At 53.5% G+C, this 115,343-nt stretch carries 84 protein-coding genes and 3 pseudogenes (2 of these 87 cut by a window edge); 47 read left to right on the top strand and 40 right to left on the bottom strand.

What is annotated here, in order from left to right:
• From ACR0IP_RS14635 to ACR0IP_RS14610, 6 genes are all read left to right on the top strand, one after another.
• A protein-coding gene (locus ACR0IP_RS14635; RefSeq protein ID WP_480526356.1) for a DegT/DnrJ/EryC1/StrS family aminotransferase crosses the window boundary here: on the top strand, window positions 1-1,118 show its 3' portion. Its footprint begins 10 nt before the window's first position; only the last 1,118 of its 1,128 coding nucleotides appear in the window; its start codon lies off the left edge, out of view; it ends in the stop codon at window positions 1,116-1,118.
• A 296-nt stretch (window positions 1,119-1,414) separates the two neighbouring features.
• On the top strand, window positions 1,415-2,767 hold the full coding sequence (locus tag ACR0IP_RS14630) for a glycosyltransferase (RefSeq protein ID WP_480526355.1): 1,353 nt from the start codon (window positions 1,415-1,417) through the stop codon (window positions 2,765-2,767).
• Window positions 2,768-3,032: 265 nt separating this feature from the next.
• Window positions 3,033-4,121: a glycosyltransferase family 2 protein gene (locus ACR0IP_RS14625; protein ID WP_480526353.1), complete on the top strand. Its 1,089-nt coding sequence runs from the start codon at window positions 3,033-3,035 to the stop codon at window positions 4,119-4,121.
• 7 nt (window positions 4,122-4,128) lie between these two features.
• Window positions 4,129-4,521: a GtrA family protein gene (locus tag ACR0IP_RS14620; RefSeq protein WP_480526351.1), complete on the top strand. Its 393-nt coding sequence runs from the start codon at window positions 4,129-4,131 to the stop codon at window positions 4,519-4,521.
• Between the two features lie 9 nt (window positions 4,522-4,530).
• The gene (locus ACR0IP_RS14615) at window positions 4,531-5,925 is read left to right on the top strand and encodes a hypothetical protein (RefSeq protein ID WP_480526349.1); all 1,395 of its coding nucleotides are present in this window, start codon (window positions 4,531-4,533) and stop codon (window positions 5,923-5,925) included.
• A gap of 385 nt (window positions 5,926-6,310) precedes the next feature.
• The gene (locus ACR0IP_RS14610) at window positions 6,311-7,357 is read left to right on the top strand and encodes an acyltransferase family protein (protein ID WP_170380979.1); all 1,047 of its coding nucleotides are present in this window, start codon (window positions 6,311-6,313) and stop codon (window positions 7,355-7,357) included.
• Between the two features lie 115 nt (window positions 7,358-7,472).
• Here ACR0IP_RS14610 and ACR0IP_RS14605 read toward each other — a convergent pair whose 3' ends face one another.
• Window positions 7,473-8,411, bottom strand: coding sequence for a hypothetical protein (locus ACR0IP_RS14605; RefSeq protein WP_480526347.1), 939 nt, complete (start codon window positions 8,409-8,411; stop codon window positions 7,473-7,475).
• Between the two features lie 336 nt (window positions 8,412-8,747).
• On the opposite strand from ACR0IP_RS14605, the gene ACR0IP_RS14600 reads away from it, so the two are divergent.
• The 4 genes from ACR0IP_RS14600 to ACR0IP_RS14585 are packed head-to-tail and all read left to right on the top strand — an operon-like array spanning window position 8,748 to window position 12,659.
• Window positions 8,748-10,178, top strand: a complete 1,431-nt coding sequence (locus tag ACR0IP_RS14600) for a UbiA family prenyltransferase (protein WP_480526345.1) — start codon at window positions 8,748-8,750, stop codon at window positions 10,176-10,178.
• Window positions 10,175-10,603 carry a GtrA family protein gene (locus ACR0IP_RS14595; RefSeq protein ID WP_170380976.1) on the top strand — a complete coding sequence of 143 codons (429 nt, stop codon included), beginning with the start codon at window positions 10,175-10,177 and terminating at the stop codon, window positions 10,601-10,603. The genes ACR0IP_RS14600 and ACR0IP_RS14595 overlap by 4 nt, the downstream gene beginning before the upstream one ends.
• Window positions 10,600-11,925, top strand: coding sequence for an FAD-binding oxidoreductase (locus tag ACR0IP_RS14590; RefSeq protein WP_170380975.1), 1,326 nt, complete (start codon window positions 10,600-10,602; stop codon window positions 11,923-11,925). Before ACR0IP_RS14595 ends, ACR0IP_RS14590 begins: the two co-directional genes overlap by 4 nt.
• A complete protein-coding gene (locus ACR0IP_RS14585; RefSeq protein ID WP_170693382.1) occupies window positions 11,922-12,659 on the top strand; it encodes an SDR family oxidoreductase in 738 nt (245 codons plus the stop codon). Before ACR0IP_RS14590 ends, ACR0IP_RS14585 begins: the two co-directional genes overlap by 4 nt.
• Window positions 12,660-12,680: 21 nt before the next feature.
• On the opposite strand, the gene ACR0IP_RS14580 is transcribed toward ACR0IP_RS14585, so the two are convergent.
• A complete protein-coding gene (locus ACR0IP_RS14580) occupies window positions 12,681-14,315 on the bottom strand; it encodes a hypothetical protein (RefSeq protein WP_480526342.1) in 1,635 nt (544 codons plus the stop codon).
• 342 nt (window positions 14,316-14,657) lie between these two features.
• Here ACR0IP_RS14580 and ACR0IP_RS14575 point away from each other — a divergent pair, with 342 nt between their 5' ends.
• Complete coding sequence (locus ACR0IP_RS14575) at window positions 14,658-16,247, top strand: hypothetical protein (RefSeq protein ID WP_480526340.1); 1,590 nt, start codon at window positions 14,658-14,660, stop codon at window positions 16,245-16,247.
• Between the two features lie 150 nt (window positions 16,248-16,397).
• On the top strand, window positions 16,398-17,597 hold the full coding sequence (locus tag ACR0IP_RS14570) for a hypothetical protein (RefSeq protein WP_480526339.1): 1,200 nt from the start codon (window positions 16,398-16,400) through the stop codon (window positions 17,595-17,597).
• A gap of 485 nt (window positions 17,598-18,082) precedes the next feature.
• On the opposite strand, the gene ACR0IP_RS14565 is transcribed toward ACR0IP_RS14570, so the two are convergent.
• On the bottom strand, window positions 18,083-23,965 hold the full coding sequence (locus ACR0IP_RS14565; RefSeq protein ID WP_480526337.1) for a PA14 domain-containing protein: 5,883 nt from the start codon (window positions 23,963-23,965) through the stop codon (window positions 18,083-18,085).
• 922 nt (window positions 23,966-24,887) lie between these two features.
• Between ACR0IP_RS14565 and ACR0IP_RS14560 the strand changes: the two genes are divergently transcribed.
• Window positions 24,888-25,496 (top strand): WecB/TagA/CpsF family glycosyltransferase, encoded by a 609-nt coding sequence (locus tag ACR0IP_RS14560; protein ID WP_480526335.1) that lies wholly within the window; start codon window positions 24,888-24,890, stop codon window positions 25,494-25,496.
• A gap of 101 nt (window positions 25,497-25,597) precedes the next feature.
• On the opposite strand, the gene ACR0IP_RS14555 is transcribed toward ACR0IP_RS14560, so the two are convergent.
• From ACR0IP_RS14555 to ACR0IP_RS14545, 3 genes are read right to left on the bottom strand one after another with little or no spacing between them, the layout of a single operon-like run.
• On the bottom strand, window positions 25,598-26,434 hold the full coding sequence (locus ACR0IP_RS14555; RefSeq protein ID WP_170380771.1) for a CpsD/CapB family tyrosine-protein kinase: 837 nt from the start codon (window positions 26,432-26,434) through the stop codon (window positions 25,598-25,600).
• 15 nt (window positions 26,435-26,449) lie between these two features.
• The gene (locus ACR0IP_RS14550) at window positions 26,450-28,006 is read right to left on the bottom strand and encodes a GumC family protein (RefSeq protein WP_480526333.1); all 1,557 of its coding nucleotides are present in this window, start codon (window positions 28,004-28,006) and stop codon (window positions 26,450-26,452) included.
• The gene (locus ACR0IP_RS14545; RefSeq protein ID WP_480526331.1) at window positions 28,003-28,899 is read right to left on the bottom strand and encodes an ExeA family protein; all 897 of its coding nucleotides are present in this window, start codon (window positions 28,897-28,899) and stop codon (window positions 28,003-28,005) included. The genes ACR0IP_RS14550 and ACR0IP_RS14545 overlap by 4 nt, the downstream gene beginning before the upstream one ends.
• An 856-nt stretch (window positions 28,900-29,755) precedes the next feature.
• On the opposite strand from ACR0IP_RS14545, the gene ACR0IP_RS14540 reads away from it, so the two are divergent.
• From ACR0IP_RS14540 to ACR0IP_RS14465, 16 genes are all read left to right on the top strand, one after another.
• Window positions 29,756-30,721, top strand: coding sequence for an NAD-dependent epimerase/dehydratase family protein (locus ACR0IP_RS14540; RefSeq protein ID WP_480526329.1), 966 nt, complete (start codon window positions 29,756-29,758; stop codon window positions 30,719-30,721).
• Window positions 30,722-30,724: 3 nt separating this feature from the next.
• Window positions 30,725-31,567, top strand: coding sequence for a sugar phosphate isomerase/epimerase family protein (locus ACR0IP_RS14535; RefSeq protein ID WP_480526327.1), 843 nt, complete (start codon window positions 30,725-30,727; stop codon window positions 31,565-31,567).
• Window positions 31,564-32,616: a hypothetical protein gene (locus ACR0IP_RS14530; protein WP_170380762.1), complete on the top strand. Its 1,053-nt coding sequence runs from the start codon at window positions 31,564-31,566 to the stop codon at window positions 32,614-32,616. Before ACR0IP_RS14535 ends, ACR0IP_RS14530 begins: the two co-directional genes overlap by 4 nt.
• Window positions 32,613-33,788 carry an FAD-dependent oxidoreductase gene (locus ACR0IP_RS14525; protein WP_170692464.1) on the top strand — a complete coding sequence of 392 codons (1,176 nt, stop codon included), beginning with the start codon at window positions 32,613-32,615 and terminating at the stop codon, window positions 33,786-33,788. Before ACR0IP_RS14530 ends, ACR0IP_RS14525 begins: the two co-directional genes overlap by 4 nt.
• 4 nt (window positions 33,789-33,792) lie before the next feature.
• On the top strand, window positions 33,793-34,188 hold the full coding sequence (locus ACR0IP_RS14520) for a GtrA family protein (protein WP_170692468.1): 396 nt from the start codon (window positions 33,793-33,795) through the stop codon (window positions 34,186-34,188).
• Between the two features lie 4 nt (window positions 34,189-34,192).
• Window positions 34,193-35,035, top strand: a complete 843-nt coding sequence (locus tag ACR0IP_RS14515; protein ID WP_170380756.1) for a glycosyltransferase family 2 protein — start codon at window positions 34,193-34,195, stop codon at window positions 35,033-35,035.
• 515 nt (window positions 35,036-35,550) lie between these two features.
• Window positions 35,551-36,120, top strand: a complete 570-nt coding sequence (gene rfbC / locus ACR0IP_RS14510) for a dTDP-4-dehydrorhamnose 3,5-epimerase (RefSeq protein WP_170380754.1) — start codon at window positions 35,551-35,553, stop codon at window positions 36,118-36,120.
• Window positions 36,117-37,157 carry a dTDP-glucose 4,6-dehydratase gene (gene rfbB / locus ACR0IP_RS14505; protein WP_170380752.1) on the top strand — a complete coding sequence of 347 codons (1,041 nt, stop codon included), beginning with the start codon at window positions 36,117-36,119 and terminating at the stop codon, window positions 37,155-37,157. The genes rfbC and rfbB overlap by 4 nt, the downstream gene beginning before the upstream one ends.
• On the top strand, window positions 37,154-38,023 hold the full coding sequence (gene rfbD / locus ACR0IP_RS14500) for a dTDP-4-dehydrorhamnose reductase (protein WP_480526324.1): 870 nt from the start codon (window positions 37,154-37,156) through the stop codon (window positions 38,021-38,023). Before rfbB ends, rfbD begins: the two co-directional genes overlap by 4 nt.
• Before the next feature lie 11 nt (window positions 38,024-38,034).
• Window positions 38,035-38,904, top strand: coding sequence for a glucose-1-phosphate thymidylyltransferase RfbA (gene rfbA, locus ACR0IP_RS14495; protein WP_480526323.1), 870 nt, complete (start codon window positions 38,035-38,037; stop codon window positions 38,902-38,904).
• 468 nt (window positions 38,905-39,372) lie between these two features.
• A complete protein-coding gene (locus tag ACR0IP_RS14490; RefSeq protein ID WP_170380746.1) occupies window positions 39,373-40,065 on the top strand; it encodes a sugar transferase in 693 nt (230 codons plus the stop codon).
• Window positions 40,066-40,360: 295 nt separating this feature from the next.
• Window positions 40,361-46,804, top strand: a complete 6,444-nt coding sequence (locus tag ACR0IP_RS14485) for a type I polyketide synthase (protein WP_480526321.1) — start codon at window positions 40,361-40,363, stop codon at window positions 46,802-46,804.
• 2 nt (window positions 46,805-46,806) lie between these two features.
• Entirely contained in the window at window positions 46,807-47,817 is a 1,011-nt protein-coding gene (locus ACR0IP_RS14480) for a glycosyltransferase family 2 protein (RefSeq protein WP_480526319.1), read from the top strand.
• 2 nt (window positions 47,818-47,819) lie between these two features.
• Window positions 47,820-52,466, top strand: coding sequence for a MupA/Atu3671 family FMN-dependent luciferase-like monooxygenase (locus ACR0IP_RS14475; RefSeq protein ID WP_480526317.1), 4,647 nt, complete (start codon window positions 47,820-47,822; stop codon window positions 52,464-52,466).
• An 81-nt stretch (window positions 52,467-52,547) separates the two neighbouring features.
• The gene (locus ACR0IP_RS14470; protein ID WP_480526315.1) at window positions 52,548-53,480 is read left to right on the top strand and encodes a hypothetical protein; all 933 of its coding nucleotides are present in this window, start codon (window positions 52,548-52,550) and stop codon (window positions 53,478-53,480) included.
• Between the two features lie 120 nt (window positions 53,481-53,600).
• Complete coding sequence (locus ACR0IP_RS14465) at window positions 53,601-55,094, top strand: O-antigen ligase family protein (protein ID WP_480526313.1); 1,494 nt, start codon at window positions 53,601-53,603, stop codon at window positions 55,092-55,094.
• Here ACR0IP_RS14465 and ACR0IP_RS14460 read toward each other — a convergent pair.
• Window positions 55,091-55,609, bottom strand: a complete 519-nt coding sequence (locus ACR0IP_RS14460) for a serine O-acetyltransferase (RefSeq protein WP_480526312.1) — start codon at window positions 55,607-55,609, stop codon at window positions 55,091-55,093. The two genes, ACR0IP_RS14465 and ACR0IP_RS14460, sit on opposite strands and share 4 nt — an antisense overlap.
• Window positions 55,610-55,670: 61 nt before the next feature.
• A complete protein-coding gene (locus ACR0IP_RS14455) occupies window positions 55,671-56,510 on the bottom strand; it encodes a 2OG-Fe(II) oxygenase (protein ID WP_480526310.1) in 840 nt (279 codons plus the stop codon).
• 393 nt (window positions 56,511-56,903) lie between these two features.
• On the opposite strand from ACR0IP_RS14455, the gene ACR0IP_RS14450 reads away from it, so the two are divergent.
• The 5 genes from ACR0IP_RS14450 to ACR0IP_RS14430 are packed head-to-tail and all read left to right on the top strand — an operon-like array spanning window position 56,904 to window position 62,468.
• Window positions 56,904-58,040 (top strand): Gfo/Idh/MocA family protein, encoded by a 1,137-nt coding sequence (locus ACR0IP_RS14450; protein WP_480526308.1) that lies wholly within the window; start codon window positions 56,904-56,906, stop codon window positions 58,038-58,040.
• A gap of 3 nt (window positions 58,041-58,043) precedes the next feature.
• Complete coding sequence (locus tag ACR0IP_RS14445) at window positions 58,044-58,868, top strand: glycosyltransferase family 2 protein (RefSeq protein ID WP_480526307.1); 825 nt, start codon at window positions 58,044-58,046, stop codon at window positions 58,866-58,868.
• Complete coding sequence (locus ACR0IP_RS14440) at window positions 58,865-60,460, top strand: GMC oxidoreductase (protein ID WP_480526306.1); 1,596 nt, start codon at window positions 58,865-58,867, stop codon at window positions 60,458-60,460. Before ACR0IP_RS14445 ends, ACR0IP_RS14440 begins: the two co-directional genes overlap by 4 nt.
• A complete protein-coding gene (locus ACR0IP_RS14435; RefSeq protein ID WP_425084697.1) occupies window positions 60,457-61,230 on the top strand; it encodes an SDR family oxidoreductase in 774 nt (257 codons plus the stop codon). Before ACR0IP_RS14440 ends, ACR0IP_RS14435 begins: the two co-directional genes overlap by 4 nt.
• A gap of 47 nt (window positions 61,231-61,277) precedes the next feature.
• On the top strand, window positions 61,278-62,468 hold the full coding sequence (locus tag ACR0IP_RS14430; protein WP_480526305.1) for a glycosyltransferase family 4 protein: 1,191 nt from the start codon (window positions 61,278-61,280) through the stop codon (window positions 62,466-62,468).
• A gap of 7 nt (window positions 62,469-62,475) precedes the next feature.
• On the opposite strand, the gene ACR0IP_RS14425 is transcribed toward ACR0IP_RS14430, so the two are convergent.
• From ACR0IP_RS14425 to ACR0IP_RS14405, 5 genes are read right to left on the bottom strand one after another with little or no spacing between them, the layout of a single operon-like run.
• Window positions 62,476-63,876, bottom strand: coding sequence for an oligosaccharide flippase family protein (locus ACR0IP_RS14425; RefSeq protein WP_425084699.1), 1,401 nt, complete (start codon window positions 63,874-63,876; stop codon window positions 62,476-62,478).
• An 18-nt stretch (window positions 63,877-63,894) separates the two neighbouring features.
• Complete coding sequence (locus ACR0IP_RS14420; protein WP_480526303.1) at window positions 63,895-66,003, bottom strand: NAD-dependent epimerase/dehydratase family protein; 2,109 nt, start codon at window positions 66,001-66,003, stop codon at window positions 63,895-63,897.
• A gap of 21 nt (window positions 66,004-66,024) precedes the next feature.
• Window positions 66,025-67,008, bottom strand: a complete 984-nt coding sequence (locus ACR0IP_RS14415) for a glycosyltransferase (RefSeq protein ID WP_170380719.1) — start codon at window positions 67,006-67,008, stop codon at window positions 66,025-66,027.
• Window positions 66,998-68,239: a glycosyltransferase family 4 protein gene (locus ACR0IP_RS14410; RefSeq protein WP_170692520.1), complete on the bottom strand. Its 1,242-nt coding sequence runs from the start codon at window positions 68,237-68,239 to the stop codon at window positions 66,998-67,000. The genes ACR0IP_RS14415 and ACR0IP_RS14410 overlap by 11 nt, the downstream gene beginning before the upstream one ends.
• Window positions 68,236-69,240 carry an NAD-dependent epimerase/dehydratase family protein gene (locus ACR0IP_RS14405; RefSeq protein WP_480526301.1) on the bottom strand — a complete coding sequence of 335 codons (1,005 nt, stop codon included), beginning with the start codon at window positions 69,238-69,240 and terminating at the stop codon, window positions 68,236-68,238. The genes ACR0IP_RS14410 and ACR0IP_RS14405 overlap by 4 nt, the downstream gene beginning before the upstream one ends.
• 1,392 nt (window positions 69,241-70,632) lie before the next feature.
• Here ACR0IP_RS14405 and ACR0IP_RS14400 point away from each other — a divergent pair.
• Entirely contained in the window at window positions 70,633-71,232 is a 600-nt protein-coding gene (locus ACR0IP_RS14400; RefSeq protein ID WP_170380713.1) for a polysaccharide biosynthesis/export family protein, read from the top strand.
• 70 nt (window positions 71,233-71,302) lie between these two features.
• Window positions 71,303-72,664 (top strand): hypothetical protein, encoded by a 1,362-nt coding sequence (locus tag ACR0IP_RS14395; RefSeq protein ID WP_170380711.1) that lies wholly within the window; start codon window positions 71,303-71,305, stop codon window positions 72,662-72,664.
• A gap of 373 nt (window positions 72,665-73,037) precedes the next feature.
• Here the strand turns inward: ACR0IP_RS14395 and ACR0IP_RS14390 are convergent.
• Window positions 73,038-73,249, bottom strand: a pseudogene (locus ACR0IP_RS14390) (ATP-binding protein); the annotation flags it as partial.
• A 634-nt stretch (window positions 73,250-73,883) separates the two neighbouring features.
• Here ACR0IP_RS14390 and ACR0IP_RS14385 point away from each other — a divergent pair.
• Window positions 73,884-75,743 (top strand): amidohydrolase family protein, encoded by a 1,860-nt coding sequence (locus ACR0IP_RS14385; protein WP_480526298.1) that lies wholly within the window; start codon window positions 73,884-73,886, stop codon window positions 75,741-75,743.
• 232 nt (window positions 75,744-75,975) lie between these two features.
• On the top strand, window positions 75,976-77,673 hold the full coding sequence (locus ACR0IP_RS14380; protein ID WP_480526297.1) for a di-heme-cytochrome C peroxidase: 1,698 nt from the start codon (window positions 75,976-75,978) through the stop codon (window positions 77,671-77,673).
• A gap of 6 nt (window positions 77,674-77,679) precedes the next feature.
• On the opposite strand, the gene ACR0IP_RS14375 is transcribed toward ACR0IP_RS14380, so the two are convergent.
• From ACR0IP_RS14375 to ACR0IP_RS14335, 9 genes are all read right to left on the bottom strand, one after another.
• On the bottom strand, window positions 77,680-78,840 hold the full coding sequence (locus tag ACR0IP_RS14375) for a trypsin-like serine peptidase (RefSeq protein WP_480526295.1): 1,161 nt from the start codon (window positions 78,838-78,840) through the stop codon (window positions 77,680-77,682).
• On the bottom strand, window positions 78,837-80,993 hold the full coding sequence (locus ACR0IP_RS14370) for a S8 family peptidase (protein ID WP_480526293.1): 2,157 nt from the start codon (window positions 80,991-80,993) through the stop codon (window positions 78,837-78,839). The genes ACR0IP_RS14375 and ACR0IP_RS14370 overlap by 4 nt, the downstream gene beginning before the upstream one ends.
• 11 nt (window positions 80,994-81,004) lie before the next feature.
• Entirely contained in the window at window positions 81,005-82,234 is a 1,230-nt protein-coding gene (locus ACR0IP_RS14365; protein ID WP_480526291.1) for a matrixin family metalloprotease, read from the bottom strand.
• A gap of 163 nt (window positions 82,235-82,397) precedes the next feature.
• Window positions 82,398-82,799, bottom strand: a complete 402-nt coding sequence (locus ACR0IP_RS14360; protein WP_480526289.1) for a hypothetical protein — start codon at window positions 82,797-82,799, stop codon at window positions 82,398-82,400.
• A gap of 15 nt (window positions 82,800-82,814) precedes the next feature.
• A complete protein-coding gene (locus ACR0IP_RS14355) occupies window positions 82,815-84,284 on the bottom strand; it encodes a tyrosinase family protein (protein ID WP_480526287.1) in 1,470 nt (489 codons plus the stop codon).
• A gap of 832 nt (window positions 84,285-85,116) precedes the next feature.
• Entirely contained in the window at window positions 85,117-86,127 is a 1,011-nt protein-coding gene (gene galE / locus ACR0IP_RS14350; protein ID WP_480526285.1) for a UDP-glucose 4-epimerase GalE, read from the bottom strand.
• Between the two features lie 295 nt (window positions 86,128-86,422).
• Window positions 86,423-86,602: a hypothetical protein gene (locus ACR0IP_RS14345; RefSeq protein WP_480526284.1), complete on the bottom strand. Its 180-nt coding sequence runs from the start codon at window positions 86,600-86,602 to the stop codon at window positions 86,423-86,425.
• A gap of 336 nt (window positions 86,603-86,938) precedes the next feature.
• Window positions 86,939-88,006, bottom strand: a complete 1,068-nt coding sequence (locus tag ACR0IP_RS14340; protein ID WP_480526282.1) for a ParB/RepB/Spo0J family partition protein — start codon at window positions 88,004-88,006, stop codon at window positions 86,939-86,941.
• On the bottom strand, window positions 87,999-89,384 hold the full coding sequence (locus tag ACR0IP_RS14335) for an AAA family ATPase (RefSeq protein ID WP_170380699.1): 1,386 nt from the start codon (window positions 89,382-89,384) through the stop codon (window positions 87,999-88,001). Before ACR0IP_RS14335 ends, ACR0IP_RS14340 begins: the two co-directional genes overlap by 8 nt.
• Before the next feature lie 581 nt (window positions 89,385-89,965).
• Here ACR0IP_RS14335 and ACR0IP_RS14330 point away from each other — a divergent pair.
• Both ACR0IP_RS14330 and ACR0IP_RS14325 read left to right on the top strand, forming a co-directional pair.
• A complete protein-coding gene (locus ACR0IP_RS14330; RefSeq protein ID WP_480526280.1) occupies window positions 89,966-91,228 on the top strand; it encodes a replication initiation protein in 1,263 nt (420 codons plus the stop codon).
• 786 nt (window positions 91,229-92,014) lie between these two features.
• Window positions 92,015-92,644: pseudogene (locus ACR0IP_RS14325) on the top strand (IS6 family transposase).
• Window positions 92,645-92,995: 351 nt separating this feature from the next.
• On the opposite strand, the gene ACR0IP_RS14320 reads toward ACR0IP_RS14325, so the two are convergent.
• The 4 genes from ACR0IP_RS14320 to ACR0IP_RS14305 are packed head-to-tail and all read right to left on the bottom strand — an operon-like array spanning window position 92,996 to window position 96,110.
• Entirely contained in the window at window positions 92,996-93,757 is a 762-nt protein-coding gene (locus ACR0IP_RS14320) for an ABC transporter permease (protein WP_170660777.1), read from the bottom strand.
• On the bottom strand, window positions 93,754-94,500 hold the full coding sequence (locus tag ACR0IP_RS14315; RefSeq protein ID WP_170552217.1) for an ABC transporter permease subunit: 747 nt from the start codon (window positions 94,498-94,500) through the stop codon (window positions 93,754-93,756). Before ACR0IP_RS14315 ends, ACR0IP_RS14320 begins: the two co-directional genes overlap by 4 nt.
• Window positions 94,501-94,509: 9 nt before the next feature.
• Window positions 94,510-95,274, bottom strand: a complete 765-nt coding sequence (locus ACR0IP_RS14310) for a transporter substrate-binding domain-containing protein (RefSeq protein ID WP_480526278.1) — start codon at window positions 95,272-95,274, stop codon at window positions 94,510-94,512.
• A gap of 38 nt (window positions 95,275-95,312) precedes the next feature.
• Window positions 95,313-96,110, bottom strand: a complete 798-nt coding sequence (locus ACR0IP_RS14305; RefSeq protein ID WP_480526276.1) for an ABC transporter ATP-binding protein — start codon at window positions 96,108-96,110, stop codon at window positions 95,313-95,315.
• A 93-nt stretch (window positions 96,111-96,203) separates the two neighbouring features.
• On the opposite strand from ACR0IP_RS14305, the gene ACR0IP_RS14300 reads away from it, so the two are divergent.
• From ACR0IP_RS14300 to ACR0IP_RS14280, 5 genes and pseudogenes are all read left to right on the top strand, one after another.
• Window positions 96,204-96,851 (top strand): TetR/AcrR family transcriptional regulator, encoded by a 648-nt coding sequence (locus tag ACR0IP_RS14300; protein WP_425085477.1) that lies wholly within the window; start codon window positions 96,204-96,206, stop codon window positions 96,849-96,851.
• Window positions 96,848-98,032, top strand: coding sequence for a pyridoxal phosphate-dependent aminotransferase (locus ACR0IP_RS14295; protein ID WP_480526275.1), 1,185 nt, complete (start codon window positions 96,848-96,850; stop codon window positions 98,030-98,032). The genes ACR0IP_RS14300 and ACR0IP_RS14295 overlap by 4 nt, the downstream gene beginning before the upstream one ends.
• Window positions 98,029-99,633, top strand: a complete 1,605-nt coding sequence (locus ACR0IP_RS14290) for a 5-guanidino-2-oxopentanoate decarboxylase (RefSeq protein WP_480526273.1) — start codon at window positions 98,029-98,031, stop codon at window positions 99,631-99,633. The genes ACR0IP_RS14295 and ACR0IP_RS14290 overlap by 4 nt, the downstream gene beginning before the upstream one ends.
• Window positions 99,634-99,636: 3 nt before the next feature.
• Window positions 99,637-100,419, top strand: a complete 783-nt coding sequence (locus tag ACR0IP_RS14285; RefSeq protein ID WP_480526271.1) for an arginine deiminase family protein — start codon at window positions 99,637-99,639, stop codon at window positions 100,417-100,419.
• Window positions 100,420-100,556: 137 nt separating this feature from the next.
• A pseudogene (locus ACR0IP_RS14280) lies at window positions 100,557-100,736 on the top strand (transposase); the annotation flags it as partial.
• Here the strand turns inward: ACR0IP_RS14280 and ACR0IP_RS14275 are convergent.
• From ACR0IP_RS14275 to ACR0IP_RS14225, 11 genes are all read right to left on the bottom strand, one after another.
• Window positions 100,734-101,138 carry a DDE-type integrase/transposase/recombinase gene (locus tag ACR0IP_RS14275; protein ID WP_480526442.1) on the bottom strand — a complete coding sequence of 135 codons (405 nt, stop codon included), beginning with the start codon at window positions 101,136-101,138 and terminating at the stop codon, window positions 100,734-100,736. The pseudogene ACR0IP_RS14280 and the gene ACR0IP_RS14275 sit on opposite strands and share 3 nt — an antisense overlap.
• A 131-nt stretch (window positions 101,139-101,269) precedes the next feature.
• Complete coding sequence (locus ACR0IP_RS14270) at window positions 101,270-101,830, bottom strand: D-glycero-alpha-D-manno-heptose-1,7-bisphosphate 7-phosphatase (RefSeq protein WP_480526269.1); 561 nt, start codon at window positions 101,828-101,830, stop codon at window positions 101,270-101,272.
• A 3-nt stretch (window positions 101,831-101,833) separates the two neighbouring features.
• A complete protein-coding gene (locus ACR0IP_RS14265; RefSeq protein WP_480526267.1) occupies window positions 101,834-102,772 on the bottom strand; it encodes an NAD-dependent epimerase/dehydratase family protein in 939 nt (312 codons plus the stop codon).
• Between the two features lie 23 nt (window positions 102,773-102,795).
• Entirely contained in the window at window positions 102,796-103,380 is a 585-nt protein-coding gene (locus tag ACR0IP_RS14260; RefSeq protein WP_170380303.1) for a D-sedoheptulose 7-phosphate isomerase, read from the bottom strand.
• A gap of 69 nt (window positions 103,381-103,449) precedes the next feature.
• Window positions 103,450-104,166, bottom strand: a complete 717-nt coding sequence (locus ACR0IP_RS14255; RefSeq protein ID WP_480526265.1) for a sugar phosphate nucleotidyltransferase — start codon at window positions 104,164-104,166, stop codon at window positions 103,450-103,452.
• Complete coding sequence (locus ACR0IP_RS14250) at window positions 104,166-105,335, bottom strand: DegT/DnrJ/EryC1/StrS family aminotransferase (protein ID WP_480526264.1); 1,170 nt, start codon at window positions 105,333-105,335, stop codon at window positions 104,166-104,168. Before ACR0IP_RS14250 ends, ACR0IP_RS14255 begins: the two co-directional genes overlap by 1 nt.
• Before the next feature lie 46 nt (window positions 105,336-105,381).
• Window positions 105,382-106,341 (bottom strand): transketolase family protein, encoded by a 960-nt coding sequence (locus tag ACR0IP_RS14245; RefSeq protein WP_480526262.1) that lies wholly within the window; start codon window positions 106,339-106,341, stop codon window positions 105,382-105,384.
• Window positions 106,338-107,168, bottom strand: coding sequence for a transketolase (locus ACR0IP_RS14240; RefSeq protein ID WP_480526260.1), 831 nt, complete (start codon window positions 107,166-107,168; stop codon window positions 106,338-106,340). Before ACR0IP_RS14240 ends, ACR0IP_RS14245 begins: the two co-directional genes overlap by 4 nt.
• A gap of 15 nt (window positions 107,169-107,183) precedes the next feature.
• Window positions 107,184-108,179 carry a GHMP family kinase ATP-binding protein gene (locus tag ACR0IP_RS14235; protein ID WP_170692589.1) on the bottom strand — a complete coding sequence of 332 codons (996 nt, stop codon included), beginning with the start codon at window positions 108,177-108,179 and terminating at the stop codon, window positions 107,184-107,186.
• A complete protein-coding gene (locus ACR0IP_RS14230; RefSeq protein ID WP_480526258.1) occupies window positions 108,180-109,706 on the bottom strand; it encodes a B12-binding domain-containing radical SAM protein in 1,527 nt (508 codons plus the stop codon).
• 41 nt (window positions 109,707-109,747) lie between these two features.
• The gene (locus ACR0IP_RS14225; protein ID WP_480526256.1) at window positions 109,748-110,947 is read right to left on the bottom strand and encodes a glycosyltransferase family protein; all 1,200 of its coding nucleotides are present in this window, start codon (window positions 110,945-110,947) and stop codon (window positions 109,748-109,750) included.
• A 227-nt stretch (window positions 110,948-111,174) separates the two neighbouring features.
• Here ACR0IP_RS14225 and fcl point away from each other — a divergent pair, with 227 nt between their 5' ends.
• Together fcl and ACR0IP_RS14215 are read left to right on the top strand one after the other, a co-directional pair.
• Window positions 111,175-112,140, top strand: coding sequence for a GDP-L-fucose synthase (fcl, locus tag ACR0IP_RS14220; RefSeq protein WP_480526254.1), 966 nt, complete (start codon window positions 111,175-111,177; stop codon window positions 112,138-112,140).
• Window positions 112,141-113,039: 899 nt separating this feature from the next.
• The gene (locus tag ACR0IP_RS14215) at window positions 113,040-114,170 is read left to right on the top strand and encodes a hypothetical protein (RefSeq protein WP_480526252.1); all 1,131 of its coding nucleotides are present in this window, start codon (window positions 113,040-113,042) and stop codon (window positions 114,168-114,170) included.
• A gap of 392 nt (window positions 114,171-114,562) precedes the next feature.
• Here the strand turns inward: ACR0IP_RS14215 and ACR0IP_RS14210 are convergent, their stop codons facing one another.
• Both ACR0IP_RS14210 and ACR0IP_RS14205 read right to left on the bottom strand, forming a co-directional pair.
• Window positions 114,563-115,258 carry an RraA family protein gene (locus ACR0IP_RS14210; protein ID WP_480526251.1) on the bottom strand — a complete coding sequence of 232 codons (696 nt, stop codon included), beginning with the start codon at window positions 115,256-115,258 and terminating at the stop codon, window positions 114,563-114,565.
• Window positions 115,255-115,343, bottom strand: partial view of an alpha/beta fold hydrolase gene (locus ACR0IP_RS14205; protein WP_480526249.1) — the final stretch only. It continues 607 nt past the right edge of the window; only the last 89 of its 696 coding nucleotides appear in the window; its start codon lies beyond the right edge, outside the window; its stop codon occupies window positions 115,255-115,257. Before ACR0IP_RS14205 ends, ACR0IP_RS14210 begins: the two co-directional genes overlap by 4 nt.

The raw sequence follows: 115,343 nt of genomic DNA, 5'->3' as shown, positions 1-115,343 counted from the left end.
TGGAAAATCGTCGTCCGACTTTTGTCACTCGGCCCGGCCTTCCGGAATTAGGTGATGTCCTGCCTTACCTTGAGCGGATATGGTCCTCGCGTGTTCTCACAAACGGCGGCCCACTGGCGCAAGAACTCACAGTGGCGCTACAAGATTATCTGGGTGTCGCGCATCTAAGTCTTGTTTCGAACTGTACCAGCGGTTGTATCGCGGCTTTGCGCAGTCTCAAGGTAAAAGGCCAGGTTATCACGTCTCCTTTTTCTTTTGTCGCAACAGCAAACTCGATTGTACTTGCGGGTGCAGAGCCGGTTTTTGCGGACATTGATCCGGTAAGCCTTAACCTTGATCCGGAACAAGTGGAAAGGCATCTAACCTCGGACACTGCCGCTATTATGCCTGTACACAGCTTCGGGAATCCCTGCGACCATGCCGCACTTGAAGAGATTGCCAACCGCCGAGGTGTTCCGCTGATCTATGACGCTGCACACGCATTTGGAGTGAAGTCGAATGGTCAGAGTTTAACAAATCTAGGAACTTGCTCGGTTGTTAGCTTTCATGCCACGAAAGTATTCAATACCTTCGAAGGCGGCGCCGTCATCACGCACGACGAACAGTCAAAGGCAGCCGTGGAGCGCTTGATCAATCACGGTATTGAACATGAAACCTCAGTGCCAGAGATTGGTTTAAACGGCAAGATGAGCGAACTCCACGCAGCAGTTGGCTTGGCGCAACTGCCTTATGTGGATGAAATCATCAATCAACGGATGATAATTGCAAATAAATATTCTGCTCGGCTTAGTGGCACACAGGGAGTACATTTGGTTCAGCCGTCACCAGACGTGCGGTATAACTACTACATGTTTCCCATACTTCTTGATACAACTTACCCGCTGTCCCGCGACGAACTTTGCGCGACAATGGAGGCGGAAGGGATTTTTCCTCGGCGCTACTTTTTTCCTTTGGTTTCCGATTTACCTTCTTTTCAACATCATTCTTCAGCTGAGCAGTCGAATCTTCAGGAAGCCCGGAGAGTTGCGAATAGCATTGTCTGCCTGCCGATTTATCCTGACCTCCCATCGGTTGTTCAGGACAGGATCATAGAGATAGTTTTAAGTCCAACGCGCTGATGTGGATTATCCTCCGGTCGCAACGAACAAATCGTGCCTTAGACAGCGCCCAAGTTCAGAAGCCGCCGAACCAACTTTGACAGGCTGATGTACGCAGACCTGTGAATCCTCCTTAAGCAATCTATCTGTTCGATATTCAAACAGATTGAGTAACTCTTCGAAGGCTCATGTTGGCTGGCAACACAGAGACCTCTGGGTCATTTGGCCGCCCGCGGAAAGTTAAGGTTTACAGCGACCCAAACCTGCTACGCTTCGCATTTGTGGCGCTCAGAATGTGGGCTAAGGCTATTCGACCCGTGCTTGATCAGAGCAATCGAGTTCGCCATACCTGCACAAGAAAACTAGAAAAATTGGATAAGCCCACTGAATTTCAGGTTGGCGAGCTTCCGGATCAGGGCTACGTTGCACGCCGTCATGACTTCTACAATCCTTTGGAAAATTTTTTGATCGAGCGCGGCCTGTCTAATGAACTTATTCTAATACCGGTGTTGAAGGCTCATAGAGGACCCAACGGCGGATTGGTTCTAACGCAAAAGTATCTGGATGGCGCGGTTGAATATGCCAAACACTGGGATGGCCCCGTAACCACGCTTGCCGAAGTTTCTCAGACTCCCTCGACAGATATGGACCATGTTGAGGTGATGGCAAATTGCGATACGCAATACCGGATTGAGGAACGTCCAAAAACACTTGATACCTTGATCCCTCGCCTTCAAAACGCGGGGGCCGTAGTCGGATTTCTTGATCCCAGTCAGGCGGAGATGACGCGGCAGTGTTCTAAACGCGGAATTCCGGTCATTCACGTGTGCGAATACACCCTAAAAACTGAATTTCAGATCATCGACGCGTCGCCGATCAACCCACTCGTTAAGTTGCGCAGGAAAGTCTGGATTCGGAACGCGGAGCGAACACGCAGAGCCTTGCTTAGCTCGCTGGCCGGACTGCAGTGCAATGGTGTGCCAGTCTTCGAAGCGTACAAACCTGAGCGCCCTGACGCGTTCCTATTTTTTGACAATCGCGTCAGAAAAGCCGATGTGGCGACCGACCAGGACCTGGAAAGAAGGGCGGCCAGATTGAAAAAAAGCGAACGCCTTCGTCTTTTGTTCGGCGGTCGTTTTGTCCCAATGAAAGGGACGCGCTATCTTCCCCTCGTTGCGCAAGCGCTTGCCAAAATGCGTGTCGACTTTCAATTTGATATCTACGGATCCGGACCCGAGCGAGGTCAACTGGTTGACGCGGTTCGAAGACTTAAACTTGAAGATCGGGTAAAGGTTCACCCGCCCGTCGATTTCCTGTCAGAATGGGTTCCACTACTGAAAAATGCGCCGGACTTATTCGTCAGCTGCCACCCACAAGGTGACCCGTCGAGCACCTACTCAGAAGTGATGTCGTGCGGCTTACCAATAGTCGGCTTCGCGAACGAGGCGTTTGAGGGAATTGTAGCGCATTCCCGTAGCGGTTTCTTGACACCTTTGGGCGATGCAGAGAAGTTGGCAGACCAAATTGCTAAACTTGATCAGAACCGTGAAGTATTGACCCAAGCTGCTCGCCGAGGTCGAGATTTCATGCGAAGCCACTGTTTCGAAGAGACTTTTGCGCGGCGCACGGCGCACTTTTCCAAAGCTGCAGAAGCTTGGCGGCACAACTAAGTTGTTCATTTTTTGGTCAATAAACCCGTATCTTGAGCATCCAATAATGGCCTAGCTACACAGGTGAAAGAAGGAACGTTTGCTTTTTCCTCTAAAACCCTCGCGTCCTCTTTTTGGGCAATCAGGCCAAAGCAAAGAGTGTTGAACCTGCCACGAACCTAACCCTGCTGCCACAATTGAGCCGGACGTTAGGGAAACTTTCGGTATCTGAAGGCACATAGAGTCGAATCTTCTTAGCTGCAACAATTGGCACAGAGCGACTTTTTTGTTGCTCGCACCTGAAGAGATTCCCCTTTTTGGGTTTATCTTCTTAACTTGGAAGGAATTGCCGACTACTCTGAGCACTGAAATTTTAACGTTCGCTATAGTTGGTGTTATGGTTCAAATTGATGTCCCAAAGCTGAATGCAACGGAAACAGAACCATCGCTGACCAGCGTTGCCGTCCTTGTACCGTGCTACAACGAAGAAGCTTCAATCGGTATTGTCGTAAGCGATTTCAAAGCCGCACTCCCGAACGCAACGGTATATGTTTACGATAACAATTCGAACGATCGCACTGTTGAGGTAGCCACAGAAGCCGGTGCTGTGGTGCGCAGCGAAACCCAACAGGGCAAAGGACATGTCATGAGGCGAATGTTCGCCGATGTTGATGCCGATTGCTATGTGCTGGTCGATGGAGACAACACTTACGAAGCAGCCGCGGCCCCGCGTCTGGTAAATATGCTGCTAACGCAGAACCTCGATATGGTAACTGGATGTCGTGTTACGAATATTGAGGAAGCTTACCGGCCCGGGCATAGGTTCGGCAATTGGGCATTGACCGGTTTGGTGCGGTGGATTTTCGGAGACCGCACGCGTGATATGCTCTCCGGATATCGCGTTTTTTCGCGCCGGTTTGTTAAAAGCTTCCCAGCTTTGTCACGAGGTTTTGAGATCGAAACCGAACTTACAGTGCACGCACTGGAGTTGCGCATGCCTATCGCGGATGAGGAAACGGCTTATATCGACCGGTTACCCGGATCCGAAAGCAAACTCAGCACCTTTCGAGACGGCTTCCGCATCTTGCGGCTTATCCTCACTTTAATAAAGGAAGAGCGCCCGATGCCTTTTTTTTCGGCAATCGCCGCCTTCCTGCTGGTACTTTCGCTGGCGCTTGGATACCCAATTATCGCCGAGTTTATCGAAACCGGGCTTGTGCCACGTTTTCCCACGGCAATTCTGGCCGCAACCATCGCCGTTATTTCCGTCCTGTCGTTCTTTGCTGGCTTGATCCTAGACACCGTTACGCTTGGGCGGCGTGAAATGAAGCGGCTACACTACCTTTCGGTACCAATCAGAAACCACTGTGAGTGACTAGTGGATGCCGCGTTATACTAGTTTCTTTCGGTTCTGTGTCGTTGGCACAATCGGGTTCATTACTGATGCCACTGTGCTTGCTTTGTTGTTGGAAAACGGTGTTTCTCACTATGTCGCCCGGATACTCTCTTTCCCGGTCGCAGTCGTTGCCACATGGTGGCTAAACCGCATTTGGACCTTTAGCACTGCGAACCGTACCAGGACTGGTCGACAAATTATGCGCTACTTTACGGTTCAAATCCTAGGAGCGATTGTAAACTTAATGACTTACCTGTTGGTTTTGCTGTTTATCGAAAAAACAGTCGTCAACGCATTATTCGCGCTTTCGGTCGGTTCGGCAGCGGGGCTTGTCGTCAACTATCTTGGCGCCCGGCGCCTCGTATTCCTGACCAATTGAGGCCGCGTCATGTCACGTTCGTCATTTACCTTCTCTGTAGCCTTGTTTGTGTTCGGTTGGGCTCTTTATTTGGGCATCTTATTTCCTGGCTTTATGAGCGTGGACTCAGTTGTCCAATTACTTGAGGCCCGTAGTGGGGAAATCGGCGATTGGCACTCGCCTTTCATGACTTTGCTTTTCGGAGTGGTGGATCAGTTCTTTCCGGGACCAGTCGGCATGCTCATCCTGCAAATCACCTTACTGTGGGGCGGGTTGATGCTGTTTTGGTACGCGGCGTTGGTTCCATTTGCCCCACGGCTTGGGGCAGTCTTACTTTTTTTGTTAATGTTTTACCCGCCAGTTCTGGGTATAAACGGAGCAATCTGGAAAGACATTCTAATGGCGGGCATGCTCACTGTGTTGAGCGGTGCCCTTGCAGGTGTTTATTCAGGCCGTTTGCCTCAAGGGCCAATGATTGCAATTATTTTAGTGACCGCGTTTGTGGCACTTCTGGCCCGTGTGAATGCAGTCTTCTGCTTGACACCTCTGTTGTCGCTTCTAGCGATCTGCATCATCCGTCCGCACCGTGTCGTGGGGTTTACAGGCTCTATATGCCTGGGCGCCGGGCTGGCCCTGAGCATTGCGCTTGGGTCGATGAGTATTAATGGCCAAATTGCCGATCGCTCGGAAAACCCAATGTTGTCGGTAGCCCTTTTTGATGTAAGCGGCACAATCGCCTATCTGCCAGAAGGAGAACGGCGAACCCGTTTGCACTCTAAATTACCAACTCCACTCACCGAAGGGCTTACACCTCAGAACCTGAGCGAAAGCTATTCACCGCGCGATTGGCAATCTGTTTTTTACGGGGATCAACCCGGATTAAATGCACTGAATCAGTCCCAAGACACTCACGTCCCGACCGATACTTTTGGTGCTTTGGATCAGGAACAACAATCCGAGATACTTGCCTCTTGGCGCCATGCCATCACTACAGAACCCAAGGCCTATCTAAGCCATCGCCTCGCTGCATTTGATTGGGTGTTGGCGTTCCGAAAAACACTTTGGCAACCGGTCTTATTTGATCCCGCAAACTATTCCGAAGAAATGCAACAGATTGTACCACCTATTTCAGAACAGACATCGCTGCAAAAAGAGTTGTCTTTGCTCTTCAACAAGCTGGCCTATTACCCGCCATACAAACCTTGGCTATGTCTGGCAGCGGCGATGACCTTGCTCGTCATTTTGTTGTTCAAACCAGCTGGCCATGGGCTGGAGATAGCCCTTTTACTCGCCGTTCCTGCACATTTGTTCGGTTTGTTTTTGTTGGCGCCGACACCGGACTTTCGCTATTCGCACGTTATCTTTTTGTTCACTGGGTTAGCCTTCAGCAGGGCAATATGTATCTTTCTAAAGCAACGGGTTTAGATTTGGACCCAAGGCCCATAATTCGCTAACAATCAAACTGGACCATTTAGGTAGCGCGGATCAGCTACCAACAAAGCAATATCAGCAGCCGTGAACGACGCACGCAGCTAGCATAGATATCACACTGCTCAACACAACTCCTGGATTCAGGAAGCTTTGCGATTCGCATAAACCCGCTTCATACTTAGTTCTACAAGGACCAAAGCCCGTCGCATTCCCTTAACTATTGCTTGAAATTTGGATCAATTGTTTCCCAAATTGACCTTTCAACTCTTTCAGACACAGAGGCAACCTGCTTCTGCGAGTATGATAAACTTTCTAAGTTGATTGGGTAAAAATAGTGGTATGAACTGAAGCAGCGCAGTTGTGTTGATCGTGATAGGTTATGGTTTATTCGGTTCAGTATCTTAGGTTTTTTGCAGCAATCGCTGTCGTGATCGTGCATGCAGCGGGCGAAGTTGGGTTAGTCTTTCAACAAGGACAGGTCGGCGTCGACCTTTTCTTCATTATCAGCGGTTTCGTAATCTACCTCGTCACCGAAAGAAGCAGAAATTCACCAAAAGTTTTTCTATATAAGAGATTTATCAGGGTCGCCTTACCCTATTACGCCATTTTGTTTTTTGTAATTTTCGACTACACGACCCTTGGATGGAACAACTACGATTTCGGCAAGCTCACTGTGAGCAACACTCTGCATTCATTTCTGTTCATTTTCGAAACGAGTGATGAAGGAGTGTTTGTTCAGCCAATCTATCCGATCGGTTGGACTCTGAATTTCGAGATTTTCTTCTACGTACTGTTTGCAGTAGCAATGATGGTTTCCCAAAAACATCGCCTGGCCTTAACAGCCAGCGCGATCTTTGGACTGACAATCCTACAATGGTTTGGCCGATTCGAGGGTGGTATGTGGTATATGGTTCAGACTCGTACTGCTATCGAGTTTATATTCGGAATGCTCGTAGCTTTTTACTACATCAATCACCTCGACAAATTACGTCAGCATAGAGCTACTGTCCCGGTAGCAATGGTGGCATGTTTGATAGGGTTTTCACTGCTTGCGCTTGGACCCCCCGTTCATCCTTTCAGTGGTACGCGGTTTATTACTGCTGGGATTCCATCTGCAGTCTTCCTATGCGCAGTCGTCACCTTAGAGTCGTGCGGGCAGATATCAAAGAGCAAGATTTTGTTTTATCTTGGTGGTGCGTCTTACTCTCTGTATTTGGTTCACTTGGCAGTTGCAAAGAGCGTCGTGCATTTCATACCCATAAACGCGTGGCCGGGACCAATCTTCGCTGTGATTATGATTGTTGTCGCCTCCATTTTGGTTTCCTTAGCGTTTCATCATCTATGTGAACGTCCTTTGCTCGAATTGTCTCATAGGCTCGGACAGCGGCACCTTAAAGGGATGAAGCTACAGGGAACTGGATCATGACCCAGGAGTCGCTCCGAGGTCACGATTTCATCGTTTCGACAAGATCGAAATGATGCCACCTAAACAATTTCAACATGCAGCATTGCAAGCGTTTTCAGTTTGGTTGGTGATATTTTCAGGACCCAGTGTAAGGACTAACAACCTCTAAAACATGTGATGCGATTTCTTCGTAATTGGCCGAAAATACATCGTTTATGTTATTTTTAGAAAAGTCTGGCTTCGGGGCCACTTCTTCAAACATAGCCGAGTAAACTATCATCGCAGCCAGAAGATGCAAAGTGTCTTCTCCGTGAGGTGCGTCATCAGCAAACCAGTCGTCGGCTGATAAGGAGGAGGCCGCGGTGTTCTCCATCACCGAAACCATGGTTCGCGCCACAGGAATTAGTTTGATACGTGATGCTGCGTCGGGAACGTTTTCCTTTACCTGGCTCAGCAAATTGTCATACCAGCCGGTATAGTTGAATTTGGTAGTTGTTCGTTCACGCCAATCCGCGAAATCGCGATCGGAACCTGCACCGGTTGCCTCATCAAGCAGCCTTCCCCCGTCAGACCAACCTTCGTAGATCCAATAATTCGGGCGATCTCCCACGTTGGCTTCATGCGTTGCCACAATATCGCTAATCGTGCCGGTCCAAAAACGAGACCGTCCTTCTTCAATATGCCATGGCAGCGGTCCGCCGACGCTAGGGTCAGGATTGGCTCCTTGTGATTCATAGGCTGGAGGGCCGGAGAAATTGTCAGTCAGCATGATTACATCTGTGACATTTGCCCTATCGATCGATGGCCAAGAGTTTTGTGCACCCATGACAGGCACCCCAAGGGTCTTCCAGTTCTGCCGCCAGTCCGGCGGCTCGAGCGGTGGTCCAATGTCATAGCTTCCCTGGCCCGCGAAGAACTGTTCGCCGTTTGCCTCGGTCAGCAATTTCATCATCGGCGGAATCCGATCGTACAGGCTGTTCATGTACGCACCGACGGCACGCCTTTGCTGTACTTCGCCGATTGCGTCGGTGGGTAGAGAAGAAAAGCCCATAAAAGAAATTAGGGCTGCACTCAAAAATCGCACTGCTTAAACTCCATGTCGGTTGGTTGTCTGTCAGAGAGAATATAGCGCTCTTTTTCAAAGTACATCCTGGATCAAGCGTTTACTGAATGCTCGCCCTTAAATTCACCATCAATGCGGTCACTATCGCTAAAATCGAAACAATCAGAACCGATGTTTGCCTTAAAATTAGGTGATGAAATGACCTTTTGCGGCCATAGAGCCATACCTTTGACCTGTCTGTGAAATAGCTCCTCGCCAGACATACATCCGCCGTATTATATGCATATCGGAGTCAATTAGACTCTAGTTATCTAAAAAACATTTGAGGGGCCTTGGCCGTTAGTTCGTATGACGAGTGAAGCACGTAAACCAGTTCTGGTGGTTGACCTAGACGGAACGCTTTTGCGATCCGATATACTCTTCGAAACTTTTTGGAGCGCGTTGGGAAAAAACTGGCAAACACTCTTTAAGTCGGCTAGCGCATTGTCGCACAGCAAGGCCAGGCTGAAGCACGCGCTCGCCGAAGCAGGTCCTGTCGACGTCGAAACGCTCCCCTATGATCCGGAGGTTATCGCCTATGTCGAAAACTGGCGGCGAAAAGGCGGTCAGACGGCTCTGGTAACGGCCAGCGACGAGACAATAGCCAAGGACATTTTCGACCATCTTGGTATTTTTGACGAGGTCTATGGGTCAGACGGTGTGAGAAACCTCAAAGGCCCGGCGAAGGCCACCTTTCTGAAAAACCATTATGAAGACGGCTTCGCATATATGGGGGACGCCCAGGCTGACATTCCGGTTTGGTCGCAAGCTAACCGTGCAATCACCGTCAACGCACCCACGAAGTTGCGCAGTACGGTGGACGATCTTAGCCCAGAGGTTGACCATTTGAGCACTCAGGTCACTTCCTTAAAGCCGTATATAAAAGCTATTCGGCCCCATCAGTGGTTAAAGAACATTCTTGTTTTCCTTCCGATGCTAGCCGCTCACCAGTATGATTGGGGGACATTTTGGGCGTCTTTGCTGGCGTTCATCTCATTTTCCATGGTCGCGTCCAGTGCGTATGTCATGAACGATCTTCTGGATTTAGCCGCTGATCGCGCACATCCGCGCAAGTGCAAGCGCCCATTTGCATCAGGTGCGATCCCAATCGCTCATGGAACTTGGATGGCCTTCGGAATGCTTGCCACAGGCGCTATTATCGCCGCCAGCGTCAATTGGGCTTTTCTGGGCGCCATGACCTTCTATTACGTCGCAACCACTGCCTATTCGCTAAACATAAAGCGCCGCATTGTAATCGATATCATTACGCTGGCTGGTCTCTACACTACCAGAATCATTGCCGGGGGGTATGCTACCCAGATTCCATTGTCTGTGTGGCTTTTGGCATTCTCGGTGTTTTTCTTTCTTTCACTTGCATCAGTAAAACGCCAGGCCGAACTGATCGATACCGCCAAGCGTGGCGCAATGGAAGCCACAGGACGCGGCTATCAGGTCGACGACCTGCCGCTAATCAGCCAGGTGGCTATCTCTTCCGGATATGTTTCAGTTCTGGTTATGGCGCTTTACATCAACTCTCCCAACGTGATGGAATTGTATCGCTCTCCTACTGCGCTTTGGGTGGTGTGTTTGATTCTTCTGTATTGGTTGACTCGTGTCACCATGATAACCCACCGCGGGCATATGCATGATGACCCCGTCGTCTTTGCCGCGAAAGACAGAACCAGCCAGTTGTGTTTTCTCGCCATACTGTTTTGTGCTGTTTGGGGTGCCTTGTTATGACCTTGGGGAGTTTGATACTTCGGTATGGAACATTCGCGATCATCGCGACCGCCGGGAACCTTGCTACGCAACGGGTTTTCTTGATGTGGGGTGAAAGCCTAACCCATTTTGTTGTCGCACTATGTGCTGGAACCCTCGTGGGTTTGGTCATCAAATACCTATTGGACAAACGTTGGATTTTTTACGACTTGTCCTCCGGAGTGGTTGAGCACAGGAAAAAGTTCACGCTCTATACGATTATGGGGTTAGCTACGACTGCAATCTTCTGGGGTACTGAAACCGCTTGCTGGCTGATATGGGGGACCGATTTGGCTCGCGAGATTGGGGCTATTGTTGGTCTAACCATAGGCTATGTGGTCAAGTACAATCTGGATCGGCGATTTGTGTTCACCGATTCAACCCTTTCGCTTGGACGTGCGACATGATGCTAAGTGGGTGGGGGCGATTTCCAGTCGTTTATGCACCGATAGTCAAGGCCCCGCGGTCCGACGTCGAACTAGCTTCTGCGTTGCGTTGCGGGGGTGTCATCGCACGGGGCAACGGACGTTCCTATGGTGACAGTGCGATCAGCCGGCGCGGTACAATTGAGATGCGGCACTTCAACCGCATGATTTCGTTTGACAATGAAACTGGAACCCTTGTGGCAGAAGCTGGCGTTCTGCTGGCCGACGTAATCTCGTCCTTCCTGCCGCGTGGATGGTTTCCTCTTGTGACGCCCGGGACAAAATACGTGACACTTGGCGGAATGATCGCCGCCGACGTGCACGGGAAGAACCACCACCGTGACGGTTCAATGGCCAAGTCACTGGAATGGGTCGATGTGATGGACGCTTCGGGCCAAGTGCACCGTGCCTCGCGCGACGAAAATCAGCAGCTTTTCAACAGTATACCAGGGGCCATGGGGCTGACTGGAATAATACTTCGGGCCGCGATCCGGTTACAGCGGGTCGAGACAGGCTGGATCCAGCAGACAATGATCCCCGCGAGCAATCTTGCTGAGGCGATGGAAGTATTTGAGGCCAATGACCAAAGTCTTTACTCGGTTGCCTGGATTGACTGCCTGAAGCGCGGCGCGAACCGCGGTCGATCATTGGTGATGCTCGGAGAGCACGCTTCGCTCGATATGTTAAGCGCTAGGCAAAAACTAGACCGCTACGCTATGAGCCCTCGGCGAATGAAACGAGTGCCGTTTGACTTTCCAAGCTTTGCAATGTCGGGCCCTGCAGTGAAGGCTTTTAACGCGCTGTACTACCGTTCTGGGTTGCGTAAAGCCGGTGACAGCATTGTGGACTGGGATAGCTATTTCTATCCGTTAGATGCGATATTGAATTGGAACCGGGTCTATGGTCGCAAAGGTTTGCTGCAATTCCAATGCGTTTTGCCCTTGGAGACATCCCGTGAGGGCTTAAACGCCTTACTGGACACGATCTCTGAGGCCGGCTCTGGCTCTTTTCTGGCGGTTCTTAAGCGTTTCGGAGAACAAATCAGCGCGTTTTCTTTTCCAATGCTCGGCTATACTCTAGCGCTAGATTTCCCTGCCACCGACAAGAACCTCAGCCTGCTGGAACGCCTTGATCAAATAACGATAGCGCACGGTGGAAGATTCTATCTTGCCAAGGACGCCCGTATGTCAGCCCAAACATTGATGGAAAGCGACACGCGTACGGCCGCTTTTATCGCACAGCGACAGAACAGAAATGCATCGGTGGCCTTTCAATCCTCACAATCCGAAAGGCTTGCACTATGAGCAAAGGCCCCGTACTCATCCTTGGCGCGCGTTCCGACATTGGTCTCGCCGTAGCAAAAAAATTCGCCAGCCTAGGACACCCCGTCCAACTTGCCGCGCGCGAAGCTCAGAAATTGGCTCCTGATCGCGACGATATCTCCACCCGGTATAATGTAGAAGTCACGCTGCATGAATTCGACGCGCTGCACCCCGACAGATTTGCTGGTTTCCTCGACAGTTTGCCAGAACTTCCAGAGGTCGCTGCTTGCGCAATCGGCTATATGGGCGAGCAAGAGGATAGCGAAAGTAACCTGACAGCCGCCAGCCTTGTGATGCGTTCAAACTATGAAGGCCCTGTCGGCATTCTGTCCGAGCTAGCCAATCGGTTCGAAGATCGTGGGTCAGGTGTAATTATTGGGATCAGTTCGGTGGCCGGTCAACGTGGCCGCGCCACAAATTATTTCTATGGCTCGGCCAAAGCCGGCTTCACTGCCTTCCTTTCTGGACTGCGCAATCGACTGACCAAGAAAGGTGTGCATGTAATCACCGTTTTGCCCGGGTTCGTTGCGACGCGTATGACTGAAAATCTCGATCTGCCCAAAAAACTGACGGCTCAACCTGCAGAAGTGGCCGAAAAGATAGCGTTGGCAGTCAAAAAAAGCAGAAATGTAATCTACGTCCGCTCAATTTGGTTTTTGATCATGACAATCATCTGCAACATCCCTGAAAACATCTTCAAAAAGATGAAGCTGTAATGATCAAGGCGCTTCCGTCTATCAGTCGGACGGTGGGCAATTGACTTCGAGCACATAACCCGGGCTTAGCAGAGTGTCAAAAACCGCAACTGGTTTATAAGAACATGATCTTTCGTCCAATACCTGCCTCAGTCCTGCGGTTGCCCGTCCCGGTAACCCAGGCCAGCTCGCATGTATCGACGCTATGTAAAAAGTCCTGCCATCCGACGGTCCGGAATCCAGAACGAACCGTGCCAACGGCCTGAAATCACTTCTTTGGCGCAACAAAATGTACATCTTTGCCCAGCCGATTGGATCGTTTTGCAAGATGTTCTCAACCTTTTCCGAGAACAGATTGCCATCGATTTCGTTCCATTCTGAATCGAAGTAAGATGGGTCGATTGCACCACTTTGTGTCGAAAGGCTAGGTGCGAACCGGTGCTGAGCAATTGGCGCGCCCCTTTCGATCATCAGCGGAATCAGACGGAATGTTCCAAAATAATACAGCACGTCCGAGGGCGGCAAATTGGCAAGCGTCTCCACCACCTGGTCGCTTGAACCTTCGACCAATTGCGGAGGCCACTTCATCGCCACTCTTAACCCAGAAGCTGCAAAAGCAATTCCCAGAACTATCAAGCAGCCCAGCGCTAATCGGCGGTGTCGGTCATCGCGTGGTACGAGCAACGTATCGACCACCGCTCCAGCTAGAACCCCTACGACCCCCAAAATCCAAAAAAGATGACGTGAGCTAACCGCAGGATATTTGCCTATTGCAGCCAACACTAAAAAGGCCAAAACGATAGTTGCGGTGAACAGCAACAAACTGACAAGTTTTGAACGTCGAGTGTCACCAAGAATAATGAGTGCGGCGCCGGAACTTCCCAAAAGTACCAGCACAATCAATACCCCTCGTGTTTGCAACAAGAGCATGGTGGCTTCACCGAACCGCTTCAGGGCATCAAAACCCAGAGCCCCATATGCGTCAGGAAACCCGGTCAATTGAATTTTTGTCGCGTACCCGATTTGCAAGTAATACGCCACGGCAACACCGCAGAAGAGCGCGGCCAAAGCGACCTCCTTCCACTCTAAATGTCCCCGTTTCAGACGTGAGAGCAGAAAAAAAGCTACCACCAGACACCCTGCGACAATTGTAGATAGACCCAAAAACAACCCAACGAACAAAACCGCCATGTCCCGTAAACCAAAGGGTGCGTCACGATTTTTGCAGTAGATCCAGGCAGTAAATATGGCGAAACCAGCCGCATCGAATGCGTAGAACTTCAACATCGAGCCATTGATCAGGAAAGATGGCTGCGACAATAGCACAAATAGACCTGCAGCAATTGGAATAGGGCGCCTTTCGAAAGCGAAGGCCATAGCAATAGTGATGATGCCAAGCGTCGTCAGGATCACGATCCATCGAGCCGTTTGAATTGATAGGTGTGAAATCGAATGCAAAAACAGATTGAAAACGGGCGGGCCGGCTTGTTGCGCCTGCGGCAAGGGGCCAAAGGCTTGCGCCAGGTTGTCCAAAGGAAAGTTCAGAAGTTGAGAAACTTCATCAATCCAAATGCTGCGATCTGTCCAAAAAAAGAGCTGCACGCCCCCGAAAGCTATAACCAGGACCAATACCGCAATGCCAATCGGGCTGTCCGAGCGGGCAATATCCTTTGGCATCGAATTCTCTCTGAAATCGTTTGATTATCTGTGATTTAATCGGAAAAGCGTTGTGGACTCAAGTTGGGCTTTCTGTTCAATCTCAACAGACTGAACACGCTAAAATCCCCAAAGTTTAAGGCGATGCTCTCTGCGCTCTACCCAAGATTGTCGACAAATAGCCCTGTTGGCCCTTTCGAGTTGTTGCGTCTACCAAAGCACTGCTGTCAGCCAATCAGAAATGAGGTCTCGCCTGAAGGTCTGACCTTGATGGGAAATTGCCACGAGTCCGTAATTTTGTGCATGTCCACTAGCTTTTTTTTTCGTTTTAGCTAGCGATAGTATCGGTCATTGGAGAACGCCATGCTGCTTTTCAGGCTTTGCCTTGTCGTCGTTATTTTATCAGTGCTCCTGGATTACGCAGTTAACCTGTCCGACACACGCTGGAGCTGGGACATCAACCATATGATGTATTTCGGCCAACGGCTTCTTGAAAATGACCTTCATTGGACGGTTGAATTTGATGACAAGCTGCCAGTTAACCAATTCCTCTTCGTAATCCCAGCCGCATTCGACAGCGTTCTGGCGTGGCAAATCCTTTCCATCTTTGCAATGCTGGGTGGCGCGATTGCGACGGCGTTTGTCACTCGGCAGGTTCTTGTCTCCGGGCTGGATCTGCCGGATCGGGTTACAACGATGTGTGCGCAAACGTCAGCAGTCGCAAGCTTAGCGGGTTTTGCGTTCCTTCCCGGCGGGATTTACCACATCAATCCCTTGGCAAGCGCCTCGGCAATTGGCGCAATAGCCTTGCTTATGGCTGCGGTTGCGCCCATCCGCTTTGGAAAAACCCCATCTATTTGGCTTTTCGCTTTTTCAGCTCTGCTTGCCAGCCTTGCCATAGGGATACGCCCCTATTTTTTGCTGTGTCTCTGTTGCGCAGCATTCTGGTTGACTTTGCGCCTCATACCAACAGGGGTTACTCTGCTAAAGGCCGTTTGTGTCGCTACAATCTGGATTGCTGCCGTCGGTTTGGCCGGAGCGCTAACGAACGTCATGCCATACGTTCTCACCGGCAACTTACAGGCCTTTCTGGATGGAATGCAGTTGCTACGACAAGACCTGATCCTCCAACCATTGACGAGCAATTTGAAAGAGCAACACAGCTGGTTCACCGATCGCATTCTGCCTGTTTTTCCCTTCCTGGCATTGGCTTCGGTCTCCACTGCGATCGCAGCTGTTATACATTTGCTCCAAGGTCGAAAGACGCGGCTATCAAACCAAACAAGGGGTCTTTGGACAGATATCTTAGTGATAACCTTAATATTGCCCGGCCTGATCGAGGCAGCGATACTCTACAAGCATTTTTGGTCACACTACCTACAACTGTTTGTACCGTTTTTTGCTATCGGAACAGGGTTCTTCGCCGCACTTTTGTGGCGTGGGCCGTTGCAAGCCAGAACGGGAAGCGAAGTGCTAAAGTTAGCACTGGTCTTTTTGATAATGCTGCCACTATGGCGGATTTCGCTGGAGCATGTCCGTTGGTTTTCATCCCGGGGCGATACAGCTGAGGAGATCGATCTGCTGTCCAACCAGATCGCGCAGGTTCAAGAGACACTGCCCAGTGGGTCACGCGATTTTCTGGCGCCGAATCTGATGTATGAACATTGGCGGTTGCGCGAACCACGCCATGGCTTTCCACATGCGGCCAATACCGATTTTATCGTTGGTAAGAACTGGTGGGTCGATCTAGAGATTCCAGCAGGATACGACCTGCCAAAAAACTACAATGAGTACTGCAACCAAATCGACCGCCAAGGTCCCAGCATCATCGTACTTAAAATCCAAGACCAGCTTGCAGACTGCCTCAGACAAAGCGCAGTGTATTCGGCCTTTGAACCGGAGAACGCGACATCGGATGAAGTCTTGTTTTTTTTACGCGGAAACGGAAGTTGAACCTTTGAAGCGTGTAAATGCAGACGGATTAACGAAGGGTTTCATAAGCGCAACGATCCCAATGCCCAAGGTGAGTTGGATTCCTAGTCCTCATTTACACACGCTGGGCTTGGCTTATGCTGTTTACCCTTACTCAGGCGTAGTTAACCTTTGATACAGGCCATTACTTTGCAAAGATATACTTACTCCATTCCGATGTTTTTGATTTGGGGATTCACACTCTTCATCGCCTGGACTGCCTATCAGGACTTTCTGCTTGGCGGCAATTCCTGGAAACAGGGTGATTGGCTTATCAACAGTACAGAAATCACTATCCGCCGGGGGATGATGGGCTCGATGCTGCTTAAAGTAGCACAGGGTTTGTCGATTGATGTCTTGCTATTGGTTGTCGTTGTGCAGATCGGCTTGCTGCTTGCAACCGTGGGACTAATTACTGTTGCGCTTAAGCGAAAATGCAGTCCTTCGACCCTTTGGCTTTTGATCCTGTCCCCGGGCTTTTTTATCAGTTTTTGGGCACTGGACAGTCAAGGCGGTCTGCGGAAGGAATTGATTTCCTTTTTTGCCTTTGCGTTGATGCTGTTTGCCGCCAGTCAACATACTCCGAACAAGTTGTTGATCTATTTTTCGGCTGTCGTCTTCGGGTTCGCAACTATTAGCCACGAGGGAAACCTTTTCTTTGCGCCCTTCTTTGCGTTCTGCTTTTGGCTGGCTCGATCTAAACTGGTGATCTCGCGGTTGGACTTCGTCGCCTTGTTGGGAATTATCGGCAGTTCTTGCCTGATCGCCGTGCTAATTGCGTTCGCATTTGGAGAGTTGACTGACTATATGGCCGTATGTCAGCCCATACTGAACGCGGGTGTTTCGGCGGAAATGTGTGAAGGCGCAATCAAGGCGCTTGAGATTCCCCTGAGCGAATACATGACGGCAACCTTTTGGGTTTTGTTTTCATCGAATGTCTTTTCCTTTGCGCTTTTGTATGCGTTGACTGCAGTCTCGATTTTGGTCACCGGATCCTACCTAATAGGCGGGCGCATTTTTGTGCGTGCCTACATTGCGTCGGCATTCCTTTTTCTGCCGCTTTACGTTGTTGCCCTAGATTGGGGCCGATGGGTCAGTTGGCATACAACCGCTGTTGTTTTCACTTTGCTAATTGCGATCAGCTTTGGTGTACCAAAACGAACAAATACTCAAGAAATGCCAATACGGATGTTCTCGGTTCTTTTGGTTTTCAATGTAGTTTGGGGATTTTCGCACTTCGTGGACGTTATTTGGGGCGGTATTGCCTGGAAAACACTCAAAAGCACATTCATTCTACTGGGTCTTGACCATATTGCACTACCGGCCACTTAACCCGCGAGCGAAGGACCGAAGCGACTTCCAATCAGGGTGAAGCCCACACCTCCTTCGTTTCGGTGCGAATAGGCCTTAGTACGACCCTGGCTGCCTTAGTCGCGACAATGAAACGATGTACTGAACCAAGACCCACCAGCAACTAAGCGATCCAGCGAGACACGCCTCCGGTCGCTCAAACTGAAGATTTCAAAAGACAGAGCAGGGAACTTTCTGCGAATGGACCTTGGGCCCACAACGAAGCAACTGCCAAAACAAATGGTAGAATGCGCTAGGTTGAGAGCCCATCGATCACGTGGGTAGCACTATAGTTTTCGACACTACCCAACCTGGAAGCAAACCGGCAATGGGCCCAGCCAGCATAACCAAAAGCCACGCGCCTGAGATACCCTTTTGCACGATGGCAAGCAGGCAAACTCGGCTAAGCATGGCTTTTGTCGGCAGCACGGCCTAAAGACATTCGCCGATTACGTGCGGAACTCAGATCATAGGTCCCACACCTCAACCACGACAGTCGCCTCAGACAGTTGACCAGACGAGTCCGCTACCCAGTACTCAAATGTGTCGGTGCCCTCGAAGTTAATGTTTGGCTGGTACAGCAGCTGCCCATCTTCTTGAACATATACATCGCCATTCTCGGGGTCGGTGAAACCACTTACATTGAGTTCAGCACTTTCTGCATCTGAATCATTGGCAAGCACGTCAACAAGAACACCCTGGTTCATTCCAGTTGAGAAATTGTCGTCCACTGCATCCGGAGCCGAACCTCCCAGATCAAGCATGCCGTTAAAACGGGCACCGTTCGCGTAGTTGTTAATCATCCAGTTGTTTGCCAGTTCACCGTCCGTCATTTCAAGCGTGACAACATGGGTGATCTTCATGACTTCGCCGGTTGCTCTATCGGTGATAAAGTCGTCGATCAAAAGCACGTTCCGACCGTCTTCTGTCCTGTAATATCCGTTTTCGGAGATCAGATAGATGATGTGCTCATAAAACTCGATCTGAAGCGGCTCCTGCTCAAACGCCCGGTCTCGGGTCCCAATCGAGTCGGTTCTGACACCATCAAAGCTGAAGTTTTCACCTAGCGCGATGCTAAGACCACCGTCATGGACAAATTCTAACCTGCCAGGAGTCAAATCGTCCGACGTCAGTATCTGGTGAGCAGCGGGGTTGTAGCCAAGGATATCCGTGCCGTTATTGATCGATTCAAAATCAATCAGGATATTTGCAACATCGCTATCCGGGAACGAAGCTGTGAAATCCGACCGGAAGTCAACCGCCGCATCAAAACCTTCCACGCGCAGCCCATTTAGAACCATGTCGTAGATGTTTGTTCCGAAGTCTATCCCGTAGTTATTGACGTCGCCCAAGCGCTCTCTCGCGTTGATGAGATCGAAGTCGATGAACGTATAGTGCGAGGTGTAGCTCAGGTTTGCGCCGGTGGAAGTTTCCCAGTTCAAGAAACCGTCAAAAACAGTGCGAAGATCATGCTGCGTCTGCCAAGGGAAATCCTTGATGACGATGATCCCTGTGTTGGTGCCAAAAGCCTCGTTGTCGCGAAACCCTTGAATCGGCGCCAGGTTGTTCAGAATCGTATCCCGGCCATACCCTATCTCAGGGTGATCCAAGTTATCGACTGAAGGATCGGCCTTGTTGTTGCGCATCATCCAGACGAAACCATTGTTGGTATTCGCTGCAACGTTTTCCGCTGCCTCAACCAAACGGCCTGCGAAGAAGAACCCGTCGCCAGTATGGCCGGTATCTTGACTCGAGACGCGTGCTCCGTCCTTGACTTCCCAATCACCCCAGTTCGTACCTTGGGCATTGATCGCCATGTTTCTGAACCAGGAGCCTGTCTCGTCACCGGCTTCAGCTACAAATGCAGCCCCGAAAACATCAAAGGCGACATTCTCTGCGAAGTTAGCATTGCTGGAATGGTGGACAAATCCCCAGCCAGGCGAGCCATCAACGGTATTTCCAACAGCAATCGCCGGGTTGTCCTGATCAGAAGTGCCCGTCAAGTGGAAATGGAATGAATAGCGACCTTGGATGTTACTGTCCGGTTCCACAACCCCCAAATCAGCAGTGCTAAGTGCGGCGGGTGTGGATTTGTCGGTCCGCCCCAAGTCTTCGAATGCTGCGTAGCGGACGTCGACGTCGTCATTGTGCATGAACATTACGTGTCCACGGTGATGAGTTTGCGTGGCATCCCCATCCTCACTCGAGAACGTAATGTTTCTGGACATGTTCGCGACGTAAGCAAACAAATCGTCACGCGGTGTATCGTGATCATGCTCCAGTGGAGGTTCAAATGTGATCTGATTGCCGTTGATAGCGGTGATCGTGATCTCTTCGTCTTGGCTTTCGATGTAGCCAAGAGCTGTACCAGTATGCCCAGTTTGGTGCGTTCCTGTTAGAACCAGATTGTCACCGACTTGCCATCCATCGGGGATTTCGGAAAGCGACAGAGTGTTCTCACCACGCATCGGGGCTTCCGACACGGTCAAGAAAGCTTGCTTTTCTGCACCATGAATTTCGACTTGACCATGCGAGATAACACCGCGCGACAGCAAAGTCGGATCCCAACTGACGTCAATGTCACCGTTGTTGGCAATCACAATTTCGGCATTTACATTGGCTGCAATCGGATTGTCTTCTGTTCCAATTTCAAGTCGGCCGGATGTGTCGACAACCATCGTGTCAACGACCATGCGCGTGTTAATGTTGGTCGCGAAGGACAATTCACCATCAACACGAACTGTGAACAGCGATGCATCGCTCACACCATTGTAGGTGACTGCGATGTTCTTCGGAATCAAGACGTTAGCACCTTCGTCCGGGATGCGCCCTTCATACCAGGTGTTGGGGTCAAACCAATCGCCATCTGATACGGCCACATGAGTGGCGTCAGAGCGATCAACAAGATCCAGCAGCGCACCATGCTCCGTGGACATAGTCATACTATCGCCATGCGCGTGCGCATTGGGCTCGGCCATTACCGCCGCAACAAACGCGTCATGTTCGGAAGGGTCAGTTGGCTCTGGGATCGTGCCAGGAAGGTTCTCACCACCATGATCCACTTCGTCGCTGTCGGCATGATCATCGTGGCCCGTATGGCCATCATCAGTCCCGCCATGATCGCCGTGATCAACCACGTCATCGGTGGTATCCGAACCATCCGTTCCATGATCTCCGCCGTCGTGGACCATGCCGCCATCATCAGTCCCGCCATGATCGCCGTGATCAACCACGTCATCGGTGGTATCCGAACCATCCGTTCCATGATCTCCGCCGTCGTGGACCATGTCGCCACCGTCGGCCCCGCCCTGATCACCGTTATCAACCACGTCGTCGGTGGTATCCGATCCATCCGTTCCATGATCTCCGCCGTCGTGGACCATGTCGCCATCATCGGTTCCGCCCTGATCTACCTGATCAACAGCGTCGTCGGTGGTATCGGATCCATCCGTACCGTCATGACCATCATGTACGGTATCGCCGTCCGGCAACGAATGACCGAGGCTATCTCCGGAAATGACTTCGGTTACACCGTTCGTGTCAGGACCACTCCACTCCAGCCTCAGGACCTGGTCGCCCCAAATCTCAAAATAGCGGACTTCGAGGTCGTGCTCGCCAGCTTCCAAATCGACCACAACCGGAATGGTCACAGCTCCATGAGGGCCATCATTGTCGATGATGCGCTCACCATTTAGGTAGACTGCGGACCCGTCATCGGATGTCAGGTAAATCGTGTATGAACCGGCCGTTTCAACATTCAGTGTACCTCTGTAACGGGCCGCGAATTCATCCTGTGCGCCATTTTCCCAGAACGGGTTATTTGAGTTCTCGAAATTCAGCTCCGAGACGGTGCTTGTCAGATCGGGCGTTGCGTCAAAATCAATTTCAGCAAGGCTCCAAGCCGCTGTCGGCAAAACAAAATACTGAGCAACCAGACCACGGTTCTGTGATGTTTGGTCGTCATTGCTGTCATGCCCGCCGTCGTGACCCATATCGCCACCGTCGGTGTCAACTTGATCACCTTGGCCCGCATCGCCATCATCTGTCCCGCCCTGATCTACCTGATCAACAGCGTCGTCGGTGGTATCGGAACCATCCGTACCATCATTTCCACCGTCTTGGCCCGTATCGCCACCGTCGGTGTCAACATGATCACCATGGCCCGCATCGCCATCATCGGTTCCGCCCTGATCTACCTGATCAACAGCGTCGTCGGTGGTATCGGATCCATCCGTACCGTCATGACCATCATGTACGGTATCGCCGTCCGGCAACGAATGACCGAGGCTATCTCCGGAAATGACTTCGGTTACACCGTTCGTGTCAGGACCACTCCACTCCAGCCTCAGGACCTGGTCGCCCCAAATCTCAAAATAGCGGACTTCGAGGTCGTGCTCGCCAGCTTCCAAATCGACCACGACCGGAATGGTCACAGCTCCATGAGGGCCATCATTGTCGATGATGCGCTCACCATTTAGGTAGACTGCGGACCCGTCATCGGATGTCAGGTAAATCGTGTATGAACCGGCCGTTTCAACATTCAGTGTACCTCTGTAACGGGCCGCGAATTCATCCTGTGCGCCATTTTCCCAGAACGGGTTATTTGAGTTCTCGAAATTCAGCTCCGAGACGGTGCTTGTCAGATCGGGCGTTGCGTCAAAATCAATTTCAGCAAGGCTCCAAGCCGCTGTCGGCAAAACAAAATACTGAGCAACCAGACCACGGTTCTGTGATGTTTGGTCGTCATTGCTGTCATGCCCGCCGTCGTGACCCATATCGCCACCGTCGGTGTCAACTTGATCACCTTGGCCCGCATCGCCATCATCTGTCCCGCCCTGATCTACCTGATCAACAGCGTCGTCGGTGGTATCGGAACCATCCGTACCATCATTTCCACCGTCTTGGCCCGTATCGCCACCGTCTGTTCCATGATCTCCCCCGTCGTGGACCATGTCGCCATCATCGGTCCCGCCCTGATCACCGTTATCAACCACGTCGTCGGTGGTATCGGAACCATCCGCACCATCATTTCCGCCGTCTTGGCCCGTGTCGCCACCGTCGGTGTCAACATGATCACCATGGCCCAGGTCGCCATCATCGGTCCCGCCTTGATCTACCTGATCGACAGTGTCGTCGGTGGTATCGGATCCATCAGTACCATCATATCCACCGTCGTGGCCCGTATCGCCACCGTCGCTGTCAACATGATCACCATGGCCCGGGTCGCCATCATCGGTCCCGCCCTGATCCACCTGATCAACAGTGTCGCCGGTCGTATCCGATCCATCCGTGCCGTCATCATCGGTAACGCTGCCTGGCAGCGAATGACTCAGGCTGTCTCCCGCTATCAGAGTTCTGCCACCCTGAGTATCCGGTCCGCTCCATTCCAAGACCAAGGTCTGTCGACCCTTGTTCTCGAAATACTGAAGCTCAAGATCATGCGAACCTGCAGTTAAGAACAGTGTCACCGGGATCATGACGTCGCCATGCAAGCCATCGTTGTCGATCACTTGTTCACCGTCGATAAACAGCGCGGAGCCGTCATCCGAGGTCAGATAAATTGTGTATTCCCCAGCTGTCTCGACATTCAATTGGCCCGTGATCTCGGCGGCAAATCTATTCCGCGCGCCACCGTCCCACCATGCATCCCGACCCCGTTCGAATGCGACTTCGGACAGGATCATCTCCGAAACCGGATCGGCGTTAAAGTCGATCTGATCCAGACGCGAAGTACCGCCTTGGAGTTCGAAAAACTTGGCAAAAAGTCCCAGACTCTCTGTCGCCTGCGGCGCAACATCTGCATCAGAAGAAGCTTCGTCAAAGCCTTCCGTGGATGTTTCTGCGGCATCAGAAATAGAGTAGTCCACGACGTTAGAACTGATCAGCTGCCTGTCGCCGCCGGTATCAAGACCCTCCCATTCCAACTTGAGCGTTTGTAAACCGCCGCTTTCGAAATAGCGGATCTCGATATCATGGGACCCAGCGTCGAGCATAATGTCGGTCTGAATCAGCCTGTCACCATGGTTTCCATCGTTGTCGATGACAAGCTGTCCATCAATGTACAATGCCGAACCGTCATCAGACGTAAGGTAGAAGGTGTAGACGCCAGCCTGACTTACGTTCAGGGCGCCCGAATACTTTGCTGCAAACGAGTCTTGGGGACCGCCATCCCAGAACGCTTCAGTTGAGCGTTCAATATCCAGCTCCGAAACCACCTCAACCGCGTCAGGTGTTAGATCGAAGTTTACCTCCGAAATACTGGAAACCCATTGGGGTAACGTGTAGTACTCTGCGATAAAGCCCAAGCCTTCGGTCGGAATGCCGAAAATCCGAGTGTCGATGCTGCTCATTACGTTATCCTTGGTGCATTTGATGAAACCCTGGTGAGGCTCCAATCAATGTGGTGGTCGGTCAGGAGGTACAGGTCCAGAAGGGCGAAAGTGCGGCAGGAAGCTGGCACAAGATCATATCTGCGGCGAAACTGTGTCCATTTTGTAAACCGGGTGTCTCAAAGTTTGCCGTCGAATTATTATCCGAGGCTAAGTACTTCAGTTTAGGTGCCATCCCAGCCGCCTTTTCATTTTGTCCATTCCAAGCGTTTCCACGACCCGTAAGCCGCGAGAATCGAGTAACATTTGAAGTAACGAAAAAACTAGTTCACCATCCCTGAACAATGGCATACCCAGACCTCAAATTGCCCACAACCCGGAAATACTCAGAGCTATTCAAGCAAGCGAGACATTGCCGAGCGTGTCCAGATTTCCGCCGAGTTTCTAAGTGAAATCATGGTTTTTTTGCATTTTCGCCCCATTCCCGACCTCAATTCGCTCCAAATTTCATCGGTTTTTTAATGAAATTTCGTATACGATCGAAACCGAAGCACCCGGTAAGCGAGAAGATTGCTGATTTGGAACAATTTCCGACTGTTTTCGCTCTAAACCCGGGGCTGGAGCAAGGGTAAAAGCAAAGGCATGCAAGCGCACTGCTGTGTTGTTCGTCTTTTTTGTTGTTCTCGTAAGGACGCAGCCAACGATAGACAATTCCGCTTTGCTGAGCCATCAAAGGGTATTGGTTATTAAGTAGTGGAATAGTTTTGTGAATTCCGAGACTGACATCGCTTCGCATCAATTGGCACAAGGGCCCGAGTTTCTTTCGCTGATCAGCCAGCCCACGAAGGCATCGCTTTTTGCGAGCGTGAGTGACTGCTGGAATCATGGGCGGGGCTTTACCCTGGCAACCTTAAACCTGGACCACATCGTAAAAATGCGTGAGATGCCCGATTTTCGGTCGGCCTATATTTCGCACAGCCATGTGGTAGCTGACGGAAACCCAGTTGTGTATCTTTCGCGGCTTGCGGGGCGCCCAATCGAATTGATCCCCGGCTCAGACCTGATCGCGCCGCTGGCAAAGTTGGCTGCGCAACATGGCGTACCTGTCGCGCTTTTAGGGGCAACACAGTACACATTGGACCGGGCGGCGGGTCTGCTGGAGAAAGACAATCCAGGGCTTCGCGTTGTTGCGAAAATCGCGCCGCCTTATGGGTTGGATACCAATGGGCCTGAGGTCGCCACCTACTTTGATACCATCCAATCATCTGGGGCACGCCTTTGTTTCCTGGCGCTAGGAGCGCCGAAACAGGAAATTCTGGCGGCACGGGGTGCTCAAATTGTGCCGTCCTGCGGATTCGTCTCAATTGGGGCAGGCCTGGATTTCATAGCAGGCAGTCAAACCCGCGCACCGTCCTGGGTACGAAAGCTTTCGCTGGAATGGGTTTGGCGCATGGCCAACAACCCGAAGCGTCTTGCGGGCAGATATGCTCGGTGTCTCGCGATTTTGCCCAAACTATTCTTTCAGGCTTTGCGCGTACGCTTGGCACGTTGATCACCGCATGAAACGGCGTTTCAAAGGCCTTGACTGAATTTTCGGCGCCCGCGCAATTCCTGATCTGTGTTTTCATCAGGCGCCGGATCCGGGAATAGCAGTCAGTAACCGTATTTATCCAGTTTCTCGAGGTAGCGGCATTTGTTCAGGACCACACCCAGCAGATTGCAGCGCCCAGCGATCTCGTCCTTGCACTTCTCCAGTTCATCAGCGGAAGTATCTTCGGCCGCGGCCACTAACAAAACGCAATCAATCTGATCGAGAAATGCATATGTGTCGTCGCAAGCGAGCATAGGGGAAGTGTCAAAAATCATGATGTCTGGCTGATACCGCTCTTCAATCCGATCAATAACGTGAGCAGCGTCTTTGTCCTGCAGCAGTTCGGCGGAGTTCGCTACCGAATCGCTGTTCAAAGCAAAAGCCAGCTTCCGATCGTAACAGACCATGTGGTCCTCGGGCTGGCTTTGGCCTTCCAAAGCGTTGGCAAAATTGCATTTGCTTGTACCCAGAAGTTTGTGAGCTGATGGACGTCGCAGGTCCAAATCGACCAGCATCGACCGGATATTTCTCTGGCGGGCGATACTGAACGCCAGATTCAGACTCAAAGTAGTCTTTCCGCAGGCGGACCCTGGTGAAGTGATCGCAACCCGACGCCAATTGTTACTAGCCATCTGATGCATCATACGTGTGCGCAATACATCAAATGACGCAGAATCTGCGGATGCCTCGTAACCAGAGATTCGGGCCCGCTTCAATTGGCTGGGCTTTAGATCGTACTCAGGCAAGTCCGCCCACAGCTTATCAACGAGCGGGACAGCCGGATTCTCGGGCTGCAGAGCTTCCACGGTAGCGCCTGCAGGCTTCGGAGCGATTTCGTCGGAAGCCGACACACGCCGCGCTTCTCGGGCTTTTTGAATGGCAGACTGAATACGTTCCATAACCTGTGGATCCCGTTATCCCAGTTTCAACCGATCAAGCAAATCCGTCGCGCCTAGCTTTTCGGCTACTTTCTCGAGAACAAGATCAAGTGGTAGATAATATAGGTGAACTAAGTACAAAGCTGCAACCACTCCAACAATTGGGAGGCTCAGACCTGCGACAATCATGGCTCGCCGAACAGCAATCTCTCGTTTAGTCCATAAATACGGCACAGTTGCAAACACAGGCACATCAAAACGAGAAGAGATATCTGCCGGTCTGCGCACGGTTGAATTGAGAATCTCCATCAAAACAAACAATCCTCCCGCGATTGCGAATCCAGCTGCAATACCCATCGCTACGATCTTTTTTCGGCTGGGTTCTGCGGGAATTGTCGGTACTACGGCATGCTCTGCTACAGTGATGCGCTGACCACGAGACTGGGTTTCGATTTGATCGCCTGTACGGGCTTCGGCAAGGCTGGCGGTCGCCTGAGTGTATTGCAAACGCAGATTGTCATAATCCCGTTCGAGAGTACCCAGAGCAATTGCATTGGTTGGAGTCGCCTCGATGGACCGCGCCAGTGATTCCAACTCTGCATCGACATCCGCCTTTTGAGTCTCGATAAAATCGATCTGCCCATCAATGTCCGAGACCTGCAGATCAAATGGTGTGAAGTTCGGCGCTGTCTCGGTGCCAAGACCCAACTGGATATTGGCTGCCTCCAATGCCGCTATCTGACCATCCAACGACCGAATGCGCGGGTGATCAGATGAATAGATAACCAGAGCCGAAGCACGTTCGTCCTGTAATTGCCTTAGGCGGCGCTGTTCCGGTGTCAGGCTCTCTCCGGCCAAATCTGAACGCCCAGTCCTTTCGTAGACCTCAACAAGCCGAGCACGGCGGTCGCGTAGACCCGACAATTCGCGATCCAGCTGAAGCATCCGCTCCTGCAACGAAGACTGACGCTCACGGCTGTAGTTCAGACTTTCTGGCAATGCGTCTTGATGGGCTTCCTTGAACTCAAGGATCTTGCGACCCTGCTCTGCCATCTCACCATCCAGTCGCGCCACCTCCTGAACAAAGAATTCCAGTGTCTGCGCCGCGACACCTGTGCGCATCGCAACGTTTTCCCTGAGTATCTGCGCCACCAATTCATTGGTAACCATAGCTGAGACTTCAGCATCGGCCGATGCAAACGACACCGTCACGAACGCCGCCTGGTTCAGAGTATTATATGGTATTTCAAGCTCAATTCGCTCTTGCATATCCCAGACTATTTCATCTGGAGTCAGTTCCGGCTGGCCATCATGCAGCGCAAAACGGCTCGACAAGTCTAGCAAATTGGATCGCGCCAGAACCCGCTGCTGGATGACTTGGAGAATTTCCACGACACTCGCCTGTACGGTGGTCGACGCAAGATCGCCCGGAATTTGAGCAGATTCTACAACCAGTCGCGACTGCGCCTTGTAGACGGGTGGCAGCGTAAACGCTGCATAGACCGCACCAAGCGTACAAAACGCAATAATGGGAACGATGAAATAGAGCCGGCGCCAAACCAAAGAAAGGTAGAATTGGATGTCCCTGATCATGAACTTGAACCACCGCTATCTGAATGCAAGCTCGCGGCAAAAAAGGCGCCATCTTCAAGAACCATTTCGACCGTTTTCCGCACGACGCGCTGACGACCGCGGGTAGAGGCATACACCATCGACAAGTCGCAAAGCTGATTGACCAAACGCGGTACTCCCTGTGTCGCCTCGTAAATCAGGTCCGTCGCGGCGGGGCTGAAAAAGTTGCGCTCGGCCCCAGCAACACTAAGCCTGTGTGCTACATATTTTCGTACCGTTTTCCTATCCATCGCCTTCAAATGAAAACTGGAGGCAACGCGCTGCGCGAACTGACGCAACTCGGGACGGCGGACGATCTCCTGCAATTCGGGCTGACCAACCAACACCAATTGCAGTAGCTCGTCTTTATTCGCATTGATGTTGGTGAACATCCGGAGCTCTTCCAGCGATTCCGGCGTTAGGTTCTGCGCCTCATCAAATATCAGGATCACGCGGTGACCTTGAGCGTATTCCTCGATTAGATGGGACTGGAACATGGCAAACAGATCAACATACGTGGCTTCCGGAGGGGCCGGTTGATCAAGCGCCATCAATACCCAGCGCAACAATTCGCCACGGTCTCCATGCGCATTTGAGATCAGACCAATCTTTACGTCATTGCCCACACTTTTCAGTAGATGGTACATCAATGTTGTCTTGCCGGCTCCAACGTCACCTGTAATCAATGTTATCGGAGCGCGTGTCAGGATACCGTATTCGAGCATCGTGTAGGCTTGCAGATGCGCTTGCGACCAGAAGATGAAGTCCGGGTCCGGCAGCAACGAGAACGGTCGCTCGTTTAACCCGAAATGAGCGGTGTAGATATCAAGCGAGCTTTCGCTGCCGCCTGGTGTATCGTTGGAATGAATATTCAAATCCTCGTACTCATATTAATCGCAATGCCATCTTCGGACACTCGGGTATCCTAATCCTGACAGGGGATTTCAGTCTTGTCATCGCAGTATACCAAACTACCCTGTTCACGTTTAGGGCATTTCGTAGCAACCGCATGTGACCTAGGCCACAATTTAAGGTGCTTCCGGGACAACGCAATCAATTATCTTACACCCGTTATGGGGTATGGCCTGTCGGAAACCCGGTTCCCCAGCAAACTTGGCGATTTTTCTATGCTTCTCAGCATATCGCAAGCTGAGCTTAAGCAAGGTGGACGTTCAACCCATTGTTTTCATTCTCATTGAGACTTGAATGTGTTTTGGAGCCACCGCCAAAGCGCGATAGTATCAGCCGTGTTTTGACCACGATGATCACGCGCCAAAGAGGCAAAATGAGACATTGATGCAGCTGAAACAGACGCCTCGCCAACTACGGAAGGCATGTAGAAAAACCTAGCAACTCTACAATCTAAAAATGCAAAATGGAAACAATCGCCCCTTTTTGCGGTGATTATTAAAGGGTCAAATGGTGCGGATCAGACTACATAAAGCGTAAATAAAAGCTGCATTTTACTTGTACTTAACTAGATTCGCAAACTCCGAGACCGGTCCGTTCGGCAATCCCGCATCAAGCTGAACTGTTTCTCTTTGACAGAAGCCGAACCGGAGCGTACTCCAAATATGAGGTTGCTCAAGTGATTGAAGGGCGCCGTGTGCAGTACCCGTCGGCCTGCCAGCAGACCGGCTTTAGACTGCTGGGTGCTGATATATTTTGTGACGCCGCGGCTCGCCCGCGGGATTAGTAACGAGTAAGAAGCCGATTGGAGAATATCTGACCATGGCGCCACGATCAGATATTGGTATTTTGGGACAGTCCGGGTTTGTTGGGTCTACTCTTGCGCGTGCGCTCCCTGATGCAAGCGGATTTAACTCGCGCACCGTGAAGCACGCCGAAGATCAGCGATTTGAAACGCTTTACTGTGCTGCGGCACCCGGCTCGATGTTTGAAGCCAATAAGTATCCGGATCGCGACGCTGAACGCATCGACGCTCTGATCGCCTCGCTTTCGCGAATGCAGGCGAGCAGATTTGTATTGATTTCGACCATCGCCGTACTCGACCGCTTCGATGGAGGGTATACCGAGGCCGCTTCGAGTTTTCAGGAAACCGTTGCTTATGGCGTCAATCGGAGAAGGCTGGAACAAGCCTGTCAGGCTCATTTCCCTCGGTGTTTGATCGTTCGCCTACCCGCTCTGTTTGGGCCCGGTTTGATGAAAAACTTCATCTTCGATTTGATAAACCCCATGCCAACAATGCTGAATACCACCGGTTATGAAAAGCTTGCAAACCAACTTCCAGCTTCTTTGGTTCCGGCCTTGGACAGTATCTACTCGAGCAGTGATGCGCTCGGGATGTATGTGATCGATCGCGCGGCGCTGGCAAAACTGCCGGAACGAGCAGCGCTGACTGCCGAGGCAGATAATCTCGGAATTAACGCGGTAATGTTCCACAATCGCGAGACAACCTATCAATTCTATGAAATGGATCGTTTGAAAGGGGACATTGATCTCGCATTGGATGCCGGGCTGGACGTTTTACATCTTGCACCAGAACCAATCAAAGCGTCCGATGTTTATCGCTCTCTTCTGCAGAACGAGATGCCTGAAACCGCCGGAAAGATTCACAAAGAGGATATGCGTACCCAACACGCAGAGCTTTTTGGCCAAAACGGCCACTACAATCGCAGTGCAGATGATGTCATGGCCGCCCTAACCGCGTTTTTCAATGCCACTGTAGAAGTCTAGGTCATGAAGTACGCCGTTTCGAATATCGCATGGTCTGCAAGTGATCGCCTTAAAGCATATGCCAAACTTCAGGCAGCAGGGATCACTGGGCTGGAAATCGCCCCGGGACTGTTATTCAGCATGGCTGATGATCCTTTTGACCCAACCGAGGCGGAGATCGCATTGGTCCAGAATGAACTGGATCGTTTTGGGCTGTCACTGGTTTCGATGCAATCGCTACTGTTCGGCGTCGAAGGGGCTGAACTGTTCGGTGACGCCTATGAGAGGGCTGCTTTTGAACAGGGATTGATGCGAGCCATAAAGTTGGCAGGTCGGCTTGGAATCCCAAATCTTGTCTTGGGATCGCCCAAACAACGACAGCGACCGTCGGAAATGGAGCCAAACGCAGCAATCGACAAAGCCATCGAAATCCTGACACCGCTGGCCGATGCTGCTGCTGTTGCAGGTACAAAAATCGCGATCGAGTGCAACCCAGCGGAATATGGCACCAATTTCCTAACAACGCCTGATGAAACTCTTGCTTTCGTCAAACGTGCTAATCATGCTGCGATTATGCTTAATTTCGATGTTGGTGCGACGCTGCTAACTGACACATTTGATCAGGTGATGGATCAGTTGATCGCGGCGGGTCCAGTTCTGAACCATGTCCATATCAGTGAGCCGTTTTTGTCACCTGCGCCAGCAAACCCGCAGGACGCCGCGAAGGTGTTGCAAACTCTGGACACGCTAGAATATCAGCACGCTGTTTCAATTGAGATGCGCCAACCGCAAGATGGTCTGGCCGGTTTGGACTCGGCGCTGGAAAATTTGCTTGAGGCGCGTCGCCTAGCCGGAGAGGCCCGATGAGCGGTCCAACACTGCGCGATGACATTCTTGTATCTGTGTGTTTCACAGACGCACACGCCCCTGACGCCGCAGTTCCACGGATCGCTGCAACAGCAGATCTGTTGAAAAAGCACTACCGTTACTGGGAGATTCTTGTCGTCAACGAAACCGATTACGATGCTGCTTTGGAAGAAGCACTCGTTGCCGTACCGAACGTACGATATCTTTCGGTTGTGCGCGGGCTGGACAACAGCCAGCGCCGTGTGATTGCGGCTTCTGAAGCGATTGGAGACTTTGTGGTCATTACTTCGGTAAATGAGGTCACAAGCTTCGATATTCCCGCAATGATTGATGACGCACAGGATCGCAATGCCGTAATCCTTGGACAACGCAAAGCCACTTTTTTGGCCGAGCCATTTATTGCCCTTCTTGGCCGCGCCAGCGGGTTTCACGCCAGCACTCGTGACATGCAGACCACTGCGATCCCGCGTACCGTTCTTAATCGGCTGCTGAACGATGCGAACCCGGTTCTTGCCTTGCGATTTCCGCCACGGGACAATTCTCTGACGGTGCTGAGGCGAACACCTGATGTCAAAGGCGCATCAAAAGTGCATGAGCCTACCTGGTCAGGACGCATGGCCAGCCGGTCCGATCTGATGTTGCGAATGGTGACTGAAGCGGGACCATCACTGCTCAGCGCAGTGGCCTTGTTCTCAGCATTCATGTTTGTCAGTGCAGTATTCTTTGCAGTCTATGTGGTGATTATCTATCTGACCAAAACCGATATTGCGGAAGGCTGGACCACCCTTTCGCTATCAATCTCAGGGATGCTCGCCTTTTTGGGTGCCGCGTTGTTTGCGATTTGTGTCACCCTGCGCAAAGCGATGGAAATCATGCGCGGCCGAACAATCGACTATCTGGTGGCTGAGCGAAGCTCCGTTGATCTGTTTGAAAGCGTGTCAAACGCGCTGAATGTCGACACGGATGGCACCGAAAGCTTGGAAGATCGGCGAGACGTCACGCCAGACTCGAAACTGGTCCATAAGCAGACGGCTGGAGGTGCACCGTGACATCTCCGCGACGCGTTAAGTACCTGGTGATCGGTGGTGGATTCTATGGCTGTTGCTTGGCTCTATTCTTACGCTCTACAACGCAGGATGTGACCTTGGTAGAGGCAAGCGCGGAGATTATGACTCGCGCATCACGGGTCAATCAGGCGCGCTTGCATTCCGGATTCCACTACCCGCGCTCAATGCTAACCGCACTAAAATCGCGTAAGCTGTGCCAGCGCTTTGCAACAGATTTTCCCGACGCAATCGTTTCGGACTTCCAGATGCTCTATGCGGTGGCGCGTCAGCGGTCCAAAGTATCTGCCAATCGATTTCGCAAGATGTTTGAAAACATGAAGGCTCCAATCGCGTTGGCGTCGCGTCAAGAAGCTGCAATGTTCGACGACGACCGGATCGAGGCGGTGTTTCGCGCAGACGAGTTCGCGTTTGACTATTCCGTTTTGGCAAATCAACTGATGGCGCAAATTGATGCTTTCAACCTCGATCTGAGATTAGGAACCGAGGTGGTATCGATCGATGACAACCCCGATGCCGAGGCCGCGATCGTTCACCTTTCAGACGGCAGTGAAGTCCTTGCTGATCATGTCTTTAACGTCACCTATGCGCAGATCAACCATGTTTTAAGGGACTCCGGGTTGCCGCTGGCAAGACTCAAACATGAGATGACCGAGCTCGCTCTCGTTGATCCGCCGGACGAAATGCAGAATTATGCCGTCACGGTGATGGATGGACCGTTTTTTTCCCTAATGCCCTACCCGGCAGCGGGCAAATACTCGTTAACGCACGTTCGCTATACCCCGCACGTAAGCTGGACGGATCAAGCTACTTCGGTTTCACCGTATAAAGCATTCGACCAAATTGAACTCGAAAGCCGCTTCAGACACATGGTTTTGGACGCCGCGCGTTATTTGCCATGCGTTGGTCAAATTACGAGTGGCGAGTCAATCTACGACGTCAAAACTGTGCTTGTGAAGAATGAAGTCGATGACGGGCGCCCTATCCTGGTGCACGAAGAGCCACCAGGTGGACGGGTCACATCCGTTCTGGGCGGCAAGATCGACAATATTTATGACCTGTTTTCCCATTTAAGGGCGCGGCATGATGCCTTAAAATATGCCGATTTCAGATACATCCTTACGGGCTCAGACATACATGTCACGGCGTCGGCATGACTTCTTGCGATACGGCGCCACCGTGGCGCTCGGCTTGGTCGTCGATCTGACCGCCGCACGAAGCGCTCTGGCGTTTGGCGTACCACTTGAACTGTCTGCCATAATTGGTGTTGCCTGCGGTGCACTCTTCAATTTTATCGTACTCGATCTTTGGGCTTTTGCAGGTCAAAAAGCCAAAGGTGCTGGATCGCGGCAACTGCGTTATCTTGGGGCTCTTGTTATCACAATGGCGGTTCGGGCGGCTGCTGTTTGGAGCCTCGCTGCCATTCTTCCCGCGCAAACTGCACCCATGATCATACTGTGTCTGGCCGTCGGCGTGTCGTTCACCATCAATTTCTTACTCTCAAAACACTGGGTTTTTCAGCGCAGCGACCGGCCGCAGTCAACATCTGGAGAATGATTGGATGCACTCCGATACAAATACCGAGGCAAGCGAAGACATGCATTCATTTCCCTCCTGTGACGACACAAATTGGCAGGTTCCAGAGTTTAATGTTTTGGACTTAGGTTCGAAGCAGCACAAATTCGCCCTCGTGATACCTGTCCTGAATGAGGGGCAGCGGATTCAAGGTCAGTTACGCAACCTCGCCGCTCTGAACCACCCGATAGATATTATTATTGCCGATGGAGGCTCGACCGATGGCTCTATAGAAGCCGATTTTCTAAGAGAGGTCGGCGTTCGTGCGCGTCTGACGAAAACAGGACCCGGAAAGCTCAGCGCGCAGCTTCGAATGGCTTACGCCTGGGCATTGCGGCAAGGGTATGAAGGTATAGTTACCGTTGATGGCAACGGGAAGGACGGGATGGAGGCCATACCTCTGTTTTTGGAAAAATTGTCCAACGGTTACGACTATGTACAGGGCTCACGCTATCACACGGATGGTGCTCACGAAAACACACCGCTTGAGCGCACTATGGCCAACCGGATGATTCACGCTCCAGTTCTCAGCCTCGCGTCGGGCACAAAGCTGACTGATACTACAAACGGCTATCGCGGCTATTCCGCTCGATTTCTGATGCACCCCGCCGTGCAGCCATTCCGAGACGTGTTCGACGCGTACGAGCTCCTGTTCTACCTGAGTGTGCGCGCAGGCCAACTTGGTCTACGCGTCACAGAGGTGCCGGTATCGCGCAGCTATCCTCGGAGCGGTAAAACCCCGACCAAGATCGCGGGATTTTCCGGCAAGATGAAGATCCTCAAACAAACACTTGCAGCTGCACTGGGTTCATTTTCACCTAAAGACTGACCAAACGATGCCTAAAACAAGACTGTCTTGAATGGAAATGTCATAAGGCCCACCGCCATGGCCTGTTACATACATCTGAACAATTCCTGAATGCGGTCAAACGAATGTAAAATCTCGCCATATGTTTAGGCGGTGAGTATCGCCTAAAGATATTTCTTGGGCTCCGCTAGGTGTTCAGCCCAAGCGTCCGGTGAGCTGGGTTTAAGACGAAACGATCGTTCAATGATGTCCAGAATTTGCAGATATATTCAAAATGTGTGAGTCCGCTCGGCGTGTCCAATTTGCGAGCACAATCATAAGCATCCAGGCAGCCATCAAACGACCGAAGGCCAAATCTCGGATCGATGAAATCAATTGGGATTTTCTGCCAGAGCAAACTCTTAGTCTCTCGTCCTAGCTGACATCTGAACAGTCGGTTCATTTTTCGGTTCATTGACAAAGGCTTATGTGATACAAACAACTGTCTGAGCGTTGCCGAGTGATGAGCCGGCGCGCAAAAGGAGAGATTAAAATCCATGGACATAAAGCCTCTTGGTATTCCTGATATAAAGATGATCACACCTCGGCGATTTGGCGATGATCGCGGTTTTTTCGAAGAAACTTATAACTTGGAGAGCTTTGTCAGCCATGGGATCGAAACAGTTTTCGTACAGGACAACCATTCCCTGTCAGGAACTGTTGGAACTGTACGCGGACTACATTTTCAGGCGCCGCCAATGGCTCAGGCGAAACTTGTGCGCTGCGGGCGGGGCCGGTTGTTCGACGTGGCCGTAGATATCCGCAAAGGTTCCCCCACTTTTGGCAGATGGGTCGGCGCAGAACTCAGCTTTGACAATGGACAGATGCTATTGGTTCCCGAGGGTTTTGCCCATGGTTTCATGACATTGGAGCCTGACACCGAGATCGTATACAAGTGTTCAAATACCTACGCTCCGGAAACAGAGGGCGCCATACGGTGGGATGATCCTGATATTGGAATTAATTGGCCCCTCGACGTGGCGGAAATCAAAATATCCGATAAAGATATCAGAGCCCTGCTTTTGAGAGATTTTGATTCCCCGTTCAGGTTCGAGGATGTTTTATGAAGATTTTAGTCACGGGCGGCGCAGGCTTTATCGGCTCTGCTGTGATACGGCGTGCAATTGCTGACGGCCATTCCGTAGTGAATGTCGACGCTCTGACCTATGCGTCCTGCCTCGATAATGTAGCTGAAGTAGCTGACTCAACAGATTACACTTTTGAACATGCCGATATTCGCGACTCCGAAGCTATGTCTGGCATTCTGCGCAAGCATAATCCATCTGCAATAATGCACCTTGCGGCCGAGAGCCATGTGGACCGTTCCATCGATGGTCCCGCCGCTTTTATCGAAACCAATGTGACCGGGACCTACGTGCTACTTGAGGCGGCACGCGATTTTTGGGTGACTTCAGGCCGTCCCGAGAACTTCCGTTTTCACCACATCTCTACCGATGAGGTTTTTGGTTCCTTGGGTGAGACAGGTTTTTTCACCGAAGACAGCCCTTATCGGCCTAACTCACCTTATTCAGCTTCAAAGGCGAGCTCTGATCATCTTGTCCGAGCCTGGCACGAAACCTTTGGATTGCCCGTCGTGCTGACCAATTGCTCTAACAACTACGGCCCCTATCAGTTTCCGGAAAAACTGGTCCCCGTGGTAATCCTGAACGCGCTGTCGGGAAAGCCCATTCCCATTTATGGCGCTGGCGATAACATTCGCGACTGGCTGCATGTCGAAGACCACGCCGAAGCGCTGTTATTGGTTCTGGAAAAAGGTGCGATTGGGCGCAGCTACAACATTGGCGGAGAGAATGAGATGACCAATCTCGACTTGGTAAAAATGCTCTGCGCTATTCTCGACCGATTGAAACCACACACAACTCCCTACGCTGACCAGATCAAATTTGTCGCAGACCGGCCGGGGCATGACCGTCGGTATGCCATTGATCCAACACGCATGCGAGAAGAGCTAAAATGGAGCCCGTCCTACACACCCGAAAAGGGCCTTGAACAAACCGTACGCTGGTACTTGGACAATAGCGCTTGGCTAAGTGCATTGCAGGCCCGCAGCGGCGTGGGTGAACGGCTCGGTATTGCGCAATGAAAGCATTGGTCTTTGGCCATGGAGGTCAAGTAGCGACTGAACTCCGAAGGCACGCGCGCCGACAGGGCATTATCCTTGAAGCCTTGGATCGATCTCAGGTTGATTTGTACAATCCTGCAGCGTGCGCGGAAGCAGTCCGAGGCACAAATGCTGAGGTGATCATCAATGCTGCCGCTTATACTGCGGTGGATCAAGCCGAAGACGAACCGGAGCTGGCTCAGTTGGCCAATGGAGACGCTCCGGGTGCTATGGCGCAGGCGTCAGCCGAGTGCGGTCTGCCGTTTCTCCACCTCTCTACCGATTATGTTTTTGACGGATCCGGCGAGGCACCCAGGTCTGTGTCCGACCCCACCGGACCACTTGGGGTGTATGGCCGCACCAAACTCGACGGAGAACGCCAAATCGCCGAAACCGGAGGTTGGTACGCTGTTCTACGGACCAGTTGGGTTTTTTCGTCGCACGGAAAGAACTTCGTCAAAACTATTCTACGGTTAGCCGAGACTCACGACAGACTTACTGTCGTTGCGGACCAGATCGGAGGACCAACGCCTGCCGCGGATATTGCCGAGGCTCTTCTTTTGATCGCCGCGAAAGCGCGCACGACTGAAGGCGGCATCTTACATTATTCCGGCGCTCCAAGCGTCAGCTGGGCAGATTTTGCGCGCGAAGTGGTTTCGCAGGCAGGATTGACCGCTCAAATCGAAGATATCCCGACCGTGGACTACCCCACCCCGGCCAAAAGACCATCGAATTCGCGCCTCGATTGTTCGCTGATCAAGGATATCTACGGCATTTCTCAGCCCAATTGGCAAACCGGCCTGACCCAAGTTTTGGCCGACTTGGAAGTGGCAGGCGCTAGGTTTTGAAAGGACGAACTATGCAACGCAAAGGCATTATCCTTGCCGGTGGATCGGGCACTCGGCTTTATCCAACCACCATTGCCGTTTCAAAGCAGCTTTTGCCCATTTATGACAAGCCGATGATCTTCTATCCGCTCAGTGTTCTGATGTTGTCGAACATCCGAGAGATTGCGATCATCACGACTCCGCAGGACCAAGAACAGTTCCAACGCCTATTGGGCGATGGCAGCCAATACGGTCTTTCCCTGACATGGTTGACGCAGCCTTCGCCGGATGGCTTGGCGCAAGCCTATATCCTTGCCGAAGAGTTTCTGGCAGGTGCACCATCGGCAATGATTTTAGGAGATAACGTTTTCTTTGGTCATGGTTTGCCCGACCTTTTGCGATCTGCTGACGCGCTAGATCAAGGTGGCACCGTCTTCGCATATCGGGTGACCGACCCCGAGCGCTACGGCGTAGTCGACTTCGACGACAACAACAAAGCATGCGCCATAATCGAGAAACCCAGCGTGCCGCCTTCGCATTATGCAGTTACCGGGCTGTATTTCCTCGATTCAGAAGCACCGGCTCGCGCCCGCAAGGTGCAACCATCTGCTCGCGGCGAACTTGAAATTACGTCGCTACTTGAAACTTACCTGGTCGAAGGGCGTTTGGATGTCCAAACGATGGGTCGCGGCTTTGCATGGCTGGACACTGGCACCCATGGGTCACTTTTGGATGCAGGTAATTTCGTCCGCACTTTAACCGACCGGCAAGGTATGCAAACCGGAAGTCTAGACGAAATCGCTTGGGCAAATGGCTGGATCAGTGATGACGTTCTAGCCGATCGCGCGAAGCTCTTCGCAAAATCTACCTATGGCGCATATCTCGAACTGCTTTTGAGTTAAGAACGAAAGCAAAGACGACGGCGGCGTCGTTTCGGCTGGCATCAACTCACTTCAGTTTTGCCAAATAGCATATGGTGTTCACGGGCTTTCGATACGCGACTAAAAAATGGGCGATTCGACCTCGAAATACGATCCCGTTTTTACATGGAAAACTGGAACACATTGGTCCGCCACGTATAGGCTCAGCAAAGACTTGAAGTTCAACTCAGAATTGATCCCGTTTCCGATAGAGAGAACAATGCCCAAGAATGTGCTTAATTGTGCGGCGAATGCGGCGAAAAAATGTCGAACAGGCCCGATTCACTCTTTGAGAAGTTATTTGTAGCTGTATAAACTAGTTCACGTACTAGAGGCACAGTTTCGTGTTAGGTCTTGTCTAGGGTAGCTCGTGTGCTGGGGAATTTTTTGGTCCCCTTGTGTTACCTCGTAAATGGTGAAGCCAGATTTGGCTTAAGGTTAAAGGTTGAAATGTCTATTCAGGATACGAACTTTCGCGCCGACACCGGTACATGCGGTTCAGTTGTTGAGGCCGGCAGAGCCTCGGTAAACGCCGCTCAACCCTATCGCAACACATTCAAACGCCTGATAGATTTGGCCCTTGTGTTGGTGGCTCTACCAATCGTGGCGCCGGCTGTAATGGTTCTCGCGCTTCTGGTTGCACGAGACGGATCAAACCCGTTCTACGCTCAATACCGTGTTGGTCGGGGTGGAAAAGTCTTCAAGATGTGGAAACTGCGCTCTATGGTTCCTAACGCGCAGTCCTTGCTCGAAGACTATTTGGCGGAGAACCCTGCTGCACGGCGGGAATGGGACGAAACCCAAAAGCTGCAGAATGACCCCCGAATCACGCCGTTCGGTCATGCCCTTCGCAAGACTTCTCTGGACGAACTGCCGCAGTTGTGGAACGTACTGATGGGTGAAATGAGCCTGGTCGGACCGCGCCCGATGCTTCCTGAACAGCAAGAGCTGTATCCGGGCGTAGCATATTTCACCCTGCGTCCCGGCATGACCGGATCTTGGCAGGTGTCCAAGCGCAATTCCAGCTCCTTCGCAAGCCGCGCCGAGTTCGACACCTCATACGCCGACAATCTAAACTTCAAAACCGATCTGGGTATTCTGTATTCGACGGTGGGTGTAGTCGTACGCGCCACGGGCATCTGAGCGAATACTCTCAACTGCAGCGGAGTTGAATCGCGTCAGTAAATGGCTTGCCGTGGCTGGCGCAATAATTCTTCTGGCTTCAGATTGTAGAGAATTCGGAAACCATCGAAGAGCGCTTTTTATTCCCGGAAATCCACGGTCCAAAGCTCGCGTGTGGTGTTTTTTTTGGCATTATGAGGCCCCTACACCATAATGCTGGGGATTGCGCGCAGCACAGGCCGTAAAATTCAGCGCACACGCATCACTTTCGTTTGGCAATCCCTACAGCGGGACTTAAACTCAAATCGGTTTATTTATGGATGGTTCTACTGTGAGTATTTCTGCCAGGGACGGCGACATCGCAATCGTTGGCATGGCCGCGCATTTGCCCGGTTCGTCTTCGATTGAAGCATATTGGTCCAACCTGTGCGAGGGGGTGGAATCTATCCACCAGCTCAGCAGGGAACAGCTCATTGCGAACGGTGAGACTCCACATTTGCTTGAGCGGCCTGACTATGTGCCGTTTGCCGCGCCGCTGGATCGCTTCGAGGAATTTGACGCCGAGTTTTTCGGTCTTTCCCCAAAAGAAGCCGCCATCATGGACCCGCAACACCGCCAGTTTCTAGAGGTGGCTTGGAAAGCGCTGGAAAACGCTGGCCATCCGCCTGAAAACTTTCCCGGACCTATCGGCGTGTTCGCAGGCTGCGGCATGGGCAGCTATTTTTATTTCAATGTCTGCTCGAACCGGGATCTGGTCGACGACGTGGGCATGTTCTTGTTGCGCCATACCGGTAATGACAAGGATTTCCTGTCGACCCGGCTGAGCCATATCCTCGACCTCAAGGGCCCGAGCGTGAACGTGCAGACCGCTTGTTCGACCTCGCTGGTCGCAACGCATTATGCAACGCAGGCTCTGTTGACCGGTGAGTGCGATATGGCAATTGCCGGGGGCGTCACGATCGAGCTCCCTCACAATAGGGGTTATGTTTATAAAGAGGGCGAGGTTCTCTCACCCGATGGCCATTGCCACGCCTTCGATCATCGCGCGCAAGGCACTGTTTTTGGCTCGGGTGCTGGCGCTGTCATTTTGCGGCGTCTGTCTGATGCGATCGAGGATGGCGACCATATCTGGGGCGTGATCCGCGGTACGGCGATCAACAATGATGGCGCGGCCAAAGCCGGGTACTTGGCGCCATCTGTGGATGGTCAAGCCGCCGCGATTTCCGAGGCCCATGTGATGGCCGATGTTCAAGCCGATACAGTGGACTACATCGAATGCCACGGCACCGGCACCTATCTGGGGGATCCGATCGAAGTGGCCGCGCTGACACAGGCGTTTTCGGAAACCACACAGGAAACGGGCTTCTGCCGGCTGGGCTCGGTCAAAACCAATATCGGCCATCTCGATACCGCCGCCGGGGTGGCGAGCCTGATCAAGACCTCGCTGGCCCTGCATCACAAGCAGATCCCGCCCAGCTTGGGCTACGAGAAACCCAACCCGGCGATCGATTTCGAGAACAGCCCGTTCCGGGTGAATGACACTCTAACCGATTGGGTTTCGTACAAGGGCCCGCGCCGAGCCGGGGTGAATTCTCTGGGCGTCGGCGGCACAAATGCTCATGCCATTCTGGAGGAAGCGCCTGAGCGAGCCGCATCCGAACCGTCGGATTGGCCGTTTCAAATCCTCACGGTTTCGGCGCGGGGCAAGAAAGCGCTGGATGCCAACAGCGCAGCATTGGCCGCGCATCTGCGGGCCAATCCTGAACAAGATTTGGCCGATATCGCCTGGACGCTGAAAGACGGAAGACGTGGGTTTGAAAAGCGGCGCGTCATCGTCGCCGAAACCCATGAAGAAGCCGCCGCGATCCTTGAGGAAAACGATCCGCGTCGGGTTTTCACCCATACGGTGATCTCGGACGCGCCTGAGCATGTCTTTATGTTCCCCGGCGGAGGCGCTCAGTACGCCGGTATGGCGCGCGACCTCTATGAGACCGAGCCGGTCTTTGCCGATTGGATGGATCGGGGTCTGGATATTCTGCAGGCCAAGCTCGACTATGATATCCGCGCGATCTGGCTGCCCGAACCGGGCCAGGAAGAGGCTGCGGATGAGCGGTTGAAGACACCTTCGGTACAACTGCCGCTGATCATGATCACCGAATATGCGCTGGCGCAGCTTTGGATGGAATGGGGTGTTCAGCCCACCGCTCTGGTCGGCCATTCGATGGGCGAAAACACCGCCGCTTGTGTGGCCGGTGTGATGTCGTTTGAGGATTGCATCGGTCTGGTTCATCTGCGCGGGCGGCTGTTTGATACGGTTCCGGCCGGTGGCATGCTGAGCGTCCCCCTGCCCGCCGACGATTTGCGGCCACTACTGGGGGATGACCTCGATCTGGGCGCCGTGAACGCCCCCAGCCTGAGCGTAGCAACCGGACCTCAGGCGGCGCTGGACGATCTAGAGGAGCGCCTGCGCAATCAGGGCGTAGACTGTCAACGCATCCCGATCGATATCGCCGCGCATTCGCGGATGCTGGAGCCGATCCTGCAGGAATTCGGCGACTATCTGCGCTCGATCGAATTGAAGGCACCGCAGATCCCGTTCCCCTCGAACCGCAGCGGTGACTGGATCACCGAGGCTGAGGCGACCGATCCCGAATACTGGGTCAGCCATCTGCGCAACACCGTTCATTTCGCCGATTGCATCACCACGCTATCCGAGAACCCAGAGCGTATCTTCATTGAGGTCGGCCCAGGCAAGGCGCTGGCCTCTCTGACCGGACAGCATGACAAGGTCGACGCCAATCAGGTGATCAGCAGCCTGCGTCATCCAAATGATGATGTGGCTGACGATGCTTATTTCATGGCCATGCTGGGCCGGATCTGGGCTTTGGGCGGCGCGTTCGACTGGGAACAGATCTGGGGCGAGGCGCGGCGCAACCGCGTGCCTCTGCCCACCTATGCCTTCCAGCGCTCGCCCTATTTCATCGAACCCGGCACGACACAGACCGAGACAGCCAGCCAATGGCTGATGCGCACCGAAGACCCCGCCGATTGGGGCTATCGCGTGGCCTGGACACCGAAATACGCAGCCTGCGATGTCGATGTCACCGGCGATCTGTCGGATGCGGCACAGGAAAGCTGGCTGATCTTTGCGGATGAGGCTGGGCTGTGTACCAACCTGACCGAGCGCCTGCGGCAAGCCGGTCAAAAGGTTGTCACGGTCACGCCCGGCGATGCCTTTGCCCGCATCAGTGACGATCACTATCAGCTGGCCCCCGAACGCGGGCGCGAAAGCTATGACGCGCTGATCCGTGATCTCGTCGCGCAGGAACACCTCCCAACCCGAATTGTGCATGGCTGGCTGCTGACACAGGCCGAGACCTTCCGCCCCGGCGGTAGTTTCTTCCATCGCAATCTGGAACAGGGCTTTTACAGCTTGTTCTTCCTGGCGCAGGCCATTGGGGACGAAGATCTGCCGATGCCCCTGCACCTTCATGTCCTCAGCTCGGGCGCGCTGCAGGTGAGGGATGAAGCCCTGCCCTATCCCGAGAAAGCCACGGTCACCGGCCCGACCCGCGTGATCCCGCGCGAATTCCCCGGCCTGACCTGTGCGCTGCTGGATATCGATCTGCCGCAGAACGCTGGCAGGCGCCGGCCCCCTGCCCTACCCGACAGCCTGACCGATCAGGTGATGGAAGACCTGCTGGCTCCGCCCGCTTCGTTTACAGCGGCGATCCGCGCGGGCAAGCGTTTTGAACAAGGTTATCGCCCGCAGGCTCTCACGGAACCGTCTCTGGACGATCTGCCCCTGCGCGACGGCGGCACCTATCTGATCACCGGCGGTTTTGGCGGCATTGGCCTGACACTGGCCGAGGCGCTGATTGCCAAGGTGAATGCCAATATCGTCCTGCTCGCGCGTGGAGACCTACCGCCGCGGGATCAGTGGGAAACCGTGCTGAATAACTCTGCCCCGCAGGACAAGACGGCCCGCCGTATCCGGGCCATCGAAAAGCTAGAAGCCGCAGGCGGCAAAGCGCTGCCGATGTCTGTCGACGTCAGCAATGTTGAAGAGATGCGCCGTTGTGTCGAAAGCGCCACGCAGGAATTCGGCCAGATCAACGGCGTAATCCATGCGGCTGGCCTGATCGACGATGCACCTATCATGACCAAGACTATGATGGAGATCGAGGATGTCTTTACTCCCAAGATCCATGGCACGCAGGTAATTGACCAAATTTTCCCGGACGGATCGCTAGATTGGCTGGTTCTGTTCTCGTCCAGTTCGACCGCAACGGCACCTGTAGGTCAGGTCGACTATGTGGCCGCCAATGACTACCTGAACGCCTATGCCCGCGCCCGTACAGGCGACAAAACGCAGGTTGTTTCGGTCAACTGGGGTATATGGGCCGATGTGGGCATGGCCGCCGATGCAATGGAGGCTCGGACAGGCACTGCAGAGCCCGCGCCCGTAACCTCCGCAGACGTTCCGATGCTGGATCAGGCAAGCTTTGATGACGCGGGCAACCGGCTGCTGAGTGCGACTTACAACGCCCATGACCGCTGGTTCCTGAACGATCACCGGACCAAGGCCGGTCATGCTCTGGTCCCTGGCACCGGCTATCTGGAACTGGCGTCCGAGGCTCTGCGAGTACAAGGCGAAACCGGTCCGTTTGAAATTCGCGATCTGTATTTCCTCCGCCCCCTTGCAGTCTCGGACAGTGAAGATCAGCAGGTCCGTCTGCGCCTGCCACGCAGCGATGTGGGCTATGACCTAACGGTTGAGAGCGGGTCGGATGATGCATTTGAACTGAACGCCCAAGCCAGCCTGTCTCTGTTGCCGCTGATCGCGCCTGCACCGCTGGATGTGGCGGCCATCGCTGCCCGTTGCGGCCCGGCCCATCAGGCCGAAGGCGCGGGCCGCCTGCGATCCCCGCAGGAGGCACATCTGAATTTCGGCCCGCGCTGGCGCGTGCTGACCTCAACTGCACTGGGGCAGGATGAGGGCCTGGCTCATCTGGCGCTGCCTGAGGGACTGCAAACGGATATACAATCGGGCTACCACCTGCATCCGGCTCTGATGGATCTAGCTACGGGCTGGGCGATGGAGCTGATCTCAGGATATCAGGCCTCGCACCTTTGGGTGCCGGTCTCCTACCGCTCGGTCCGCGTTTATGCACCACTGCCCGCGCAGATTGTCAGTTGGGTCCGCAACGCAGGCGAAAACCGCGCCGAGGGCGAGGCCGCCAGTTTCGATGTCACCATCGCAGCCCCGGACGGCACGATCTGCATCGAGGTAGAGGGTTTCTCGATCCGCCGGATGGAAGATGCGGTGGATTTTGCCTTCACCGAAAGCGCCCCAGCAATCACCTCTGAGGTCGACGCCCTCGCGCCCCTGTCCCCAGCCGAGGAGCGGCTGCGTCACAATCTGTCTCAGGGTATTCCGGCGACAGAAGGGGCGGACCTGTTCTTCAAGGCACTGGCCAGCGGGCAGTCGCAGCTCATTCTGTCCTCGCTGGATCTGGAGGGACTGATCGCGCAGGCCGCCGACAGCGGCGCATCCACCGAAAGCTCGGATCAGAAGTTCCAACGCCCCGAGTTGGATTCGGATTACGTCGCCCCGGAAAATGACATCGAACGCCGCCTCGCCGGGTTCTGGCAGGAACTACTGGGTGTTGATGAGATCGGTGTCGAGGACAGTTTCTTCGATCTGGGTGGGCATTCCCTAATCGCGGTGCGCCTGTTTGCGCAAATCCGCAAGGCCTATAACGTGGACTTCCCGATCTCGGTCCTGTTCGAGGCCCCGACCATCCGCAAATGCGCAGACCTGATCGCCGCCCGCGGCGTGCCGAAAGATGGCGACGAAGTGGACGCACCAGCAGCGGCCCCGGCGACACCGGAACGTCGCTTTACCCATCTGGTGCCGATGCATTCCGGTGAGGGTGGACCGAAAACGCCGTTCTTCCTGGTGGCGGGCATGTTCGGGAATGTGCTGAACCTGCGCCATCTGGCGCATTTGGTGGGCACCGACCGACCATTCTACGGCCTGCAGGCGCGCGGTCTGTATGGTGATGAGGAACCGCACCGGGATCTGTGCGAGGCCGCCAAGGACTACATCGCCGAAATGCGGCAGGTGCAGCCCTCGGGGCCGTACATGCTGGGCGGTTTCTCGGGTGGCGGTATCGCGGCTTATGAGATCGCCCGTCAGTTGACTGAAGCCGGGGAAGAGATCGCGGCGCTGGTCATGCTTGATACGCCCCTACCGGTACGGCACCCGCTTAGCAAAGCGGATCGTTTGAAGATTCAGCTGCAGGAGATGCGGAACAAGGGCGCAAGCTACCCCATTCAATGGGCCAAGAACCGGATCGCCTGGGAAATCCAAAAACGCCAACCCAAGGAAGAAACAGCCGAGACCGGCCAGCAGTTCCACGACACCGAGATCGAGGCCGCATTTTTGGAAAGCGTCAACAGCTATCCCTTGCACCCATGGGATGGCCCCCTGACCCTGTTCCGGCCGCCTTTGGTCGGGAAATGGGAACTGGGGCCTGGGAAACTGGTTCACCAAGAACGCTACTATCTATCTCATGACAACGACTGGACACCCTGGGCCCCAAGTATCGAGGTGTTCGAGGTGCCCGGAGATCATGACTCGATGGTGCTGGAACCGAATGTGCGGGTGCTGGCAGCTCAGATGAAAACCTGCCTTGAAAACGCAGAACGCCAAGTATTGCACTACAGACGCACTCTGCAAGAGGCAGCGGAATAGCCATGTCTGATCCTGTACTCCTTACCATTATTCTTAACTACAAAACCGCGGACATGACGTTGCGCTCGGTAGAGGCCGCTCGGAAGGCCATGGAAGGAATCGCAGGAGAAATCATCGTTGTAGACAACGACTCGCAGGATGGATCCTTTGAGGCCATCTCGAAGCGCGTTCAAGAACAAGGTTGGGATCAGGGCAGTCGCGTTCGGACCATCCAGTCTGGGCACAATGGTGGCTTCGGTGCTGGCAATAATGTAGGCATTCGCGCGGGCCTTTCGGACGGAACACGGCCGGACTTCGTCTACATCCTGAATTCCGACGCCTTCCCTGCTCCGGACGCCGTCCGCATATTGATGGAGCATCTGGAAACCACGCCCGAAGCTGGTTTTGCAGGCAGCTATATCTTCGGCGATGACGACGAGCCGCACCTGACAAGCTTCCGCTTTCCTTCTGTCGCAAGCGAATTTGAAAGCAGCATCAACTTTGGCCCTGTCACTCGGTTGTTCAAGAACCGGATCGTGCCCATTCCTATCCCGACCGAGACCCGGCCCGTTGATTGGTTGGCCGGGGCCAGCCTGATGATGCGGCAGGACGTGCTGGATGAGATCGGCCTCTTTGATGAAACGTTTTTCCTGTATTTCGAGGAAACCGATCTCTGCCTGCGGGCCGCGCGCGCCGGGTATCGCACCGATTACGTGCGTACCAGCGCTGTGATGCACATCGGTTCAGTAACCACGGGTATGAAAAGCTGGAATCGGGTGCCAACCTATTGGTTTGACTCCCGTCTTCATTACTTCGTCAAAAACCATGGCGCAATTTATGCCGCCTGCGCCACCTGTGTGCATTTGACAGGTGGCTTTTTGCACTGGCTGCGATGCTTAGTAACACGCAGGCAAAGCGGTGTGCCGCCCCATTTTTTGCGAACTCTTGCTTGGCATGACTTGTCCGCATTCATGCGCGCGCCTTGGCGCAAACGCAGTTCGGAACAACAAACCAGGCCTGTTATTGGAGAATAAAGATGCCTTTCAGCACTTTTCTTGTCGGCCATGAATCCCTTGTCATTCAGTGCGGGGAATTACTGCTAGAGGCGGGGCACGAAATTCAAGGTCTGGCCACACGCAATCCGGATGTGGAGGCCTGGGCCAAGTCTCACGACCTACCTCTATTTGCACCCGGTCCCGATTTGTCGGATCGGCTGGAAGGCGTATCATTTGATTGGCTGCTCAGCATCGCAAATCTCGAACTGCTGCCACAATCGCTGCTGAACAACGCACGCAAAGGGGCCGTCAATTTCCACGATGGCCCCCTACCGCGCTATGCAGGGTTAAACGCGCCGGTATGGGCCATTCTCAATGGGGAAACGCAACACGGGATCACCTGGCACATGATCTCCGGCGGTGTGGACGAAGGCGGAATCGTTGCTCAAAACCTATTTGACATCAGTGACAACGAAACTGCTCTGACCCTGAACACCAAATGCTACGGCGCAGCCATCGATAGCTTCAGCGATGTCATCCGGGCGCTTGAAACGGATCAGCCCACGACCCCGCAAGACCTGTCGCAGCGCAGCTATTTTTCAAAGAACGACCGCCCCGAGGCAGCCGCTCGGCTGGATTTTACAAAACCGGCGCATGAAGTGGCCGCTTTGGTGCGCGCCTTGGATCACGGTGACTATTGGAACCCCTTATGCCGCCCCAAGATTCAGCGGGATGACCAACTCTGGCTCGTCGGCGCGGCTAAGGTGAGTGATCAGCCATCCAATGCCGAGCCGGGCACCATTCTGTCGAGCAACGCCGATAGTTTGACCGTTGCAACGAGTGACGGCGCTATTGAGATCAGCGATCTGCGAAATGGTATTGGTGCGTCTGTGGCGACTGATGGCGTTTTGAACGGCGGCAGCGCTTTGCCCCCGTTAACCGCAGAACAGGCGACAGCGATCAGTCAGTCAATTGCTGACACGCTGAAATCGGAACCACAATGGCGCACACGTCTTGAAGCGCTGCAAGAGAGTGACATTCCGCTGATAAATTCAGCTATGCCATCTGGCGCGCCTCGGTCACAAACACTGCACGTGCCAGATGGGCTTGCTGATGCGACGGCCAAGGCTGCGTTTGCCGCCTTGATGGCGCGCCTTGTGGACGCATTCACCCTTGATCTGGCGTTCCGCCTGAACAACGTGTCGTCCCCGTATCTCAACGACTGGGTTCCGGTCCGCTTTTCTGCGGATCAGACATTCTCAGCGGCGCATAAGGAGTTTGAACAAACCATTGCACAGGCCCAGGCGATTGGTCCGTTCGCCTATGATCTGCCGGCGCGTCTGCCAGGTGCGGCGGCCCTGCAAACGCCTGTGATTGGTTTGTCTGATGACGTATCGGAAGGTCTTGTTGCAGGCACCAGCCTGACGCTGGCCACTTCTGGTCGAGAGGCGACGCTGTTTGCCGACAGCGGACATGTCTCTGAAGCTTCACTCCGCTTGTTTGCTGCACGGGTCGAGAGCCTGTTTGTGTCGCTGACAGATCAAGCCAACGCGGATCTACCGATCGCTGAACTTCCCATTCTCCCCGAAACGGAACGCACACAAGTCCTGCAGGACTGGAACAAGACTTCCGTCGCCTATGATGAGGTCAGCTGCGTTCATGAGCAGTTCGAAGCCCAGGTCGCACGCACCCCTGATGCCCCGGCGCTGGTCTTCGAGAACCTTAGCTTCTCATATACCGAACTGAACGCTCTGGCCAATCAGGTTGCGCATGTTTTGCGTGAGATGGGTGTAGGCCCCGATACGCTGGTGGGTTTGCATGTCAAACGATCCCCGCTGTTGCTGATCGGGGCGCTGGGGATCCTGAAGGCGGGCGGAGCTTATGTGCCGATGGACCCGGCCTATCCTGCGGACCGGACGGCGCTGTATCTTGAGGATAGCGGCGCAAAGGTGGTGCTGACGGAATCCGCACTGGCCGCAAGCCTGCCCGATCATGGCGCGCAGGCCTTGCTGCTGGACACGGACCCACGGCTGGGAACGGCTGCGACGGACAATGTCGACAGCGGCGTGCGTTCGGAGAACCTCGCCTACATGATCTACACCTCCGGCTCGACCGGACGCCCCAAGGGGGTCATGGTTGAACATCGCAACGTGTCGAACTTTTTCACCGGCATGGACGATCGCATCAGTCATGATCCGGCTGGGGTCTGGCTAGCGGTGACCAGCCTGTCCTTCGATATTTCGGTGCTAGAGCTGTTCTGGACGCTGGCGCGCGGCTTCAAGATCGTTCTTAGCGATGACGAAAACCGCGCGTTGGTCGCAGGTGATGCGACCGCCGGAAAATCCATCACTGGCAAGGGGATGGAGTTCAGCCTGTTCTACTGGGGCAACGACGATGGCGTCGGGCGCGACAAGTACAAACTGCTGCTTGAGGGTGCGAAGTTCGGGGATCAGAACGGCTTCTGCGCTGTCTGGACGCCCGAGCGTCATTTCCATGCCTTCGGTGGCCCCTACCCCAACCCGTCCGTTACAGGCGCAGCCGTTGCCGCCGTAACCGAGAATATCGGCGTCCGCGCAGGCAGCTGCGTCGCACCTCTGCATCATACCGCGCGCATTGCCGAAGAATGGGCTGTGATCGACAACCTGACCAACGGGCGCGCGGGACTTGCCATCGCCTCTGGCTGGCAGCCCGATGATTTCGTCCTGCGGCCCGAGAACACGCCGCCGGAAAACAAACCCGCGATGCTCGAAGCGATCAGCACCTTGCGCCAACTTTGGGTTGGTGAAACGGTGGAATTTCCCACCAAGTCCGGAGATATGCACGGGGTGGTTACGCAGCCGCGCCCGGTATCGAAGAAACTGCCTGTCTGGGTCACCACTGCGGGCAACCCGGACACCTGGCGCGAAGCCGGGGCCATCGGGGCCAACGTGCTGACTCACCTTCTGGGGCAGAGCGTGCAAGAGGTGGCCGACAAAATCGGTATCTACCACGCTGCGTTGCGCGAAGCGGGGTATGATCCCGATGATCATACGGTCACCCTGATGCTTCACACCTATGTTGGGCAGGACCGCGAAGAAGTGCGCGAGGTCGCGCGCGAGCCGATGAAGGATTACCTACGCTCGGCGGCCGGTCTGATCAAGCAATATGCCTGGGCCTTCCCAGCCTTCAAGAAACCCAAAGGTGTCTCGAACCCGTTCCAACTGGATCTTGGCAGCCTGTCTGATGAGGAGCTCGAAGGCATCCTCGATTTCGCCTTCCTGCGCTATTTCGAGGATTCCGGCCTGTTTGGCACCGTCGAAGACTGCCTGAACCGGGTCGAAGAACTGAAACGCATCGGTGTCGATGAGATTGCCTGCCTGATCGACTATGGCATATCTGTCGATCAGGTGATGGAGGGTCTGAAGCCTCTGGCCGAGGTGCTGCGCCTGTCCAATCAGGATACAGAACTGGCCGAGGATGACTATTCCATCGCCGCTCAGATCATCCGTCACAAAGTCAGCCATCTGCAATGTACCCCCAGCATGGCCCAGATGATCCTGATGAGCGATGAGGCACGGTTTGCCCTGTCCAAGGTCAAACACATGTTGATCGGCGGCGAGGCCCTGCCCGGCTCGCTGGTCAAACAGATCAACAAGCTGTCGCCTGCGCATATCGAAAACATGTACGGGCCGACGGAAACAACGATCTGGTCAACGACCGAAACCGCCGCTTCTGCCGAAGGCGTGATCAATGTCGGCACGCCCATCGCCAACACGCAGGTTTATGTATTGGACGATGACAGAAACCCCGTTCCCATCGGCGTAGCCGGAGAGCTGTATATCGGCGGCGCCGGTGTCACCCGTGGATATTGGCAGCGTGAAGATCTGACAGCCGAACGGTTCGTCCCCGATCCGTTTTCGGATACGCCCGGGGCACGGCTCTATCGGACCGGAGATCTGGTGCGCTGGCGGACGGACGGGCGGCTCGATTTCCTGGGCCGGGCCGATCATCAGATCAAACTGCGCGGCTACCGGATCGAACTGGGCGAGATCGAAAGTCTGATCGACGCGCAAGCCGGCGTGCGCCAGTCGGTTGTCATCGCGCGAGAGGACACGCCCAACTTAGTGCAACTCGCGGCTTACATGACCGTCGATCAAACTGTTGATGAAAAGGCATTGCGGCAGGCACTGGCAGCGCAACTGCCAGACTACATGGTGCCCACGCATTTCGTGACGCTTGAGAGCTTCCCGCTGACACCGAACCGCAAGGTTGATCGAAAGGCCCTGCCTGCCCCGTCAGTGCAGAAGCCCCGCGTTGCGCCGCCAGTCACAGCCAAATCCGAGGCTGCCGTCAGCGACTCTGGCAGCACAGGCGGGTCGGCGTCACAACAGATTGCGGCGATTTGGTCCCGTATACTAGGGGTTGCCGAGATTAGCGGGCGGGACAATTTCTTTGAATTGGGCGGACACTCGCTTCTGGCCGTGCAAGCCCATCGCGACATACGCAAGGAATTAAATGTCCCTAGCCTGAGCATCACGGACATATTCCGGTTTCCAACCCTCGCAGCTTTAGCCGAAACAGTGGACAAGAAAACTGGCGGAACCAAACCAGAAGCAGAACCTGCACCGCATGCCTCGGAAAAAGCCAGTACCCGCAGCGACGCCATGGCGCGGCGGCGCGAGATGCGGGCGCGCAGACGCTCGGCGTGACGCTCAACTAAGATGGCTATATGGCGCAGCAAAACATAGGGTCGCGACCGTGATAGCGACACATAGCATCAGAGATGAATCGTGCTGAAACGCTTTGTTCCCGGGAGTGTGCTGGTGGCAGTGGCGGCCATCGCTGGTATGCTGCGGCTGAGGGGCACGCAGCCAATCGACGACGCAACGTTCAACGGCTTGTATAATCAGTCAGGACCGGCACCTGAAATACCGCAAATAGTGTTCCATCTGGGGCACAGTCTGGTCGGGCCGGACATGCCCGAGATGTTGAAACAACTGGCGGGTGACGCGCACGATTACAGCAGTCAAATTGGCTGGGGAACCCCGCTTAGGGCGCATTGGGAGCCGAACGAGACCATCAATGGTTTCGAACTTCACAACATCCCGCACGAGTTCAAAGACGCAAAAGAGGCTTTGTCGTCCGGCAGATACAATACGCTGGTCCTGACTGAGATGGTCGAAATTCGCGCCGCCATTAAGTATTTCGAAAGCACAAAGTACCTGCACAAGTGGATTCAGCTTGGACGGCGCGCAAACCCTGAGATAAAGATCTTTTTGTATGAGACCTGGCATCAGCTGGACGATCCGGAAGGCTGGCTAAACCGGATCGACACGGACCTGGATCGCTATTGGGAACGAGGCATTCTGCGTCGCGCCCTGTCTTTCGAAGACACTCCCAGCCCGGTCTACATCATCCCGGCTGGGCAGGTCATGGCCCGTTTTGTCCGCGAGATTGAACGCCGTGGTGGCGTTGGACCGATTGCAGCCAGAGGCGATCTGTTTACTGATGAAATCCACTTGAATGACTATGGCACCTATCTCGTAGCTCTGACCCACTACGCGGTACTGTACCAGACTTCTCCTGTGGGACTACGCCATGCGTTGACTAAGTCGGATGGCAGTTTCGCAGCGGACCCGGGACCCGAGTCTGCGCTGCTGATGCAGGAAACAGTTTGGGATGTCGTGAAAAACTACCGCCCTTCAGGGCTGGGTCTGTCCTGAGTCCATTTGTTGCGCAACATTCGCGCCACAAAAGCTCGATTGCGCTTCGTAATCGTGAGGACAAAGATATCGGCGCCATGATATGACTGGCTGAACCCTGTAAACTCCACGGCCGGATCGATGCCTAACACGTTCGCTTATTTGATGCTTGCGCTCTGGCCGGTTGTCATGATCGTGCTTTTCAAAAAGCTGCCGCCTGCGCGGGCGTTTTGTATCTCGATTTTGGCGGCTTACACGATTTTACCAACGGCAACATATTTTGACTTGCCGCTTGTCCCAACGCTGGACAAATACACCATTCCCAGCATTGTCGCACTATTGCTTTGCCTGACGATGGTCGACCAGAAAATAAAGCTCTTTCCTGACTCGCCTATCGTTTCGGTCTTAATGATTGGCTACATCTTCAGCCCATTTGTGACTTTTTCGAACAATCTGGAACCAATCTTCGCGGGCACCTTGTACTTCCCCGGATTGACGCTCCGAGATGCAATCTCAGAATCCCTCAAACACGTGATAACCCTGATCCCGTTTGTCTTGGGATTCAATTTGTTATCGACGCCGGACAACAAGCGAGAGTTCCTTAGACTTTATATGATGACGGGCCTGATCTATTCGATTCCGATTTTAATCGAAATCCGAATGAGCCCTCAGTTCAACAACTGGTTCTACGGCTTTTTCCCACAACTTTTCGCGCAACAAGTCAGGTTTGGCGGTTTCAGGCCCGTTGTGTTTCTTGGTCACGGTTTGGGCGTCGCCTTTCTGATTCTTATGTCGGTGCTCGCTACGGCTGCTCTTTTGCGCGGATCACTAGGACAAGACAGGGGAAATAAGTTCGCAATTCTAGCCTACCTGTCTCTTATCTTAGTACTGTGCAAAACCGTAGGAGCGGTTTTGTTCGCTGTTTTGTTTGCTCCCATCATCCTGTTCGCGCGCCCTAAGGCGCAGCGATGGGTCATGATGGTATGCGCGGTATTCGTGCTGACATACCCAGTCCTGCGCGCCGCAGATGCAATACCGGTTGAACGTTTGCTCAGCTATGCGGGCATGATCCAAGCCGAGCGGGCGCAATCCTTGGGCTTCAGGTTTGAGAACGAAGAACAACTGCTAGAACGCGCCTCGGAAAAACCTCTGACAGGCTGGGGTTATTGGAACCGGAACCGGAACTATGACCCCGAAACCGGGCGAATTCTGACAGTTCCTGATGGCTACTGGGTCCTCATCATCGGTGTTCTAGGGTGGTTCGGTTACATCTGTATTTTCGGGCTATTGACCTTTCCCCTGCTTCGGTTGTGGGCGCGACGAAAGGAGTGCACCGGTTCAGCGGATGAGTTTGTGACGCATGGCGTCGCAATCATGCTGAGCATCAACTTGCTAGAACTGATCCCCAACGCCACTATCAACAACCTCACCTGGCTTATGGCCGGACTATTAATGGCAAAAATTACTGATACCGTTCAGGAAAAAAATATCCAACCCACAGAGACCCGCCCAGAATTGGCCACCGGTCAACACCCTAAACATGTGCGCAAGCCCCGTGGTGAGCAAAAGAACAGCACAGCCGAATATCCTGAGTTTCATCGCAGGAAAAGACATCCACGAACTTCGCAGAGTTAACGATTCAGCACCTTTGCCGGAACACCAGCAACTGTTGAACCTGACGCGACATCCCGGGTCACAACACTGTTCGCCCCTACCGTTACATCATCGCCGATTTTAAGTGGACCGATGATTTTCGCGCCTGCCCCCAGATCCACATGTCCGCCAAGCTCAACCGTTGAAACCAGCGTGACTTGGTGAAAAATCATACAGTTTGGCCCAATGCGGGCAGTTGGGTGGATAATAATACCGGTCGGGTGCGGCAAGCGCAGGCCACCTTCGATATGGGTGTTCAGGTGGATTTCGGACTGTGTGATCACCGACCAGAACCTGTGAACCACAGTCCAATATTTGCTAAAAAGCGAGCCAAGAATCCCGCCACGTGCTTTGGCGGCCTGATACCGCCGTATCGCGCGCAGAAGTTTATAGCCTGGGTCCCAGAACTGTCGAACCTCTTCTCGCGACCAGTCCGGCACCGTGGCTGAGACGACTTGCGGCTGTTCTGTTGACGCTACCTGGAGGTTGCCTTGCATGAGCCTGACCTTTTGAACTGATGCGCATCCGTCCGGTGACACGAGGCGCGCATGTCGCTGTTCAGAAGCCTAGTCGCGCAAGACGCGGATAGACCCGGCGGTACACAACTGGTGGCAACCAGTTTTCCAATATCTCCTGCCGGCGCGATTGACGGTCGAACTGATCCTCGGTTCCCGGGCGGGGTTTGAAGATCGTCGAGTGTGCCTTGCGGCTAGGATCCCAGGTCGCCGTGTAATAATAAAGTGCGATCGACTGGCGGGGTTCACCTTTGGGATGGTTCACTTTTTCAGGATTGCCGTGGAATGTGTTGGACCCGGTTGAAAAGCAGCACATACGGTTGAACGTGGGCACGAAGCTTTTGATCTTCGTGCTCATATCATTGCTCCAGATCTCGAAGGAACCACCCCATTCTTCGCGCCAGTCATCATTGAGATAGATCAACACGTTCAACCGACGTTCAACTGACATTTGCTTGTGCAGATTGAAATCTGCGTGAATATCCAGATGGCCACCGTTGCTAACCCGATGGATGCCTGCGCCAATATAATACGGGTCTGGGATCAGACCCTTGATCCCGGTCATTCCCTCGAGAAACTGGATGAAGGGGCGCGAGTTGAAGGCATGAAACAACTCACGCGAATAGGTCGGTAAACGTTCGGGATTGTACTGGGTTTTCAGGTTCTCCTGCGCTCGCTGAAATGTGTCACTGTCTTCGTTTTCCTCAAGCGACATCAAATCCTTCTGAACTTTGCGCAAAACCTCTTCAGGCAGAAAATTGTCGATGCAAATATGATTATAGGGCTGACCGCTCTGATATTCTTCTGCAAAGGGCTCAGCAGCCGCGCGGGCACTTTCAGTGCTGATACTCAAACGTTCGGGATCAATTTGATAGATCGCCATCTTCTTTTCCTATTTTAACAATAACGAAACTCTAATTACCGGCCAGCCGCTGCTGTTACAGAGCAAGGTAGGGATCGAAGTCTTCTACCAGAAATATGAGGGGATGCCCCCTTATTCCGCAATGTGACATATCCATCCGACGCTGACAAATACATGATTTGGATCAATGACCCAGTCTCCGACTAAAAGTTTCGCATTGCGCGACAATTGAATGAAACACTCTAGAGCGCTGAAATCCCTGATTCCGTGCTAAGGAACATGGAGATAACGAACCATCTTGGGCCCAATTGCGATCTGTTACCTAATTTACAGTGGTGCAACCCTATTTCTGCCAATATTACTGGGTTAATCGTTTGTGAGTTCTTGTCCGTCGACTAAGAGTTATTCCTGTTTATGCCCAGTTTGTTCATTGTTGGTACTGGTTACGTCGCGGATTTGTATCTGCGCTCACTCAGGCTCTACCCAGAAATCGAAATCGCAGGATGTTTTGACCGTGACCCCAGTCGTCTAGCAGCATTTTGTGCGCATTGGTCTTTGCCGGCGATGGACAGCCTGTCTGCTTTGATGGAGCAAGGCGAACAGGGTGATGTGTTGCTGAACCTGACCAACCCGTCCTCGCATTACGAGGTTTCATCCGCAGCGCTGAAGGCCGGTTTTCACGTCTATTCTGAAAAACCACTGGCGATGCAAATGGAGCAGGCGCATGCACTGACCGAATTAGCAGAAAGCCTAAATTTGCGCTTGGCATCGGCACCCTGCAGTTTTTTGGGGGAAGCTCCGCAAACAATCTGGGCCGGGCTGCGCGCTGATTTGCTTGGACCCGTCCGGTTGATTTATGCCGAGATGGATGACGATTTCATTTCGCAGGCTCCCTACGGGAAGTGGATGTCCGAAAGTGGAGCTCCCTGGCCCGCGAAGGACGAATTTGAGACCGGATGCACGTTGGAACATGCCGGTTACTACCTTGCCTGGCTGCTACCGATGTTCGGGCCTATCAGAACCGTTGTGGCGGCCTCGGCCGGGTTGGCTGATGTTTCGGATGTCACGACAAATGCGGCACCGGACTTTTCCGTGGGAACGTTGTTTTTCGAGAGTGGAGTGGTCGCGCGACTGACATGCTCGATCTTGGCCGTGCACAACCACGAACTCAGGATCATAGGCGACAAGGGCGTGATCGAGATGGACGAATGCTGGAACAACTCCGCCCCTGTCCGCTTGAGGAAACGGTTCAATTTGCATCGGCGGCTAGTAAATGCGCCGGTGGCGCGGCGGCTCAAGCTCAAGGGCCCAACTCATGCCAAATTGGGTCGCAAGGGAGCCGCAACGATGAATTTTGCCCTGGGTGTTGTTGAACTGTTTGATGCCATCCTTGAAAATCGCCCCTGCCGGCTTTCCTCCGATCTATCGCTGCATATGAATGAGGTTACTCTGGCCCTGCAAAACGCGGGAGAGCACGCCGGGTCGGTCACAATGAAAACCCGCTTCGATCCAGTGGCCCCGATGCCCTGGGCCGAAAGTCTGGCAAGCTAAACTATGTACGATATCTCGGTCATTATTCCTGCCAATAACGAGGAGGCCTACATCGGTAACTGTCTTGAGGCCGTTTTGGCACAAGTGACTGAACAGGCAGCTGAAGTGATCGTATCGGCAAACGCCTGCACCGACGCAACGGCCGAAATCGCTATCAGCTATAGCCAACGTTTCGCTGACCGGGGCTGGCTTCTCACCGTACTGGACTCGGAAATCGGTGGAAAGCCGGGGGCGCTGAATAGAGCAGACGAAGTCGCGACCGGGGACATCAAGGTCTATCTAGATGCTGATGTCGTCATGTCTCCGCAGCTTCTGAACGAATTGGCGAAAGTGCTCAATCGTCCCGATCCCGCCTATGCCAGCGGAGCGCTGACCGTGACACGAGCCAAAAGCTGGATTACCCGCGCCTATGGGCGTATTTGGACCCGCCTTCCGTTCATGACAAACGGCGTGCCAGGGGCCGGTCTGTTTGCCGTCAACGCTGCGGGCCGCAAGCGTTGGGACCAGTTTCCTCAGATAATCTCCGACGACACCTTTGTGCGATTGCAGTTCACACCGAAAGAACGCTTGCCAGCGGAGGCGCCCTATTACTGGCCCCTGGTTGAAGGATTTACCGCGCTGGTGCGTGTGCGAAGGCGACAGGATGCGGGTGTGTCCGAACTTGCTCGGCTTTATCCTGGCATTTTGGACCGTGAGGGCAAGGACCGGTTGACAGCGGGCTATCTTGCGCGTCTCGCCCTGACTGACCCGGTCGGCTTCGGGGTCTATGTTGCAGTCAGCCTTGCGGTGCGCCGTCGGAACAGTGGCGAATGGAGCCGGGGCCGATGAAACCAAAACAAGCCCTTTCGCAAGCTTGGGATGTAATCATCATCGGCGCTGGCATGGGCGGCGGGCTGGCAGGACGTCGCCTGACCGAGCGCGGCCTGTCGGTTCTGTTTCTGGAAAAAGGCGTGGCTGGCTATCGCAATGAACGCCAATCCTATTCTGATGGTGGCGATCCACTGGCCCGGCGCTTGCGCGGTTACTGGCCCAAACCGGTTGAGGCGCATGACGGTTCGAAAGTCTCACACTATTTCGCTCCGCTAGGCAGTGGAGTTGGTGGATCTTCCGTCTTTTACGCTGCGGCGCTCGAGCGACCGGAACCACACGATCTGGACGCAATGCCCGGCTTGGACCACCCCACCGGTGGATGGCCTGTCGGGTTCCAGTCCTTTCTACCTTATTTCGATCAGGCAGAAGACATCCTTTATGTGCGCGGTGGCGTTGATCCCTTGTCGTCTGTCCCGTCTGTCAAACTGCATCCAGCACCCGAATTCACCACCGAAGAACAGGCGATGATCGAAGATTTTCGCGAGCGTGGGATGCACCCCTATTATTCGCACATTGCCCGGAAGGCTCTTGAAGGGTGCACCAATTGTCTTGCGGGCAAATGCCCGCGCGCCTGCAAGATGGACGGCCGCTCGGCCGGAGTCGAACCCGCTCTCGCCAGCGGCCAGGCCGCCTTGATCACGGAATGCGATGTCGAGGAGTTGTGCGAAGATCAACCCGGTCAGATCACCAGTGTACGCGTTCGTCATGAAGGTGAAAGCTATTTGCTGAGGGCTCGCACTTATGTTCTGGCCGCCGGTTCCTTTGGCTCGCCCACCCTTTTGTTACGCTCGACCGGACGCGATGCGGCGGGATGCGCCAATTCAAGTGATTGGGTCGGACGCGGCCTGATGTTTCACATCGATAACTTCTTTGCCGTCTGGCCCCGGCGCGGCGCAAAACCCATCGGCAACAGCCGGGCTGTGTCCACCCGAGATTTTTATGTCGTGAATGGCGAGCGTAACGGTCTTGTTCAATCTATGGGCTATGAAGCAAATTACGGCACTATCCTGCGGTTTTTGCTGATGCAATATGAACGCTCCCGCTTTGCCAAATACAAGAAATTGCGCCGTCTTTTGAACTTCCCCGCCTTGCTGGCGGAAAAACTGTTCGGAAATGCGGATGTCTTTGTTGCCCAGATGGAGGACTTTCCGGTTCGCGAAAATCGCGTGATACTGAACGCCAAAGACCCCGAGGTTTTCACTTTCGAATACAAGGTCGCGCGGGATGTGTTTACGCGACAGGTCGGTTTACGCCGTGCCATCCGTCGGGCGGTTGGCTGGTGGCGGATGATGTTTCTGTCCATCAAGCCCATCGTCAATGTTGGTCATCCGCTTGGCACGTTGCGCTTTGGAAATGATCCGGCAACATCGGTGCTAGACCCCGATTGCAAAGCCCATGACCTGCAAAACCTGTATGTAGCGGATGGGTCGTTCATGCCGACATCCATGGGAGTGAATCCTAGCCTGACAATCGCCGCGAATGCCTTGCGGGTGGCGGACATCATCGCGGACCGGGCCGAGCAGGCGAAACACAAAACGGAGGCTACATGACAGATACAAGCGACCGTATTCGCGAAGGAATTGCCGTTGTCACTGGCGCAGGTGCGGGGCTGGGCCGCGAGCTGAGCCGAAGGCTTGTTGCCGAAGACGTCCGCGTTGCTGGGATCGGGCGCAACCCTGACCCCTTGTCCGATCTTGCGGCCGAATTGGGCGACGCGTTCATGCCGGTCACCGCAGATGTCGCGGACCCAGAAGCCGTTGCGCATGCGTTCAAGGACATTGAGGCCGCTGCGGGGGTTCCCACTATCCTGATCAACAACGCCGCCGTCTATCCCCGCCGGGACCTTCTGGACGAGACACCTGAAAGCTTCATGCAATCGGTGAACATTAATCTCGGCGGTGTATTCTACTGCTGCCATGCAGTCCTGCCTGGAATGGTCGAGCGCGGATACGGGCGTATCGTCAACCTCAGCACCTTTGCACATATCGCACCTGCCCCAACAGCGGCGGCTTATTCTGTGACCAAAGGGGCAGCGCAGACTTTGACCAAGTCGCTCGTGGCCGATCTTTCGGATCGCTTCCCCGATATCGTCATCAACGACTGGATTCCCGGAGCACTTAAAACGCGCATGGGCATTCCCGACGGGATCGAACCGGCAGACGCGGCCAAATGGGGTGTCAGGCTCGCCCTGTGGCACGATCCCATGCTCACCGGACGACTGTTTGACCGGGATATCGAATTCCTCGAACCGATTTCATTAAAACGAAAAATTTTGAACAAGGTCACAGGCAAAAAGCGTGTACCCCTGCGCCTGTCATGACCTCTAATTAAACGGCTGCATTCGCGGACCGTTGGAAAGGGATTAGAATGCGCATTGGACTAGTCACGCCCTCTTGGCCTGCCAGCGTTGCTGCAAATGGCATCGCCACCGCCGTTGCGCATATTGCTGATGGCCTGAAACATCACGGCCATCAGATCACGGTAATTCCCCACACGGGTGCGGCCCCTGATGACCCGGATGTGATCAATCTTCCTGAGCCGCGCGCGTGGACATGGTCCGAGAAACTGATTGGCCGATTTGGCCGCAATACCGCCTCGATCCCCATTCGGGCCGAACAGATCGCGCAGGCCGTGAATCAGGCCATCAAGACACGCGGAATCGAAGCCCTGATCATGGAAGAAACCAACGGCATCGCTGGCATGGTGCAAAAACATGTGCCGATCCCTGTGATCGTTACTCTGCATGGGCCTATTGAGCTATACACCGACTTTCTGCCGGAAAAACCGGACGGATACGTCATACGAACCCGGGTCAAACGTGAGGCTGAGACGTTTCGAACCTGCAGAGGAATTACCTCGCCCTCCAAAGCCGTGCTGGACCAGATGATCGCGCGCTATGGTGAGCCTGCCTGTCCCACCGCAATTGTCCCCAACCCAATGCCAATGGCCGCCCCAATCCCAGAAAAGGCGATCCGCGAGACGATCCGCAATATCCTGTTCATCGGCCGCTATGACTCGATCAAGGGCGGGGATACAGTGCTAGAGGCATTTCAACAGATCGCCGAACAGGACCCAAACGTTCGGCTGACCTTCGTTGGATCAGACCCCGGTGTCCCCCTGCCCGGGCAGGTGCTGCAGCACATGGATCAGGCCTTGTTGGCCTATCCCGAGGCCATTCGAAACCGTATCGACTATCGAGGGCAGTTGGACCGGGACGCGATCGACACCCTGCGGATGCAACACGGCATCACGCTCATTGCGTCTCGGTATGAGAACTTCCCCTATGCTGCACTCGAGGCATTGTCCTGCGGTGCGCCAACGGTGGCGACGGCAGTGGGCGGCGTTCCCGAGATCGTTGAAGACGAGATATCTGGTCTGTTGGTGCCTTCCGGTGATCCCGAGGCTATGGCAAAAGCCTGTCTTCGCCTGATCGCAAATCCGGATCTAGCCGTTCGGCTAGGCGCCAAGGGCCGAACCGAAGTTGTGGACCGGTTCCAGCCTGAAACAATCGCGAAAAACGTCGAGGCCCTTGTCCAACAGGTTTTGAACGACGTGTAACCCGCGTTCAGGTCAAAGCCTGCACAGCCCAGGCCATACCCCAACCCACCAACGCGCCCGCTGGAACCAATGGGATCAACCTGACCTCGTGCAGGAGTGACACCCAGTTTTCGCGTCCCCCCTTGATGAGTAACAGGATGATCTCGGGGATGCGGTGCAAGGCAACCACGAACAGCGCTGCGGTGATCGAGTTAAAGCCCCAAATCGCAACCGACAGACCGATCCAAACGGTCGCGGCGCTGACAAGGCTCAGCATCGTCATTTCCCGGAACCGGCGCTGCGCGCTATATGCCTCGCGCAACAGGCCCGGTCCGATCAAAATTAAACCAATGGCGAGGATCTGAATCATACCGGCCACATCGGCGTATCGGTCATCGTAGAGAATACGCACAAGTGTCGGCGAAAACGTCATTAACGCACCGGCACCGAACATCGCCAGACCGTCAAAAAGAATGCGATAGCGGTAATACCGACGACGCAACTCCTCAGCCGCATTGTCCTTCTGCAAGGCGGTAAAAACCTGCAGCCCCATCTGCGCGTGGATGGAATTCAAAAAGGTCTGAACCATATCCACGATCTGACGCGCGATGTAGTAAAATCCGAAAGAACTGGCGGACATGGCAAAGCCAAGAACAAAACGATCCGCCATAGTCATCACTGCCGTCAGGGCGGAATGGCCGATAATCCACTTGCCGCGGTCAATGATCACGCGAAAGTCTTTCCTGTTCCAGCGCATCCGCATCGCCGGGCCTTTGAACATTATGTAGCTGAGCGAAACCGTGATCAGGGCATTCGCGAAGTTGCCAAGGACCAAGGCCCAAATGTTTTTTAGCCAAAAGGCAAAGGCAATGGTCAGTACGGTTGTGCAAACCACAGTAATCAGCATGGCAATGCTGACCTCGCGGAATTTCATCTCGCGCTCATAGACAAACTTTGCGGGCGAAGCGAATCCGTTGATGATCGAAAACCCGCCAATCGCGGCTATCGCGTATGGCAGTATCGGGTCGCCATAGCTGGATTGGATATCAAACAGCTGTGCATCTTGGCCCCACGCGACACAAAAACCCAGAAGGACGCACACCAGAAGTATTAGAACCCCACGCAAAATTTGTGCAGTCCAGCATGAACGCAGGAACCCATCATCCAACTCGCCTTCGCGAGTCAGGATAAGCGACCTAACCCCAAGATCGGAAAACATCTCAAGCACAAAGATAAAGGTCATCACTACCGCGAAGACCCCAAAAATCTCAGGCGTCAATATCCGCGTCAGAATAACGGTCGAAATGATCCGCGCCAGCACCTGCATAGCGAACACCATCGTTGACAGCGCTGCTGAGGCCAGAATCTTGTGCCTCAGACTTTCGCGGTCGGGCAACAGCCCGGATATGCGCTGGCTAATGAACTTCATTCCTAAACCCGCAGCACGCTAGAACCCGAATAGGTTGGCATCAGTGATGCCTTTGCGGACAAAGGCATCGCGGTCCGACTCGGGAGCCCAGCCCAACACCTCTTTGGTGTGCTCATTGCTGAAAGGTGACAGATGTCCCCGCGATTTCCAGTCGCTGTAAGACTGATTTTTCAGATCGCGCAGACCCACCACATATCGTTTGAGAAGGTATTTGACGCTGCCGGACAGATAAAAGGTCCAGAAAGCCCCTTTCTTAACCTCGATTCGCGCGCCCAAGGCCTGATGAATCGCGTCAAAATAGTCTCGCGCGCTCATCATTGGCTCGCCGATAAGGTTGAACGACTGACCCACGGCCTCGTCCTTGTCGATCATCGCGATCAACGCGTCGGAGATGTCGTCGATCAGCACAAAAGGTAGGATGTTGTGCCCATCACCCCAGATCCGCACCGCACCGGCCCCGTGCCAGCGCCCAATACCCCAATGTTGCAGCGGCCCGCCTTCGCCAATCACAATTCCGGGGCGCGCGATCACCAGCGGCAACCCTTGCGTTCTGTGCATCTCCAAAAGCCGCTTTTCGCACTCAGCTTTTGACCGGGCATAGAGGTTGCGGTCGCTCATATCGTCACCAAAGCTGGTCTGTTCGGTGATTGTTTTTGCCGGATCGGACATGTCATAGGACGCAATGGTCCCGGTATAAATCAGCCTTTTGACACCGGCCTCCTGCGCCGCTTCGGCCACACGAACGGCCACACCGACATCGTTTTCCAGACAGCCCTTCCATGTGCTATCCAGCGACTTGGCAAGGTTGTAGACAACTTCGATCCCATCCATCGCGGCGATCAAGCCATCTTTGTTGCGCAACGAAACCGCAACGGTTTCAACCTGATCCGCAATGTCTTCAAAAGGTCCGTGGCGACCCCGGCTAAGCACCCGCACCTGACAGCCGGTTTTTACCAAGGCACGTGTCAGATGCCGTCCGATGAAACCGGTGCCGCCTATTACCATGACAGTGGGTTTCAAAGGAACGGACGGAACAACCGGGTCTGGGAGAGCGGTATATTCATCAGGGATCAATGCCGCAGTTTGCTCGATTGCCCCGATGACGGCACCGGCGGCCTCGGCCGAAAACCGGGCGTCCACCGGTGTATTGGACCGGATCGCTTCGTAGAACCGATCGAACGCTCCTATAAAGCTCAGCGCGTATGGGGATTTTCGGTTCAGCGAACTCAGTTGCCTGGCACCATTGACCACACCCTCGCGCAGATGCTGTCCTGCTAGACCCATTTGCTGACGAAATGGATTGATGACAATGTCCGATGTGTTCTCGCGCCGGATGGTCAATGTGTCGCTAGCATAGTCAAGCCGCGCCATCGCCGAAGACCCATGCACCACAACCGACCGGTCGTCCATAGTCTCGACCAATTCCAGATTGATCTTTAGATCGACATGCCCGGCCCGCGCTTGGATTTGCAGGCTTTGCGGCCGCACCTGACCGCCTTGCAAAGCCACTGGCTTTCCGGCCTGCAACCGAAGATCCTGAAGCTCACCAAATAGATCAACCGCAAAAGCATAGAGGTGCGGGCCTAGTTCGAACAACAAATTTCGTGTTTCTTGCAGCATCCAAAGGCCATAAGGGCCGGATCGCAAAGGGGCTAAGGGAAAACGCCAGTTGAACTCGGCACTGTTGATGCGGCCCAGCGCGCCCGATCGACAGGTTTGTTTTAACCTCTCATACGAAGGCACGCCCAGGAAGTTATGACAGACGGCGGCCACACGCCCGGCCTCCTCGGCTGCCGACGCAACCACCTGGCAATCGGCTTGTGACAACGCAAAGGGTTTTTCAACCATAACGTGAAACCCCAGCTCAAGGCAGCGCTGCGCCAAATCAGCGTGGATATGCGGCGGGGTCAGGATATGGACCGCGTCACAAACATCGGCGGCGGCCATCTCCTCAATCGAAGTGAACGACTGCAAACCATAGGTGCCTGCGAAATCTGATGCCGCGCTAGGTGAGACATCACAGATCGCTGTGAGGGCAATACCTTTGCAGGCCCGCAATGCATTTGCGTGCCAGGTTGCGATATATCCGGCCCCGATCAGGCCGACACGAATTTGGTTCAGAGACATATTCTTTTTCAACATAAATAACTATTTATACTCGATTATTTTCATAGGCGCCGCCCGTTTTCGGCGCCACAGATAGGTCAGCATTCCAATAACGTTGGGCAGTTTGGACAAGGTAAGCAGAACGGACTGACGCAGGGCAGACTGGCGCGTTAACCCGTCGCGCATGAGCCCCTTAGAGGTTCGAAGGTACGAAAGGATATAGACGACCAACACCGCCAGCGTGATCCAGACGGAGAGGGCAAGCCCGAGCAAGGCGACGATTGGAAGGAACGCACCAAAGAACCAGACGCGCTTGCGTTCGCGCGTGAAATACTCGCGATGCAGATCGCCGACCTGTGCGAACCCATGCCCGGTGCGCACCGCACGCTTCCACCATTGCGAAAACCGGGTCATCTCAGCGTCGTGGCGGGTCATATTCAGCGGCAGGCGCTCGATTTTCCAGCCAGCCTTACGAATGCGCAAACAGAATTCATCATCCTCGGCCGCAATAACTGTATCATCAAATCCACCCACGCCGTCAAAGGCCTGAACCCGCACCATCATGTCGCCGCCGCAGGTCAGAATCGAACCCGCAGGGCGGTGCCATTCGAAATCACACAGCGCATTATAGACGCTCGCGTCAGGATGGATTTCCGCCCGCCAACCGGTGACGATCCCCAAGTCGGGGTTGACAACCAACGCATCGGACGCCGCCTGGACCCACCCGGTTACAATTGCGCAGTCTCCGTCGATGAACTGAACAAAATCCAGCGGCTTGCCCAGCGCCTTCAACGCCGCATAGCCCGCGTTGCGGGCCCGTGCCGCGGTGAATGGGCGGGACAGGTCAAGCTCGACCACTTGTGCGCCTGCTTTGGTCGCCTGGTACACGCTGTCATCCGAAGAATTCGAGTCCACATAGACAACGGCGGCTACACCTTCAGGCACCGACGCTAGACAGCGAACTAGCCGTTCGCCCTCATTCCGACCAATCAGTACCAGACCAATTGAAGGTTTTTCACCGTTCATCTGGAAGCTCCTGATCTGTCATGTTGATAAGCTTAGCCAAACGGCTGGCTTCGGTCTTCTGATTGAACTCTGCGGTTACCTTGACCCGGCCTTCCTGTCCCATTCGAGTACGCAAATCAGAATCGCTCAAAAGGTCTCGCAGCCGTGCAGTAAGAGCATCGACATTACCAGGCGGAACAAGGTAGCCGCTGACCCCATCCTCGACCAGTTCAGAAATGCCACCAACGCGCGTGGCAAGCACAGGCAGACCGCTGGCCATCGCCTCCATCAGCGTCACCGGAACACCTTCGGCGAAACTAGGCAGAACCAGCACATCGGCTTCAGACAGCATATCGGCCACCTTGCTTTGCGAAAGGTATCCCGCAAACTTCACAACCGAACTGAGCCCGAGCGCATGTGTCCGCGCCTCAAGATCGCCGCGTTCTGGCCCATCACCAATCAACGTGACGCGCAGGTCCGGGACGTCCGGCGCCAAACGCGACAGCGCTTCCAGAAGAACCGGAACGCCTTTTACGCCCGCCAGCCGGCCAATAAAGAGAAGATGCGGGCGCGAGCGTTCAGACGTGCCTTGGCTTAAGTATTTCTCAGGGGTTATGCCACAGTGAACGATTTTCAACTTATCCCAATGCTGCGGATCTGAAAAAACCATGCACTGACTGCGGCAGAAATCGCTAATACAGGCAACAAACTTAGACTCTCGGATTTTTGCGTCGATCCGCCAGTGTTTTGGCTCGAAAAAAACGTCCGGCCCATGGATTGTGAAGCTGAACGGTATGCCACTGATGCGGCTGGTCAGCATGGCCACCGTACAAGTAGCCGTAGCGATGTGGTTGTGAAGGTGACGTACGTTCCGGCGAGCCAAATGGTCCGCCAGCACAGCGGCTTCGGCAAAATAGAAGAGCTGATACAAAAGACCTTTCAAACCGGCGGGACGCGTCCTAAGGGCCAGCCCTAGTGAAGCAAAATACCGTCCCGGGGCCTTCACAAGCGCCTTTAGATGGCACCCGATCAGGCGCAGCGGTGATTTCGCAGCAGCAATGACATAAAACGTTTTCTCGAACTCTGCTTGTTGTTCAAGGCCTACATGATGCTCGACGCCCGTTTTGCGGATCGAGCAGGTTTCAACCTCGATCCCTTGATCCCGCAACGCAAAAATCTCTCGCTGAATGAACGTGTCGGTGGCACGCGGATACTCTCCAGTCAAATAGGCGATGGGTTGAGGCGTGCTCATTGCTTCGACCCTTCGGGCAGCGATTGTGTCATCAGCTCAGCAAACGGTTTTTGTTTTGCGATATCAAAATGCTCATGCAGGCGGGTCGTCTCAAACCGCAGCGGTTTCATGCGCGCATGCAATGTGGCCGAGCGCAATAGCCCGGGCAATTTTGTACCAACGACGGGTACCTTCTCCAACACTCTGCCAAAGGCGTCCAACAGACGCCAACTGACCGGAACCACGAAGCGCGGCCATCCTCCTTTGCGCAGCGCAGCAATATATCCGGCTCGGTCAGGTCGGTCATCATCGATCACATTAATCACCTCGACACCGTCGGCAGGGGTTGCCGCGGCTTGCACCAAAACTTGCGCAGTATGACTGACGTAGCTAACCGGAACCTCCCCGCGGCATTCCATTTCCAGCAGCACAGGCCCGACCGGATACCCAAGATGCCCGTTCCAAAGATGCCCCGGTCCAAACACCGCCCCGGGGCGTAAGACCCACAAGTCAAATCCTGCGGCCTTAGCAGCTGTACGTACCTGCTGTTCCTGTTGCAATTTCAGCCAGCAATAGGCATCACGCGACTGTGGCGCGGATTCAAGCGGGCTTTCTTCGTTCAGCACAGCCCCCGGAGGCAACTGTTTACCATCATAGACTGATAGCGAACTGACCAATACCAAACGCGGCGCAGGCGTGCATGCCGCCATCGCAGAGAGTACCGATCCGGTAATGGCCTTGGTTTCCACGACCTGGCGATCAGCCGGCCCACTCATTTTCGCCGCCGCGTGAATAATCGCGACACAACCCGACAACTGTTTCGCCAAAACGTCAGCCGCGTCTGGTCCGGCAAGATTCACCTCGACGACCTCAATGCCATGATCACTATCCCAGAATTGAGGAGCAGTTGCTGTATTGCGGACTACGGCGATCACTTCATAACCCGCTGCGCGGGCCGACTCGACGGTTTGACGACCGATGAAACCCCCTGCACCGGTTATACAAATCTTAAGACTTTTCATGACGCTATCACCAGACGTATGCCCTTGTGGCGTCTTTGCCTCAATTCAATTCCAATATCCACGTCACCAATCAACCTGACAAAATCAAAACAACTCAACCCTCTGCCTAAACGGGGAATTTGTCTATTTCGAGGGTTTTATAGAGTGAATCTACATTTATTCGAATGGCCGCGACCAGATTTTTCCCTCGCCTCTGAAAATTGCGCTTCAATGCCAAAAAGTTGTGCTCTTGCAGTCGCAAGCGACTCTTTTGCATAGAGACATTGAGCGCGGACCGAGTTGAAACGTTGATCCAGACTAATCCCATGCTGCCGCAGCGGTACTTGATGTGGAGTTGTTTCACCTAGGTGTCGGTAGTGGAAGAGGCGATGCTAAGACGCCTTATCAGGATGCCGCGTTGATTGCCCTATGCTACGCTGAATGTCTAACGGCGTGAGACTTCGAAAATTGGCCTGATCGCTACCATCAATCCGCGCTACAGTTGTTTGAGAACTTTGCCGCAATCCGCGTTTATTCTGAGTTGCGCGATGACGCAGAACAGGACTGTCCGCCCAAGGGCGCACATCAACGTGTGTCCAGAAATCTCGCTGATCCAAATACGGATTCCGAGGCTTGCAATTAGATGCTTCACCTTACTGAGCAAAACCCGAACGACGTCAAACTCGGCTCTCCCCAATAGGATTTTCTCTGAATCAGAACATTTGAGAGGAGTTACGGGATCACTGGGTGGGTTTAGCAAACCCAGCATCAAGGAAACGACGACGGTACCTGCGTCGCGGATAGATCAAACCTTGCGAAGTATGCTGATGAACCGGTTTCTGCCCACACTCTGGCCAGCTTGGTAGTCACCGTTCTCAGCGGCACAGATGAGCTGACAAGCCTCTTTTCAGATGCGAGCGTGGTTCAGGTCTCTGCCAAAACGATATGTCGGGAATCAATTTGTTTGGATAGCGTGTCAGTGGAAACATTCGTCATATGCACAATCCGCAGAAGCTACCCACTGCCACGTAGATGGCAACGGCAGCTCCTAATGAAGCGCGGGAAATTATCGCAACAACACTCAATGCGCCTCCTGTCATCAAACCAGCCAGTATTGATCAGACGATCATCGCACTTTTAGTCTCCCTAAACGTCAGAATACGCATAGAGTCATGCCGCAGGATGAGATAAAAATTAAATTGTGGTACGTAACTTTCCCTCCGCCGGGTACGTTAAAACCAGCGCCCCTGACGGAACGTGGAGGCGCCCTGAAAAAACGGGGTAACTTCGACACAGTCGGTAAGAAATCATGGTGGTCGTAAAGAAATTTCAGCAATGTGCCGCCAAAAGAGGGTACTCGTTTCTACAGCTACGACATTCAGTATCCTTCAGCAGGGATGAAAGAGTTTGGATATGAAATCAATCTACACGTTGCTTGCTTCGGTCTTGATTAGCCTTCTGGCCATACCAGCAATTGCACAGGAATACCGGTTTCAACCGGGGGACACTTTGCGAATTGAAGTGTTGGAAGACGAGACTCTGAACCGTGACATCCTTGTAGCTCCAGATGGACAGATTAACCTGCCACTGGCTGGTAACTTGCGGGCCGGTGGCCGGACGGCCGAACAAGTGCGCTCTGAATTGGCGGACCGGCTGGCACCAAACTTCGCTTCACCCCCAAATGTCTTTGTTTCACTAGCCACGCTTAACGTTCCGGTTCCACCACTGCCTGACGAGACTATCAACGTTTATGTCATTGGCGAAGCAGGCTCACCCGGCCGTCATTCACCTGTTCGAGGTACGACCCTTTTGCAATTTTTTGGTGAAATGGGCGGCTTCTCTCGCTTTGCTGCGACCAAGAGGGTTATGCTACGTCGGACGGACAATTCGGGACAGGAAAGGGTGTATCAGTTCAACTATGATGCGATGCTGGACGGAACAGGTACCGGCGGGGCAACAAGACTGGTGGATGGCGATGTCATCGTGATCCCGCAACGTCGTCTGTTCGAATAAACCGGAAAGTATCTGACTCTTGAACTGCAATCATGTCCAACATGCCCTGCTAGTCGGTGCTACATGTGTCGTGGCACTTTCAAGCAATAGAGCTATTGCACAATCTGTTGAATTGGACCCGGGCGGCACGCAGTACGAGTTTGGCATCGGCCAACGGGTCGAATCCGGTCGAAACCTTGGCCTGGATGTACCCGAAGAAGGACAGGGTACAATCCTATCGACCCTTTTGTCCTTTGGCATATCCAGCGAAACTCCGGTTCAAAGTTTCAGTTTAGATGCGGTCACCGCTCTACGTTGGTCCGACCTTCCGGACCAGGGCAGCGAATTCGACATCGGGGATTCAATATTTGATCTCGACTATGGTCGCGAAAGCGCCAATGCTGGCTTAGATCTTGGTTTGAATTTCTCAAGCTATGATATCGGGTTTCTGAGATCTTTACGAGATTTTGTCGATGAGGACGGTGTCATTGACCTCCCTCCGGATTTCGACGACCTAACAGGTGATGGGACACGGAGAGAATACGCGCTTTCCTTCCAAATGGACTTTGGACGTCAGGATTTGGTGAACTATTTTTTTCGATTTGATACGCTGAATATCGATTACATTGATCAGACTAATCCCGATCTTTTCGATGAATCCACCGTAAGTGCCACAGCTGGAATGGGTTTTCTCATTTCCCCCCGCACCACTGCTAGCCTAGACTTTTTCGTAGAGCAGTTTGACCAAGACGATCCCGATGAAACCGATCGACGGACTTGGGAGGTAGTTTTGGGACTGTCGCAGGAAATCAACGAAGCAAATCGATTTGACGTTACACTGGGCTACACGGATATCGACGAAAGGCTCGAAATCTCGGACGACATTCTGGTAAGCGGCATTATTGGCAGCATCGATGCAGAGAGAGATTTGCCCAATGGCAACATCTTTTTCACGGCTGAATCCGAACTCGGCACCGCTGGACGACTGAACCGCGTGCGTGTCGGACGCAGTCTCGACGTGGCAAATGGAAGCTTTAGCGCCAATTTGGGCGTCGCCGTTACCGGCGATGGAAAAACCGAACCAATTGGTAGCCTCACGTATGTGCAGGAATTTGGTGAGGATGAGGTGCGCGTGTTCTTTGATCGCAACGTCGTCAACACAACCGATGACGTTTTTCGTGACGAATACATCTTGGACGTCGGCTACATCTTCGGACTTGGGCCGTCTTCACGCCTCGGGCTCGGAGCGACGCATATCCTAGGCGACGACACGGCGGTTGACCCGCGCACCCAGCGAACGGACTTGAATGCTGTGTACAGTTATGAGCTGGAGTCCCAATGGGTTATCAATACCGGCCTAAACTATCGAGTTCGTGACGAAGACGGGCTTGGGCGAGCCGAAAGCCCTCTTGCCTTTTTCTCGATCGGACGCAACTTTGCATGGCGCCCTTAAGAGCGGCAAATTCCTTTCTGAGTTTCGTTTAACAAGCTGGCGCTAGTCCTAGGCGCAGAATTTGCAACGGGCGTGGCGCACACTACCGCTAGACCCATAGCGAGACATCGCAACAGTTTGGAATTTGCCGCTTTCAGGCCAATTTGGCGACCTCCACGCCATACACAATAAGTACGGCAGATCTGCGCGATTTGAACCCGCCAATATGCGGATGCGGCGTTTAACGAAGAGATAGTTGTCAATCCCGGAGCCGAAAAAGGGGCCACGTGCCAGTTCAAAATGGGGTTATTGGGGTTGAGCCGTGCCGCGCCTTGGCCGTGACCCTCACAAAGCTCCCGGGTACCAGGTTGCACTCGCCGCAGGCCAGTTCTGATCAGTTCGTTGTTTTGGATTTGCGGCTTTCGCGCAGGCGGAAACCTTCGTCGTTCATCTCAATAGTATGGCATGGTGAGTGAGCCTATGGAGGATGGCCCCCGTTTGGCCTTCAGTGCCCAAAGCCTCCGTCCATTCGTCGAATGGCAGGATTGATGTGATGACTATCGAACCACGTTCATAGCGTTGGCTAATGACCTCGAACAGCAATTCGGTCTAGCGTGCTGCATAAGTCGTTGCCTATACGTGACTAATACTTCGAATTGGCTGCGGGATACTGGGCTGCCTTTCAAATTTAACGCGTCGCGGCAGGATAGGTTGGCGGATGCAAAGTCCCGCGCGACGAACCGGGCGGAATACAACGAGGCGCTCCGCCTTCGTGGCGATGTGCGGTCTCGTTTGCCGAGGGCGCGATGTCTGGATGGTACGCCGCACGCAACGCCCATATCGACATGATCGCCGAGAAAGGTCGTAGAACTGGAAGAAGGCCGCCGGCTATGGCCAACGGCCACGCGGCGAGGCCCAGACCGGGCGCTAAAAACAAGTTAACGGATCAGAGCTGCGCAGCTGCAATTTGGAGACAAAGACAACCGAAACCGAGATCGCTGTCAAAATTCTCAACCGCATGGCTCATCTCGGTCATGCCACCTATAAACGTGCCGCACAACGAACCGGAGAAAGGAGCAAATGCAGCCCTAACGCTATTCGTTCAATGCGGTCCTGACCCGACTAAATTTTTGCGTCAGAATCTCTCAGAGGATAGTGGTTGATATGTTAGTATCTTGGCTAGGCTTTGTTCATTGATTTGACTTAAATATTTTCGCCACAGGTCTAAGGAGGCGCAATTGTGACGACACGACGCAACGTGCTTGCAGGCAGTCTGGCAACGGTCGCGTTGTCCGGATGCGGCTGGCGCGGACCCGATCGTGATGTCAGCGCCGAGGGCTTACCCGCAGTTCCGGTGGATATCCACAATCACATTTTCAATGCCACCGACGTACCTATCCCCGGATTTCTGGAACAGGTGTTGCTCCGTGACCCTGAAACCCCAGTCCCGGGGGGACCCTCAGTGGTGCGATCGCTGGTTGGTTTGATTGTCGACATCGTGTTGGCCGCGCAGCGTACACCAACTGCGTCGCAGGAGCTTGAGGACATCGAAGGGCTGGAGCGCCTAGTGATGCGCGATGGCGGCGATCTGTTGATAGAAGACCGAAGCGCCGTTGAAACCGGCTTACGCATACTCGAGGACAAAGTGGACGCGGCCGGGCGCAGGCGACTGGGTGCGTTTACTACCACGGGTACAATGCCAGACGAAACCGGTGATGAAGAGTTGTTTTCACTGTTGGCGGCGGAAACGAATGTCGCCGTGAACCCGGTTGGACTGGCTGGCAACATTCGCGAGGCTGGGCGCGAAGGAGAACAAGCACGCCAGATGGCCGATGCGATCTATCGCGACGAGACCATCCGCGAAGCACCCACATTCAAAACGCTTTCAAAACGCACCAATCCGGATCAAAGTTTGGCGCAGACACTGCTTTGGGCAGGGCTACTGACGCGCAGCCGCGTGGATATACTGGGCGAATTAATCCGCCTCTACGCACATCAAAGCGTCAATGCTGATCCCAACGATCCCACTGGGTCAAACGGGATAAAAGTGTTCTCTCCATCGCTTGTTGATTTCACATATTGGCTGCGATCGGGGCAAGACCGCGATGCCGATCTTACTGGGCGTGACATTACTGACCAGATCACGCTTTTGTCGAAAATGTCCAAACTGGAACGCGGTGCCCTTTTGCTTCCGTTTGCTCCTTTTTGCCCACTGCGGGCCGCTTATTACAAGAGAAACGGCAACCCGAACTGGTTGGGGACCATGCAGAACGCCGTCGAGAGGCAGGGTTTTGCGGGCATCAAGCTTTATCCTCCCATGGGGTTTCTTCCGCTGGGCAACGACGAATTTGACAAGCCCGGCGCAATAAGGCCTCGAGCTATGACGGACCTTGGTATCAAGGGCGCTGAGATCGATACCGAATTGCGGGCCCTTTACGATTGGTGCGCCGCCGAAGATGTTCCGATCAAGACGCATGGCAACAACTCGTTGGGGGCGGATGCTTGCGCCGGGCAGAATGCCTCGGCCGCAAACTGGCGCCCGGTATTGGAGACCCGGGCTTGGCGCAGTCTTCGCATTAACATTGCCCATTTCGGCGGGTTTGACGAGGAACGGTTTGAGGGTGACGACGGTTGCCCGACCGAAACAGAGGCTTACGAAAGGCAAGCTGCCGCGCTTATCGCGAAACATGAAAATCTCTATGTTGATCTGGGCTATTGGACCGACGTGACTGGTAGTAACCGGGACAGATCCACGGCGGTCACAAGATTACTGGATGCACTTCTGCGGCAGGAAGGTAAGCTGAAGCACCGGCTGATGTATGGCTCTGACTGGACGATGCTGGGCCGCGAGGACCAACATGCAAGCTATTACGACGATGTGCGAATTGCATTGAGCAAAACCATTCTGAGTGAAGATGAACAGGTCGCAATTCTGGGGTCTAACGCATTGAGGTATCTGGGACTGGACCGCCGGGGCAAACAGTATGATCGGCTGACGCAATTCTTCAAGAATGCCCCACAATACGCGACGGTCATCTCGCTGATACGACCATCTTCGAACCTGGCGGCACTGGCCCGCGACGCATTCGGGCAGCGCTGACCATTCGGTGGGTGTTGACGGATAAGGCACCTTTTTCAGGAATTTTCCAGATCAGCAGAAGACTGTGCTAGGATAGGGCAATTTTTCGGTGTCTGCACTTCCTGCCTTGATCCGGACCGCACGCATAGCGCCGAACGCTAAAGTGTGGCCCGCGTGCGGTCTCAGGTCAGGTTGACGTTTCCCGAGCTAAGACATTTTCGCCTTTTAACAGAATTAAATTGGAGTAATTGAAATGAAACTCGGTCTGTTCAAACAATTTCTCTGCACCGCGCTGCCCTTTCTCGCTTTGTCGCTACCTGTCAATGCGCAAACAGTTCTTCTGGACCAGGGAGCTGACTGGACACCGGAAAGCCGTGAGACATTCTATACTCAGGATCAAGGATCGCGCCTAATTCCACTGGCCTGGATCGACGCGCTTGCTATACCGAGCGGAGAGCCCTTCTTGTACGACAGCTTGGCGCGCTATGGTTATCTTACCAATCCCAACGGAATCGATACGCGCATTCCCGTGGGCTTTACAGTCGCCGGATCGCCAGATCATCTTGGCATGACATGCTCAGCCTGCCACACGCGTCAAATCGAGGTCAACGGGACCCCCTACCGTGTCGATGGCGGGCCGGGGATCGTCGACTTCCAGAGCTTTCTTGCCGACCTCAATGCAGCGATGGCCGCCGCGCTTGCAAATGACAGCTCGTTCACCGCCTTTGCAGATGCAGTTCTTGGCGCAGGCGCGACAGACACTGCCAAGGCCGAACTGCGTGTCGCTGCCGAGCTGTGGCACCTGAGGTTTGACACGATCATAAGCCGGTCGCTACCGGACCCGGCCTGGGGTCCATCGCGGCTGGACGCGGTGTCGATGATTTTCAACCGCGTTGCCGGTTTGGATATGGGCGAGCCGCCAGATTATATCATCGCCGATAATATAGCTGTTGCGGATGCGCCCACTCGCTATCCGTTTCTGTGGAACGCGGCGCGGCAGGATCGGACTCAATGGCCTGGTTTTGCCGAGAATGGAACCGACCTGCTGGGGTTGGCGCGTAATCTTGGTGAAGTTTACGGCGTGTTTGGAATTTTTCACCCCGAAGTTCAATCTGGAGCATTTCGACTTAATCGGAACTACGTGAAGGTTAATTCTGCCAATTTCGACGGCCTGCGCCGGCTTGAAGATCTTATCTGGAAAATTGGCCCGCCCAAATGGCCTTGGGAGTTGAACCGTGGTCTTGCAGAACAAGGCAAAGAGGTTTTCGACCGCGACCCCGAAAACGGAGGGTGCAAGGAATGTCACGGGATAAAACGCGGCGACCGGCTGTGGACATGGGCGACGCCGGTTCAAGATGTGGGTACCGATACGGCCGAGTGTCGCATTCTGGCGCGTACCGTGGATACTGGTGTAATGAACGGGGCACGAATTCCGGTACTCGGCGTGGACCTTGGCGCACGCGCAAGCGCTTTCGATCTGCTGAGCGCTTCGGTAATCGGCGCGATCATTCAAGATATCCTTAGCGTCGGAGATCAGTCGACGGTGGCACTGACGGCGGAACCTGAGTTGCCATCAGGCGTCGTGGATGAGCTAAAGGGCGCGTTCCGTCTGGACAACCCTAACGCTCTGACTACCGGAGGCTGCGCCTATGAGGCCCGTGTTCTCGAAGGTATATGGGCCGCCGCACCTTACCTGCACAATGGCTCTGTCGCCACGCTGGATGAGCTTCTGAAACCGGCTGACCAACGGCGGGCGTCGTTCAAGATTGGCCCCAATTACGATATTGAGGCAGTGGGTCTGTCGGTCGAGCAGGATCGTTTCGACTATGAGCTTCAAACCACCGATTGCAACGATCTTGGCAGCGGCAACAGCAATTGCGGCCATGAATACGGTACCGATCTGACTGATGATGATCGCCGCGCACTGCTGGAATACTTGAAGTCGCTGTAGCTGTACCTAATCGACAGGTGTTGAGTTTGTCCCTTCCGATGTCGCGCCATCGGAAGGCGCTTGGACTATGCCCTGTTGCTGCAGCCAATCGGTTATACCGTTCATCCGCACGGCGCGGTTTTCGGTCCATTCCTCAATCTGACCATCGTTGAACCCATAGTGATGCAGGCCGACCAATACTCCGTTCGCATTGAACACCGGCGAGCCGGATGAACCGCCTGCGGTATCGCATGTATGGCTGAAATCCGTTTCGTTTGCCCGACCATCAACCGGTAGCGCCATCACAGTGCAGTTGATGAAGGAAATCTGCTTTTCGTTGCCACCGGGATGCTGGATGATCGCCAGTTCCTCAGATATCGCCGCATCTGTGGCCACTGGATCGATGCTGTAAAAGCCGAACGTGTCGCCAGGAGTTCCATCCAGCCGGATCAGGCTGGCGTCGAGCTCAAAATTCACCAGCACTTCTTTCACTTCGGCACAGTCGAATTGCTGACCCAGTCGAAGGCGGTTATCAGCGGTTCGTTCGTATCCGAAGACCGCAATTGCGCTGCGGCAGGTAGCGGCGTCCGCCACGCAGTGCTGGTTTGTCAGAAGGTGGTCCCGGTTGATAAGGGTCCCGGTACAGCTGCGTGGTTTGCCACCCAGGAAAAAGGAAAGTTTGGCCACCGGCGCGCCCAAGTCGCGAATATATTGCGGCACGGCCGCGTCATTAATATGCGCGGTTTCATCCTCACCGCCCCAGATCGAATAAAGCGTTCCTGTTTCTGTCTCGATCGCCATTTCCTCAATCATCAATGACAGACCGTCAGGCCGTTTGTCCGAAAACAACGAGATGACGACCCGCCCGCCAGGGAACATACCGGTCCAACGCCCATTGGTTCCGATATCGGCAATGTCGTAGGACCGCCCGACGCCGTCCTCGCCTTCCACTTCGATTACCGCCGGCAACTCTGTGCCTTCGACCACGCGAAGAAACAACCGTATCGATTTCGCACCGACTTTGGAAAAGTCACTGCGCCACCAAATCGGACCATTGTCCCGAAAATCGTCACCGGTGATATTTACAGACAGATCAAGTACGCGGCCATCCACATGTGGTTCAATTGCCTGTTCCTGCGCCACTGCGGCGCCACAGGTTAGCACCAGACTGAGGGCAGCCAGTTTCACTCTAACAGTGCCGAAGTGTAGTCCACGACGTCTCCCAAACGGAAATCGATCTCATCTCCACCACGCGGCTTGATTTTCCCTTGATGACTCAGAGTGTTCAGGTTGCAGCCGTCGACCCGCCGGAGTGGTTGATACCTGTTGTCCAGAGTATCGCCTACATAATTGTCGTTTACATAAAGGATGTACCTGTCGCGGTTGGGCACATAGATCATTCGTCGGATCGAACCCCAGGCGTATTTCGTGACATCGCCGCCGGCTTGTAGGCATTGGATATGATCAACGGGAATCGCCTTGAGGCTGCCCTTGTAGGATACTGGCCCGTTTTCTTGCTCGACAACGATCTGAGTGTCCACAACGTTGATAGCTCGACTTACGTTCAGGCGACCGGACTTCAGCTTGCTCTGCAGGCCCAGGAAATGATCGGCGGTGTATATCAACCGATCCTTGACGATCTTGGGGGCAAGCTTTTGCTCAATCAGATCAGGGTAAAGGAATTCAGCCGCCGAAAAAATAAGCGATGCGGCTGCCGTTACCTGAGGAGCAGCCTGGGAGGTTCCGGACATGCGGCCCAATCTGTCGCCGGGAATGGTGCTGAGTACGTTGTCGGCGATTGCACCAATGTGAAACTCGCTGTTGTAATTTGAGCCTTTGGTCTGATCCCGCTGCCAAAGCGAAGGGTTGCTTGGATCGCGGTCAAGCCCAACAACTGTAAGAACGTTGTCGAGCTGATGCATGCAAGCCGGAAAAATCCTGCAATCTTCGCTGACATCTTTGTTTTCATTCCCGGCCGCTGCCACCACAAGCATAGTACTGTCCAGCGTGGCGATTTGGTCGCGCAGAAAGTCACTGCTGCCAACTTCTCGGTCAAAACCCCAGCTCATATTGGCGATGCGCACGCCCTGGAATGCGTTGCTCTGTAGTTGTTGGATGACATTCAGGATATCCGCGGGCGAAGTGAACTCGCGGTTAATCGACCCAAAAATAACATTGGCTTCTGGATTGAGACCGACGATTCCACGCTGGTTCATAGGCGCGGAAATCAGGCCTACCACATGCAAACTGTGATCTCGGATTGGATGTGGGGCAGCCTCGATCTCGCCGCAAGTGTTGGCCCCCTCTGGCAGAGCGTCCAATGTCAGATCGCAGTGAGTCCCCGCGCCGTCGGCATCCAGCACCAGAATACCGACATTGCCGCGATACTCTTCTGGTAGTTCCTCCTGTTCGGCGAATGGATGCTGGATAAGACGGAAGAGTTCAACCTGCTGATCAAACAGCGGCTCATCTCGCACACCAAAATCGCTGGATCCGCCGATGCTGACGATGTTGCGTTCTAGCGATTGGATCGCCAAATCCGTGCGTGAAATGTCAGGCGCATGGCTTTCAAGTGTCAACCCGGACTGTTTTGCACTGGGACCAGCGAATTCCGTTTCATTCTTAGGTTGCTCATCTCCCATTTTGCTGAGCAGATCATAGTATTGCGACTGCTCTTCTGGGCGCAACGGAACTTGAACTGAAAGCCCTGCCACCGGCAAGACCACTGTCTGTGATGTTGATCGGGTTTTTTTACCATAGAGTTGCGGATTCAATCGCTCGACTAGTGATTGGCAATCCGTCTCCCAGGCCGAACAATCCACCATGTGACTTGGTGTATATTGCTTGAGCACCCAGTCCGAGGGCACTTGGGTTTTGGTCAGTAAGGTGTAGGATGAGAAGTCATAGTCCGGAATACGCACTTTCAAATCCGGATGCCCCCTGAACCGCCATCTTGATGGCGAGCTTTCCAAACCGCCTACATGGGCTGACAAGTCGAGTAGCTGTTTTTCACTGACCGGATAGCGTTCGCGGCTGCAGATATGTGTATTGAGATCGCACAACACGTTGTCCAGATTTTGCGGGAAGTATGCACCAAAAAACACGCCTTCCTGCCGCATCAAACGTTCTAAAAACAACCCTTCGGGGTTTGGAACCTCACGTGTGGCCAGGTTGCCCGTGTTGTAAAGTGTCTGATAAAGAAGCGAAATTTCGGCTGCTATTTTTACTTCGTCACCTGGCGACGAACGCCAGTCAAGTTCTGCCAAAGGACGAGCCGTGACGATTTCTGCTAGTGCCGGCGTTCCTGCAGTGGCCAGAGCAATCATCAGAACGCGTAACATTTTCTACCTCCTCAAGGAGCAACAAAACTCAGGTCCAGCGAGAAACGGGCATCTGCAAAGCCATGCACCATGACGGATGCGACGCTGGCATTCATCGGAACATCAACGTCGCAAACTTCTTCAGGCCCGTCGGCGAACGGTCGACAGTCAAACTCGCTGAGCGCCGCAAGCGCGTCGAATTTAAGATAGAGATCGGGATCTCCTTCGCCCGACTGGCGCACGACAAAGCGTGTCCCTCCCACAACGTCAAATGGGCCAAACCTGACACTTTCGTCTCGCGCAACCCTTACCGGCCCCTCAGTGAGCGTCGTGCGCTGACCTGACCCGCCGAGCACGGCAGGTGTGCAAATCGTGGTGTCGATGACAAATCCAGGCGCCGGTCCGTAGAGGCAGGCAATCCCGTTCATGTCAGAATGTGTGAGCGTCAGCGAGAAATCCCCCTGACCGTTGCAATGCGGGTAATGCATAACCGACAGCGCGTCGTAGTCTGTAACTTCGCGCCAGTCCTGATCTTCGAAACAAGTTCCGGCATCGGGGCGGGTATGTTCGTGCCGGAAGCCCAACACATGACCAAGCTCGTGTCGCAGAATGCCTCGTAGTGTCAGTGCTCCGTTGGGATCGAGCGTAAACGAGCTTGGATCCATTGCGACCGTGCGTCCCGACCTCACCTCGTTCGGGAAGAAGGCGACGGCCAAAAACTGACCGCCGAAATCGAACGGGCTCACGTCGAACAGGAGATTGTTGTTCGAGGACGTACAGGCACTATCTTCGGTAGCCACGTGAATGAAGTCGATATCCGCCGCTGCTTCCCAAGCAGCTGTAGCACCTGCCATTTCCGCGACCATCGCGGAATAGTTGGGGCCGAAACCTGTATCAACACAGTAGGTCAGCGCCCGTTTCTGCGCATTACTCCACAGCAGATCGAGCCCGCCTTCTTGCGCCACGATAAGCTCTGGCACTTGGTCCCCTGTTGGTGGCACGACCAGAACATTTGCTTCGAAAAATTCACGCAGACGCTTTTCCCCTCGGATCGGGACATCGCCGTTAACGACCCACAAGTTGAGATTCTCGAAATGCGGGATCTGGGCCTTGAACTCTTCAAAACTCATTCCTGCAAATTGCTGGCGCGCTTCTTCGGCCAACTCACCCGAGGTGGCCCTACCCTCTTCGGGTGAAACCGCTTGCGCATAGGCAGGTCCAACAATCAGGCAGGATAAAACAGAATATAAAAATACACGCATACTTAACCTCCGCAAATAGTAGAGGATGACTTGCCTGGATGAATAATAATAGTGCAGGCCTCTTTCTACAGTATATCACAAACCTTGGGTTGAGTCGTCCTTTGCCATGAATCCTCAACCCCACTACTGGCTCCCTACGCTCTGTGATGCGTTGAAATGGAAGTTAATTGCTCAATGCTCCGGAGGTTTCCACGGAAATCAATACGGTCCCGTCTTCCGCATCAAACCGGATTTCATAGCAATACTGATCCTCAACCGGAGCCTGACGGGGCAGAAAAAACCTCCGCGGCGCATCACCCGTCTGGCTGTTGAACGGTGTAGCGGGAAAGAACCCTATTCGAGCGCGCACTTGGTTCTCTAGCGCGGCGACCGAGAGATTTGCGTTTTGAGACCTTTGCGGATCAAACATGTCGACAACCAAAACTGCCCGCGCCGATGGATCGGGCGGGGCTTGGACACAGATCTCGGTCGTGTCACCCGGCCCTAGCCGCAGTTTCTCGGCTTTATCGCCTTGCGCGAGCCAAAGCGCGGTTCCTGCAAGCAACAATCCAATCACAGTAATCATCAGGCGCATTCAGGGTCAGACAATCGCAAGCTCCACTTCTTGCACCGAGACAGCCGACGCCTCGGCCGAGCCTTGCAGGGGCACCGGAACAAGTTGCACCGAAATACTGTCACCGGACAATGCTCCTTCGGCGTCAAGTCGGCGTAGTGCGCCTGTCAGGTCAACGGCAACCGATCTGTTCATGTCCATGCCATCATGGGTCTTGGTCGGCCCGAAGAACCCAACGGATGTCACGAAATTGGGGTTGCCCACGGCCTGCGTATCGGCTCCGGCCTCTGGCAGGTTCACGAAGACCCGCAATTGTGTGCCATCGTTAGTCGGCAGGAGTCCTCGCAGAAACGCGTAGACCCGCTTTTCTTGGGCGCCAGTTGCTGTCAGAGCGTTGCTTGCATTCGGGTCGATCGCGGCGTTGAGCCGTTGCGCATTAGCACTAAGCTGAACGTTGGCAGATTGGCCGGGGTCAATTGTGGCTTCAACCTCCTGCACCTCGCGCTGTACCAGTCCGGTCGCCGATCCCGGTGCACCATAGAGGTTGGCAAGATAGAGGTACCGCCCCGGATCGATGGGATTGACAACAGGTGGCGGCTCCAACCCGTAGGTATAGCCCAGTGGAACCACCTCAAGCAGTTCATTGACCGTATCGGTATAGCTGTTGCCGTCAGGATCAAAGAAATTGTCTGTAAACGGCATGTCCAGCCAAAGTTGATCGCTGCTGTTGGCATTGCCGTTTGCGTTCCATTGATCCCAGATTCGGTCAATATTGCAGTGATGCATTTGGAATATCGGGTCCTGTGGTGAAGCGCCAGAACACATGAACGGCCCCAAAACGATGCAATGCACGTTGTTGTGTGGGTTACTCTCCAACTCGCCCTGCGTTCCATTCATCATGATCCACATTGGCGAGGTATCGACCTGGCCGGCCGGGCGAGATGAACCGAATTCCTCGAAGGTCTGGCTTCCATAGATCGTGTCCATGACGTCTTGTCCGGTGATATCCTCGCCGAGCTCGTCTCCGGTGCCAAGATTCCTTCCTTCCACGAACAACGGGTTAGGCTGACCATCAAATTCGGCGTCACCAAAGGCAGCCGGGAATCCGGGGTTCGCGGTCCAGTCCCAATAAGGCATCGCGAAATCGGGGTTTCCGGTCAATGCCCGAGCGGCCTGTTCGTACATGCGGATGTAGCTGCGATGCCAGGGAAGGAAATACCAGTTCCCGTGCGGACAAAGGTTGAACCCCACTGTGAAATCTCCGTGGATATTGGCAAAACCTTCCCAACTCACATTTTGACCGTCGCGCGTTGGGTCCTTCATCATGGTTACGAAACTGCGCAGGGTAACTAGGTCCGGATCATCAAGATCCATATCGGCTAAGCTGCGCCGTAAAGGTGTCCCGGTCTGCGCCGCTGCCCGCAAGCCGGGCAAAGTACCCGAGAAAACTACCGCGCCATAGGCGGCGGTGCGTGCTAGAAAAACTCTGCGCTTCATGGTCAATCTCCTCGTTGAAAATTCCCTATTCTTCCCTCGCGTCTTATCCGGCCGCTTCGGCTCTGAAATAGCATTGGGTAGATCGCCGACTGAGGCGGTGCCTGACGAGATAGAATTTGAACAATTCAACTGTCTGGACGGAACGGGTCAGCCCCGATCTTACTTGTGAAAACCGCGTAACTTACGCGGCCACTAGTTTCTTGCCGCCGACGAACTCAAAGATCTATCAATCTCAATCGGCTGCAACCGGCAGTTACTCATTGATATGATACCACACGCACCAGTTACCTGGCCAAGGTTTTCTCGTTGCACGGTTTGTCGGGTTAGTTGGGCAGTGGCCCGAGCCAGCTTACGTCATTGTGTGAAATGGAAGGCCGATATGCAGCTATTCGTTAAGGGGACTGCGACTTTGCGAGAGTGCTGCCAAGGCTACGCGCTCAAGCCCAGGCAGGCGATTTTTAACCGAAGGTGAGGCACAGGATAAAGGCGCCGTTGAGCAATATGAGGTTGTTGGCGACGAAACTGCCCTGTTGTTTTCGATAAATTTCGCTGAATTCGATCTAAGGTCTAACTGCTACATTCAGATACACGGGACCGAGAATGACGCACCATCCAGACACCGCATCCTCGTCAAAACAGACCGCTAAAATCACAACGCAGGCGAAGCGCCTCGTTGTATTCCGCCCAGTTCGTCACACGGGGCTTTGCTTTTGCAAACCAATCCCGCCGCGACGCATTGAAATTGAAAGGCATCTCAGCGCGCTGGAGTCCATTTGAAGGACCAGCCACGCGCCGGAAACGATTTGTGCGACACGCTCGTCCGGATCATCGCTCAATAACCTGATGGGTTCTTCATTTGCCAGTTCCAAGCTGTTCTACAAACGTCGACTAGATCTTTCTCAGCCCTCCATCCCAGCAATTTTTGTGCTTTGGTTACTTTGGCAAAACTGCGCGCCACGTCACCTTCGCGTTTTCCTTTGATTTTGAAGGGGATTTCTCTGTTTGATGCTTCTTCGAACGCTTTCACCATTTCAAGAACCGTAACGCCTTTTCCGGTCCCGACGTTGATTGCTTCACATCCTCGGTTATCGAGAGCAAACTTAACTGCCTGGATATGGGCTACCGCCAGATCATCGATATGGATGTAATCACGTTCGCCCGTGCCATCCCGCGTTTCATAGTCGTTGCCAAAAATGCTGAGTTCCTTGAGGCGGCCAACAGCAACCTGAGAGATGTAGGGCAGGAGATTGTTGGGAATGGTGCGCGGATCTTCCCCGATTTCGCCAGACTCATCCGCTCCAACCGGATTAAAGTAACGCAATAGAACAGCGCTCGCGTCTGATTGTGAAGCAACCCAGTCGCGTATGATTTCCTCAATAAAGTACTTTGTACGACCATATGGGTTGGTGGGGTTTAGTGGATGATCTTCATCATAGGGGAGGTACTGTGCCTCGCCATAAACAGTAGCTGAGGATGAGAAGACAATTTTTTTGCAACCGAAACGCTGCATGCAATCAAGAAGGCCGATGCTGCCGGAAACATTCTGGTCGTAGTAGAGGAGTGGTTTCTCGTTGGATTCACCAACCGCCTTCAGCCCTGCAAAGTGAATGACCGCATCGGGGCGAAATGAGTCAAAGACCGAGTCAAGCACATTGGGCTCGCGATAGTCACCGACATGGGTCTCAAAGTTCGAGTTGCTAAGTTTTTGAACTCGGCGCAACGCTTCAGGAGAGCTGTTGGAGAAGTTATCTAATGCCATTACGGCATTTCTGCCATCTTGCAGCAGCTTTAACATAGTATGGCTTCCGATATACCCAGCGCCGCCAGTCAAAAGTACACGCATTCTACCTGCTTCCTTGTCGCTTTGTCTTGCCAGAGCGGTTCCTGAGCCCCAAACGTCCATACACTAACGTTTTTGTATCCGCCACAAATTGGTTTGAGTTGGGAGCGGACGACATGTCCATTGTCATCGCACTAGAGGTTTATTGTTTGACGTCAGAGCCACTGAGACAGTTTAGGTCGATTTGATAAGAAAGGGTTTCTGGTACATCGTGACCGCCCGAGTTGCTGTTGATCAAACTGGCCAGCTTATCCCGCGCGGTGGCATCCAGCGCGTTGATGTCCACCCCGACCAGCATCTACAGAGAAACGCCGCTTAGTATGATGGTCCGGTTTTTGGAGGGAACTGTGAAAACCACTGAACCACTCGCCTCAGTGATCTCAAGCGCGTCAGCACCAATCCAGACGATGAAAATCGGGTCGCTGGTCGGGTCGAAATCATTGATGACAATGTTGCTGCCCGAAGCCCATGTTACCACGTCATCAGCGTTTTCCTTGGTAATGGCCGGATTGTCGAACCCACCCCCAGACCCGTGCGCGGGAGGCGTCGGATCAGGCCCTTTCTGGGGTTCGAACCTTTCGATTCAGTAGTTTCTCCAGCTGGCGGGACAATTGCCTGGCCAATTCCATTCACACATTTCTGAGAGAAATTTGCGGCAGAACCGTCAACAGGCAAAGGTTTGCAAGAGTGCCTGGCTACCCAACGCAAAATAGCCATCCAGAATGCAGTGCTCATTATTTTGATATTTTGCACACTTCTATAAATTTGCTTCTCTGCCCTCCTCTCTACCAGCCTCCTGCACCTCAACTATTGCCTATTCAAATTGCTCACAAAGTTGGTTCACCAAGGCTTCCGCATCCGCCAGCGCCAGTTCACGCCCCTTGATTTTTAGCCGCAATTCACCGGATGCGACTTCTGCCAAAACCTCTCCTCCACCTTTCAATGGTCTCTTTGGGAGGCGTAGAACTTCTGTCGGGCGACCACCTCGGCTTTTGCTCTGAGACGCATCCGACGAGTCACTCATTGCTTTTTCAAGGATACCCCATTCGGCCTTAGCATCCAGTGGACCTACTCCTGCCAAAGCGTCGCGAAGTACCGCTTGCGCCCCGCTTCGAATGGCCGATGCCAGCTTTAGGCCCGCCTTCTCTGACAAGGCGACAGGGTGCTGAAGAAGATCGCCCAGGCTTTCATGGACCATTGCAAAGCTTCGGACCTTTGAACGCTTTGCTTTTGACGCAGCGGCGAACAGCACATCAACAGCCGCTTCAGTCGACGGGAAAACCCCCTGCCCTGCCGCCAGAACGGCTATGCGTCCTCTCTCATATGGTGTGAGATTGGCGCGAAGCTCGTTCTCTTCGACCATGGAGACATAGGCGCCCTGCCCCGTCCCCGCGTTGCGAACAAAAGCTGGGATTTCGGCGAAACGAGGATCCGTGCCGGCTAACCTTCGGAACGCTTCAAGTCGCCGAAATCCGGAAATCAGACCGAAGCCATCCCCTTCGGGAGTGACTTCGATCGGTGTTCTCAGCCCATTGACGCGAAGGGATTCCAAGAGCTCTGCCATGGCTTCTTCATCTTCGACCATGCGGTCACGTCGGATGAAATCGGCGTCGATCTGGTCAAGTGGCAGCATCTGAGCCACCAACCCGGCCTCTTGCGCGTCGCGCCAACGCGCGGCATCGCCCTGATCCTGAGCCAGCGCAACACGGTCCGTGACCGCAGCCATTCCCCCAAGCGATGCTGCCTCGGCCGCGACTTGCGCGATGGGTGGCGGGGCGGATTTGGTCTCAAACGGGCTGACCGAGGGTTTCGCCGCGAAACCGGCCTCGAGCTGTTCAAGAGCCTCTGTATCTGGTGCAATCAGTCTTCTACGTTTAGCCATCTGCCTGTCCTCCCATCTGCGCATCGCGCCACCAGCATCCGATCAGAACTTCTTTGAATTCGGCATAGGTTCTGTCGAAAGTCTCACGTCCGCGCACATATGTCTCTCGGTTGAAGTCGCGATAATCCGCTTCGTAAATGCCGTTCACTTGCTCACCCGCCTGCCCGACCAGCGCCGTATAGTCCTGCCTGTAGGCATTCATGAAATCCCCGAAATACGCCTGAATGACGTTGGCCATATCGGTCTGCTGGCTCGCGTCAAACCGCGTGATGATCGCGCGTACTACATCCCATTCGAACTTCAGTTCGGGTAAACCCGCCGCACGTTGCGCTGCGTTCTCACCATCTTCGATACTGGCGAATGTCGTATAGAGCATATCAAAGAAACGACCGGTGGAATCGAATTCAAGGAACGAGGCCCCCAGCGGCACCAACAAAATGTCGGCCGCAGCCAACGCATTGATCGTTAGGTACCCAAGAGCAGGAGGCGTATCGAGGAAGACAACGTCATAGTCATTCAAAACGCCTTCATCCTGAAGGAAGTTGGTCAAGCCGTCCCACAAAGGCCAGCTTCTCAGGCCCATACGCCAGACGGGGATCTGGAACTCGGCCCAATATAGGTTCAGCTGCGCGCCGATCAGGTCGATATTGGGCCAGTGCGTTTTTTGAATCACGTCCTGAGGTGTGGTTTTCAAAGCCTCCTGCAGGGTTTCATCCAGAGGAATTTCGGGTTGCGCCGCAGCCGATCGGACGCGATTTTCCTCCTGCACCGCGCGCGCATAGTCTTTAGCGACCAGAGGGAAGACAGTTTGCCACTCATCAGCAACCTGGCCTCCGAGTATGGACGTCATCGAACCTTGGCTATCCAGGTCGATAACCAACACCTTATACCCATCCAAGGCTGCGGACATCGCCAGATGCGCGGCAGTGGACGTTTTGCCAACACCTCCCTTGAAATTGGCTACGGCCACGACCTTGGCTGGCAGGCCTTCGGGTCGGTAGGGCAGGTATTCTTTGGTGCTTACACCTTCCGCCGCAAAGTGCTTACGCAGCGTTAGTACATCTTCAAGGGTGAACCACTTAGAGCCCGCCTCACCTTCGCCTTGTGGCAAATCTGGGTTCGCTTTTAAAACACGTCGCAGATGAGCCGGTGCAACCGGAATCAGATATTTTGTTATTTCCCAGATTGAAAATCGGCGCAGTCGCTTTTCGCCATCCGGCGCATATCCTCTACGGGCAAGGTCCTCGCGTCCTTTTGCACAGAAAGCCGCTGCTTTTGCGAATCGAGATGTACCGATAGGATTGGGCAACTTCGTCGCTGCGATTTCCGGATCGAGGTTCAGATATGGGGGCAGGGGAGGTTGGTTTGTTTTACTCACTGTCGATGCCTTAGAAAATGTTCGTCTTTGCGACGTATATTGGGAAATGTAGCGAACATTGTTAGAGATGACTATCCTCTTCCGGTGTTTTTTCCACAGTCGATTACAGCAAGAGGCGGTTTCGTGGCGAAACTAAACATAATGAATGGAAATCAGCACAAAAAACGTTTTATTTCTTTAGATGTTTTAGAATCTTTACTGTGGAAGAACTTAATAAAAACAATGTAATAGATATACTTGAGTATCCAAATACGGTTCCAAAAGAACCATTTTACGGGATCATGGGTATCCGTTTACAGGACACCAGGCGCCCAAGATCAGGAAGTAGGGGACTGATTCTCGGGATACTGAAAATCCACGAAAAACAGACACTATTTCGAAGTGATTTCTCGCTGAGGACCGGGGGCGAAGTCGGGATCGGACTCGGATTGATTCAATTTCTGTGGATAACTTGCGTGCGTGATTCTTAAGGTACCTGAATACGGGATTGCCTTCATCCCGTGTTTGGGTACCCAAAAACTATTGAAGCAAAGGTACCTTTTGTGTCAGGGTTTTTGCAAAATGAGCAGCCGGGCAGAATCATGCCGGATACACAATTGAACATGGATCAGCTTTCGGGCGCATTGCGTCGAGAGACTGTTAAGAAGAATGTCGCAGCGATACATATCAGCGGCAAACTTTCTCTGCTGCAGAGAAAGCTTTCGAATGTTTTGTTGATGAACGCCTATGATGCACTGACGACCGCGCAGACCCACACGATTGATGCGCGGACGCTTGCTATGATGGTCGGGTACAATTCAAACGACTTTGACACTCTGCGTGCCAGCCTGCGGGCATTGGCGGAAACAGTCGCGGAATGGGACATGCTGGATGAGCAGGGGCGCCAGGAATGGGGCGTCTCATCCCTGCTGAGTTTTGCCAAACTGAAGGGGGGAGTTTGCGAGTATTCATACTCACCCGCGCTGGCGCAAAAACTGTACGATCCGAAGATCTATGCGCTGATCAACGTGCAGATTCAGCGAAATTTCAGTTCCGGGCATGGGCTTGCTTTGTATGAAAACTGCTACCGATTTGTGCGGACAGGGTCGACTGGTTGGTGGTCCCTGGACGTGTTCCGAAAGCTCATGGGTGTTGATGGCAGTGATTATTACGCCAGTTTCAAACACCTCAACGCAAAGATCATCAAACCAGCAGTCACGGAGGTGAACAAAAGCTCGGATATTTTGATCGAGCCCGAGTTTCAAAAGAAGGGTAGAACCGTCACTGACATTCGTTTTCTAATCAAAGGTAATCCGCAAAAAGCGATGTTCGAGATCGACGATAGTGATGGGGTGCGCAATCTCGCCGTGTACAAAACTCTGAGGAAGCAGGGTGTGTCAGATCGCTTAGCGCGGCAATGGATCGCGGAGCACGGCGAAGACTATGTCCAGAAGAAGCTCGATTACGTAAAAGGGCAGGGCGGTGTAAAATCGACTGTCGGATACTTGTCGGCTGCTCTGCGGGATGACTACGAAGATCCGAAGGACATTCCAACACCCGAGCCTAGTCCAGAAGCCATCGAGGCAGCGCGTAAACGGGTTGCGGAAAAAGCCTCAGAAGAAAAGGCATATGCTGCCCGAACAGCCGAAAGGCAGGCAAGGGCACGCAAGCTTGCCATCGTAGAAGACCTGGTTTCGCGGCGAAACCCTACACAGCGAGATGCAGACAAGCGGTTGTTCTTAGCGGGTTTGGACAATGATCTCGACCGAGAGCATTTTCGATCTCATGGCTGGCGCTCGGGCTTGAACGCCACGGCGATCTTCGAGTTTTGGGAAGACCTGGAGCCAGAAGCGTTCGCTGTTTGACGCGCTGACGTGATGTTCCTGACTGAAAGAAAAGCTGCCACCGAACTCGCGGCTGATGCCTTCAGTACTGCAAACTAGCGGAAGTGAAAGTATCTGGGCGTGAATTCAACTTTGCAGATCATGAGTACCACCTTGCTTTCGTCTGGTGTTGTTGTCACTGAAGTGAATGTCTCCAACCACAAATTCTGTCGAGTGTGTCTTTTGTTGGAACGATGGTTCTTTCCCACGACCTCACTCAGATGTTTCCCCGTCACCCTCTTGTTTGGGATTGGGCCGCCTAAGCCAATCAGCATATTTTCTTTGGCTTTGATACTTGCTGTGTTCGCTCCGCTCATACCGACACAAACTGTCGCGCAAGATCACTGCGTTCAATCAATTGAGCGACGAGTTCTTGAGGGTAGGTTTGTTTCGACGCTCTGAATGCATGAAACCCAGCGTATCGTCGTGTTTGTCCATAGCTCTGTAGAGAGTGACCCGCGCACCTTCGAAGGAGGCCATGAGTTGGCTTTCGACCAGTTGGGACTGAAGGTTCACCACATACTAAAACCAAACGGGGCAAATTCACAAAAAATGGCAATATCAGGGACTCTGCTGCAATGCGCAAAAAGAGTAAAAAAGTACCATAAAGTTGCTTTCCATTTTATTTTTGGGCATTTGAAGGTTCTGTTGCATAGTTTTTGTTGAGTGCAATTGGGTTCTGTTGAATCTTTCGCAAACTCTTGGCTGTTTACGACGTCAGATGCTGCGGGTGAACGACTTTCGGTATAGTCAGTTGAAAGTCAGTTCATGATTTCCTTCGAAGGCACGCAACGTCCCGAGGCTGTGATCCTGTTCGCGGTATTTTTCTATGTCCGATTTAGTGTCTCTTACCAGGATCTGGAAGAAATCATAGCTGAGTGCCGTGTTTCAGTGGACCACACCTCTCTAAACCGATGGCCAACACGGTATTCTGGTGCAATCGCTGAGGCAGCACGTCGCCGCAAAGGGCCATGTATTCGTTCGTGAAGAATGGACGAAACATACACCTAAGTTAAAGGCGCGTGGGTTTACCTCTATCGAGCTGTCGACAAGCAGGGCAAGACCCTTGAATTCATGCTTTCACTGCGTCGCAACAAACCAGCCGCCATCAAGTTCTTCGCCAGAATGTGGGATATCAATGTATTGCCGAGGGAGATTGTGATCGACAAGAGCGGCGCCAACACCACCGGCATCAAGGCAATCAACAAATTGCTCAAAGGCTTTGGCTGTCCGATCCCAATTGAGATCGTGAGGCGGAAATACTCGAACACTAACGAGGAAAAGGGTCACCGATTCATCAAGAGACGCTCGCAGCCTATACTGGGGTTCAAAGCCTTTTCTCAAGCAGCGGCAACGCTCGATGGATTAGAAGTGGCGCATATGATCGGCAAGGGTTAAATCACGCCCGGACTCTGCCCATTGCGGCAGTTCGCTGAGTTCGCCACCTGATTCACAAACGATTGCTGAAACCAATCAACCGGCTCAGATCTGTGCAGCAAAACCAAGGAGACTTTCAGGACAGAAACTTAACTGCTGCGCCAGTACAACGCCCGCGATCCGAGCAACAATACAGCCATCGCAAGCTTCGAACGCGGAGTTGAACCCCGAGCGTGGCAACAGCGTGAAGACCGTGGCCAAAAGGCGAAGGCCCAGACTCTTGGGGATAGATAGCTGGGGCCGAGAAAGCCGAGCTTGAATGCTCTGAGCAAATGTACCTATCGACCATACTTGAGCATTGCCACCAAAGCCTCAAACTCCCTCAAATCGTCGGAAGGCCAAGGCAATTAACCCGGCGATGGCCATGTAAACCAATGCCAACAACAACAGCGGCTCGTAGACCACAAATGTGTCTGCTCGAACCCGGGACGAAACCGCATATATCTCGACCACCGTGATCGTTGCTACGAGTGGAGTTGCTTTGAGCTGCAAGATGGTTTCTCCGCCTAAGGTAGGCAGAACATTGCGTACGGCTTGGGGTAGCCAGATCCGGCGGAACATCGTGAAACGTGGCATCCCGAAAGACTTTGCTGCCTCCAGCTGGCCTTTTGCCACGCCGGAAAACGCGCCTCGCATGACCTCGCCCTCATATCCTGCAAAGGACAGTGTCAGCGCTAGGACGGCGTAGGGCCAAGCCTGACGCAGGTAGGGCCAAAGCTCAGACGATCGTATCCAGGGAAACTGCGGAAATAGCGAACCAAGCCCGTAGTATAGCAACCAGATCTGCAACAACAGCGGTGTGCCTCGAATAATCGTGCAGAAAACCCGGGCGGGCGTAGCCAAGTACCACGGACCCACTGCCTGCGCCAATCCTAGAGGCACAGCCATTAGAAAGCCTAATACGGTTGTGACCACCAAGAGCCAGATTGTGGTCCAGAGACCTTGCAACGCCAAAGGGGCATATTTTGGAATCCAATCCCAACGCAACGAGAACGCACACCAGATCACCAATGCTGCAAACAGCAACATCATGACGATACGGTGCGGTTGCATAAGAGCTTTTACAGTGATCATGCCGAGCCACCCTTCAACGAAGGTTGACCACGCCGCGCCCATTTCTCGATGCGGGCAAAAACGACCCCTGAGAAAAGGGTCACCATAAGGTACAAGAAACCTGCAGCCAAAAAGAAGGTGAAATAAGCACGGGTACTGCTAGCCGCTTGGCGTGTTTCCAGCGTCAACTCACTGAACCCGACGACAGCAAGCAAGGCCGTGTCTTTGGTGGCGATAAGCCACAGATTGGCCAGCCCGGGCACCGCAAATCCCATCATTGCCGGTATGGTCACCCGACGCATGATCATGAAAGCGGGCATTCCATAGGACTTCGCCGCCTCGATCTGCCCGACGGGCACCGCCTTTATCGCACCTCTCAGAACCTCGGTGGCATAGGCCCCTTGTACAACGCCCAGCACCCAAATACCGGCGGCGACACCGTTGATCTCAACCCGGCCGCCTCCGACCGCTTCAGAGATCTTGTTGATGATATCACTGCCGACATAATACAGGATCAGGATCAGGACCAATTCAGGTACTGCCCGGATCACCGTTGTGTAGATGGCAAGAAGGTCACGCGTGACCTTCCCACCGTAGAGTTTTCCGTAGGCCCCGAACAGCCCGATAACCAGCCCCATTCCAAATGCGCCGAAGGCGATTTGCAGGGAATTGGCAAGCCCGCGTAACAGGTTGCCACCCCAACTAGACAGCGACAGCAACTCCATGCTGGTGCCAAGGCCCAGTGTCTCTAACAGTCCGGTCACAGCTACGCCTTAGTAGATGCTGGTGGTGAAATAACCCGAGGTGATTTTCTCGTGGGTCCCATCGGCCAGGATCGCAGCGATCCCTTTGTTGAGCGCCTCAAGAAGTTCGGTATCGCCCTTGCGCACACCGGCACCGACGCCACGGCCCAAGATTGCCGGATCATCCGCGACAGCGCCTTTGATTTCGCAACAGCTACCATTGTCCGAATTCACAAAATCCGCCATAGCGATGCTGTCGGCCTGAGTAGCATCGATGCGACCCGCGAAAAGGTCTTGGTTGGCCTCATCCTGAGTCTGATAGACTTTCAGCTCTGAATCCTTGAAGTATTCCTGAGCATAGGCTTGGTGAATGGTCGAGGCTTGGATCCCGATGATCTTGCCAGCAAGGGATTCTGCTGTGGGCTCGATATCCATCGACTTGTCGGCCACGATCACTGCGGGTGTGTTGTAATACGCATCACTGAAGTCGATGGTTTTCAGACGCTCTTCGGTGATCGACATCGACGCCATGATCGCATCGATCTGCTGGCCGGTCAGCGACGGAATGATACCGTCCCAGGCGACAGGGGTGATTACACAGTCAAGCTCGGCTGCGGCGCATACGGCATTGATCACCTCGATCTCCCATCCGACCCAATTTCCCGAGCTGTCGGGTGACGCAAATGGGGGATAGGGTTCGGCGGCGATACCGATCTTAACTTGTTCAGCTGCGGCCGCGCCTGCAGATAGAACGGCTGCGGCTGCTGCTGCAGTCAGAAGTGCTTTCAATTTCATTAGGAGTCTCCCGGTTGGTTTTATTTGATGCTTTGATACTATCCGACTGATCTGAGGAATTGCTTCAGTCGTTCTGATTGTGGATTTCCAAAGAGCTCTGCAGGTGGTCCCTGCTCTTCAATGCGCCCTTGGTAGAGGTAGACGACATGGTTCGCCACTTCGCGCGCGAACTTCATCTCATGAGTGACCAATAACATGGTTCGCCCTTCAGCAGCCAGATCACGGATCACCGTCAGCACTTCGCCCACGAGTTCCGGATCCAGTGCGGATGTTGGCTCGTCAAAGAGCATGGCGGAAGGATCAACCGCCAATGCCCGAGCAATAGCGGCCCTCTGCTGTTGGCCCCCGGATAGATATGCTGGGAAGGTGTCCTCTTTACCGCCCAGGCCAACCCTGACCAACAATTCGCGGGCGCGTTCGATCGCCTCGGGTTTGGGCACCTTCAACACATGTACCGGAACCTCAATCACATTCTCCAGCAGAGTTCGGTGGGTCCACAGGTTGAACTGTTGGAACACCATCGCCAGCTTTGTCCGGATGCGCTCTATCTGCTTCTGGCTGGCCGGGCTGCCATCCGCCCGCATGGCAACTTCCTCGCCTCCGATTATGATTTTGCCGGAGGTCGGCGTTTCAAGGAAATTGATGCATCGCAGCATGGTCGACTTGCCAGACCCCGAGCCACCAATGATCGCTACGACATCGCCCTGATGTGCAGTGAGGTCTACGCCTTTTAGCACCTCGAGATTTCCAAAAGACTTATGCAAGTCTTCAACGCGGATCGCCTCTCGGCGCGTATCCGGTCGTTCAGCGACTGCGTCAGCGGCGGCTGTGTCCATTTTTCTTTGACCCCAACTTTCTGATTGCAGTAAGCCGTGAGCATAGTAATTATGCAAGTGTATAATTACGGCATCCGCAAAAAAGGACCAATCGTGAGCGAAGACCGCAAGAAATTTAAGCGTGAGTCGGCCGAAGCCAGACAGCACGCACTGATTCTCGCGACGCTTGATTTGGTGGCTGAGCAGGGCGTCCGTGGCGCCACAGTGCGGGGAATCGCAGACCGCGCAGATGTTACGCAGGGGCTCATCCGTCATTATTTCAACTCTAAGGAGGAGCTGATCGTCGCGGCGTATGAGCACCACATGAACTCGATGACAGATCAGACATTCGCGCCCGCAAACGAAGTCGAAGCCAGCGCCCAAGCCAAGTTGGCAGCTTTCGTGACCGCGTCGTTGACGCCCCCGGTTGTCGACCCCCGTGCTATCGCTCTTTGGGCCAGCTTTTTGAACAAAGTTCAGCAGGACCAGCAAATGAAAGCGACCCACGAACGAACATACGCCTATTTTCGGGACCAGCTTGAAGGGTTAATCGCGGCTTCGCTGAAAGAAGCGAACCGTTCGGCATCGCCTGTCCAATTGCGGCAGCTGGCTATCGCCTGCAACGCGGTCATCGACGGTCTGTGGCTGGAAGGCGGCGCGTTGCCCCATGCCTTTGAGCAGGGTGAACTGGTTGAAATCGGGCTGCAATCCGTTTCCGCCATTATCGATTTGGATCTAACGCAGGAGAGCGAGCCCCTATGAGGTTGACAGCAATTACTGACCGGCTGGCCGGATTGGGTGGTGGCAAGTGGGAAGTACACTTGAAGGCGCGCGCAATGGTTGATGCGGGTGCTGATCTGGTGGAAATGACAATCGGCGAGCCGGACGTGCCAACGCCGCCAGAGCTGTGCGACGCCGCTGCCTTGGCCTTGCAGGCGGGCCGTACCGGCTATTCCAACGGCCGCGGAGAGGCCGGGCTTTGCGCAGCCTTGGCAGAGTCGTACACCAAAAGCCGCGGCCGGCAGTTTTTGCCGGAGAACATTCTTTGTTTTCCCGGCACGCAGACCGCGCTTTATACAGTGATGCAAGGCGTCGCCGAAGCAGGTTCCGAAGTGTTGGTTGGTGACCCGATGTATGCCACATACGAGGGCGTGATCCGCGCATCAGGAGCCGAACCCGTACCGGTGCCGCTCCGCCCAGAAAACGGTTTTCGGTTGCAGGCCGAAGACATCGCCGCGCGCATCACCCCGCGCAGCCGCGCTATACTTCTGACGACTCCGCATAATCCGACAGGCGCGATCCTGACCGCTGAAGATGTACGGAAAATTGGCGAACTTGCGATCAAGCACGACCTCTGGATCATCTCAGACGAAGTGTACGAGCGTCTGGTGTTTGAAGGAGCAGAATTTGTATCTCCGCTTTCGGACCCGGACCTGGCCGATAGGGTCATCGCCGTGTCATCGATTTCCAAATCTCACGCAGCCCCTGGCTTCCGCAGCGGTTGGTGCGTTGGCCCAGCCGCGTTCTGTACTGCGTTGCTACCGGTCTCGGAAACGATGCTGTTTGGCAACCAGCCCTTTATCGCAGACATGACTGAAAAAGCTGTGCGACACGGATCTTCGGTCGCTGCAGGCATGGCGTCTCGTTTTGCGGCTCGCGCCGATGTTCTGGAACGCCGCCTTCACAGTGAAACGCCTCTGACCGTCCATCAACCGGATGCGGGCATGTTTGCGCTGGTCAACGTGTCGGGCATTGGAATGGATGGTGACGCCTATGCCTGGGATCTTTTGGAGCATGGCGTTTCAGTGATGCCCGGCTCTGCCTTTGGTGAAAGCCTCAAGGACTGGGTTCGGGTCGCCCTCACCATCGACGACAGCCAATTCGCGACGGCGCTAGACCGCATCGTCGCCCACGCAAACCTCAGCAAACGGAATGTTGCATGACCAAACAAACAGTGGGCGAGGCACTGGTCGCCGAATTGAAGCAACGGGGCGTATCCTGCGTGTTCGGCATTCCCGGCGTGCACACCGTTGAGCTTTATCGCGGGCTTGCCGCCTCGGGCATTCAGCATGTGACCCCAAGGCACGAGCAAGGCGCAGGTTTTATGGCTGACGGCTATGCGCGTGTTTCAGGCAAGCCGGGCGTTGCCTTTGTCATAACAGGACCCGGCCTGACAAATACGCTGACGCCGATGGCGCAGGCCCGGGCGGATTCCGTTCCGATGCTGGTGGTTTCCGGCGTCAACGAGAAGAGCACACTAAACAAGTTTCTTGGCCACTTGCATGAACTGCCCGACCAACATGCGCTTGCCAAGACCGTTGCGCTGGTGTCCGAACATGTGGACCAGCCCAGTGATCTGAGTGCCGCTTTGGATCGCACATTTGCACCCTATTCCGTTGGACGACCAGGCCCCACCCATATCCAAATCCCGCTGGATGTGGCGGGACTGGTCGCTGAAAGCGCCCTGACGTCAGAAGACTATCCCCATCAGGCATTGGACCGCGACTTAATCCAACAAGCCGCAGACCGGCTGTCAGCCGCGCGAAAAGTCGTCATCTTGGCGGGTGGCGGAGCGAAAACGACCGGAGAAGATCTACAAACTCTGGCAGAGCGTCTCGATGCGCCTGTCGTGCAAACCGTAAATGCGCGCGGTCTGATGCATGGGCACCCACTGACTATTCCCGCTAGTCCGAGTTTAAAATCTGTCCGGACATTGATCGAAGAAGCCGATTGCGTCCTCGCTTTGGGGACCGAGTTGGGCGCTACGGACTATGACATGTATGCCACCGGAGATATGGCCTCTATGTCAGGGCTCATACGAGTGGATATTTGCCCGGATCAATTGACCCGTCACGAAGCCGCAATAGCCATAGAGGGTCGCACCGGTCAGGTTGTTTCGTCCTTGCTGTCGGCATTGCCCGGAAAATCCAACCGACGAGATGGAAAGGATCGCGCTGAAAGAACCCGCGCTGCGGCGTTTGAAGAGATAGGTTCGGACTACCGCGCTCAAGTCGGGATTCTCGCGGCCATGCGCGCCGCAGTCCCGAATGCGCTCATGATCGGAGATTCCACTCAGCCGATTTATGCGGGCAATCTATACTATGATCACGACCGTCCCGGTGGTTGGTTCAATGCGGCCACCGGATACGGGGCTCTTGGCTATGGTATTCCGGCCGCCATCGGTGCCGCGATTGCCGACCCGGAGGCGTCCGTGATTTGCATCGCCGGAGACGGAGGTGCCCAATTCTCACTGCCCGAGATCATGGCCGCAGTGGACCAAAACCTCCACATTACCTTTGTTCTTTGGAACAATCATGGCTATGGCGAAATCGCCACTTCTATGGAGGGCGTGGGCGTCGAAGTGATCGGTTGCGACCCAACCCCACCTGACTTTGCGGCCACTGCTGCCTCGTTTGGCGTCCCCTACAAACGCGTTCGGCAAGATTCAACAGCTGTTACCGCTGCACTGGCAGAAGCCGATGCCCAAAACGGCCCCTCGATTCTGGAAATTGATACTGCCGGGCGCCGCTCGGATCAGGAGTGACTCATGCGAAACCCGACCTTTGAATTTACCCGTGCCATAACGCGCAAGCCTGCCTCGACCATTGCAGACGGCCTGCGTGCCGAGAATATCGGCAATCCCAGCCTAGAGGGTATGCTGGCTGCGAATTCGGCCTATGTCAGCGCGCTGCGGAGCACTGGAGCAGAAGTTATTGAGCTACACCCGCTGGAAGCCTACCCGGACGCCCAGTTCGTCGAGGACACCGCGCTGTGCCTGCCGCAAGGTGCTATCCTGATGCGACCTGGCGCGCCGTCCCGCGTGGGTGAGGTGGCAGAAATTTCGTCGACGATCCGTGCCTGTTACGACGACGTCCGCGAGATCAAAGGCCCGGGCCATGTCGAAGGCGGCGACATCTTGGTGACCGGAAAGGAAATCCTCGTCGGCCGCTCGGATCGAACTGATGCTGCAGGCGTGGCCGAACTGGCAGAAATCGCCAATGAGTGGGACTATGCTTTGCGCGAGGTGTTCACGCCTGAAGGCGTGTTGCATTTCAAGACCGATTGTTCGCTGATGGATGCCGAAACCATCCTTTCAACCAAGCGCCTGGATGCGTCCGGGTGTTTTGAAGGCTACCGGGTTCTGCATGTTGCCGACGGTGAAGAAGCGGCCGCCAATGCAATACGTTTCAACAATCTGGTGCTCATGGCGGCCGGTTTCCCGCGTACTGCAGATGTATTGGACAATGCTGGGTATGAAGTCGTCCAAATCGACAACACCGATTGCGCCAAGTTGGATGGCGGCATGTCATGCCTTTCGCTGAGATTCTGATCGCAAATAAGCTTTCGGGCATAGGGAGAGAGTTCGCTCAGGTCAGAGCACAATGTGCCCGCTTTCCGTTGTAGGGTCAGGACGCAATGAATTCCGCCGGATGACACGATTCACGTTTCGTATAATGAGCGGTGCAAATGTCTGATCTTTTCTGGTTGAGCGACGCACAGATGGCGCGCCTTGAACCTTTCTTTCCAAAGTTGCATGGCAAGCCCGGTGTCGATGATCGACGGGTGTTGAGGGGAGTTGTCTTCCACAATCGCAAAGGTTTGCATTGGCGAGGTGCATTCAGGGAGTAGTGTCCGCAAAAGACGCTATGAAACCGCTGGAAGCGATGAGCGACAAAGGCATCTTTGCACTGATGATGACCGATCGGGATTCTGTTGCGAATTTTTAGTTGTATGACAAAAACGCGCTTTGGCAGCTGGTTTATTCTGACGGCTTACAAGCATAAAATCTAGCGTTTTCATGTGTTTGACGACGACTCGATAGAGGCAAGCCCACGCATCTTTCACATTGCTGTAGGTCTCGTCTATCCACCAGGAGCGATCACACAATCCATTGCGCCTGCGTGCTACTTCGGCAATTGCACTAGCGTATTTTGTTACCCGGTGGTTCAGCGTCGTGTGATCTACCGCGAAGCCATGCTCGGCCATGATCTCTTCAAGATCACGATATGACACACCATATAGAAAGTAGAAGAATACAGCGAACAGGATAACGTCCTTGGGGTATTGCGCGCCTGCAAATTAGATCATGGTCTGACTTTAAACTTGATATTTTCGATAGTTATTCACCCGCTTGGGGCGAGCGCGTCAATTGCCGATAACTTGCAACAGAGCCCTATCCGCTAAGTGAACGGCAACTTTGATAGCTCCGTTTCGATCGACCTATGCCTATCAAAAAACTTTGTCGCTGTCGGGATCTGGACTCTATCAGGAGTTAGCATGAACCTATTCGGAATGCCGGCGCGATGAGCTGCGATCATATCGCTTTCACTGTCTCCCACGAACACGCTCTGCGACAGGCTGAGAGATAAATCTTCCGCAGCCTGTAAGATCATGCCTGGGTTTGGTTTTCGGCAAAAGCAATCACGCTTGTATCGACCTATTCCATGTTCAGGGTGGTGAGGACAGAAGTAAACGGCGTCAATGTTCGCTCCACGCTTGAGAAACACGCTGCGCGTCCACGCCATGTAGCCTTCAAAAACCTCCTCCGAGTAGTACCCGCGCCCAATTCCAGCTTGATTGGTAGCCACAACAACAGCGTAACCCAGGTGGTTCGCACACTTTACAAGTTCGAAAATTCCATCAATGAAATCCGTATCTTCGGCCTTGTGTACATACCCGTGGTTTACGTTAACCACCCCGTCACGATCCAAGAAAAGGGCTGGGCGCGATGAGCCCGTCATGACCTAGACGTTCCCAAATACTGATTTGCTGATCATACGCAAACCTTTTACAAGCTCTCCCAATCCTGCATCCAAAGACACCTCAGGCCTAAATCCCGAAGCTTCAATTTTTTCGTTTGATACAATGTAGTTTCTTTGATCCGGGTCTTTGCCGACTTCCGCTTCGATGAATACAAAGTCAGGCACATGCTTTTTGATACGTTCGCACAATTCCCACTTGGATACATTGGCGTTCGACAGCCCAACATTGAAGATTTCGCCCCTCATCGCATCGAAATTGGCAATTCCGTGTTGGAATACTTGGCTTACATCCCGCACATGAACATAGTTTCGTTTGAAGTGACTTTCAAAAAGAACGATAAATCGGTCGTTTAGCGCACGATATGCAAAATCGTTGACCAAGAGGTCGAGCCGCATCCTCGGCGACATGCCAAAAACAGTCGCAAGCCGGAAACTGATCGCATTTGGATGATCCATAAGGCGTTTTTCGATTTCGACTTTGTCTATCGCATATTTGGAGATCGGCCGCAGCGGACTTTCTTCGGTGCAGTAGTTGTTCTCGTCACCGGTTCCGTAGGCACTGTTGGTCGTCGGCATCAAAATCCGCTGATCTTTTGATGCCAGTTGGAGCATCAAGTTGATCGCGTCGACGTTGACACTTTGGGCGCCAATTGGATCACGTTTGCACAGAGGGGCCCCCACATAAGCTGCCAATGGAATGATTACGTCGGCCTTTTTAATCAATGGAGCGACTGTCTCTTCAAGACGGATATCGCCCTTGACGATGTCAAAATCAGGATAACGGCATGCGTGATTTAGGCTGGATTGCCCAAACATGAAATTGTCCAGAACAGTCACTTTGTGGCCTTTTGCCAGAAGCTCTGGCACCAAGGTCGAACCAATGTACCCGGCACCGCCGGTAACTAGGATATTGTGTGTCACAGTTAGTTTCCCTTATCTCGTCTCTATGGCCCAAAGAGCTCTTGTTCAACGCATTGGCACAAGGAATGAGCAAGAACAATATGCATCTCCTGAATGCGTGCAGTATCACGGCTCGGCACGATTAATGAGTGGTCCGCCAAATCTTTTGCGACGCCACCGTCACCTCCCAAAAACGCGATAGTGGCAATGCCGTTCTCACGCGCCGCCTTCAGAGCTTGGATGATGTTTGGGGATGTACCCGATGTCGTTATGGCCAGAAAAACATCATTTTTTTGCGCCTTGCCGAGCAATTGGCGCGCAAACAATTGTTCAAACCCGTAGTCATTCCCAATGGCAGTCAGAATAGAGCTGTCTGTAGTCATCGCTTCTGCCGGAAGTGGTGCCCGGTCCCGAGCAAGTTTACTGACAAACTCAGCCGCCAGATGCTGTGCATCTGCGGCTGAACCACCGTTCCCAGCTATGTACAGGCGTCCGCCCGCCTTGTATCGCGCCACAAGGACATTCGCGGCGGCCTCAAAATCGGCAAGTTGGCCAAGGTCCGCGACGTACGCAGTTTTAACTTCTGCCGAGGCCGTTGCATTCGTCTTTAGGATGTCTGAATAGCTCATAGTTTTCTGGTCTCGCCCTTCGACAAGAGCCAATATACTCCTGCACTCAAGTTTTCGCGGATTGGATGCCTAGTGATCATCTGACACGTCCGGTAGGAACGTCTGAGCATACTCAAAATCCTGTGGTACGCCGATATCGATGAATCTGCCTTTTTGTTCGAGCCCGAATAGTCGAGCCTTGTTCTGTAAAAGGCTCGGAAATATCTCGGACTCCAGAGAAACTGGTCGCGTAACCGGAAAGAAGGGTTCCAAAGCCGCGGTTTCGAATAAATAAACGCCACCGTTTACAAGAAAACTGGTATGCTTTGGGGCGCTTCCGAACGCAGATATCCGATCGCCTTCACCCAACTCGATCGCCATGTAGCGCGCTGAATCATCCGAACGAAAAACAGAAAATGTGACTGAAGCATTGTTTTGCTCGTGCACATCTTCAAGCTTAGGCAGATCGACGTCAAAATATGTATCGCCATTGAGCAGCAGAAACCGCTGCTGATCTTGAGGTGCACTCAGTAGAACTCCTCCGCCGGTACCCATCAAACTTGGTTCGACATTGTAGGTGATTTCCGCACCTTCAAATTGCGAGCCATAGCGTTCCTGGATCATTTCGTGTTTGTAGCCGACGGACAAAACAAAGTGATCGATACCTTTTAGTCGCCAATGGTTCAGCAGTCGGTCAAGAAACGGCTGGCCGCGAATGGGCGCAAGTGGCTTTGGAACGCCTGGCACGGCGGAACGCAATCGCGTGCCAAGCCCTCCTGCCAAAACAACTGCTGTGCGAACAGGCATCAGTTTACTGCATTCAATACATCACAAATCTGGTCTACCTCTGCGACGCTCAGATCCGGGAAGTTCCCAATATAGAAGCCAAAGAAGTGAACATGTTCTACTTCAGGATAATCCCGATAGTCACCGATATCCAAGTTCTGAAGATAAGGCTGACGCATTTGGTTTCCGCCGCCGGCACTGCCACGACGGAACTCGATGCCTGCATTTCGCATGGCTTCCATCAAACGTCCGGCCAGGTCCATATCCGCCTGTTTCAATACCAGATTGAACGCATAGTTGGAGGAACCTTCCACAGCGAAATCAGTTCGGTAGAGGTTTGGATCAATGCGCTCCAGAAAGTGCAGAAAATTCTCGGTTCTGCGCGCATTGTTCGCATCCAACCGCTTCAGCTGCGAGCGCCCCAAAATGCCGCCCAACTCATTGTTGCGAGCATTGTAAGCCGGAACGGCGAAAATGAAGTCAGGGTTGAGTTCCGGATTGTCAGCTACGTATCGCGCTTTCATGTCTGGATCTGTCAGTTCGCGGACCATCCCGTGGGAGCGGAACATCCTTGCAGCCTGATATGTCTCGGGATCGTTGGTGCACACCATTCCGCCTTCGATCGTGCTCATGTGATGTGCATAATAAAAGGAAAAATTGGACATCCACCCAAAAGAGCCGAGAAGCTGTCCGTTGTGTCGTGCCCCGTGGCTTTCACAAACATCTTCGATCAACGGAACTCCGCGTGCTTCCAACTCTTGCAGAACGGTGTCATCCAATCCGCTGAAACCTTGGCAATGAGTCACGAATACTGCGCGGGTCTCATCAGTTATTTTGTCCAGTGTCTGCTTTGGATCCATTGAAAGGGTTCGTGGATCGATATCCACGAAAACGGGTTTGAACCCATGAGCCAATACGGCCGAAACATCTGAAACCCAGGTTAGAGGCGGCAATAGCACCTCGCCGCCCTCAGGGTGGCGCTGCTTCAGAATTGCCAGGCTGATCATGTTTGCCGAAGACCCGGAGTTCACAAAGACTGAGTATTTGACGCCTAGCCACTCCGACCACTCTTTTTCGAACTCCCGGCAGTTTTCCCCATTGGTCAGAATGGGATCATCTCCCTTAAGGTGCTCAATGACCGCATCCAGATCTTCGCGGGAGAAATTGTTGCGCATCAGTGGGAATTTCATGTTTTTCTCTCTCGATATGTGCAGTTTTCTGGATCGGCAGGTCGTATTAGCAGGCCGTCAAAAAGCCGTTTATCTGGTTGAGGACGGCGTGTTCACCTATACCGACCTCTTCATGCAATTCTTGACGCGTGCCAAGCTCAAATCTGTAGCCGCCGGTAACGCCTAGATTGAGATGTGGTTTGCCAGGTAAATTCTCGCGCAGGATTTCGGCCACCAACGCGTCTAAACCGCCACGCGCGCGAAAGCCTTCTTCAAGTGTGGCGACGCTTTTTGCAGGCTCTAGGATTTCCTTCAACGCCGACACGTCCAGGCCAGAAAAATCGACCAGATCGATCAAGCCCACGGACCGCCCTTTCTCTCTTAGGTTTTGCGCCACCTTTTGGGCCGTGTGGACCATATATCCGGTTGCAACCAAAACGATGTCGGTGCCTTCCCCCAGGACCCTGAACCCTTTAGTTGGATCATAGGGTCTTTCCGCATCCACGACTGGCAGAACCTGCGCATCCAGCCGTAGGTATTTTATCCCGTTTCCTTGAATACATCGATCAAACAAAGCGGCAGAACTTGTGTGATCCGCAGGGGATAAAACCTGCATGTTCGGCATCGCCCGCATGACGGTCAGGTCTTCATAGCATTGGTGAGTAGGACCAGACACTACGTAACTATAGCCTGCACCCACACCGATTAGATTGACGTTCATGGGCCTGACTTCACTCAGCAGTGCAAGGCTGACACGTACCTGTTCCAGGCAGCGCATGGTGATGAAAGGTGCAATTGCGTAAGAAAACACCTTGAACCCTTCTAGCGCGAGCCCTGCCGTAACATTGATAAGGTTCTGTTCAGCGACACCAACATTCATAAAGCGTGTTGGATGGTCAGCTCGGATCTTGTCTAGAACTGGTGAGCCAAAATCTGCAGTTACAAAGTAGATGTCATCTTGCGTGCCCATGGCTTGCCAGATGCGTTCGAGCAGTGCATCCCGCATAGCCCTCGGTTTCTCGGTCATTTTGCTTTTCCCAGAAGAGAGTCAACCGTTTCAGGCTTTGGGTTTAGAATATGGCTGAGGGGTTCACCCTCCAGCCCCGGTACTCCGCGTCCCTTAATCGTGTGCGCTATGAGCGCTTTGGGTTTGCCCGATTTTTGCGACTTCTTTTTGATAAGTGCTTTGCGAAGGGCGATCACATCATGCCCATCAACTTCATCAACATCGAAATCGAACGCAGAAAGCCTTGGGTTCAAGTTTGCCATGGACAAGATGTTGTCGGTGAAATCCAACATTGAGGTGGCATTGTTGTCGACAATCAGCGTCAGGTTGTCCAAGCCATGTTGCGATGCAAGCATGATCGCTTCCCAGTTGGCGCCTTCGTGAAGTTCCCCGTCTCCGCACACTACAAACACGTCCCGCTGGACAGCCTTGCTTTTTAGTGCCAACGCCATTCCGGTCGCCACACCCAGCCCATGTCCCAAAGAACCGTTCATGGTTTCGTATCCCGGGATAACCGGATCCGGGATTCCGCCCAAAATTCCACCAGCCCGACAAACGCGATCAAGCTCATCCTTAGGAAAGAAGCCCAGATCTGCCAGAATCGGATACATGCAGATCGAACCATGGCCTTTTGAAATCACGCACCGATCACGCTCCGGGTGAAGTGGCTCGTCAGGAGCAAACCGCAATACACCCCCATAGTAGAGAGCGACAAAGATCTCGATAGAAGACAGGGACGATGCAAGGCGTACCTCAGGAGCGCCCCGAAACACTCCCAGGGTCTCTCGCCACACCCAATCAGCTTTGTCCACAAGGGCATTGTCACCTAAGGATAGACTGTTTGCCATAAGGTCTCCTGTCCGTCAAAAGCCTTTGGGTTGATAAACCACGACTTTGCTGCCGGTGTTGTCGAAACGGAATTGCACGGGCACAAAGTCTCGTAGGCGATCTTTAATTGCCGCGTGGTGTTGCGGTTGAGCGAAGACCAGTAAAAAACCTCCGCCGCCTGCACCAAGGATTTTACCTCCGATCGCACCAGCATCGTGAGCGGCTTCCATCGCGGTATCGATATCCTCGGTAGATACTCTGTCCGACAACTCGCGCTTCAACAGCCAGCTATCATGCAACAAGTTCCCGAATTCCTCTATTGGAGTCGAGTCTGATGCGAGTATTTGGATGGCCTCATCAACCATTTCGCGCATGCGGAACAAACTGTCCTGCTTCTTTTTGAGGTTCGCAATCTTAGACTTTGCGATGTCGGCAGCAATTCGAGACTTGCCTGTGTAAAACAAGATCAAATGATCATTCAGGCTTGCCAAACGCTCTGGCGGAGCGATCAAGGGTGCGACTGTCAGGCTGTCATCCCGGTGAAACTCGATCTTGTTGAAGCCCCCAAAAGCAGCTGTTGTCTGATCCTGAGCCCCCACTGCTTCCTTAATGACGTTTTGCTCTACATGAATCGCACTTTCAGCCAGTTCTTGTTTGGAACTGTACCGACCTTCCAAAGCACGCAGGGCGTGTATCAAACCAACTGTAAACGAAGAACTGGAGCCCAGCCCGGACCGCGCCGGCAAGTCACCGTCATGGTGTATTTCGAGTCCTTCGTTAACCCCTGCCCATGCCAAAACTTCGCGTACTGCAGGATGCGCAATTTCGCTGATTTCCCGCACGTTTTCGATGGCCGAGTAAACGATCCGAAATCGGTGGTCAAAAAAGGGAGGCAAATGACGGCAAGAGATGTAACAGTACTTGTCAATCGCAGTTGCAAGAACCGCACCGCCGTGCTCGCGGTACCAAGCGGGATAGTCCGTGCCTCCTCCGAAAAAGGAAATTCTAAAAGGCGTGCGCGTGATGATCATTTAGTCCCCCAAAAGCTTACGTTTCAGGCGCACTTTGGACATTTCCTCGACGTTCTGACGCTCCTGCTTGCCAAAACTCTCTTCGACTAACGCGAGGTACTTGGGATTGGTGAAATAGGTCTGCCATGCCTCGTCCCGAAACCGCAGCACATCTGCAGAAGACAAGGTCTTTGTCGGCAGAGGCTTCGATTCGTACGATAGAAATGCAAACTCTTCCGCAGTTGTCGGAAGATCTTCACCACGTTTAACTGCATTAGTATACATAGGCGATCCTGGCAGTGCCTGACAGGGGTACATGTTTGCCATTTCTGTATTCAGCTCGAGCGCTAGATCCAGCGTCTGCTGCATAGTTTCAAGCGTATCGTCTGGAAAACCGAATATGTAGTTTGAGATTATCTTGATGTCCGCTTCGCGCACGGTATCACATATCTCTCGAATGTTTACATCTCGGAAGCTACCTTTTGAAACCTCCTGCCGGACATCCTGATTTCCAGCTTCAATGCCAAGCGCCAGCCAATTGATTCCCGCTTTCTTGAACAAAGCGAGCTGGTCTTCGCGGACAGTATCGACCCGTGAGTAGGCCCACATATTCAGGTCGAGACCTCGGTCGATGATCCCTTCCAGCAAAGGTTTGTAGTACTTGCGATTCAGGAAAAACATCTCATCGCTGATGCGTAGAGTCTGAACTCCCATTTCCGCCAGTTTTTCCATTTCCTGCAGAACCCAATCCGGGCTCCAGAACCGCATTCCCTTGCTGTCGGCTGCGCTGATAAAATCATCGTTGTTGTTGCGGTTGACAATGTTGATCATGCAAAAATCGCAAGCAAACTGGCATCCCAAAGATGTGTAGATCGCGGCAAAGGGTGTGCGTTTTGCATGGTCGAAATCAGCATGCCAAAAATGGGCGCGGTACAGATCCAACGGCTTTTTGTCATACGGCAAAAGATCCCAGGCATAGCCTGGCAAGTCGCTGTCCATAAGGGCGAGCGGAACCACACGCTGTGGGGTATTCAAAACCAAGTTCGCTTCGCCGCCGGGACCACGTTCCTTGTATCCAATGCCCTTGATCGTCGCCAAATCGCTGGACAAGTTGCTGTCAGACAATTCGTGCAACGCATACACACCTTCGTTCAGCAGAACGATATCGACACAATCCTTGGCCAGAACCTCTTTTGGGAGCGCTGACACGTGCGAACCCACAAAACAGATTTTTGTGTCAATTGCTGCCTCTCGTACCGCATCGGCCAGCGCGTAGGCACCGATCATTCCTGTAGTCCCGGAGTTGGGATTTTGCCCATAAACAACCATTACGACCAGGCGCGCTTTGCTGTCTGCGATGCGTTGAGTGGCAGCGTCGATATCCAGACGCTCTGCGTCAACATCAAGAATACCGACATCTTTCCCGCGGGACCGGCATGATTGAGCTAGTAGCAAAGCCCAGGTCGGGGGTTCAATCGCAGCGAAAGTTCTTGCGAGATCCTGATACGCCTTGGCTGCGGAGCTTGGGTTTACAAAAAGAACGTCCATTGAAGCTACCTGCCGAATTTGTTTCCACTTACTGGCATGAATTAGAATTTCGATTCAATCGAAAACCGAAGTCTTTGCAGCTTCTTGCCAAAGTTCTCTTTAATGACATTGACGGCCCACGAAAAAGCGACTGAACATATTGTGGGCACAGTGATGATTTCACTTTCTGGCGCGACATTGTGCATACGGCGGCGGAACGACTTCACCTCACTTACCACAAGTCCAAAGTGTCGGGTTCTGTACTTGGACAGCCTGCCAAGTAATGACGCCAATTGATATGACTTAGGCAAAAGTAACTCGTTTTCTCGCCTTTTTGCATGTGCCAGCTTCTCTGTTATTTCGCGCATTTGCTCAGAGTCCTCAAACTTGGCGCAAGCCAGCTGCAAACGCAAAGCATGCTCTTGGCGTAGGTTTTCGTTGGCTTGGTACTTTCTGATCAATGCTACCAGTTCTTGGGTTGTCCTGAACATCGGCACCTCACCATCCGGAAACAGCAATTCCAGTGCAGGTGTATACTCGGACACACACAGTGTTCCGCATAATCCAGCTTCTATCACGCGGCCCTTGAACTGTAACAAATACGGTGCACCGCTTTGGTCAACGGGTGAGCCTGACTTTGCAAAGTTTAGGACGATTTTTGAACGCCCGATCAGCTTAGTCAGATCCTCGTAGCTCAGAAACCCATCTTCGCGGGACGTCATGTCCACATGCAGATCTGCTTTGACCAGAGCATCGACAAAGGATTGGCGATCTGCCTTCGTGATATGCCCAAAATGAAATAGGTTATAGTTGCGGTCCAATTGACGATCGAAAAGCAACGTCTTGCTCGCCTCCAACGCCAAAAAACAGCTTGGGATGTCGCGCTCTAGGTATTTTAGAACAGAAATGGGATCTGAACTAAGTACAAAGTCGCATGCTGAAGCGGTAACCCGATTGAAATCGTGCTGAACAAGGTCGTCAAACGTAACCATGACTCGAAGGCGTGCTGCTGTTGCGCTTTCGCGTATCAACGAGGCGTCAACGGCTCGGTCGAAGTCAACGTCAAAAAAAACGATCTCGCAGTTGTGTTCACGAATGCTTCGCTGAATTTCATCACCGACCTTATTTGTTCCTCCCGCCTTGAAGAGAGGGTGCGTTTCCAGAAAGTGCGTGTCGTAAGAGACATTCAACTTCCGAATGAAATGGTCGTGACGGATCCCTTGGGCGGATGCGACCAAAAGAATTGACGGTTTCTTGGCCATATGCGCTCCCGCTGGATGCAATTTAGACACTGCGTTCAGCCAATAGATTTAATGGCCCAACACGCGTTGTAAGCCAAGCGCGTATCATCTTTTTGGGCTTTGTTGTCAACCTGAGGCGTTGTCGCGCCCGTTGTTTGAAAAGTTGTGAAGTGCGAATCCGACTGAGTATTGATTTGAGTTGTTTCTGACTGTAGAGCCAGCAGTGTTTCACAGCAAAAGGTATCGCAATGACCAAGGTTTTTGTTGCCGGTCATCGGGGGATGGTTGGCTCTGCGATCGTCCGAAAATTGCAGACAACCGGAGAGTGTGAGCTTGTCACTCGAAACCGCGATCAGTTGGACTTGACGGACCAATCAGCTGTTCGTGCGTTCATGCAAAAAGAGCGTCCGGACCATGTTATTCTGGCTGCTGCAAAGGTAGGCGGGATACATGCGAACAACACATATCCTGCCAACTTTATCTACGAAAACCTGATGATTGAATGCAACATTATACATCAAGCATTTGATGCAGGAGTACAGCGTTTGTTGCAGCTGGGATCAAGTTGCATCTATCCCCGCCTTGCCGACCAGCCTATGTCAGAAGAGGCACTGCTGACCGGTACTCTGGAGCCTACCAACGAGCCTTATGCTGTTGCAAAAATTGCCGGAATTAAACTTTGTGAGAGTTTCAACAGGCAATATGGCGTGGACTACCGCTCTGTAATGCCGACCAACCTTTACGGACCAGGTGACAATTTTCACCTTGAGAACAGCCACGTACTGCCCGCCTTGATCCGCCGCTTTCACGAGGCAAAAATGCACGGGGCTGAACGTGTTGCCATTTGGGGTAGCGGTCGTCCCAAACGCGAGTTTTTGCACGTGGATGATATGGCAGACGCAAGTTTATTTGTTCTGAACTTAGATGCTGCAAAATATAAAGCCAACACTTCTCCGATGCTAAGCCATGTGAACGTTGGTTGTGGTGAGGACATCAGCATTTTGGACGTAGCTAAACTCGTTGCTGAAGTAGTTGGATTTGACGGCCAAATCGATACAGATCCGACAAAACCCGACGGTGCCCCTAGAAAATTGCTCAACGTCCAAAGACTGAAGGCGATGGGTTGGGAAGCGCAGATCTCGCTCGAAGACGGTCTGCAGGATGTCTATTCGTGGTTCCTCAAGCATCATGTGAATTCGACTGAAAAGGACTGACCCATAGACAGCGAGTGCTCTGCCCGGCCGCCGATCCGTGGATCTGCCATCGGGGCGAAGACGTTGTGAAAGGGTCTTTGGGCGGATCGGCTATCAGAGGGCGATCAGAGTCTGCAACGGCAGCGAATTTTCTCTCGCGAATTCGATCTTGAAGCCTATAATAACGGGTTCTGTTGCGAAGTTTCTTGCTGAGTGCGAGTAGGTTCTGTTGAAGTCTTGTGACCCTTGACCTTCGTAGCGTTAGCGCCTGTGTGGCGACCGGCTAAATCCACTTGAAAGTCATTCACCCGCAGCATCTGACCTCGTCAACGGCCAAGAGTTTGCGACAGATCCTGAAATACTAGGCGTCGGTACACTAGGATCAACTTTTAGGCGCGGGGGTCAAGGATCGATAGTCCCAAAAGTGACTGCATCCCCCAAGGTGAAATGGAAGGACCTTCCGGGTGAACCCGCGATGAACGCGAGTTGCATACCAGCTAGTTGCGTTGTCGAAATCCAGCAAAAGTTCGATATTCAACTAAGACCGGAAGTTCGATCAGTGAACCTTCGCCAACTGCACCAAATTCAGGGTGATAGCGGGGTGTTGGATGCCGTGTTTGCTCCAGCTAGAGCAACTGCAGGTCTCCTTATGCTTGCGCTACTATCGCAACGCTGCAATTTTTCGATCTAATCCGAAACCTTGACTTATCTTGCCCTCAGACAGCGGAACTTCGCAATTCTGATGCAATCGCGCAAAATTTGTTCGTGCGAAAGTTGTTCACAACTCTTCCCTAATTTATTTTAGAACCAATACATCTTCCAGTCACCACTCGGCGCCTTCTTGAGAACATCTTGAACGCAGCTTAACATCCTAACCAACAATATGTTTGAACAAATTTGATCATTAAGGGTGGGAATACATGCTGTTTGGGTCAAGGCGCTTTAACGTGTTGCTTGTTTTATTTGTTTTTCTTGTGTCGATAGCGCTTTTATTGCGGCGTCTGATTTATTTGACCAAAGCTGGTGGTGGCGAGTTTCAGCACGCGGATTGGTTGGTGAACTTTTCAAGTGGTATCGTTCGACGGGGCATTTCGGGTGAGTTCTTTCTGAAACTTTCCGAACTGTCGAATGTAAGTCCCTTGGTGTTGGTAAGCCTGGTACAAGCGGCTTTGACAGTTCTGACAATTGTGGTCCTTTTCTGCAAAGGTCTTTCACTAAAAATGCCGGATGTGGTTGTGATCCTTTTGGTCAGCCCGGCACTCGTTTTATTCTGGGTCAACGATACTACGTCTGCGTATCGCAAAGAGCTGCTTGGTTTAGCGGCGTTCCTTCCATTGCTATTTGACAGAAGTAGCGGCTTTATCGGAACTATGACCGCCTTAACTCTTTATGGCGTATCTGTTTTTTTTCATGAAGGAAATTTAGTCTTGGCTCCGGGCTTGAGCGTCGCGTTTTATTTGCGTCATGGAAAACAAGCGTCGCTTGGTCCGATTGCATGCCTATGCTTAATCTCGCTGATTGCAGCCGTGTTCTCCACAATTTATGTCAGCGTTCCGGATACCGACGCTATGTGCTCGCGTCTGTTGGCCGCCGGGCTGTCGGACCGGTTGTGCGGCGGGATATTTCCATGGCTTGTAGACGGATTTGGAGGTACGACTTCGGCTGTCAAGATCATAGTGCTGGATCGTGTGAATGTTCCTGTCGTAGTGTTGATGACTATACTTTTGATGTTGCCTTGTTTGTGGGCAGCAACCCGGGCGTTACGTGGCGGCTTTGAATGGAGTCTGTTTCTGTTAAGTGCTTGCACTCCATTTCTGCTTTATCCGATCGCCACTGACTGGAGCCGTTGGTTGTCGATGCAGGTATTTGTAATGACCTTTTTACTTTTGATCCTTGCAGAGACCCGGGATGGCCTGAAACTTCCAATGCACAAGTTGCCCTATGCTTTGGTTTTGTGTTTTTGCTTATTGATCGGGATCAACCAGATCGCACCTGAACCAATTGAAGGCTTTGCCTTTAATTTCGTTCATGCCCTGTTGGTTGTACTGTGATGGGGATTTGCGTTGAAATACGGGTTGCAGCGGTAGTTACTTTTTTGTGGACTTAGCGTTGGACTTCGTGACGGCCTAACGATGTCTACGCAATCTCTGCATTACCGCTGCTCAAGTTGGTCGTGTTGTTAGTTTTGGAACCCAATCATCCCTAAAAGAAAGAGTGGACTGGCTGTTCAGTCAACACGGTTTTGAATCTGGCCGGTTCTAAGGCGCCATCTAACGAACGGTTATGCTCCGTCAATCCTGGTTTCTGGCAACGTTACAATAAGGCTGCCTTTGTCATGCACCGACCAAGATGTGAAGGTCAGACTTGGACTTGTGATGTCATTCCAGAGACTTGAGCTCTGTAGCCTACTATTCAGGCGAGGTCTGTCACTCGTTTGCAGCAATCAAACCCTTGCCTTTTCGAACTCGGCCCATGCGGTTTCAAAGGTTTCAAAATCAAACCCGGATTGGCGTGCAGCATCCAAGACTATACGCTCTGTCACAAGCAGTTTCTGGATTGCCGCTTCTAGATGCACAATGATATCCTCTGGTATCACCAGTGCTCCATGACGGTCAGCGTGTATCAGATCACCTGGGCTTACCGTCAGACCAAACACGGAAACCGGAGTATCAATCTCGCGTATGTGGACGAACCCATGGCTCGGGCCGACCGAACCAGCGATGACGGGAAACCCATCGGGTAGGTCCCCAAGATCGCGCATCACGCCATTGGTGACGACCCCCGACATACCGAACCCTTTGTGGACCGATGTGTTGATCTCACCCCAATAGGCGCCGATACAGTCCGGGTAGTCTACATCCTCGATCATCGCGACAGATGGCTTTGGGGCTTCGGCCATATATTTGTAATAGGCCATGCGCCGCGCCCGGATCACATCTGCTGGCTCGGTTGGCGGGTGAATAGCAGCGATCTTGGCGGTGCGTGCATAGCCGACAATTGCTGGCTCATCGGGGGCAGAGCACTGCATGGTGCCCAGGGTGAACTGATCAAAGCCTCGTTTACCCTGCGCCACTTCAATGGCGTTGCAGACGGTGGGCGTGTCGACCTTGCGAAGCAGAGACAGAAGCGATGGGGTCATGTGTCCTCCAGCCAGCGGATCAGGGCCGCCGTGGTTTCTTGTGGTTGTTCCAGTGTGGGCAGGTGCCCTGCGTCTTCAATGATCG

Source organism: Ruegeria sp. AL11, from assembly GCF_056540865.1.
Note: the sequence above shows the minus strand (reverse complement) of the source record. Positions and strands in the feature narration are given on the sequence as shown.

Coding starts and splice junctions, on each gene's coding strand:
- ACR0IP_RS14620 (WP_480526351.1), top strand. CDS start 4,129: ATGCCGCGTTATACTAGTTTCTTTCGGTTCTGTGTCGTTGGCACAATC.
- ACR0IP_RS14615 (WP_480526349.1), top strand. CDS start 4,531: ATGTCACGTTCGTCATTTACCTTCTCTGTAGCCTTGTTTGTGTTCGGT.
- ACR0IP_RS14610 (WP_170380979.1), top strand. CDS start 6,311: ATGGTTTATTCGGTTCAGTATCTTAGGTTTTTTGCAGCAATCGCTGTC.
- ACR0IP_RS14600 (WP_480526345.1), top strand. CDS start 8,748: ATGACGAGTGAAGCACGTAAACCAGTTCTGGTGGTTGACCTAGACGGA.
- ACR0IP_RS14595 (WP_170380976.1), top strand. CDS start 10,175: ATGACCTTGGGGAGTTTGATACTTCGGTATGGAACATTCGCGATCATC.
- ACR0IP_RS14590 (WP_170380975.1), top strand. CDS start 10,600: ATGATGCTAAGTGGGTGGGGGCGATTTCCAGTCGTTTATGCACCGATA.
- ACR0IP_RS14585 (WP_170693382.1), top strand. CDS start 11,922: ATGAGCAAAGGCCCCGTACTCATCCTTGGCGCGCGTTCCGACATTGGT.
- ACR0IP_RS14580 (WP_480526342.1), bottom strand. CDS start 14,315: ATGCCAAAGGATATTGCCCGCTCGGACAGCCCGATTGGCATTGCGGTA.
- ACR0IP_RS14575 (WP_480526340.1), top strand. CDS start 14,658: ATGCTGCTTTTCAGGCTTTGCCTTGTCGTCGTTATTTTATCAGTGCTC.
- ACR0IP_RS14565 (WP_480526337.1), bottom strand. CDS start 23,965: ATGAGCAGCATCGACACTCGGATTTTCGGCATTCCGACCGAAGGCTTG.
- ACR0IP_RS14560 (WP_480526335.1), top strand. CDS start 24,888: ATGCCCGATTTTCGGTCGGCCTATATTTCGCACAGCCATGTGGTAGCT.
- ACR0IP_RS14555 (WP_170380771.1), bottom strand. CDS start 26,434: ATGGAACGTATTCAGTCTGCCATTCAAAAAGCCCGAGAAGCGCGGCGT.
- ACR0IP_RS14550 (WP_480526333.1), bottom strand. CDS start 28,006: ATGATCAGGGACATCCAATTCTACCTTTCTTTGGTTTGGCGCCGGCTC.
- ACR0IP_RS14540 (WP_480526329.1), top strand. CDS start 29,756: ATGGCGCCACGATCAGATATTGGTATTTTGGGACAGTCCGGGTTTGTT.
- ACR0IP_RS14535 (WP_480526327.1), top strand. CDS start 30,725: ATGAAGTACGCCGTTTCGAATATCGCATGGTCTGCAAGTGATCGCCTT.
- ACR0IP_RS14530 (WP_170380762.1), top strand. CDS start 31,564: ATGAGCGGTCCAACACTGCGCGATGACATTCTTGTATCTGTGTGTTTC.
- ACR0IP_RS14515 (WP_170380756.1), top strand. CDS start 34,193: ATGCACTCCGATACAAATACCGAGGCAAGCGAAGACATGCATTCATTT.
- rfbC (WP_170380754.1), top strand. CDS start 35,551: ATGGACATAAAGCCTCTTGGTATTCCTGATATAAAGATGATCACACCT.
- rfbB (WP_170380752.1), top strand. CDS start 36,117: ATGAAGATTTTAGTCACGGGCGGCGCAGGCTTTATCGGCTCTGCTGTG.
- rfbD (WP_480526324.1), top strand. CDS start 37,154: ATGAAAGCATTGGTCTTTGGCCATGGAGGTCAAGTAGCGACTGAACTC.
- rfbA (WP_480526323.1), top strand. CDS start 38,035: ATGCAACGCAAAGGCATTATCCTTGCCGGTGGATCGGGCACTCGGCTT.
- ACR0IP_RS14490 (WP_170380746.1), top strand. CDS start 39,373: ATGTCTATTCAGGATACGAACTTTCGCGCCGACACCGGTACATGCGGT.
- ACR0IP_RS14485 (WP_480526321.1), top strand. CDS start 40,361: ATGGATGGTTCTACTGTGAGTATTTCTGCCAGGGACGGCGACATCGCA.
- ACR0IP_RS14480 (WP_480526319.1), top strand. CDS start 46,807: ATGTCTGATCCTGTACTCCTTACCATTATTCTTAACTACAAAACCGCG.
- ACR0IP_RS14475 (WP_480526317.1), top strand. CDS start 47,820: ATGCCTTTCAGCACTTTTCTTGTCGGCCATGAATCCCTTGTCATTCAG.
- ACR0IP_RS14465 (WP_480526313.1), top strand. CDS start 53,601: ATGCCTAACACGTTCGCTTATTTGATGCTTGCGCTCTGGCCGGTTGTC.
- ACR0IP_RS14460 (WP_480526312.1), bottom strand. CDS start 55,609: ATGCAAGGCAACCTCCAGGTAGCGTCAACAGAACAGCCGCAAGTCGTC.
- ACR0IP_RS14455 (WP_480526310.1), bottom strand. CDS start 56,510: ATGGCGATCTATCAAATTGATCCCGAACGTTTGAGTATCAGCACTGAA.
- ACR0IP_RS14450 (WP_480526308.1), top strand. CDS start 56,904: ATGCCCAGTTTGTTCATTGTTGGTACTGGTTACGTCGCGGATTTGTAT.
- ACR0IP_RS14445 (WP_480526307.1), top strand. CDS start 58,044: ATGTACGATATCTCGGTCATTATTCCTGCCAATAACGAGGAGGCCTAC.
- ACR0IP_RS14440 (WP_480526306.1), top strand. CDS start 58,865: ATGAAACCAAAACAAGCCCTTTCGCAAGCTTGGGATGTAATCATCATC.
- ACR0IP_RS14435 (WP_425084697.1), top strand. CDS start 60,457: ATGACAGATACAAGCGACCGTATTCGCGAAGGAATTGCCGTTGTCACT.
- ACR0IP_RS14430 (WP_480526305.1), top strand. CDS start 61,278: ATGCGCATTGGACTAGTCACGCCCTCTTGGCCTGCCAGCGTTGCTGCA.
- ACR0IP_RS14425 (WP_425084699.1), bottom strand. CDS start 63,876: ATGAAGTTCATTAGCCAGCGCATATCCGGGCTGTTGCCCGACCGCGAA.
- ACR0IP_RS14420 (WP_480526303.1), bottom strand. CDS start 66,003: ATGTCTCTGAACCAAATTCGTGTCGGCCTGATCGGGGCCGGATATATC.
- ACR0IP_RS14415 (WP_170380719.1), bottom strand. CDS start 67,008: ATGAACGGTGAAAAACCTTCAATTGGTCTGGTACTGATTGGTCGGAAT.
- ACR0IP_RS14410 (WP_170692520.1), bottom strand. CDS start 68,239: ATGAGCACGCCTCAACCCATCGCCTATTTGACTGGAGAGTATCCGCGT.
- ACR0IP_RS14405 (WP_480526301.1), bottom strand. CDS start 69,240: ATGAAAAGTCTTAAGATTTGTATAACCGGTGCAGGGGGTTTCATCGGT.
- ACR0IP_RS14400 (WP_170380713.1), top strand. CDS start 70,633: ATGAAATCAATCTACACGTTGCTTGCTTCGGTCTTGATTAGCCTTCTG.
- ACR0IP_RS14380 (WP_480526297.1), top strand. CDS start 75,976: ATGAAACTCGGTCTGTTCAAACAATTTCTCTGCACCGCGCTGCCCTTT.
- ACR0IP_RS14370 (WP_480526293.1), bottom strand. CDS start 80,993: ATGTTACGCGTTCTGATGATTGCTCTGGCCACTGCAGGAACGCCGGCA.
- ACR0IP_RS14365 (WP_480526291.1), bottom strand. CDS start 82,234: ATGCGTGTATTTTTATATTCTGTTTTATCCTGCCTGATTGTTGGACCT.
- ACR0IP_RS14360 (WP_480526289.1), bottom strand. CDS start 82,799: ATGATTACTGTGATTGGATTGTTGCTTGCAGGAACCGCGCTTTGGCTC.
- ACR0IP_RS14355 (WP_480526287.1), bottom strand. CDS start 84,284: ATGAAGCGCAGAGTTTTTCTAGCACGCACCGCCGCCTATGGCGCGGTA.
- galE (WP_480526285.1), bottom strand. CDS start 86,127: ATGCGTGTACTTTTGACTGGCGGCGCTGGGTATATCGGAAGCCATACT.
- ACR0IP_RS14340 (WP_480526282.1), bottom strand. CDS start 88,006: ATGGCTAAACGTAGAAGACTGATTGCACCAGATACAGAGGCTCTTGAA.
- ACR0IP_RS14330 (WP_480526280.1), top strand. CDS start 89,966: ATGCCGGATACACAATTGAACATGGATCAGCTTTCGGGCGCATTGCGT.
- ACR0IP_RS14320 (WP_170660777.1), bottom strand. CDS start 93,757: ATGATCACTGTAAAAGCTCTTATGCAACCGCACCGTATCGTCATGATG.
- ACR0IP_RS14310 (WP_480526278.1), bottom strand. CDS start 95,274: ATGAAATTGAAAGCACTTCTGACTGCAGCAGCAGCCGCAGCCGTTCTA.
- ACR0IP_RS14305 (WP_480526276.1), bottom strand. CDS start 96,110: ATGGACACAGCCGCCGCTGACGCAGTCGCTGAACGACCGGATACGCGC.
- ACR0IP_RS14295 (WP_480526275.1), top strand. CDS start 96,848: ATGAGGTTGACAGCAATTACTGACCGGCTGGCCGGATTGGGTGGTGGC.
- ACR0IP_RS14290 (WP_480526273.1), top strand. CDS start 98,029: ATGACCAAACAAACAGTGGGCGAGGCACTGGTCGCCGAATTGAAGCAA.
- ACR0IP_RS14285 (WP_480526271.1), top strand. CDS start 99,637: ATGCGAAACCCGACCTTTGAATTTACCCGTGCCATAACGCGCAAGCCT.
- ACR0IP_RS14270 (WP_480526269.1), bottom strand. CDS start 101,830: ATGACGGGCTCATCGCGCCCAGCCCTTTTCTTGGATCGTGACGGGGTG.
- ACR0IP_RS14260 (WP_170380303.1), bottom strand. CDS start 103,380: ATGAGCTATTCAGACATCCTAAAGACGAATGCAACGGCCTCGGCAGAA.
- ACR0IP_RS14255 (WP_480526265.1), bottom strand. CDS start 104,166: ATGCCTGTTCGCACAGCAGTTGTTTTGGCAGGAGGGCTTGGCACGCGA.
- ACR0IP_RS14250 (WP_480526264.1), bottom strand. CDS start 105,335: ATGAAATTCCCACTGATGCGCAACAATTTCTCCCGCGAAGATCTGGAT.
- ACR0IP_RS14245 (WP_480526262.1), bottom strand. CDS start 106,341: ATGACCGAGAAACCGAGGGCTATGCGGGATGCACTGCTCGAACGCATC.
- ACR0IP_RS14240 (WP_480526260.1), bottom strand. CDS start 107,168: ATGGCAAACAGTCTATCCTTAGGTGACAATGCCCTTGTGGACAAAGCT.
- ACR0IP_RS14235 (WP_170692589.1), bottom strand. CDS start 108,179: ATGATCATCACGCGCACGCCTTTTAGAATTTCCTTTTTCGGAGGAGGC.
- ACR0IP_RS14230 (WP_480526258.1), bottom strand. CDS start 109,706: ATGGACGTTCTTTTTGTAAACCCAAGCTCCGCAGCCAAGGCGTATCAG.
- ACR0IP_RS14225 (WP_480526256.1), bottom strand. CDS start 110,947: ATGGCCAAGAAACCGTCAATTCTTTTGGTCGCATCCGCCCAAGGGATC.
- fcl (WP_480526254.1), top strand. CDS start 111,175: ATGACCAAGGTTTTTGTTGCCGGTCATCGGGGGATGGTTGGCTCTGCG.
- ACR0IP_RS14215 (WP_480526252.1), top strand. CDS start 113,040: ATGCTGTTTGGGTCAAGGCGCTTTAACGTGTTGCTTGTTTTATTTGTT.
- ACR0IP_RS14210 (WP_480526251.1), bottom strand. CDS start 115,258: ATGACCCCATCGCTTCTGTCTCTGCTTCGCAAGGTCGACACGCCCACC.